At 37.7% G+C, this 115,343-nt stretch carries 117 protein-coding genes and 5 pseudogenes (1 of these 122 running past the window's edge); 43 read left to right on the top strand and 79 right to left on the bottom strand.

Annotation, left to right across the window (positions count from 1 at the left end; all coding sequences use genetic code 11):
* Window positions 1-340 carry part of the coding region annotated (locus AB1471_RS11815) for a hypothetical protein (RefSeq protein ID WP_367779968.1) on the top strand (this coding region is incomplete at its 5' end). Its footprint begins 922 nt before the window's first position, so 340 of the 1,262 annotated nt are shown.
* Window positions 341-409: 69 nt separating this feature from the next.
* Here the strand turns inward: AB1471_RS11815 and AB1471_RS11810 are convergent.
* Window positions 410-3,343: a hypothetical protein gene (locus AB1471_RS11810; RefSeq protein ID WP_367779967.1), complete on the bottom strand. Its 2,934-nt coding sequence runs from the start codon at window positions 3,341-3,343 to the stop codon at window positions 410-412.
* A gap of 623 nt (window positions 3,344-3,966) precedes the next feature.
* Between AB1471_RS11810 and AB1471_RS11805 the strand changes: the two genes are divergently transcribed.
* On the top strand, window positions 3,967-4,542 hold the full coding sequence (locus tag AB1471_RS11805) for a hypothetical protein (RefSeq protein WP_367779966.1): 576 nt from the start codon (window positions 3,967-3,969) through the stop codon (window positions 4,540-4,542).
* A gap of 542 nt (window positions 4,543-5,084) precedes the next feature.
* Here AB1471_RS11805 and fdhD read toward each other — a convergent pair.
* From fdhD to AB1471_RS11750, 11 genes and pseudogenes are all read right to left on the bottom strand, one after another.
* Window positions 5,085-5,882, bottom strand: a complete 798-nt coding sequence (gene fdhD, locus AB1471_RS11800) for a formate dehydrogenase accessory sulfurtransferase FdhD (protein WP_437342364.1) — start codon at window positions 5,880-5,882, stop codon at window positions 5,085-5,087.
* A gap of 94 nt (window positions 5,883-5,976) precedes the next feature.
* Complete coding sequence (locus AB1471_RS11795) at window positions 5,977-7,242, bottom strand: L-lactate MFS transporter (protein WP_367779965.1); 1,266 nt, start codon at window positions 7,240-7,242, stop codon at window positions 5,977-5,979.
* Window positions 7,243-7,591: 349 nt separating this feature from the next.
* Window positions 7,592-8,143 (bottom strand): annotated as a pseudogene (locus AB1471_RS11790) (helical membrane plugin domain-containing protein); the annotation flags it as partial.
* Window positions 8,136-11,084, bottom strand: coding sequence for a formate dehydrogenase subunit alpha (fdhF, locus tag AB1471_RS11785; RefSeq protein WP_367779964.1), 2,949 nt, complete (start codon window positions 11,082-11,084; stop codon window positions 8,136-8,138). The gene fdhF and the pseudogene AB1471_RS11790, both read right to left, overlap by 8 nt.
* Window positions 11,085-11,190: 106 nt before the next feature.
* Window positions 11,191-11,694, bottom strand: a complete 504-nt coding sequence (locus AB1471_RS11780) for a MogA/MoaB family molybdenum cofactor biosynthesis protein (protein ID WP_367779963.1) — start codon at window positions 11,692-11,694, stop codon at window positions 11,191-11,193.
* Window positions 11,695-11,724: 30 nt separating this feature from the next.
* Entirely contained in the window at window positions 11,725-12,735 is a 1,011-nt protein-coding gene (moaA, locus tag AB1471_RS11775; RefSeq protein ID WP_367779962.1) for a GTP 3',8-cyclase MoaA, read from the bottom strand.
* Window positions 12,736-12,778: 43 nt separating this feature from the next.
* On the bottom strand, window positions 12,779-13,444 hold the full coding sequence (locus AB1471_RS11770; protein WP_367779961.1) for a molybdenum cofactor guanylyltransferase: 666 nt from the start codon (window positions 13,442-13,444) through the stop codon (window positions 12,779-12,781).
* Entirely contained in the window at window positions 13,383-13,613 is a 231-nt protein-coding gene (gene moaD, locus AB1471_RS11765) for a molybdopterin converting factor subunit 1 (protein WP_367779960.1), read from the bottom strand. The genes AB1471_RS11770 and moaD overlap by 62 nt, the downstream gene beginning before the upstream one ends.
* The gene (locus AB1471_RS11760) at window positions 13,610-14,068 is read right to left on the bottom strand and encodes a molybdenum cofactor biosynthesis protein MoaE (protein ID WP_367779959.1); all 459 of its coding nucleotides are present in this window, start codon (window positions 14,066-14,068) and stop codon (window positions 13,610-13,612) included. The genes moaD and AB1471_RS11760 overlap by 4 nt, the downstream gene beginning before the upstream one ends.
* 2 nt (window positions 14,069-14,070) lie before the next feature.
* A complete protein-coding gene (mobB, locus tag AB1471_RS11755; protein WP_437342363.1) occupies window positions 14,071-14,592 on the bottom strand; it encodes a molybdopterin-guanine dinucleotide biosynthesis protein B in 522 nt (173 codons plus the stop codon).
* Window positions 14,577-15,845 carry a molybdopterin molybdotransferase MoeA gene (locus AB1471_RS11750; RefSeq protein WP_367779958.1) on the bottom strand — a complete coding sequence of 423 codons (1,269 nt, stop codon included), beginning with the start codon at window positions 15,843-15,845 and terminating at the stop codon, window positions 14,577-14,579. The genes mobB and AB1471_RS11750 overlap by 16 nt, the downstream gene beginning before the upstream one ends.
* Window positions 15,846-15,940: 95 nt before the next feature.
* Here AB1471_RS11750 and moaC point away from each other — a divergent pair, with 95 nt between their 5' ends.
* Window positions 15,941-16,447: a cyclic pyranopterin monophosphate synthase MoaC gene (gene moaC / locus AB1471_RS11745; RefSeq protein ID WP_367779957.1), complete on the top strand. Its 507-nt coding sequence runs from the start codon at window positions 15,941-15,943 to the stop codon at window positions 16,445-16,447.
* Window positions 16,448-16,813: 366 nt separating this feature from the next.
* Here the strand turns inward: moaC and AB1471_RS11740 are convergent, their stop codons facing one another.
* Window positions 16,814-17,317: a GNAT family N-acetyltransferase gene (locus AB1471_RS11740; RefSeq protein WP_367779956.1), complete on the bottom strand. Its 504-nt coding sequence runs from the start codon at window positions 17,315-17,317 to the stop codon at window positions 16,814-16,816.
* Window positions 17,318-17,568: 251 nt separating this feature from the next.
* Between AB1471_RS11740 and AB1471_RS11735 the strand changes: the two genes are divergently transcribed.
* Together AB1471_RS11735 and AB1471_RS11730 are read left to right on the top strand one after the other, a co-directional pair.
* Window positions 17,569-17,877, top strand: coding sequence for a DUF3243 domain-containing protein (locus AB1471_RS11735; RefSeq protein ID WP_367779971.1), 309 nt, complete (start codon window positions 17,569-17,571; stop codon window positions 17,875-17,877).
* A 242-nt stretch (window positions 17,878-18,119) separates the two neighbouring features.
* Window positions 18,120-19,304, top strand: a complete 1,185-nt coding sequence (locus tag AB1471_RS11730; RefSeq protein ID WP_367779955.1) for a chromate transporter — start codon at window positions 18,120-18,122, stop codon at window positions 19,302-19,304.
* 79 nt (window positions 19,305-19,383) lie between these two features.
* Here the strand turns inward: AB1471_RS11730 and AB1471_RS11725 are convergent, their stop codons facing one another.
* Entirely contained in the window at window positions 19,384-19,707 is a 324-nt protein-coding gene (locus AB1471_RS11725; protein WP_367779954.1) for a hypothetical protein, read from the bottom strand.
* A gap of 121 nt (window positions 19,708-19,828) precedes the next feature.
* Here AB1471_RS11725 and AB1471_RS11720 point away from each other — a divergent pair, with 121 nt between their 5' ends.
* Together AB1471_RS11720 and AB1471_RS11715 are read left to right on the top strand one after the other, a co-directional pair.
* Window positions 19,829-20,215, top strand: a complete 387-nt coding sequence (locus AB1471_RS11720) for a CopG family transcriptional regulator (RefSeq protein WP_367779953.1) — start codon at window positions 19,829-19,831, stop codon at window positions 20,213-20,215.
* An 18-nt stretch (window positions 20,216-20,233) separates the two neighbouring features.
* A complete protein-coding gene (locus AB1471_RS11715; RefSeq protein ID WP_367779952.1) occupies window positions 20,234-21,517 on the top strand; it encodes an MFS transporter in 1,284 nt (427 codons plus the stop codon).
* A 132-nt stretch (window positions 21,518-21,649) separates the two neighbouring features.
* On the opposite strand, the gene AB1471_RS11710 is transcribed toward AB1471_RS11715, so the two are convergent.
* From AB1471_RS11710 to AB1471_RS11685, 6 genes are all read right to left on the bottom strand, one after another.
* The gene (locus AB1471_RS11710) at window positions 21,650-21,874 is read right to left on the bottom strand and encodes a YbaK/EbsC family protein (RefSeq protein WP_367779951.1); all 225 of its coding nucleotides are present in this window, start codon (window positions 21,872-21,874) and stop codon (window positions 21,650-21,652) included.
* Between the two features lie 62 nt (window positions 21,875-21,936).
* Window positions 21,937-22,230, bottom strand: a complete 294-nt coding sequence (locus AB1471_RS11705; protein ID WP_367779950.1) for a DNA-binding protein — start codon at window positions 22,228-22,230, stop codon at window positions 21,937-21,939.
* 178 nt (window positions 22,231-22,408) lie between these two features.
* The gene (locus tag AB1471_RS11700; RefSeq protein ID WP_367779949.1) at window positions 22,409-23,122 is read right to left on the bottom strand and encodes a GNAT family N-acetyltransferase; all 714 of its coding nucleotides are present in this window, start codon (window positions 23,120-23,122) and stop codon (window positions 22,409-22,411) included.
* Window positions 23,123-23,333: 211 nt separating this feature from the next.
* Complete coding sequence (locus tag AB1471_RS11695) at window positions 23,334-24,062, bottom strand: amino acid ABC transporter ATP-binding protein (protein ID WP_367779948.1); 729 nt, start codon at window positions 24,060-24,062, stop codon at window positions 23,334-23,336.
* Window positions 24,059-24,703 (bottom strand): amino acid ABC transporter permease, encoded by a 645-nt coding sequence (locus AB1471_RS11690; RefSeq protein WP_367779947.1) that lies wholly within the window; start codon window positions 24,701-24,703, stop codon window positions 24,059-24,061. The genes AB1471_RS11695 and AB1471_RS11690 overlap by 4 nt, the downstream gene beginning before the upstream one ends.
* Before the next feature lie 58 nt (window positions 24,704-24,761).
* Complete coding sequence (locus AB1471_RS11685) at window positions 24,762-25,547, bottom strand: transporter substrate-binding domain-containing protein (protein WP_367779946.1); 786 nt, start codon at window positions 25,545-25,547, stop codon at window positions 24,762-24,764.
* 282 nt (window positions 25,548-25,829) lie between these two features.
* Between AB1471_RS11685 and AB1471_RS11680 the strand changes: the two genes are divergently transcribed.
* From AB1471_RS11680 to AB1471_RS11655, 6 genes are all read left to right on the top strand, one after another.
* Window positions 25,830-26,789 carry a D-2-hydroxyacid dehydrogenase gene (locus AB1471_RS11680; RefSeq protein ID WP_367779945.1) on the top strand — a complete coding sequence of 320 codons (960 nt, stop codon included), beginning with the start codon at window positions 25,830-25,832 and terminating at the stop codon, window positions 26,787-26,789.
* Between the two features lie 499 nt (window positions 26,790-27,288).
* Window positions 27,289-27,477, top strand: coding sequence for a DUF4177 domain-containing protein (locus AB1471_RS11675; protein WP_367779944.1), 189 nt, complete (start codon window positions 27,289-27,291; stop codon window positions 27,475-27,477).
* Between the two features lie 309 nt (window positions 27,478-27,786).
* A complete protein-coding gene (locus AB1471_RS11670; protein ID WP_367779943.1) occupies window positions 27,787-28,578 on the top strand; it encodes an ABC transporter ATP-binding protein in 792 nt (263 codons plus the stop codon).
* On the top strand, window positions 28,554-29,312 hold the full coding sequence (locus tag AB1471_RS11665) for an ABC transporter permease (RefSeq protein ID WP_367779942.1): 759 nt from the start codon (window positions 28,554-28,556) through the stop codon (window positions 29,310-29,312). The genes AB1471_RS11670 and AB1471_RS11665 overlap by 25 nt, the downstream gene beginning before the upstream one ends.
* A 20-nt stretch (window positions 29,313-29,332) precedes the next feature.
* A complete protein-coding gene (locus AB1471_RS11660; protein ID WP_367779941.1) occupies window positions 29,333-30,337 on the top strand; it encodes an ABC transporter substrate-binding protein in 1,005 nt (334 codons plus the stop codon).
* Window positions 30,334-30,909, top strand: coding sequence for an SCO family protein (locus tag AB1471_RS11655; protein WP_367779940.1), 576 nt, complete (start codon window positions 30,334-30,336; stop codon window positions 30,907-30,909). The genes AB1471_RS11660 and AB1471_RS11655 overlap by 4 nt, the downstream gene beginning before the upstream one ends.
* Before the next feature lie 265 nt (window positions 30,910-31,174).
* Here AB1471_RS11655 and AB1471_RS11650 read toward each other — a convergent pair whose 3' ends face one another.
* From AB1471_RS11650 to AB1471_RS11640, 3 genes are all read right to left on the bottom strand, one after another.
* Window positions 31,175-31,828 (bottom strand): hypothetical protein, encoded by a 654-nt coding sequence (locus AB1471_RS11650; protein ID WP_367779939.1) that lies wholly within the window; start codon window positions 31,826-31,828, stop codon window positions 31,175-31,177.
* Window positions 31,829-32,630: 802 nt separating this feature from the next.
* Window positions 32,631-33,650, bottom strand: coding sequence for a hypothetical protein (locus AB1471_RS11645; RefSeq protein WP_367779938.1), 1,020 nt, complete (start codon window positions 33,648-33,650; stop codon window positions 32,631-32,633).
* A 657-nt stretch (window positions 33,651-34,307) separates the two neighbouring features.
* The gene (locus AB1471_RS11640; protein ID WP_367779937.1) at window positions 34,308-35,288 is read right to left on the bottom strand and encodes a nucleotidyltransferase domain-containing protein; all 981 of its coding nucleotides are present in this window, start codon (window positions 35,286-35,288) and stop codon (window positions 34,308-34,310) included.
* A 175-nt stretch (window positions 35,289-35,463) separates the two neighbouring features.
* On the opposite strand from AB1471_RS11640, the gene AB1471_RS11635 reads away from it, so the two are divergent.
* Genes AB1471_RS11635 through AB1471_RS11620 form a run of 4 tightly spaced genes read left to right on the top strand, consistent with a single transcriptional unit; the run spans window position 35,464 to window position 37,158 of the window.
* Window positions 35,464-35,733 (top strand): autorepressor SdpR family transcription factor, encoded by a 270-nt coding sequence (locus AB1471_RS11635; protein WP_367779936.1) that lies wholly within the window; start codon window positions 35,464-35,466, stop codon window positions 35,731-35,733.
* A gap of 6 nt (window positions 35,734-35,739) precedes the next feature.
* Entirely contained in the window at window positions 35,740-36,342 is a 603-nt protein-coding gene (locus tag AB1471_RS11630) for a hypothetical protein (RefSeq protein WP_367779935.1), read from the top strand.
* A 19-nt stretch (window positions 36,343-36,361) separates the two neighbouring features.
* Window positions 36,362-36,727 (top strand): hypothetical protein, encoded by a 366-nt coding sequence (locus AB1471_RS11625; protein ID WP_367779934.1) that lies wholly within the window; start codon window positions 36,362-36,364, stop codon window positions 36,725-36,727.
* Window positions 36,728-36,759: 32 nt separating this feature from the next.
* Window positions 36,760-37,158, top strand: a complete 399-nt coding sequence (locus AB1471_RS11620; RefSeq protein WP_367779933.1) for a hypothetical protein — start codon at window positions 36,760-36,762, stop codon at window positions 37,156-37,158.
* Window positions 37,159-37,378: 220 nt separating this feature from the next.
* Here AB1471_RS11620 and AB1471_RS11615 read toward each other — a convergent pair whose 3' ends face one another.
* The 4 genes from AB1471_RS11615 to AB1471_RS11600 form a co-directional block, all read right to left on the bottom strand.
* Window positions 37,379-38,248 (bottom strand): AraC family transcriptional regulator, encoded by an 870-nt coding sequence (locus tag AB1471_RS11615; protein WP_367779932.1) that lies wholly within the window; start codon window positions 38,246-38,248, stop codon window positions 37,379-37,381.
* Between the two features lie 396 nt (window positions 38,249-38,644).
* On the bottom strand, window positions 38,645-39,478 hold the full coding sequence (locus AB1471_RS11610; RefSeq protein ID WP_367779931.1) for a hypothetical protein: 834 nt from the start codon (window positions 39,476-39,478) through the stop codon (window positions 38,645-38,647).
* Window positions 39,479-39,639: 161 nt separating this feature from the next.
* Window positions 39,640-40,266, bottom strand: coding sequence for a LysE family translocator (locus tag AB1471_RS11605; protein WP_367779930.1), 627 nt, complete (start codon window positions 40,264-40,266; stop codon window positions 39,640-39,642).
* A 161-nt stretch (window positions 40,267-40,427) separates the two neighbouring features.
* A complete protein-coding gene (locus tag AB1471_RS11600) occupies window positions 40,428-41,288 on the bottom strand; it encodes a DMT family transporter (protein ID WP_367779929.1) in 861 nt (286 codons plus the stop codon).
* Window positions 41,289-41,817: 529 nt separating this feature from the next.
* Between AB1471_RS11600 and AB1471_RS11595 the strand changes: the two genes are divergently transcribed.
* Window positions 41,818-42,003: a hypothetical protein gene (locus AB1471_RS11595; RefSeq protein WP_367779928.1), complete on the top strand. Its 186-nt coding sequence runs from the start codon at window positions 41,818-41,820 to the stop codon at window positions 42,001-42,003.
* Between the two features lie 1,072 nt (window positions 42,004-43,075).
* On the top strand, window positions 43,076-43,264 hold the full coding sequence (locus AB1471_RS11590) for a hypothetical protein (RefSeq protein WP_367779927.1): 189 nt from the start codon (window positions 43,076-43,078) through the stop codon (window positions 43,262-43,264).
* A 621-nt stretch (window positions 43,265-43,885) separates the two neighbouring features.
* Here AB1471_RS11590 and AB1471_RS11585 read toward each other — a convergent pair.
* Window positions 43,886-46,546, bottom strand: coding sequence for an MMPL family transporter (locus tag AB1471_RS11585; RefSeq protein ID WP_367779926.1), 2,661 nt, complete (start codon window positions 46,544-46,546; stop codon window positions 43,886-43,888).
* Between the two features lie 3 nt (window positions 46,547-46,549).
* Window positions 46,550-46,996: a MarR family winged helix-turn-helix transcriptional regulator gene (locus tag AB1471_RS11580; RefSeq protein ID WP_367779925.1), complete on the bottom strand. Its 447-nt coding sequence runs from the start codon at window positions 46,994-46,996 to the stop codon at window positions 46,550-46,552.
* Between the two features lie 716 nt (window positions 46,997-47,712).
* Here AB1471_RS11580 and AB1471_RS11575 point away from each other — a divergent pair.
* Window positions 47,713-48,576 (top strand): polysaccharide deacetylase family protein, encoded by an 864-nt coding sequence (locus AB1471_RS11575; protein ID WP_367779924.1) that lies wholly within the window; start codon window positions 47,713-47,715, stop codon window positions 48,574-48,576.
* A gap of 241 nt (window positions 48,577-48,817) precedes the next feature.
* Here AB1471_RS11575 and AB1471_RS11570 read toward each other — a convergent pair whose 3' ends face one another.
* Window positions 48,818-48,967 carry a YpzG family protein gene (locus AB1471_RS11570; protein ID WP_367779923.1) on the bottom strand — a complete coding sequence of 50 codons (150 nt, stop codon included), beginning with the start codon at window positions 48,965-48,967 and terminating at the stop codon, window positions 48,818-48,820.
* A gap of 465 nt (window positions 48,968-49,432) precedes the next feature.
* Between AB1471_RS11570 and AB1471_RS11565 the strand changes: the two genes are divergently transcribed.
* From AB1471_RS11565 to AB1471_RS11530, 8 genes are all read left to right on the top strand, one after another.
* A complete protein-coding gene (locus tag AB1471_RS11565; protein ID WP_437342365.1) occupies window positions 49,433-51,007 on the top strand; it encodes a spore germination protein in 1,575 nt (524 codons plus the stop codon).
* A gap of 24 nt (window positions 51,008-51,031) precedes the next feature.
* Window positions 51,032-52,120: a GerAB/ArcD/ProY family transporter gene (locus tag AB1471_RS11560; protein WP_367779921.1), complete on the top strand. Its 1,089-nt coding sequence runs from the start codon at window positions 51,032-51,034 to the stop codon at window positions 52,118-52,120.
* Window positions 52,117-53,280 carry a Ger(x)C family spore germination protein gene (locus tag AB1471_RS11555; protein ID WP_367779920.1) on the top strand — a complete coding sequence of 388 codons (1,164 nt, stop codon included), beginning with the start codon at window positions 52,117-52,119 and terminating at the stop codon, window positions 53,278-53,280. The genes AB1471_RS11560 and AB1471_RS11555 overlap by 4 nt, the downstream gene beginning before the upstream one ends.
* A gap of 177 nt (window positions 53,281-53,457) precedes the next feature.
* Window positions 53,458-54,546, top strand: a complete 1,089-nt coding sequence (locus AB1471_RS11550; protein WP_367779919.1) for a GerAB/ArcD/ProY family transporter — start codon at window positions 53,458-53,460, stop codon at window positions 54,544-54,546.
* Window positions 54,543-55,709, top strand: a complete 1,167-nt coding sequence (locus AB1471_RS11545; RefSeq protein ID WP_367779918.1) for a Ger(x)C family spore germination protein — start codon at window positions 54,543-54,545, stop codon at window positions 55,707-55,709. The genes AB1471_RS11550 and AB1471_RS11545 overlap by 4 nt, the downstream gene beginning before the upstream one ends.
* 139 nt (window positions 55,710-55,848) lie before the next feature.
* Window positions 55,849-56,937 (top strand): GerAB/ArcD/ProY family transporter, encoded by a 1,089-nt coding sequence (locus AB1471_RS11540; RefSeq protein WP_367779917.1) that lies wholly within the window; start codon window positions 55,849-55,851, stop codon window positions 56,935-56,937.
* A complete protein-coding gene (locus tag AB1471_RS11535; protein WP_367779916.1) occupies window positions 56,934-58,079 on the top strand; it encodes a Ger(x)C family spore germination protein in 1,146 nt (381 codons plus the stop codon). The genes AB1471_RS11540 and AB1471_RS11535 overlap by 4 nt, the downstream gene beginning before the upstream one ends.
* 129 nt (window positions 58,080-58,208) lie before the next feature.
* Window positions 58,209-59,297 carry a GerAB/ArcD/ProY family transporter gene (locus AB1471_RS11530; RefSeq protein WP_367779915.1) on the top strand — a complete coding sequence of 363 codons (1,089 nt, stop codon included), beginning with the start codon at window positions 58,209-58,211 and terminating at the stop codon, window positions 59,295-59,297.
* A 120-nt stretch (window positions 59,298-59,417) separates the two neighbouring features.
* Here AB1471_RS11530 and AB1471_RS11525 read toward each other — a convergent pair whose 3' ends face one another.
* From AB1471_RS11525 to AB1471_RS11510, 4 genes are all read right to left on the bottom strand, one after another.
* Window positions 59,418-60,083, bottom strand: a complete 666-nt coding sequence (locus tag AB1471_RS11525) for an MBL fold metallo-hydrolase (RefSeq protein ID WP_367779914.1) — start codon at window positions 60,081-60,083, stop codon at window positions 59,418-59,420.
* The gene (locus AB1471_RS11520; protein WP_367779913.1) at window positions 60,058-60,675 is read right to left on the bottom strand and encodes a TetR/AcrR family transcriptional regulator; all 618 of its coding nucleotides are present in this window, start codon (window positions 60,673-60,675) and stop codon (window positions 60,058-60,060) included. The genes AB1471_RS11525 and AB1471_RS11520 overlap by 26 nt, the downstream gene beginning before the upstream one ends.
* Window positions 60,676-61,011: 336 nt before the next feature.
* Window positions 61,012-61,326 (bottom strand): YbjQ family protein, encoded by a 315-nt coding sequence (locus AB1471_RS11515; protein WP_367779912.1) that lies wholly within the window; start codon window positions 61,324-61,326, stop codon window positions 61,012-61,014.
* Window positions 61,307-61,546 (bottom strand): hypothetical protein, encoded by a 240-nt coding sequence (locus AB1471_RS11510; protein WP_367779911.1) that lies wholly within the window; start codon window positions 61,544-61,546, stop codon window positions 61,307-61,309. The genes AB1471_RS11515 and AB1471_RS11510 overlap by 20 nt, the downstream gene beginning before the upstream one ends.
* An 811-nt stretch (window positions 61,547-62,357) precedes the next feature.
* Between AB1471_RS11510 and AB1471_RS11505 the strand changes: the two genes are divergently transcribed.
* Both AB1471_RS11505 and AB1471_RS11500 read left to right on the top strand, forming a co-directional pair.
* Window positions 62,358-62,567, top strand: coding sequence for a tyrosine-type recombinase/integrase (locus AB1471_RS11505; RefSeq protein WP_367779910.1), 210 nt, complete (start codon window positions 62,358-62,360; stop codon window positions 62,565-62,567).
* A 190-nt stretch (window positions 62,568-62,757) separates the two neighbouring features.
* Window positions 62,758-62,910: pseudogene (locus tag AB1471_RS11500) on the top strand (IS6 family transposase); the annotation flags it as partial.
* A 125-nt stretch (window positions 62,911-63,035) separates the two neighbouring features.
* Here AB1471_RS11500 and AB1471_RS11495 read toward each other — a convergent pair.
* From AB1471_RS11495 to AB1471_RS11465, 6 genes and pseudogenes are all read right to left on the bottom strand, one after another.
* The gene (locus AB1471_RS11495) at window positions 63,036-63,350 is read right to left on the bottom strand and encodes a hypothetical protein (RefSeq protein WP_367779909.1); all 315 of its coding nucleotides are present in this window, start codon (window positions 63,348-63,350) and stop codon (window positions 63,036-63,038) included.
* 644 nt (window positions 63,351-63,994) lie between these two features.
* Complete coding sequence (locus AB1471_RS11485; RefSeq protein WP_367779908.1) at window positions 63,995-65,377, bottom strand: DCC1-like thiol-disulfide oxidoreductase family protein; 1,383 nt, start codon at window positions 65,375-65,377, stop codon at window positions 63,995-63,997.
* A gap of 27 nt (window positions 65,378-65,404) precedes the next feature.
* Window positions 65,405-66,067, bottom strand: a complete 663-nt coding sequence (locus AB1471_RS11480; RefSeq protein ID WP_367779970.1) for a DUF5819 family protein — start codon at window positions 66,065-66,067, stop codon at window positions 65,405-65,407.
* A 33-nt stretch (window positions 66,068-66,100) separates the two neighbouring features.
* Window positions 66,101-66,417, bottom strand: a pseudogene (locus AB1471_RS11475) (DDE-type integrase/transposase/recombinase); the annotation flags it as partial.
* Between the two features lie 78 nt (window positions 66,418-66,495).
* Entirely contained in the window at window positions 66,496-67,554 is a 1,059-nt protein-coding gene (locus tag AB1471_RS11470; RefSeq protein ID WP_367779907.1) for a hypothetical protein, read from the bottom strand.
* 367 nt (window positions 67,555-67,921) lie between these two features.
* On the bottom strand, window positions 67,922-68,926 hold the full coding sequence (locus tag AB1471_RS11465) for a hypothetical protein (RefSeq protein ID WP_367779906.1): 1,005 nt from the start codon (window positions 68,924-68,926) through the stop codon (window positions 67,922-67,924).
* Window positions 68,927-69,717: 791 nt separating this feature from the next.
* Here AB1471_RS11465 and AB1471_RS11460 point away from each other — a divergent pair.
* The 4 genes from AB1471_RS11460 (at window position 69,718) to AB1471_RS11445 (ending at window position 71,935) form a co-directional block, all read left to right on the top strand.
* Window positions 69,718-70,290, top strand: coding sequence for a histidine phosphatase family protein (locus AB1471_RS11460; protein WP_367779905.1), 573 nt, complete (start codon window positions 69,718-69,720; stop codon window positions 70,288-70,290).
* Between the two features lie 36 nt (window positions 70,291-70,326).
* Window positions 70,327-70,788, top strand: a complete 462-nt coding sequence (locus AB1471_RS11455) for a GNAT family N-acetyltransferase (protein ID WP_367779904.1) — start codon at window positions 70,327-70,329, stop codon at window positions 70,786-70,788.
* Window positions 70,789-70,867: 79 nt separating this feature from the next.
* The gene (locus AB1471_RS11450) at window positions 70,868-71,302 is read left to right on the top strand and encodes a PH domain-containing protein (protein WP_367779903.1); all 435 of its coding nucleotides are present in this window, start codon (window positions 70,868-70,870) and stop codon (window positions 71,300-71,302) included.
* A 54-nt stretch (window positions 71,303-71,356) separates the two neighbouring features.
* Window positions 71,357-71,935: a DUF7010 family protein gene (locus tag AB1471_RS11445; protein WP_367779902.1), complete on the top strand. Its 579-nt coding sequence runs from the start codon at window positions 71,357-71,359 to the stop codon at window positions 71,933-71,935.
* Window positions 71,936-72,009: 74 nt separating this feature from the next.
* Here AB1471_RS11445 and AB1471_RS11440 read toward each other — a convergent pair whose 3' ends face one another.
* From AB1471_RS11440 to nagE, 5 genes are all read right to left on the bottom strand, one after another.
* On the bottom strand, window positions 72,010-74,232 hold the full coding sequence (locus AB1471_RS11440) for a YhgE/Pip family protein (RefSeq protein ID WP_367779901.1): 2,223 nt from the start codon (window positions 74,230-74,232) through the stop codon (window positions 72,010-72,012).
* Window positions 74,233-74,299: 67 nt separating this feature from the next.
* On the bottom strand, window positions 74,300-74,875 hold the full coding sequence (locus AB1471_RS11435) for a TetR/AcrR family transcriptional regulator (protein ID WP_367779900.1): 576 nt from the start codon (window positions 74,873-74,875) through the stop codon (window positions 74,300-74,302).
* Window positions 74,876-75,146: 271 nt separating this feature from the next.
* Window positions 75,147-75,467 (bottom strand): hypothetical protein, encoded by a 321-nt coding sequence (locus AB1471_RS11430; RefSeq protein ID WP_367779899.1) that lies wholly within the window; start codon window positions 75,465-75,467, stop codon window positions 75,147-75,149.
* Window positions 75,468-75,541: 74 nt separating this feature from the next.
* Window positions 75,542-76,234, bottom strand: coding sequence for a copper homeostasis protein CutC (locus AB1471_RS11425; RefSeq protein ID WP_367779898.1), 693 nt, complete (start codon window positions 76,232-76,234; stop codon window positions 75,542-75,544).
* A 105-nt stretch (window positions 76,235-76,339) separates the two neighbouring features.
* Window positions 76,340-77,707, bottom strand: a complete 1,368-nt coding sequence (gene nagE / locus AB1471_RS11420) for an N-acetylglucosamine-specific PTS transporter subunit IIBC (RefSeq protein ID WP_367779897.1) — start codon at window positions 77,705-77,707, stop codon at window positions 76,340-76,342.
* A gap of 249 nt (window positions 77,708-77,956) precedes the next feature.
* Here nagE and nagA point away from each other — a divergent pair, with 249 nt between their 5' ends.
* Genes nagA through AB1471_RS11400 form a run of 4 tightly spaced genes read left to right on the top strand, consistent with a single transcriptional unit; the run spans window position 77,957 to window position 81,394 of the window.
* Window positions 77,957-79,150: an N-acetylglucosamine-6-phosphate deacetylase gene (gene nagA / locus AB1471_RS11415; protein ID WP_367779896.1), complete on the top strand. Its 1,194-nt coding sequence runs from the start codon at window positions 77,957-77,959 to the stop codon at window positions 79,148-79,150.
* The gene (gene nagB / locus AB1471_RS11410; protein ID WP_367779895.1) at window positions 79,147-79,878 is read left to right on the top strand and encodes a glucosamine-6-phosphate deaminase; all 732 of its coding nucleotides are present in this window, start codon (window positions 79,147-79,149) and stop codon (window positions 79,876-79,878) included. Before nagA ends, nagB begins: the two co-directional genes overlap by 4 nt.
* A gap of 29 nt (window positions 79,879-79,907) precedes the next feature.
* Window positions 79,908-80,630 (top strand): GntR family transcriptional regulator, encoded by a 723-nt coding sequence (locus AB1471_RS11405; RefSeq protein ID WP_367779894.1) that lies wholly within the window; start codon window positions 79,908-79,910, stop codon window positions 80,628-80,630.
* 29 nt (window positions 80,631-80,659) lie between these two features.
* Window positions 80,660-81,394, top strand: coding sequence for an SIS domain-containing protein (locus tag AB1471_RS11400; protein ID WP_367779893.1), 735 nt, complete (start codon window positions 80,660-80,662; stop codon window positions 81,392-81,394).
* Window positions 81,395-81,951: 557 nt separating this feature from the next.
* Here AB1471_RS11400 and AB1471_RS11395 read toward each other — a convergent pair.
* The 8 genes from AB1471_RS11395 to AB1471_RS11360 form a co-directional block, all read right to left on the bottom strand.
* Window positions 81,952-83,892: a bifunctional metallophosphatase/5'-nucleotidase gene (locus AB1471_RS11395; protein WP_367779892.1), complete on the bottom strand. Its 1,941-nt coding sequence runs from the start codon at window positions 83,890-83,892 to the stop codon at window positions 81,952-81,954.
* A gap of 127 nt (window positions 83,893-84,019) precedes the next feature.
* A complete protein-coding gene (locus AB1471_RS11390) occupies window positions 84,020-84,232 on the bottom strand; it encodes a hypothetical protein (RefSeq protein ID WP_367779891.1) in 213 nt (70 codons plus the stop codon).
* Complete coding sequence (locus AB1471_RS11385; RefSeq protein WP_367779890.1) at window positions 84,229-84,579, bottom strand: hypothetical protein; 351 nt, start codon at window positions 84,577-84,579, stop codon at window positions 84,229-84,231. The genes AB1471_RS11390 and AB1471_RS11385 overlap by 4 nt, the downstream gene beginning before the upstream one ends.
* 60 nt (window positions 84,580-84,639) lie before the next feature.
* The gene (locus AB1471_RS11380; protein ID WP_367779889.1) at window positions 84,640-84,822 is read right to left on the bottom strand and encodes a hypothetical protein; all 183 of its coding nucleotides are present in this window, start codon (window positions 84,820-84,822) and stop codon (window positions 84,640-84,642) included.
* 1 nt (window position 84,823) lies between these two features.
* A complete protein-coding gene (locus tag AB1471_RS11375; RefSeq protein ID WP_367779888.1) occupies window positions 84,824-84,991 on the bottom strand; it encodes a hypothetical protein in 168 nt (55 codons plus the stop codon).
* 449 nt (window positions 84,992-85,440) lie between these two features.
* Window positions 85,441-85,593, bottom strand: coding sequence for a hypothetical protein (locus AB1471_RS11370; RefSeq protein WP_367779887.1), 153 nt, complete (start codon window positions 85,591-85,593; stop codon window positions 85,441-85,443).
* Window positions 85,594-85,898: 305 nt separating this feature from the next.
* A complete protein-coding gene (locus AB1471_RS11365; RefSeq protein ID WP_367779969.1) occupies window positions 85,899-86,066 on the bottom strand; it encodes a 4'-phosphopantetheinyl transferase superfamily protein in 168 nt (55 codons plus the stop codon).
* A 235-nt stretch (window positions 86,067-86,301) separates the two neighbouring features.
* Window positions 86,302-86,502, bottom strand: a complete 201-nt coding sequence (locus AB1471_RS11360; protein ID WP_367779886.1) for a hypothetical protein — start codon at window positions 86,500-86,502, stop codon at window positions 86,302-86,304.
* A 554-nt stretch (window positions 86,503-87,056) separates the two neighbouring features.
* On the opposite strand from AB1471_RS11360, the pseudogene AB1471_RS11355 reads away from it, so the two are divergent.
* Window positions 87,057-87,416, top strand: a pseudogene (locus tag AB1471_RS11355) (DDE-type integrase/transposase/recombinase); the annotation flags it as partial.
* 484 nt (window positions 87,417-87,900) lie between these two features.
* On the opposite strand, the gene AB1471_RS11350 reads toward AB1471_RS11355, so the two are convergent.
* From AB1471_RS11350 to AB1471_RS11330, 5 genes are all read right to left on the bottom strand, one after another.
* Window positions 87,901-88,467: a superoxide dismutase family protein gene (locus tag AB1471_RS11350; RefSeq protein WP_367779885.1), complete on the bottom strand. Its 567-nt coding sequence runs from the start codon at window positions 88,465-88,467 to the stop codon at window positions 87,901-87,903.
* 377 nt (window positions 88,468-88,844) lie between these two features.
* Window positions 88,845-90,215 carry a GntP family permease gene (locus tag AB1471_RS11345; RefSeq protein WP_367779884.1) on the bottom strand — a complete coding sequence of 457 codons (1,371 nt, stop codon included), beginning with the start codon at window positions 90,213-90,215 and terminating at the stop codon, window positions 88,845-88,847.
* A gap of 30 nt (window positions 90,216-90,245) precedes the next feature.
* Window positions 90,246-91,265: a 4-hydroxythreonine-4-phosphate dehydrogenase PdxA gene (gene pdxA, locus AB1471_RS11340; protein WP_367779883.1), complete on the bottom strand. Its 1,020-nt coding sequence runs from the start codon at window positions 91,263-91,265 to the stop codon at window positions 90,246-90,248.
* Window positions 91,262-92,572 carry a four-carbon acid sugar kinase family protein gene (locus AB1471_RS11335; protein ID WP_367779882.1) on the bottom strand — a complete coding sequence of 437 codons (1,311 nt, stop codon included), beginning with the start codon at window positions 92,570-92,572 and terminating at the stop codon, window positions 91,262-91,264. Before AB1471_RS11335 ends, pdxA begins: the two co-directional genes overlap by 4 nt.
* Before the next feature lie 5 nt (window positions 92,573-92,577).
* Window positions 92,578-93,342 (bottom strand): DeoR/GlpR family DNA-binding transcription regulator, encoded by a 765-nt coding sequence (locus AB1471_RS11330; protein ID WP_367779881.1) that lies wholly within the window; start codon window positions 93,340-93,342, stop codon window positions 92,578-92,580.
* Between the two features lie 293 nt (window positions 93,343-93,635).
* Between AB1471_RS11330 and AB1471_RS11325 the strand changes: the two genes are divergently transcribed.
* Complete coding sequence (locus tag AB1471_RS11325) at window positions 93,636-94,070, top strand: peptidylprolyl isomerase (RefSeq protein WP_367779880.1); 435 nt, start codon at window positions 93,636-93,638, stop codon at window positions 94,068-94,070.
* 605 nt (window positions 94,071-94,675) lie between these two features.
* Here the strand turns inward: AB1471_RS11325 and AB1471_RS11320 are convergent.
* The 4 genes from AB1471_RS11320 to AB1471_RS11305 all read right to left on the bottom strand — a co-directional run bounded on the left by AB1471_RS11320 (window position 94,676) and on the right by AB1471_RS11305 (window position 98,213).
* Window positions 94,676-95,173, bottom strand: coding sequence for a DUF1648 domain-containing protein (locus AB1471_RS11320; RefSeq protein ID WP_367779879.1), 498 nt, complete (start codon window positions 95,171-95,173; stop codon window positions 94,676-94,678).
* A gap of 189 nt (window positions 95,174-95,362) precedes the next feature.
* Window positions 95,363-96,376, bottom strand: a complete 1,014-nt coding sequence (locus AB1471_RS11315; RefSeq protein WP_367779878.1) for a S66 family peptidase — start codon at window positions 96,374-96,376, stop codon at window positions 95,363-95,365.
* A 253-nt stretch (window positions 96,377-96,629) separates the two neighbouring features.
* Window positions 96,630-96,779 carry a hypothetical protein gene (locus AB1471_RS11310; RefSeq protein ID WP_367779877.1) on the bottom strand — a complete coding sequence of 50 codons (150 nt, stop codon included), beginning with the start codon at window positions 96,777-96,779 and terminating at the stop codon, window positions 96,630-96,632.
* Between the two features lie 54 nt (window positions 96,780-96,833).
* Window positions 96,834-98,213, bottom strand: a complete 1,380-nt coding sequence (locus AB1471_RS11305; RefSeq protein WP_367779876.1) for a Glu/Leu/Phe/Val family dehydrogenase — start codon at window positions 98,211-98,213, stop codon at window positions 96,834-96,836.
* 392 nt (window positions 98,214-98,605) lie between these two features.
* Between AB1471_RS11305 and AB1471_RS11300 the strand changes: the two genes are divergently transcribed.
* A complete protein-coding gene (locus AB1471_RS11300) occupies window positions 98,606-99,046 on the top strand; it encodes a ferritin-like domain-containing protein (RefSeq protein ID WP_367779875.1) in 441 nt (146 codons plus the stop codon).
* A gap of 177 nt (window positions 99,047-99,223) precedes the next feature.
* Here AB1471_RS11300 and AB1471_RS11295 read toward each other — a convergent pair whose 3' ends face one another.
* Window positions 99,224-100,939 carry a methyl-accepting chemotaxis protein gene (locus AB1471_RS11295; protein WP_367779874.1) on the bottom strand — a complete coding sequence of 572 codons (1,716 nt, stop codon included), beginning with the start codon at window positions 100,937-100,939 and terminating at the stop codon, window positions 99,224-99,226.
* Between the two features lie 588 nt (window positions 100,940-101,527).
* The gene (locus AB1471_RS11290; protein ID WP_367779873.1) at window positions 101,528-101,785 is read right to left on the bottom strand and encodes a hypothetical protein; all 258 of its coding nucleotides are present in this window, start codon (window positions 101,783-101,785) and stop codon (window positions 101,528-101,530) included.
* 18 nt (window positions 101,786-101,803) lie between these two features.
* Here AB1471_RS11290 and AB1471_RS11285 point away from each other — a divergent pair, with 18 nt between their 5' ends.
* Entirely contained in the window at window positions 101,804-102,115 is a 312-nt protein-coding gene (locus tag AB1471_RS11285; RefSeq protein WP_367779872.1) for an HNH endonuclease, read from the top strand.
* A gap of 75 nt (window positions 102,116-102,190) precedes the next feature.
* Here the strand turns inward: AB1471_RS11285 and AB1471_RS11280 are convergent, their stop codons facing one another.
* Complete coding sequence (locus tag AB1471_RS11280) at window positions 102,191-102,856, bottom strand: winged helix-turn-helix domain-containing protein (RefSeq protein ID WP_367779871.1); 666 nt, start codon at window positions 102,854-102,856, stop codon at window positions 102,191-102,193.
* A gap of 351 nt (window positions 102,857-103,207) precedes the next feature.
* Here AB1471_RS11280 and AB1471_RS11275 point away from each other — a divergent pair, with 351 nt between their 5' ends.
* A complete protein-coding gene (locus AB1471_RS11275) occupies window positions 103,208-104,014 on the top strand; it encodes a GNAT family N-acetyltransferase (RefSeq protein ID WP_367779870.1) in 807 nt (268 codons plus the stop codon).
* Between the two features lie 85 nt (window positions 104,015-104,099).
* On the opposite strand, the gene AB1471_RS11270 is transcribed toward AB1471_RS11275, so the two are convergent.
* The 14 genes and pseudogenes from AB1471_RS11270 to AB1471_RS11205 form a co-directional block, all read right to left on the bottom strand.
* Window positions 104,100-104,849 (bottom strand): MerR family transcriptional regulator, encoded by a 750-nt coding sequence (locus AB1471_RS11270; RefSeq protein WP_367779869.1) that lies wholly within the window; start codon window positions 104,847-104,849, stop codon window positions 104,100-104,102.
* Window positions 104,850-104,955: 106 nt separating this feature from the next.
* A complete protein-coding gene (locus AB1471_RS11265; protein ID WP_367779868.1) occupies window positions 104,956-105,903 on the bottom strand; it encodes a DMT family transporter in 948 nt (315 codons plus the stop codon).
* 157 nt (window positions 105,904-106,060) lie between these two features.
* Complete coding sequence (locus tag AB1471_RS11260) at window positions 106,061-106,717, bottom strand: MOSC domain-containing protein (RefSeq protein WP_367779867.1); 657 nt, start codon at window positions 106,715-106,717, stop codon at window positions 106,061-106,063.
* A 97-nt stretch (window positions 106,718-106,814) separates the two neighbouring features.
* Window positions 106,815-106,976, bottom strand: coding sequence for a hypothetical protein (locus tag AB1471_RS11255; protein WP_367779866.1), 162 nt, complete (start codon window positions 106,974-106,976; stop codon window positions 106,815-106,817).
* A 142-nt stretch (window positions 106,977-107,118) separates the two neighbouring features.
* Entirely contained in the window at window positions 107,119-107,640 is a 522-nt protein-coding gene (locus AB1471_RS11250) for a GNAT family N-acetyltransferase (protein ID WP_367779865.1), read from the bottom strand.
* A gap of 14 nt (window positions 107,641-107,654) precedes the next feature.
* On the bottom strand, window positions 107,655-108,032 hold the full coding sequence (locus AB1471_RS11245) for a hotdog domain-containing protein (RefSeq protein WP_367779864.1): 378 nt from the start codon (window positions 108,030-108,032) through the stop codon (window positions 107,655-107,657).
* 224 nt (window positions 108,033-108,256) lie between these two features.
* Complete coding sequence (locus AB1471_RS11240) at window positions 108,257-109,294, bottom strand: cell wall-binding repeat-containing protein (protein WP_367779863.1); 1,038 nt, start codon at window positions 109,292-109,294, stop codon at window positions 108,257-108,259.
* A gap of 321 nt (window positions 109,295-109,615) precedes the next feature.
* Complete coding sequence (locus AB1471_RS11235; RefSeq protein ID WP_367779862.1) at window positions 109,616-109,987, bottom strand: hypothetical protein; 372 nt, start codon at window positions 109,985-109,987, stop codon at window positions 109,616-109,618.
* Window positions 109,980-110,345, bottom strand: a complete 366-nt coding sequence (locus tag AB1471_RS11230; RefSeq protein WP_367779861.1) for a sigma-70 RNA polymerase sigma factor region 4 domain-containing protein — start codon at window positions 110,343-110,345, stop codon at window positions 109,980-109,982. The genes AB1471_RS11235 and AB1471_RS11230 overlap by 8 nt, the downstream gene beginning before the upstream one ends.
* Before the next feature lie 276 nt (window positions 110,346-110,621).
* Window positions 110,622-111,278, bottom strand: a complete 657-nt coding sequence (locus tag AB1471_RS11225; RefSeq protein WP_367779860.1) for a hypothetical protein — start codon at window positions 111,276-111,278, stop codon at window positions 110,622-110,624.
* 977 nt (window positions 111,279-112,255) lie between these two features.
* On the bottom strand, window positions 112,256-113,038 hold the full coding sequence (locus tag AB1471_RS11220; protein WP_367779859.1) for an N-acetylmuramoyl-L-alanine amidase: 783 nt from the start codon (window positions 113,036-113,038) through the stop codon (window positions 112,256-112,258).
* Window positions 113,031-113,489, bottom strand: coding sequence for a phage holin family protein (locus tag AB1471_RS11215; RefSeq protein WP_367779858.1), 459 nt, complete (start codon window positions 113,487-113,489; stop codon window positions 113,031-113,033). The genes AB1471_RS11220 and AB1471_RS11215 overlap by 8 nt, the downstream gene beginning before the upstream one ends.
* 2 nt (window positions 113,490-113,491) lie before the next feature.
* Window positions 113,492-113,689, bottom strand: coding sequence for a hypothetical protein (locus AB1471_RS11210; RefSeq protein WP_367779857.1), 198 nt, complete (start codon window positions 113,687-113,689; stop codon window positions 113,492-113,494).
* A gap of 237 nt (window positions 113,690-113,926) precedes the next feature.
* Window positions 113,927-115,343, bottom strand: a pseudogene (locus AB1471_RS11205) (hypothetical protein); the annotation flags it as partial.

The raw sequence follows: 115,343 nt of genomic DNA, 5'->3' as shown, positions 1-115,343 counted from the left end.
TTTACCTAGGGTTGGAGACCAATATAAATATGAGCCGAATGGTTCGAATAATCCAGTCTCATTGCAATTGAACAACGGTTTTATTTTAAATATGTTTGATGATAGAGGTAGTGATAAAGCGTTTTTCAAAACAGGAACCCTTAATTCATCTGGGGAATCGGTGGACTGGACAAGTCCGAATGTTAGTGATTTTGAAGGTGAAAATATAGATGTCGTCCAATTAAAAAATGGTTATCTTTTAAGTGTACATGAAGATCCTAATAGTGATAGTATTCGATATTCTATGGGACGTTATAAATATGAAGGATCTAACCGTGTAGTTTGGTGGCAATATTTTTGATCTATCTTGTTCCTTCGGAAAACGAAAAGAATCCCGCTGATTATGTTCAGCGGGATTCTTTTTATTTTGTTACCTTTTTGGAAACCATACTACGCGTTTTTCTTTCTCATCATATTCTCCTAATACATATCGTAGTTTTTTGTTATCTTCATGAACATTTAATATCAATCCGTTTTGAAGTTGGACCACATCGTGTCCTTCACCGCAAAACTCGGTAAAAGTGTCCTCTTTCACTTCGATATTATTACCGTCTGTAGATAATTCAGCCATGTTGAACCCATCATTAAACATCATTAAAATTTGACCATTATCTAGTTGATAGGATACTGGCAAACGACCAGAATGTTTCCATACAGATGACGTGCCAATGGTATTTATTTTTTTATCATTTTTATCGATTCCATTAAGAGATAACCATAGATTATTATTAAACAACTTTGATGACCTATGAGTCTTTAAGAGAAGACCATTATCCAATGCAGCTACAGATGGATCGTGTCCACTGTCGTAATGTTGCCCTATTGCGTCCCAAAAAACTCCCGATCCTAGATCAGTCTCTTTGAAAGTCCCATAATTATAAAATATTTTATTTGACCAAAGTGCTTCATGAACCTCAACAATCTGACCTTCTTTTGTTACTGTTATATTAGGATTCTGACCCGTGTCATATTTATATCCTAAAATATACCAGTTTATTTTACCATCTTCGTATCTACCTACATTGTAATACAAATTTGTCCCATAACCACCCATTCCATGTACTTCTATAACATCACCATTTGGAAGTGTGGCGACTGATGGAGCATTTCCATTATCGTAATTAACTGGGTCAGTCCAGTATATTACACCGTCGTATTCCTCACCCAATTGATAATTTAGTTTTCCATCGACATAACCAATGCTACTACTATGGTTTACAGACAAGACAAGACCATTATCCAATACTGTGATGGATGGATTTCCCCCTTCCTCATTATAAACAGCTTCTGTTGAAACCTTCGTATAATCTAAATATTCAAGTGGAACATAATCATCCGACCAGTTCACTTGTTTTGCTCTATCATCAAAAGATCCCAATTTATATTGAATCTCATCACTTTCATGATCTTCATGAACATTTAGCAAGCGACCATTTTGCAGTTGGACCACATCGTTATTTTTTCCGTCAAACTGGTGATACGTGTTAGATGTCCATTCAATCTCTTGACCATCCGATGATAGTTTCCCCACTCGATTCCATGTTCCATCGCTTTGATTGCTATCAAACATCGATAAAATATATCCGTTTTCCAGTTGCAGCATTACTGGATGATTCGAACTATGAGCCTCATATTCATATGATTCTCCAATGACATCAATGGAATGATTATCCTTGGACGATTGATTCATACTTAACCAAAGGTGATTATCCGATACACTTTTTTGCGTCTTCAACAATCGTCCGTTATCCAACGCCGTGATCGAAGGTTGCAGCCCGTTTTCATAGTGAACACCGTTTCTGTACCAAGTCACTTTTTCATTTTCGAACGTTCCGTATTCATAATAAACTCCAATATCATCTATTGTCTGTCCTTCATTTACCAACACAATATCTCCATTGATCATCACATCCACATTCGGAAGATCTCCTATTCCATAGAAGTTGTCGGTGCTATACCAATCAATTTCCTCTTCCCCATAAGGGTCATAACGTCCTAAATTATAATGCAATTCATGATTTCCACCTTCATGAACTTCGATGATATCGCCGTTAGCAAGGGTAGCGAGGGTTGGTTTCTCCCCATCCCCATATTCAACAGGATCGGTCCAATATACCTGACCATCGTGATACTCACCCAATTGATAGGATAGTTTTCCGTCCTTGTCATTCACCGACACGACAAGTTCATTGTCAAGCACGGTGATGGCTGGATTTTCACCATTCGCATAACCGGGCAAAGAAGACATCTCAGAATTTAATAATCGATCAGTCGTATCATGTCTTAGTTTTAACCACTCTATTTCATCCTCATTGTATTCACCTAACTTAAAGTAAAGGTCTCCCTCCGCTTCATGAACGGATAGGACCAATCCATTAACAAGAACGGCGGCAGAAGGATTTATCCCTCCAACATCATATTCATTATCTGTACTATACCAATCGATTTCTCGATCATCTACAGAACGACCTAAACTGTACGATAGACCATCCTTGTTTTCGTTTTCATAGACATTCAGTATATCTCCATTAGCAAGGTTGGTTACGCTAGGATTGTATCCAGTAGCATCTAGCTCGGCACCAACCCAGCGAAGAGGATGTTCTTCCTCTTGAGTGAGTGAGCTTAGGCTGTTGCTTAAAGGCGCATTAACCGCATTTTTACTATCCCAAACATGTAGGATCGAACCATTATCAAGAACACTTATCGATGGGTTATATGCAGTCGGGGCATATGGATAATCCTTTGTTTTCCACTGGATTTCTTTTTCTTCTTCATCATAATTCCCTAAATAGTATCGTACCCATCCTCCCTTGTTTTGTTCTGGATCTTCATTCACCGCTAGGATCTGTCCGTTTTCAAGCGTAGTGACAGAAGGATTCTTTGCCTCTTTGCTTGTGTTATACTTATTCCCTACATTGTACCAATCCATTTCACCATCTTTGTAGCGACCTAAACTGTAATAAACATGATCGTCTGTAGCGCCGTTATGGACTTCCATCACATGTCCATTGTCAAGGACCGTTAGATTCGGAGCGTTTCCTGTGTCGTATTCAATAGGTTCTGACCATTCGATATCGATTCCTCTTCGGACGTATTCACCTAATTGATAATAAAGCTTATCATCCTTCTCTTTAAGCGCTAGTATGAATCCATTATCAAGAACGACTACTGAAGGATTATATCCTTCCGAATACTTTAATTTTAGATCCTCTTTTGTGGATGCGAATCCATCAGTAGGGACCATTACACTTGCCATTAGAACAAGAATTAAAACGAGTTTAGTGAACAATGTTATTTTTTTCATGTTTTTCCTCCTTTTTCGTGGGTAAGATCAAATTATATAACGGCATATCTCTTTTGTAACTGGATGCTTTTTGTTAAATGGATCTAAATTACATCCCCCTCTCAAATATGTAGCATATTGTCGTTAAAAACTTCGTCAAAGTCAAAAATAATCGCTTTGATAATAACCACTCCCTTCGCTTCATTTTCCCGATAATATCGAGGATAATTGGCTTTCTCCTTCTCACTACTAACGGTTTTTCTACTTTCTTTTTCGTATTCTGTAAAGATAGAAACATAGCACCTTGTCTGGCGAACACTGTTAACTGTAGTTTAGTAGTTACACTTTAAAAATTTAAATTACAACGGATCAGATTCAACTTTTCAAATTGTCTCTCCGTATCAACATTCGTATTGCTTCAAGGCTATTTGGCAGACTTTCTTTTAACCTTCTCACGTATTTTCAAACAGCTTCCTCTCCATTGCAAACGCGATAATATACAGAGGTTATCCTTTTTAAATCTATTTAGATTATCCCTTTAAGTTGTTTTAAACTTTTAAAATCAAAATCCATTTGCTGTACATATACTGTAATCAGTTTCATTTTATCCTTCTGTTTTAAAACTTTGTAAAGGAGACTTGTTTATGGAAAAAAAATTTAAAAATATTAGCGAATGTACAGTCTTTTATAACAACAAAGGGGAAAAAGTCAAACCGTTTGAAATAGACATTAGGCAAGACGAGTGTCAAAATTTCATTGATTTTTGTTGTATTGCTGATGTCCCCGATGGGTTTACACTAGAGACAATTGATCCCGTTTTAACAGATATTTGTCCTGATTTTAGCGCGTTAAAATGTTGTTTAGAAACACAAAAGATCGAGACGACAGTTAATAGTCCATGTGACGAAGAACTAACCTGTCTAGTTGATCTTCAAGCTGTACGGTTAGTAGGATGTGTAAGAATTACTGCAAATACAGGGCCACTTATTCCAAACCAAACTCCATTTTTAGAGAATAATTGTACAGTAAACTGTGGAACAACTGTTTGCGTAGATCAAATTCTAGCTTTTACATGTGATCAGACACCACCATGCGTGCCTTGTTATAAAGTTATAGCATTAGCAGCATTTTTTGTTCCATTTATAGATGAGTGTGGTAGAGAAGCCGTTAGAGTAGATGGTCGAATCTTTTTAGACTTTATTGGATGTGATGAAGAATAAAATAAGAGGGAAGTAAGGACTATAAGAGAACTAAATTTGGCTATCTAACCTCATCTGGAATTCCTTAAATCCTAAAAAAGGTGAATAGGCACTTTTATTGAAAAAATAATTGGTGATCAATTTGATGATCGACCGTCTTATTGTTGACGGGATTTCCCCTTGATATGATCGGTCTTCAGTTGATAGTAGTCGTTTTCGGCGTACTGTCGTTTCGTATGATGTAGGGGTTTTGGGTGAGATTCCGAAAACATCGTGGTGGTGAAGAAGCTTTAGAGAATACACTTGAAAGACAAATCAATTAATGCAAAAAGACGCGAGCATTTCAATCGAATGCACGCGTCTTTTATCCTTTACCCATTTGAAACTCAACATATCTTCAAAAAATCACTTCGTATCCTTAGAATTAAGAGCGTAAAAAAACCCCACAATGTGGAGTTTAAAATAAATAGATTGCTAGACACTTTGTGCTTTTGCTCCCAGTAAACCATTCTCGTCCCCTATCATGAATGGATAGGCTTCATGCACCATCTGACCACGACATTCTAATCAACTACTATTCTCTCCGTACACGTATAAACATTCAATGACTGATTTCGGATAAAACCAACTGTCGTAATCTCTAACTCTTCTGCAAGCTCAAGGGCACGTTCTGTTGGAGCTGATTTAGATAGGACAACTTCACAACCAATTTTTGATACCTTCAGTAAAATCTCCGATGATAGTCTACCGCTAAAAACAAGAATTTTACCTTGCATGGAAATGTTGTTTTTCAAACAGTAGCCGTAGATTTTATCTAATGCATTATGACGTCCAATGTCCATGCGACTTAGCACAATGCCATCCACATCACATAGGGCTGCATTATGTACGCCACCTGTCTCTTTAAAAGTGTCGGCGCGATGTTGCATATCACGCATGAGTCGAAAGCAGTCTTGTGGTGTCAGACTTACGTTGCGACCATTCATTTTTTTAGCAGCCATTGCATCGCTTGCAAACACAAAGCCTTGTCTGCTCGCACCACAGCAGGATGTAATGTAGCGTTTATTTTGAAGGCTTTCATATAAGGGATTGATGTTCGATGATTGAATATGGACAAAGCCATTTTTGTGGTCGATCCACATCTTTTCAATGTCATCAAACTTGCGAATAATGCCTTCTGATGCTAAATAACCGATCACCATATCTTCGATGTATTGTGGTGTACAGACCATCGTCACAAACTCATCACCGTTGATCTTGATGGTAATGGCTTTTTCTGTTGCTACCCTATCTTCACTCCACTCCGCCTTGCCATTTCGAATACGAAGAATTTTTCGGGTAAGTACGTTTGGATTGTCCACATTTAGTCCCCCTGTTAACCGTCATTAAACGAACTTAACTAAAAGAATAGGAGTTCGAGTCATCATTTGCTCGAACTCCTATAACCTATAATTTTTATGTTGAAGCTACCGTATTGGCGTTTTCTTGACGCACTTTTTTGATGTTGAATCGGATCAAAATAGAGACAATAAGCGCTACGACAAATGCTCCTGTGAAAATATACATCGTTAAATTATAGCTATTCGTCGCTTCTTGAACTCGTGTCACAATAGTTGGCCCAACAAGACCCGCCAACGCCCAAGCAGTTAAAATATAACCGTGGATGGCACCAAGCTGTTTTGTTCCAAACAAGTCTCCTATGTATGCAGGGATTGAAGCAAATCCGCCACCATAACAAGACAAAATGACAAAGATCAAGATTTGAAAAACAATCGCATTCGTTACGCTAGGTAACATAAGAAACGCAACGGTTTGAAGCGCAAAAAATGTTGTATACACATTTGGACGACCAATATAATCAGAAATGGAAGCCCAACCAATCCGTCCAAAACCATTAAATAGTCCCATAATCCCTACCATGACAGCGGCTGCACCAGCAGTCATACCAGCAACATCCTGTGCCATTGGAGAAGCTACCGCGATGATCGCAATCCCACATGTGATATTGATAAAAAGCATAATCCACAACGCCCAAAAACGAACCGTCTTAATGGCTTCATTTGCAGTAAGCTGAGACAGATCTCCTGTTTGTTTGTTTGCTGTTTTCGCTTGTAGCTCTTCTTTACTCATCCCAGCTGGAACCCAATCTTTCGGTGGTGGAGCAAGGTATAAAGAAGAACACAACATCAAGACAAAGTAAATCGCTCCTAATAGAAAGAACGTATTGGAAATACCGATCGCACCCATTAAATATTCCATAATAGGACTAAAGATGAGCGAAGAGAATCCAAATCCCATGATGGCTAAGCCTGTTGCAAGCCCTCTTCTATCTGGAAACCATTTAACAAGTGAGGATACCGGTGTGATGTACCCAATTCCTAGACCAATTCCTCCAAGAACCCCATAGAAGAAATATAGAGAATATAAATTTCCGATACTATCTGAAAACCCTGCACCAAACATCCCTATACCAAAAAAGATTGTCGCAACGATTCCCGCTTTCCGAGGGCCATATTTTTCAACAAAGTGACCCATAAAGGCAGCTGATAGTCCTAGAAATAAAATAGCAATACTAAATGTTAAGGCAATTTCACTTGATGACCAGCCATGCTTTTCAGCTAATGGATTTGAAAATACGCTCCAAGAATAAACAGAGCCGATCGAAATGTGGATCCCAACTGCAGCCGCAGCAATGAGCCAGCGGTTTTTCGTTTTAGCCATCCTAGTTCCTCCTTATTTTTTGGGATAATAGCGGACACCAACTACTCATCCATAGTAGTTACCCCATAGCCAGTTACAAATACAATAGAACACAAGTAAGTTTTCTATTATAACTGACTTTTTTGAAGAAATCAGTAGAGGTTACTAAAATTATGCGGAGCACTTGAGTAACCTGCTACGATTTCTTGTAACAATGAACTACTTATGAACGGGCTCTGTTCTTAAGCGCAAAGATTGAAATGAGCGAAATTCCCGCGGCAACAAGCATCCAACCACTTCCGCTCTTGTCACGTTTAGCTTTGTTATTGGCAACTGCTAAACGACTCATTGGCTCGTTTCCGCCATGCCCTCTTTTTGCGTCTTCTTTTTGTTTTTCATTTTTATTGCGTACTTGTTCTTCTGGTGTTTGGGTGGTTCGTTCTAAATCATCTTGTTTTTCACCAAGACCCTTCATGAACGTTATACCAACAGCCATTGCTCGTTTTACATCTGGGTCATTCAAGCTGCGAAGAAGGGTAAGATAACCAGCTTTCTCCTTCTCCTCATCGAGTTCTGCAACGCGTGCAATTCCTGTATTCATTTTTAAAATGAGCGGTTCAAGTTGCTGAACATTCAACGTACCAAGTGTGCCGAGCATTAAAAGTAAATTCTTCATCGTATTCGTTGTTTCTTTGTTATCCATTGTTTTTACAAGGATGTCCATTACTTTATCGCCTTGACCAAAAAGGGACGTACCCATTTCAAGAACCCCACGGTCGTTCAGATGCTTTAGCATTTCAAGTAATTCTTCAATGGCTTCTTTGTTTTCAAGCAATTTCGTTTCAATACTTGCTAAATCTCTTTGTCGAAGTTCTTCCTCGCTTGGTTGAATTCGATGGATAACTTTTGTAGCCTTAGCCATGTTTATTCGACTCCTTTTTCTTCACAAGATCACCAGGGAAGATATAGTCTGCACGTGCCCATTTTTTCTCTACCTGTACCCCCATTTGCGGCTGAGGGTTTCCGAAACGGTGGTTAATTCTTGGTAATGGACTTTCACCTTTCTTACGCAAAACTTCAAGCTTCACATTTATTTCTTTGTAGGCAGGAGTGTCGGTTATGTTATCTGCATAACTACTTGTTAAGTAATTGATTGCACTTTCTCCTCTAGCGTTCATTGGCAGATACACTTCCTTGAAACGAACGCGATCTGTAATGAGACATTCTACTTTCACGCTGCCATATGGAGAGGTTAAACGGACAAGTGTGCCATCTTGTAGCCCTCTTTCTTTTGCCAACGCTGGAGACACCTCAAGGAACGTTTTCGGTACTTTTGACGTGATTCCTTCTGACCTGTACGTCATGTTTCCTTCATGGAAATGCTCAAGTAAACGACCGTTATTGACATGAATATCATATTCTTTATCAAACTCTAGCGGCTTGGTCCACTCCACTGGGAAAAGACGCGCTTTTCCATCTGAGAAAGGAAAACCATCTAAGAATAGCAAAGGCGAATCGGTTCCATCTGCAGCTACCGGCCATTGTAAGCTCTTGTAACCCTCTAGGCGTTCATACGTAACCCCTGCATACAGTGGAGATAATGAAGCGGCTTCTGCCATAATTTCACTTGGATGTTCAAAATTCCAATCTGCACCTAGTCGATTTGCGATGTTCTGAATAATTTCCCAATCAGGTTTAGACTCGCCCATCGGCTCTAGCACTTGATACAACCGTTGTATTCGACGTTCTGTGTTGGTGAACGTTCCTTCTTTTTCGAGGCTCGGACTTGCAGGTAATACAACATCTGCAAACTCGGCTGTTTTGGAAAGGAAGAGATCTTGAACAACGAAGAAATCAAGTTTTTCAAAAGCTTGATGAACATAGTTTAAGTTCGAATCAACCAGCCCCATGTCTTCCCCTTTTAAATACATCATTTTAAGATTGCCATCATGAATAGCTGCAACCATTTCATGATTATTTAAGCCTGGTTCAGCTGGGATCTCTCCGCCCCACGCTTTTTCATACTTCGCACGGACGTCATCATCTGCTACAGGCTCATAGCCTGGGAATCGATCTGGCATGCTACCAAAATCACTCGCCCCTTGTACGTTGTTATGACCGCGCAGTGGATAACTCCCCGCTCCAGGTTTACTATAGTTACCTGTAATCAGCAAAAGATTTGAAATCGCTGTACTTGTATCACTGCCACCTAAATGTTGCGTGACGCCCATTGCCCACAGGACCGATGTTGTCTTTGCTTCATGAATGGTGTTTGCCATTGAAATCAATACTTTTTTGTCAATACCAGTAATTTTTGCTGCGTAATCCATCGTGTAATTTTTAAGACTCGCTACATATTCTTGCAAGCCATTTACCCGATTTTCAAGGAAGGTTTTATCCGCCCATCCCTTATCAACGATGTATTTTGTGATGGCTTGAAGCCAAACGATATCTGTACCTGGATTTGGTTGAATAAAGAGGTCTGCTCTCTCACCCATCTCATTCTTTCTAATATCTGATACGATCAGCTTTTGCCCATTTAATTTGTGCGATCGTTTCACACGTGTCGCTATAACAGGATGCGATTCAGACGTGTTTGAGCCAACAATTAAAACGAGCTCAGCCATTTCAATATCCGTAATGGAACCAGAATCTCCTCCATATCCGACCGTTCTGAATAGACCCACCGTTGCAGGCGTTTGACAATAGCGAGAACAGTTGTCTATGTTATTCGTTCCAATGACACCACGAGCGAGCTTTTGCATCAAATAAGATTCTTCGTTTGTACACTTAGACGAACTGATAAATGACATTGAATCTGGACCGTATGTCTCTTTTGCATGGGAGAATTTTGAGGTAATCAACTCAAGCGCTTCTTCCCACTCGGCTTCCCGGAAAGCATCACCTTCACGAATAAGCGGCTTTGTAATGCGTTCTTCACTATTTACAAAATCCCAACCGAACTTGCCTTTTACACACGTGGAAATCCCATTGGCAGGCGATTCAACTTGTGGCTCAACTTTAAGAATTTTACGATCTTTCGTCCAAACGTCGAAGCTACAACCTACACCGCAATACGTACAAACGGTTTTCGTTTTCTTAATACGTTCATCTCGCATGGCAGATTCCATATCAGAAATGGCAAGAATTGATCCATAGCCCGTTTCTACGCTTTTTGTCATTTCAATCATTGGGCGCAGCGTTTGTTTGGCAATTCCAGTGAGAAATCCTGCTTCTCCTTCCATGCCTTTTTCCATCATGGCATTACACGGACAAACTGTTGAACAGTGACCACATGATACACAAGAAGACTCATTGATTTTCGAGTTCTTGTCCCAAATGACACGAGGCTTTTGGAGTGTCCAATCTATTGTCAACGTTTCGTTTACTTGAACATCTTGACACGCTTCAACACAACGTCCACAGAGGATACACTGGTCAGGATCATACCGATAAAACGGATTCGAATCATCGATCTCGTAAGGCTTGTGTTCAAATGGCATGCTTTGGTGGTTAACTTTCATTTCTTTTACGGTATTATGTATTTCACAACCACCATTATTAAAGTCACAAACCGTACAATACAGTTCATGATTTTTTAAAATGCGATCCATTCCGATGACTTGAGCTTCTTTAACCCCTGGAGCCACGGTATCAACAACATCTCCAGCTTGTAGTTTCGTCGAGCATGAACGCACATATTCTCCGTTCACTTGGACGATACACGTATCACATGTTTCAATTGCCCCTAGACTTGGATGGTAACAAACATCTGGCACTTCGATCGAGTGAGTTCTAAGTACGTCTAATACTGATTGGGAATCCAAAACCTCCATATTTTGACCATTGATACGAACCTGCATTCTATCTCTCCTCACTTTTGTAAAACATTCTGGAAAATTTCTTCTTGTTGATATATATTTTTTACCAAAAATGGTACAATTGATTAAATTTAACTCATCCATTTATTTACTTACGAAGCTCCATAACAATGTGACCAATCTCCGGGAGAATGAGTCTTTCCATCGCTAGTTTGACCGCACCCGTTGATCCCGGAATGGCAAAGACAACGGTTTCCAAAGAAGTGCCGGCAGTGGCACGAGATAAAATGGCCGCTGACCCAATATCCTCTTTGTAGCTTAAAAAACGAAAAATCTCTCCAAATCCGACCAACTCTTTTTCAAGTAACGACTGAATGACTTCAATCGTGACATCTCGTTTTGAGATCCCGGTTCCACCGTTAACGATCACCGCGTCAATATTAGGGTCATGTAAACCATTTTTAACAGCTCTTTTGATCAATAAACGTTCATCCGGCACAATTTCATAGAATTCGCATTCATGCCCTTGTTGTGTTAGGAGTTCTTTAATCTTCTTCCCACTTTTGTCCGTTTCATCGGTTCTCGTATCACTGACCGTTATCACTTTGCATACGATTTTTTTGGGTGACTTTTTACGATGATCTTCAAGCATTCACATACCCCCTTAAATATAAACTGCCTCTTACCCACCGATATATGACATCTCGATTTTCGGACGATTTTTTGCCGTTTCTTCGGTTCTTTCATCCGAATAACGGTCTCTTCTTTTATTCCATAGCGCTGAAATGGCGTTGCTTACTTCATCCATCGAAAGAGCGTTGCGCATAAGGGGTTTTAAGTCATATCCTTCTGTTGCAAATAAACAAGTATATAACTTGCCATCAGCTGATATCCTTGCTCTTGTACAAGACGAACAAAACGAATCAGATACAGATGAGATAACCCCAACCTCTATGTTCGTCCCGGCATATCTGTAACGACTCGCCACTTCCCCAAAATAAGCTTCATTGAGCGGTTCTACTGGAAAATGTTTGTCAAGTATGTCAACAATTTCTTTTTTTGTAACAACTGATGAGAGCTTCCATCCGTTCGTACTACCAACATCCATAAACTCAATAAAACGTAGCGTAATTCCTTTATCTTTAAAATAAGAAGCCATCGGGACGATTTGATCATCATTGACCCCTTTTTGCACGACCATATTTATTTTCACTTCAAGACCCGCTTCTCTTGCGGCTGCAATCCCTTTTAACACCGGCTTCGTGCTGACGGATCGACCATTCATCTTTTTGAAAACTTCTTCTTCAATCGCATCCATACTTACATTAACGCGTTTAAGCCCCGCTTCTTTTAGCTTCATCGCATATTTCGGAAGCAGCATGGCGTTCGTTGTTAAGGCAATGTCTTTGATCGATTCAATCTTATTTAACTTCGCGATAAGTTCGTGTAAATTTTTTCTTAACAGAGGTTCTCCACCCGTTAAGCGAACTTTTTCAACACCTAAATCACCCATTGCTAAAACGAGTTCATAAATTTCATCAAAAGTTAAATATTCTTCTTTTGGTAGAAACGCGAAATCCGGACCAAATATTTCTGCTGGCATGCAGTAAGAGCAGCGGAAATTACACTGATCCGTTACGGAGATTCGAATGTCTCGTAAAGGTCTTGATAAATGATCTTTTATGGGTTCCATTGTCTTCTGCCTCCTTTCTAACTTCATTTGTAATGATCCCTAGTTATTCACGTAAGCGCTCATAAGCATCCCGATCATTCACATTTTGAAAATAATGTTCATCTAACTCTAGCTGCTGTTCAGTTAAGATAGATGTAGACAATCGATCGATAAAATCAATCATTCGATAATTCCCAGTTGCTAATTGTTGTTTTAAATGAATGAAAGAATGACTCTGATAAAGAGCTGAAAGCGGATTCATTCTACCGGCTACTTGTGGAACAATCGCCTCATAATGATCATCCATCTCAGACACGAGCTTCCCAGCAGCGATCGTATTAAACTGTGGCATGTCACATGGTAAAACGATATACCAAGAAGCTTGAAATTGCTTCATCACTGTATACAATCCCGACAAAGGACCTTTGCCGATAAATGGTTCGATGTCTTCAATCACATCAACGTCATCTTTCACTTCAAAACACGCTCGAATCGATGGATGACTGACAATCACAATGTGATCGACATGTGAAGCGAGTGCGTCTATCGCATGTTGGTAAAACGGCTTATTTTTATAGTTTGCAAATGCTTTAGGTGTTCCAAATCTTGTTGACCCCCCGCCAGCAAGGATCACACCAATAAGATGATTTTCTTTTTGCATAATCGCCTTACCCGCCACTAACAGGAGGAATAAGTGCAACTGTATCGCCAGCTTTAACGATGTCGTCATGATCTGCATACTCTTCGTTCACAGCTACCATGAACGAATCCGTTTGAAGCGAATACGTTTCCGCTAGTTCTTCAAGCAAGTTCTTTACACTAATACGGTTGTGATCGACAGTAATCTCATTTTGCCCCAACCTTTCGCGTAAATGAGCAAAGCATTGTACGTTGATCATGGCGCTTCCACCTCCTCAGGTTGTCCTTTTGGATAAGTAGTTTTTTCGAGCTGATCACCAATCCACTCTTCTCCATCTTCCCACTTCTCTTTTTTCCATATCGGTACGATTTGCTTGATCCGTTCAATAGCGTATTCGTTTGCTCGGTAAGCATCTTTGCGATGTGGTGTCGATACAGCAATAACGACGGCTATGTCTGAAATATCAAGACTGCCAGTCCGGTGTGTGATAGCTACGACAGCCTCTGGCCAACGTTCTTGGATTTCATCACCAATTCTCTTTAACTGCTTTTGTGCCATCGCAGGGTAGGCCTCATAATGCAAAGCTAGCGTTCGTCTACCTTTCGTCAATTCACGAACCGTTCCGATAAAATTAACCACGGCACCTGCATTCCGTCGGACAACCTTTTTTGTCACTTCCTCAATGGAAATGGGCTCTTTTGTAATCACAAACATTCCTATCGCTCCCTCAAAAAATCAATATACCATAAACAATAAAGCTCTTTCTCTTCAAATAAAAAGGATCGAATAGGGAGGTCACTTTTTTTAATTGATGAATCGTGAATCACGGCAACGATTCCACAAAGATCGTCAAGCAGCGACAAGTCTTCTTTTTCTCGTAGCATGACGATTTTTGGATAAGATGCTTTTTTATAGCCTTCTACCAAAATGCCATCAAGATTCATCGCTTGATAAAAAGGCAAAATCTCATCAAGTTGCCAACTTTGCTTGTTTGCTGTTAATTGGAGAGCGCCTCCACCTTCCACCGCGCTCATCACGGCACCTGCACGAAGATGTCGATCACTATCTTTTTCATCATGTGATCGATCTGGCGTCCCTCCATGACCATGATGCTTGATCGATCCTAGTCTGAATCCATGTTCGCTAGCACACTGAATCATCGTTGAAACAACCGTCGTTTTTCCGCTATTTTGAAACCCAACAACTTGTAAAATGGGTGGCTTCACCCCCAAGGCCATTCACTTCCTTCAGTTGACTCTAGCAATAATACCTTCACTACGTCTCCTTGTTGAAAGCCTCGCGTTCCCCCAGGTAGCACGATCATACAATCCGTTGCAGCAAGCGATGTTACAGCACCCGATTTATTAAAACCGCTTGGCGTAACAAGTAACGATCCACCATCAAACGTCAGCTTACTCCTGACAAAACGAGTAAATGGATTAGGCTTTAAAAAATCTTCCGTCAATCTCGCTTGAACAGGGAGTAAATGTGGCTTATCAACAAATAGCTGAATATTAACAACTGGTCGAACGAAAAGTTCAAACCCTACATAACAAGCCGATGGATTACCCGATAATCCGAACAAAAACGTTCCATCTAAATGAGCAACCGTTGTCACACTACCAGGACGCATGGCAATTTTATTAAACAATACTTCTGCACCAAGTTTTTCATAAACGGCTGGTAAATAATCAAAATCTCCTACTGAAACGCCGCCTGTTGTAATCAACATATCAATGTCTTTCAACGCTTCCTTTATGGCTTGATAACAGCTTTCAAGATCATCCGTTAGCTTTCCAAACATCTTGACCTGTGCTCCGGCTCGTTCAACTTGTGCTGCCACCATGTGCGCATTGCTGTTGCGAATTTTGCCTGGTTGCAACTCCTCACTGACATCCAACAACTCAGACCCTGTTGCGAAGACGCCGATGATTGGCTGCCTGACCACCTCAACCGTTTCATAGCCAAACGTCGCTAACACAGCGATCACGCCTGGATTGATTTTTTTCCCTTTGCGAATAAGTACGGTGCCTTCTGACGTTTCTTCTCCTTTAAATGAGATATTGTCTCCAGACTTGAAAGGTCGCTTAATCGTCATTTGTTCAACACCATGTTCAACTGTTTCAGACACGAGTTCCAACATCACGACTGCATCACATTGATCAGGGATCTTGGCACCTGTCATAATGCGCACAGCTTCAAATTCTCTTACTTCCTTTGAAGCAACATAACCTGCACCAATCGTTTCAATGACAGTAAAGGTTTGTGGATTGTCACGACTGGCCTCACTCGAATCAGCGGCACGTATGGCAAAACCATCATAAGGAGAACGGTCAAAAGGAGGAACTGGGTGAACGGCAACAATGTCCTCACCAAGCGTCCGCCCATGTGCTTCATTTATATGTGTTCGTTCAGTCAATCCCGTTTTAGCGAGCCCCACCACTCGGCTCACTGCTTCACTCACAGGAATTGGCTTTCTTCTTTCAACCATGCTGAGTCAGCTACTTTCTTAATAAATTCGTTGGATCGTGTCATCAATGGTACAATAGCTTCAATTGCTTTATGATTTTAAAAGAGGTGCTTATGATGGCAAATTTTACTCACTTTAACGATCAAGGACGAGCCAAAATGGTGGATATTACGCGAAAAGAAGAGACCCACCGCTCAGCTACTGCACAATCTAGTATTTTAGTAAATGAAGAAATTTATACGAGTATCACTCAACAAACAATGAAAAAAGGAGACGTTCTAGCCGTTGCCCAAGTCGCTGGTATTATGGCTGCCAAACAAACGTCAGCGATCATCCCCATGTGCCACCCCATCCCCATCAGTGGTATCGACCTTACATTCGATTGGAAAAGGCTTGAACAAGAATTCAAACTGTCCATTCATGCAACGGTGAAAACGAAAGGCAGTACAGGCGTTGAGATGGAAGCTTTAACAGCAGCCTCAGTCTGTGCATTAACCATTTATGATATGTGCAAAGCAGTCGATAAAGGAATGGTCATCGGCCCCACATTTTTAAAAGAAAAATCCGGCGGAAAAAACGGTGATTTTAAACGACAAAATGAACCACTTACTGACAGATTGTAATCGATCTGTCAGCTCGCTTTGCTCACCCAAACAGTATCCATATTAAACCATTTCACGAAAGATTCAGTTTTATCGTCTTGCACTTGGTATCTTTCGACTAACGAAAAAAAGTATATAGGGTAAACATAGCAATAATTGAGGTTTGATACAAGATATTGGCGTAGTTTCTTACACCCAGACTGCTTTTTCGCAGTCTTTGGTAGGAATATAGAAGTTTGTATCTATTTATCGAAGCTTTGAATAGGAAAATCGAAGCTTACCAGCTATTTATCGAAGTTTTGAGTAAGAATATCGAAGCTTACCAGCTATTTATCGAAGTTTGCTCCGACTCAGCTAACTTCATCGGAATTAGATTCTTGAGTTAAATCATTCACCTAAAAAAAGCACCATATACTCCTCATCGACATATTCTCCGTTCACCTTCATCGCATTTTTTTCTAAACCAAAAGGAACAAAACCCAATGATGAATAGAGTTTTTTTGCAGGAAGATTTGATTCGACGACAGTTAGTAGGACTTGTTCAATGGAAGGTAGCCTCTTCGCTTGTTCGATTGCCTTTTCCATCAACTGTGCCCCTACACCCTCTCCACGCTGACTTGGTGTCACATACATGGCTAGAATATTCGCTTTATGCTGGATTTTTATTAGCTTATTAGGTACCAAAGTCACAACACCTATCAACTTCTCCTGATTAAATGCTCCAAATGTAAAAGAATCTTCTGAGCTGAACCGACTTTTGTGTTTATCGATTGAGTCATTCATCTCTTCTTCATAACTTGCCCCGAATGCTTGGGAAGCATTTTTTAACGCCTCTAGTCTAAATGCACGATATTGTTTTGCATCTTCCACTTGCACTCGTCTAATCTCCATCGCTACCACTCCCTATTTAATGATTATAAATTAGGGTAACAGATAACTGAAAAAAGATGGGTTAATTTTTAAAAAATTTCTGTAATAATTGATATCCATGGGAATGCTACAACACAAGCGAACGTGAATGTTTCTTTAATACCTGTCATCAAGAGGAACATATTAATTTTCATCCTATAGTGTTTTTTCTCAAATTTTGGGGAATCTATACGTGTAACGAATACAAGTCAGGAGGTTTTACAATGGATAATATGGATAATGTTGAAAACAAAGTTGAACAAGCTCTTCATGCTGATCCTGAGAAAAAAGAAGAAATCCTAGGGAATTTTGATCACTTCAAATCCTATCTAGGTGACCAAGTTGCTAAGGGTGAAAGGCTTGGGTTAGGTGAAGAAGGACTTACAAAAGCTGCTGAGAAAGTCGCCGGTTATTTAGCGAATAATGAAGAACCACGAAACCGTGAAGAAAAATTATTGCAAGAGCTTTGGAAGCTTGGTGACAAAGATCAACGCCACCAATTGGCACACTTACTTGTACGTTTGGCACAGTCAGCTCATTAATCACTCATTAGCGGGAACAACCCGCTACATACAAACCATCCTGCATGTATATGCATGGGATGGTTTTTTGCGTAAGTTTGTAAAATTTTTATTAAAATACCCATCTGGCCGTTCGATTTTGTTAAACTGCAACTATGTCTTCTAATGTCGAAACGCTATATCTAAAAAATGCTGTACCTATTTTGCACAAATAGGAATGCACTTTGTGAATTGTTTTAGAAAATGAACGAAAGGGGATACATATGAACCAGAAAGTTACACTTAAATCATTACTCGAAATTTTACTAGTCTCCACAAGGCTTGGATTTACTTCTTTCGGTGGACCCGTTGCGCATTTAGCATATTTTCATGAAGAATATGTGCGCAGAAAAAAATGGATGGACGAAAAAAGCTATGCAGATCTTGTGGCCCTTTGTCAGTTCTTACCCGGTCCTGCAAGTAGCCAGATAGGAATTGGTATCGGAGTTATTCGGGCTGGGACGCTTGGAGGAATTATATCGTTTTTAGGATTCACATTACCCTCTGTGATCGCACTAATCCTATTTGCTCTAGTTGTTCAAAACTTCGATGTGTCGGATGCTGGCTGGATACATGGGCTAAAGATTGTGGCTGTAGCCGTTGTTGCACATGCCATTCTTGGTATGGCTCAAAAGCTGACACCAGATCTTCAACGAAAAGCCATTGCTTTATTTGCACTAACAGCCACTTTACTTTGGCAAACCACGTTTTCACAAGTGGGCGTGATATTACTCGCAGCTTTCGCCGGTTTTCTGCTATTTAAACAACAACGATCTGACGAAGAAAAAAGTTTTTCATTTCCTATTTCTAGACGATTTGGCGCTGTCTGTATAGCACTTTTTTTCGGTTTGCTCATTGCACTTCCTATTTTAAGAGAAGTTACTTCGTCGCATTGGATGGCGATGTTTGATAGTTTTTATCGCTCTGGTTCCCTTGTTTTTGGTGGCGGACATGTTGTTTTACCACTACTTGAGAGAGAATTTGTGCCAACTGGTTGGGTTAGTTCAGAAGCCTTCCTTGCTGGATACGGAGTTGCACAAGCTGTACCTGGTCCATTGTTTACCTTTGCCGCTTATCTTGGCGCTGTGATGAATGGCTGGCTAGGTGGATTATTCGCCACATTTGCGATTTTCCTACCCGCTTTTCTTCTTATTCTAGGAACACTGCCATTTTGGAATCAGCTACGTCAAAATCCGAAAATCAAAGGAGCTCTTATGGGCGTAAATGCAGCGGTTGTAGGTATTCTAATCTCCGCATTTTATTTCCCGATTTGGACAAGCTCGATTATGGCATCCATTGATTTTGCATTCGCTGCGATCTTGTTCAGTATGCTGGTCTTTTGGAAACTGCCGCCTTGGATGATCGTTTTAACTGGAGCCATTGGCGGAACATTAATTTCATTTTTTTAGGTAAAATAGTAGCGGCCACTCATAACGGGTGGCCGCTTTTTTCTATTATGTTTCTCTTCTGTCCATGTCTCGCCGTGATCTACAGAAAAATAGATTGTTCCGTTTCCAGTCGTTGCCAAGGGTTCACAGGTAAATATAAAATGGAATCTGCTAGACCTTCGATTTCGCCCTGCTCTACTATTATGGATTCTTGAAAATTATATTCATAACTTTGTTGCGCTGCTGCATAGAAACTTTCCTCTACAGTATACGTGACAGCGGTTCTTCCTTCCGAACCCTTAATAAGATCAAACGTTGCGCCTGCATCTTTTAATAAATATATCCACTCCGTTGAAAAGACTGCAACTCGATCTCCATCAGTTAGGTGAACCCATTCCCTTAATTGAAGAAGCGTTCCAACCATCTAACTTGAGCTCATCCTACGCTCCTCCCCTTAGAACATCCAAAAAATATACTTTTACCATCCATACGGATGGTTTTTGTGTTAAAATGTAATTATAATCTTTGATTGGAGGAATTTTGAAATGGCAGACACAGAAAAAATAACGGTTAATATGAATGTAGTTGATTTAGGAAAAATTGATTTATTGGTAGAGCAAGGTTTTTATTCAAATAGGACTGATCTTATAAAATCAGCTATTCGAAATCAATTGACTTCTCATGCGGGCATAGTAGACGAAATTGTAGTAAATAAAGCAATACTACTTGGCGTCCTAAAATATAGTAAAAAGGATCTTGAAAAGTTATTAAAGGCAAATGAAAAAATGGACATTAAATTATTAGGGATGCTTATTTTAGAAGATGATATTGACGAGGAGTTGGCAATTAAAACAATAGAATCAATTAAAATTTTAGGCGTTTTCAAAGCAAAATCTCAATTGAAGAAAATCCTAAAAAGTAAAATTAAATAATTTAAAGGAGTGGCTTATATGACAAATACTGATCAATATAAACAGGCAACCTTAAATCTATGGAAATTTACCACTAGTAAGTTTATTTCAGCGATCGGGTCTAGTGTCTATACGTTTGGAATTGGTTTATATGTTTTAATGCTTACAGGGTCCGCTACCGGTTTCGCAATCACACTCGTGTGTGGGTCAGTACCAAGAATTTTATTTGCTCCTATTGCAGGTCATCTTGCAGATAAATTCCCTAGAAAATTAATTGTTGTAACAGCTCAATTGTCAGCTACATTAATTATGTCGACCGTTTTGATTACAACAATAATGTATGAATTATACCTTCCATTAATTTACGTAACTGCTGCTTTATTAGCAATATGTTCAACTTTCTCCAATATCGGTTTAACCTCTTCTATTCCAAATATTATCGATTCAACACGTATTCAGAAAATCATTGCTTTTAATCAATCAGCTACTTCCTCAGCTTCTATTTTAGGACCTGTTCTAGGTGGATTAATGTTTGGCGTATTGTCGATTGAAATTTTCTTACTTATTTATGTTATTAGTTATGCAATTACAACAACACTTGAGATGCGTATAAACTTTAACCTTTATATGAATGATGAAGAAGAGAATGAAACAAAGAAAAGTAAAGATGCCACTCTTTGGATTAGTATTAAAGAAGGTTATAAATATGTGTACCAAACTAGATTGCTATTTGTTGTAGTTACGACTGCTTTCTGGGTGAATTTCTTCGCTGCGTCACTGTTTATTGGACTTCCTTTCATCGTGGTTCAAGAATTAGAGGTAAGTGTTCAACAATTTGGTTTAATTGAAGGGGCTTTAGCAGTTGGAATGTTAGTAATGTCTATCTTATTATCAGTTAGGAAAGAATTTCAAAATCCTATTAATACGATGAGAAACGGATTGCTTCTTTTGTCTGCTTTTATAGCTTCAATCGCGATACCACTCCTTATTAGTTTTGAAGGGTTAGGTCTATTGTTTTACTACATGGGAGTTGCACTTTTAATTGGATCTACTCTTGTGTTCATTAATACTCCATTAATGGTCTCATTACAGAAGAATACACCTGAAAAATTGAGAGGAAGGGTTTTTGCACTCATCGAAACAATTGCCTCTGCAATTGCACCAATAGGTATGATTCTATATGGTTTCATATTTGATCTATTACCAGCCGAGTGGGTCGTTTTCTCATCAAGTTTAACGCTATTTTGTATAACGTTGTATGGTCTACGTTCTTCCCAATTTGTCAATGAACAGAAAGAAAAAAAGATCTCTGCTGTTAATTAACCAACGATAGGACATTTGACACGATCCGCGGATAAGTGACGTACAACCTTCGATAAACGTGTCGCATCCGCGGATAAGTAACGTACACACTTCGATAAACGTATCGCACCCGCGTAAAGTGACGTACAAACCTCACTTTCTTACACGTACAACTATCCCATTATTGATTTCTAGCAACTCTTTTACATTAACTTTCACTAATGAATTTGGAGAGCCACCACCTGTATAGACATACTCTAATTCTATTACTTTTGGATCAATTAAGAAGACAGCATCAAACCCAAATGATGGAACACCACCTGCTGGATAACCGGTACCATTTAATACTTGCTCTTCATTTGCTAAACAGGGACACAATTGCCTCCTTTTTGCCTCTTTCCCATATGGTGAATATAAGGAAATACAATTTAAATCTCTTTTTATTTCCCGATTTTCTTAAGCCATTCTTTCAATCCTTCTTCTGTATAGTAAGTGTTATTATTTATAACTACATGCGGAATATCTGGATGTTCTTCGATAAGCATGGTGGTATCTTCTTTTGAGATACCCAGATGATTATGGACATTCTTCTCTGGAATTAGCGTATGATCCTCAAAAATAGCCCATTCTTTTAGTTTTGATACTGAATCAGGATTTTTGAAATTTTTAAGCCCCTCACCAATGAAGTAACCAGCTGCTGCAATTCCAAGTGCTAGAAGTGCAAATTCTCCCATAATATCAACCCCTAACTATAATGAAAAATCTCACTTTTCAATTTATTGTATCACAACATTTTTAGGTACGTGCACATTGAGATCGTTTACTTTCCTTTTTCCATACCGATCAAGACATCTTTTTTAGAGTAATAGTATAGCTATAATTTAGAGATTGCCTGAAATGATCTACGTTTTTTTATTCTATTAATTTCCCAAACACAACCCACGTACCTTCATCCGTTTGATTTAAACCCACCCCAACATAACCACTTGCTAAAAAATCTTTTTGTCGGTTTGGTTTATCAATTGAAATGTAAACATAAGTGTTTAAATCAACTGTCATGTCATGATTAAGATGCTTATAAAAAATATATCGCAGGTATCCTTCATACTTTTCCTTTACATCCATAATGACCATTTGTTGATTAAATTTGTCTTTCAAACTCGGGATGTTCATTGGCGAGACCGTGCAACACAAATGGGTAAAATACGTTGATGAACCCTTTAACTCCTGCATAATTACCTTTGCAAGCGTTTGTTGTAACCCATTTCCACGATAATTCTTATGCACAAGGGAAAGTTCTTGATGGACTACTTTCATTTGTTCCTCATAAGAAAGATCTAAGTCTCGACCCAAATTATCATAATTTTCTCCTGGATATAGGAGTGATCTACATGCGATAAGCTCATTCTCTGAAAAAACACCAATGATCAAGCCGCTTCCTTCTAATATATACTTGAGTTCGTCTTCAGTAAGCGGTTGGAATGTCTCTTTATCTGACAGATCATTTACGAGTTCTTGCTGAAGTTTACTTATGATGAAGTAGTCGTCCCCCACTAACTTTCTGGCAGTAACATGAGTGACACGTTGAGTTGGTTGATGGACTACTTCTCCTTGAAATATATGCATACGAATCCACTCTCCTTTTCGACTATTAAATTCTCTTTGTATATAATAATTAGTTTAACAGAATGAAAGTGGAAGCGGGCGTTTAGCTGCGACAATCATAAGACTCAAAACATCAGTCGACTCTCTTTGTCTTCAACAGTTGATTGGTTTCTTCTTTTAAACAAAAGTTTCTAAGACAATCAAAAAGTCGAGGAGCATCCCTCGACTTTTCTTATAATACTGTACTTAAAAATGCTTGTGTACGTTCGTGTTGAGGTGTTCTAAATAAAGCGTTTGGTTCGTTTTCTTCGACAATATAACCTCCGTCCATGAAAAGAACGCGGTCACCAACTTCACGAGCGAAGCCCATTTCGTGTGTGACAACAACCATCGTCATCCCTTCGACGGCAAGTTGCTTCATTACTTCAAGTACATCCCCCACCATCTCTGGGTCCAGTGCTGATGTCGGTTCATCAAAAAGCATAATTTTAGGGTCCATCGCAAGTGCACGAGCAATCGCTACACGTTGTTTTTGTCCGCCTGACAATTCGCCTGGATAACCATTTGCTTTTTCTTTTAAACCGACTTTTTCAAGAAGAGAGAGTGCTATTTCCCTTGCTTCTTCCTTTGATTTTAATCTCACTTTCATTGGAGCAAGCAAGATATTCTCTAGAACTGATTTATGCGGAAACAAGTTAAATTGTTGAAATACCATGCCAACCTCTTGTCTCACTTTGTTTATGTTCGTCTTACGATTCGTAATATCATGACCGTTAACGATGACGTGACCATCTGTAATATCCTCCAATCGATTTAAACAACGAAGGAACGTGCTTTTTCCTGAACCCGAAGGACCTATCACACACAATACTTCTTTTTCTTGAATCTCTACATTAATATCTTTTAATACTTCCAGACTACCAAATGATTTTTTTAAGTTTTTCACCTGTATTATGCTCATCGAAGTTCAAATCTCCTTTCAAGGAAATTACCTAGTAGCGTAAGTAAATAGATGACGATAAAATAAATAACTCCCACTGCAAACCAAATTTCGAATGCTTTGTATGTTGCAGCTGTTTGGACTTGCCCTCTTTGTGTTAAATCAGCGATTCCAATGATGGAAAGCAAAGAAGTATCTTTCAAACTAATAATCGCTTGGTTTGTAAAAGCAGGAAGCATCCGACGGAACGCTTGAGGAAGAATGATATGACGCATATTTTGAACACCCGTCAAACCAAGGGATCTAGCTGCTTCGTTTTGACCTTTATCAATGGACTGAATCCCTGCTCTTATAATCTCAGCAAGGTATGCACCTGCATTAAGCGCCACTGTGATAATACCTGACGTCGTACTTTCGAATGAGATCCATGCGAGTTGATTCAAACCAAAATGAATGAAAAACAGTTGGACAATAAATGGTGTTCCACGGATCGCATTAATAAACGCACTCGCAATCCAGTTTAATATTTTTAATGGAGCCAAACGCATGAGAGCAATGACTAATCCGATTAAAAAGCCAAATATGATTGCAATAACAAATATGTATATGGTCACCTTCAGACCGTCCATTAAATATGGAAGAGCGTCTATCATTACACCCATTTCTATCTTCTCCCTTCATTAAATAAAGCGCGCTTTTGGCACGCTTTATCTTAACTGCTTATTCAGCTAAATATTTGCTCATGATTTCATCGTACTCGCCACTGTCTTTAAGCTCAGCAAGACCAGCATTGATTTGCTCAAGTAAGTCACTATTTTCACCTTTTAACACAGCAATTCCATATTGGTCACCATTGAGACGGTCACCCACGATCTGTAGTCCAAGATCATTTTGTGCAATTGCATAGGCAATGACAGGATAATCTTCCATCAGGACATCGGCATTTCCATTTGCTACTTCCTGGAACATCGCTGGGCTGTCATTAAACTGTTTTACCTCATATCCAATTTCCTCGGCGTGTTCTTCCGCGTGAAGAGCACCTGTTGTCCCATTTTTAACTGCAACTGTTTTGCCAGCTAAATCTTCCATTGTGGTAATGCTTGAATTGTCTTCATTTACTACTAACGTTAAACCTGAATCAAAATATGGATCGGAAAAATCAACCGTTTCTTTACGTTCATCTGTAATACTCATTCCACCCATCGCAATATCCAATTGACCGGCTTGCAATGAAGGAATGATCCCACTGAAATCCATTGCTGAAAATTCAATTTCGAAGCCTTGATTGTCTGCAATTGCGCTAATCACATCGATATCGATGCCTACATATTCGCCGTCTTCTTCGTACTCAAACGGTGGATAAGTTGTATCAATGCCGACTTTGTATAATGTTGTACCTTCTTCTTCTTCTCCTTCTCCTGAACCATTACTTTCATCATCTGTCCCACAAGCAGCAAGAAGAAGAGCCATGAGTGTGAATAAAGCTACTAGGTGAAGTTTTTTCAATGTAATTCCCCCTTTTTTGAATTGTTAGTACTATTAAAATATTTAAACAATAATGAGATTATATCATAACCTCTTATTATTTACTAAAAACTATCACTATATTACTAATATTATTATTTTTCAGTCTATTTTATTAAATGTCGTTTGTTTTTTAAGAACAACTCAACTAATTTTATAATACAAGATATTCATGAGTCCTCTATCACCATGAGCGATCATCCATAACCGTTTTAACTGCATTTTCTGATAAAATAAAGTTATCAACAAGTTGGAGGAGATCCTATGGTGAAAAGAAAGCTCGTTGTTACACAAAATCTAGCCCCATTGTTACTAGATCAACTACATAATGTTGTACCTGAATGGGAAGTGATAGCTGGGAGAGACCAGTCCGTTTGGAAAGATCATGTTCAGGATGCAGAAATCATCGCTGGTTGGAAAAAGGAACTGAATGATTTGCTAACTAGTGAGTCAAAGCTGAAATGGTTACAATCATGGAGCGCCGGGGTTGATAACCTTCCACTCGAAACATTTGAGAATAGAAACTATCTACTCACGAGTTCAAATGGTGTTCATGCCAATCCTATTTCAGAAACCATTTTCGCCCTGATGCTTGGACTCACCAGAAAAATTCATGCGTATGTTCGTCAACAACAAACAAAAACGTGGCATCATGCCAATCTTAATTTAGAATTGCACGGCAAAACGCTTGGACTAATCGGAACGGGGGCCATCGGCAAAGAAACCGCTAAAATTGCGAAAGCGTTTGGGATGAACGTACTCGGTGTTCGACGTAGCGGACAGCAAGAAGAATTTTTTGATGAAATGCACACACTTGGTGAACTGACAACGATTTTACCTCGTTGTGATTACGTTGCTGTTACACTGCCACTGACAAAAGAGACAGACAAATTATTTGGTCAAAAAGAATTTGATGCCATGAAGGATTCTGCCTTTTTCATTAACATCGGCAGAGGAGAAATTGTGGAGGAACAAGTACTTATTAAAGCACTACAAGAAGAGAAAATTGCCGGAGCAGGGCTGGATGTATTTGAAAAAGAACCGATTGATGACAACAACCCGCTATGGGAACTTGAAAATGTCATCGTCACCCCTCACACAGCTGGTGCAACCGAATATTACAATCAACGTGTCATTGAAGATATCTTGATTCCAAATCTACAAAACTATGTAGATGGCGAAAAGCCTGCGATTAATTTAGTTGATTACGAAAAAGGGTATTGAAAACACTTAGGATCATGTCGTTCATTTGACCATTTTGCATCGTGGTTTAACTTGCAAAAAATTGAATTTTTGTTAATAATACTTTTGTAACTCCTCTTCATTCGTGTATGATTGAACTAAATAGAGGGGGGATTTTTTTGCTTCCTTATAAAAGATTTGCTTTCATCTACTTTATTATTATGGTTGTTAGTATTTTTATTGGTTCCAATATGAATAATATAATGATGAGTTTTTTAACTTTTTTGCTGGTATTTTTGCCATTATATCTACTATTCTTATATATTCCTTTTGTATTCCAAAGACAAGTAACGTTTTTTTAAACGTACTGTGATTGGATCATAGCAGGAGGAAAATTGTGGCATAAAAAATAAAGGTCAACCCATCAGAAGTCAGAGGTTGCTCATTATTTTATCCGCTACATATTGGGAAGGCATTTATTTTCTCCCCAAGCGCTTAGTTTTTTAATATAATTAAAGCAATAAATTCAGGAGGGATTCGAGTGACCAAATACGAATATAAAACAGTCTCTTTTGATCATATACCCCGGTTTAGATCTAAAAAACGTCTAGAACAGAGGGACAAAGAGCTTAATCAATTAGGGGCAGAAGGTTGGAAATTAATCAGTGTTCATACTCAAGCGTGGACTGGTGATCATATCCATACATTTTTGCGTGAAATTCACGAGTAGGTTCATACATAATGCAAATGCAACAAAATATAGTGTTGGAAAATAAACCTGGAATGGGCAGCTGTCCATTCCGGTTATTTTTCTTTATAGAAATTCCGTACTTCTTCCCCCCAATTGGCATACCATAATATACTTTTTCAATTGATTAATACAAAACTTATTCCTATAAAACCCTACTAGATCAATTCACAACACACCTCATTGCATGGTAAAAAGAAAAACGCATATTGACTTTACTTTTTCTTCAGCTATAATGATCATACAAATCCGATTAAATACATAGGAATAGACAGAAAAGTGGGTGATGACATGTTTTTAAGCATCAAAAACGTAAATAAAGTGTTTGAAGGGCGAGGCACTTCGGAAAAAGTCCTTTCATCTATTCAGCTTGATGTAAAAGAAGGTGAATTCGTTTCCATCCTAGGTCCATCGGGGTGTGGTAAGTCCACATTGCTCTCCATCGTTGCTGGATTAGTTCCTCCAACAGACGGTAAGATCCTGTTAGAAGACAAAGAAATCACGGGTCCAGGTAAAGAACGCGGAATGGTTTTTCAACAAGCCGCACTTTTTCCGTGGCTTACCGTAGAAGAAAACGTGATGTTTCCATTGCTTTTAGATATGCCCAAAGAAGAAGCACGACAAAAAGCACATCATTACTTAAGCATGGTTCAATTAAGCAACTACACGAAACATTCTCCACACGAACTTTCTGGAGGCATGCAACAGCGTGTGGCAATCGCTCGAGCTTTAGCAATGGACCCCGCTCTCCTGTTAATGGATGAACCGTTTGGCGCTTTGGATGAACAAACACGCTCCCGTTTACATGAAATACTTGAGGATGTGTTTCTAGAAACGAAAAAGACCATACTATTTGTCACACATAGTATCTCTGAATCATTGAAGTTATCAGATCGAATTGTGGTAATGGGCACACAACCTGGTTCTATTTTAGAAATACTAGAATTAGATTTTCCTCGACCACGGTCCCAATCGAAAGAAGACCTAGTAATATACGAAGAAAAAATACAATCCTTATTAAAAAATGAGATTGATAAGGTCAGAAAAGGAGAAAATTCATGCAGCCAGCCGTTAAACGCTTGATCTTTTATATCCTCCTGTTTACAGTTTGGCAAGCAGCGGTTATGGCATTTGATGTGTCTCCATCTCTCCTCCCTGCACCCACGGATGTGTTTGTTTCTTTATATGAAGGCTTTAGCAATAAAACATTAGTATACGATCTTGTAGCAAGCTTCAGACGATTATTCGTCGGCCTAGCGATCGCACTCATTTTAGGACTACTAATAGGAATTTTTTTAGCAAAATCCAACACAGCAGATGAAACACTTGGTTCATTGATTCTTGCTTTACAAGCGGTACCAAGTATTGTGTGGCTTCCTCTGGCAATTATGTGGTTTGGACTAAATGAAATGGCGGTTACCTTTATTGTCGTCCTTGGTGCCACGATGGTCATGACGATCAATATTCGTACGGGGATTAAAAATGTCCCCCCTCTTTTTATCAAAGCAGCACGTACGATGAACTACCATGGTTTCCGGCTATTTTGGAAAGTCACATTTCCTGCTGCTATTCCTCATGCAGTCACAGGAACACGCCTTGCTTGGGCTTTTGCATGGCGGGCGTTGATGGCTGGTGAACTCTTGAGCACAGGCCCCGGTCTTGGTTATTCACTAAAATTCGCATCAGATTTTGGAGACATGAGCCGAGTCATTGCGATTATGCTCATCATCATGCTCATTGGAATTATGGTCGATCTACTGCTTTTCCAACGCGTTGAAAAAAATGTCCTAAAAAAATGGGGACTTGAAACACAATAGAATGACTGGAGGCTAAAGCTTTGAAAAGGAAAAACTCTTTATTATTCATACTTGCTGCAAGCACCATCTTGGTTTTATCTGCTTGCTCATCCGACTCAGCTGGCGACAAAGAAGAAGTAGTCATTGGCTATTTCCCAAACATAGATCACGTTCCTGCTATGATCGCGAAAGAAAAAAACTATTATGAAGAAGCACTTGGTGACGACATAAATGTAACCTATAAAACATTTCCTGACGGTGGTGCATTTATGATCGCGTTAAAAACGGGGGATATCGATGCTGGTCTTGTAGGACCCGGACCTGTGATGAATAACTACGCCAATGGAGCGGATGTAAAAATTATCTCCGGTGCTTCGTCTGGTGGAACCGTTGTTGTAGCAAGTGAACAAAGTGGGATTGAAAGTGTTGATGAATTTGACAATAAAACGTTTATCACACCTGGAATTGGCTGTACACATGATGTTCAGATGGAAACATTCTTACAAGACTTAGGCATTACTTCTGCACGAATCGGTGGAACACTAAAGCACGTCACTGGTAACCCAGCACAATACCAAGGCATGTTTGAATCAGGTCAGGTTGACTTGGCGGCCGTTCCAGAGCCATGGGCTTCTACTCTCGTGGCAGAAGGTGCAAAAGTGATCATTGATACCGACGAAATTGCTTACGGCACAACCCTGCCAAATACGGTGCTCGTCACAACCGGTAAATTATTAGAAGAAAATAATGATCTGATTAAAAAAATTAGCTCAGCTCATGAAAAAAGCGTTCAATTTATCAACGACAATCCTGAAGAATCACAAACGATTGCGAATGATTCAATTGAACAAATTACAAACCAACGGCTGGATGAGTCCATCGTCGCAAACGCTTTTGAACGCGTAACGTACACAACAGATGTGGATGCTGAAGTTGTTCAAGCATTCGCAGATTCTTCATATGATCTTAAATTCTTAACAGAAAAACCTGAATTCAGTGAGTTGGTTGTAACAGAAGATTTATCTCTAAGTAGTGCTCAAGAATGAAAAAGGGGATTACACTCTTACTTTTATTTCTCCTTCAAGGGTGCTCTTCTTCCATTGATTTGGATAAACATTTTTCGTTAAATGGGGAAGTACGTGCGTTGAATGCTGTGAATCAAGATGAAGAACCATTTAATACAGCAAACTTTGAAGAAGATATTTGGCTCGCCTCTTTTATTTTCACAAACTGTGATACCGTGTGCTCACCGATGACATATAACATGGCTCAACTACAAGATGAATTAAACGCAAAAAACTTGAATTATCAGCTTGTGTCATTCTCCATTGATCCTGAAAACGACAAACCTGAAGTTCTACAAACCTTTGGTGAACAATTTGGTGCTGATTTTTCAAATTGGGAATTCATTTCTGGCTATAAACAAACAGAAATTGAATCATTTGCGAACAATGGATTCCTCGCACCTGCTGCCAAACTGGAAGGTTCCGGTCAATTTATGCATAGCAGCTCTATTTATTTAATGATTGGCAATCGCATCCTTGAACAATATGAAGTTTCAATCGATGTTCCTTATGAGCAAATCGTTGAAGACGTAGAGCTTTTGCAAGACTTTTAAATAAAAACCAGTATAACTTTATTGTAAAAGGTACATCTTTTTTGTGATCGATACAACTTTATTTGTAATCAACAAAAGACAGTTTAAATATTGATTTTTATAAAAAAGATCGATCATTTTCTACCTATGTTATTCCAAAAACAGGATAGATGGAATAATGCTTAACTTATCCCTCCTCTACTCCGCAATCCTTCCCTTTTCTTGAATAAATTCATGCGACTTCATTACATTTTAGCTTGAACAAAATTTGTAAGAAGAGGATCTATTACAAAACGCGAGTAGTTTCCCCATCAATTAATTTAATATGAATATTCATCGATGTTCCTCCGAAAATATGATTGGGAACATCTGATAAGTTAAGTAATTCCTTCAGCTGGATAGACTTTTCGCGATTTGCTTCTATCGTTATACTATGGGGACCATTTACATTCATGAGTGACTCCATACGTATATCATCATCCCTGAAAAATGAATCCAAGAATTCTATCTCAAATGACACCATTTCACTGCTTCGATTATGTAAGAGGAGATTACATTCCCCATTTAATACGTCTTCACTCACATGCTCAAAATGGCAGGTGCCCTTTCCATCGTAAGAAATGGCTGCAATACCATCCGCTAACGTTTCCTGGTACATTGTAATGAGTAACACTGGTAATAATGTGTAACCGAATAAAGCGATTACTATAGTTCGAAAATGGTATTTATTTATGCCCCTGACGAGTAAAATCATGGCGATTATAAACAATACTGATCCAAATATTCCAAGCATATTATATCCATCTTGATTACTGATTGGAAATGACATGAAGGTAGAACGTGCATCTATCATTTCATTATCAGGAAACGGAAAATATAAATACATACATACACATAAAATCACAGCTGATCCAATGAGTGCTACTTTATTTCTCACCATTTCATTTCACCTCCATCTATCAACTTATTTAACTTATATTTAGCAGCATGAACTTCTTTCCATAATGCTGTCCTTTAATTCAACGCTAATTATTTCAAAATATTCAAGTTTACACAATCATTTATTCTATTAAATGGCCCGATTGCTGAACAAGAAAAAAGCCTGCATATAAACACAGGATTTTTGATCTAACTTTTTTACAAACGATCAGACTTTTTTATAACCATTTCCAAAAGGAAAAAACGTCGCATCTTCTTTATAAACATCGCGACTTTATTCAAAACATCGCACCTTTTTTATAAACATCGTGACTTTATTTCAAATCTACATCACCATCTACCCTGTTTTTCATTTATTTGTGTAAGACATTATCTGAACTTTTTTCAAGCCTATAAAAAACTTAATCTATAACAATATTTCAAAAGTTTTACTCTATAAAAAAGTCTTTGTTCACGTACTTATTCTATTAAATATTCCTCTATCTTTCCATATCTTAAAGCCTGTGTTAATGATAATCCAAATGCATCAATGAGGTCTTGCCCCTTTTAAAAAAGGGGCAAGACCCCAAAACTTCCCCTCGCCGGTTTGGCGTCTTCTAATGTGAAATTGGAAGAAACCAAGAGGGTGTAAACCAAAAACTATAGTGGATGCTTCTGCATGGGTTGGTATACTGGGGATAGGCATGGTTTCCTCGTTAGTTTCCGATTGTTCTTGATGTTTTCAAATCGAAAAAAGCCCTGCTGCATCCATAAGGACACCGAAAGGCTTTTTTTTTCTATTCGTTATTTTTCCTAATATTTGATCAAAACCATTCCATATTGCCGTCTACATAACGTCCTAGTTGATAATATAATTGCCCTTCACCATTCTCGTAAACATCGATGACTCTTCCATCGTTTAACAAAGAAAGATCATGATTATATCCTAATGCTAACAAATTATCCTTATTATAAAAATCGATGTTATCCCCTTGTATCGTTCCTAAACTGTAAGTAGTTATATTACCCGTTAATCCATGTGCCTCTAAAATATGATTGTTTTCTAATTGAATAGCAACGGGATCAAAACCATGATCATAAATAAAAGGAGTTGACCATTCTATTCTCCCCTCTTCTGTAGTCATCTCTCCAAATTTATAGTAAAGAAATTGATCTCCATATCCTTGGTTAATTTGTAGGACTGATTTTCCGTTTATTGACGTAATACTTGGATTCACACCTCTTTCATTTTGCATTTTTATCCCATTCGTGTACATGAAGTATGTTGAGGTAGTCCAACCTTCCAAGCCGTAAATATACCCTTTATGTGAAGATACAATAGAAATCATATTATGTTTTGTAGGGTTGTTTTTAAGGTTTACAAGATGATATTTCTTACCCTCTCCTACGATGTTACCCCAATGTAGTTTTACAACCCAATCAACGGAACCGTCTATTGCTACTTCTCCTACATTGTAATAAACGATAGGAGAAGAAGGATTTTTATCCGTATGAGTTAGATAGACCATGCCTTCTGCAACTTCTAACGATGGGTTCTGCCAATCACCTTTACGCTCAAAAGTTAAAGGATCTGTCCATTCAACTTCATGACTCGTAGGCGTTCCTACTTGTGTGAAAAGTTGATCATCTTTTTCATATGCAACAAATATACGACCATCATCAAGTGTTGTGATAGCAGGATTTATACCTGTAGCAAAATTCCGCTCCTCGTTATTTTCTTGAACTTCACTTGAAGCCCCAGCTCCCATCGGCACGTACAGACCGAAGAGTAATAGAGTGGTTAAAAACAGTTTGTTAATTGATGAAATCTTGTTCATAAACATTTCTGTTCATCTCCTCCTAATCATACAAAATATTTAGACTATTAAAGTCCTTTTCAAGTGTAACATAAGAACTATTGATAGTACGCGTATTCAAGTAAACCTTAACCTTAATGTACAATCCACTTTTAAGTTTGTACATGTCTGTAGAGGAACCAAAGAATTGAAGAAAAGAGAAGATGCAAGAAACTAAGATCGATAGTAATATAATGGAAAAACAGTTAAACTTAATTTTAAAAGGACATTCCCTGCTTCATCCATGGGGAGTGTCCTTTAATTTATCGTCTACACTTTGAAAGTCGGTTCACATATACTACTAATGATGATGGAAAGGAGGTCTTCCAATGGTTCAACATCCTTTCAACTCGTACCAGCCATCTCCACCTCAAATGAATCCTGTTCAGTGGAATCAACAAAATCCGTATTACCAAATAGATCCCGAAACCGGTCTCCTGCAGTCAAACATCCCACTATATGCTCAGGTTTTTCCGATGTATAACCCTACCGATCCGAGATTCCAATCCTGCAGAAGCAGGTGTTATTTACTCGGTTTAACACCTGGTACAGCTCCTTGGGTGAACTGTGTGCATAGCTGCATGTGGTATAACGTGTGATAAATACCGAACTGAATTAGCTTGATGACGCGAATTCGGTTCGGTTTCAGTTACTTTCTTTAGCTAGATGCTTGGCGGTTTCTAGTAGTTCAACACTTAATCTACCTAACTCTTGTATCTCCTGTTCGTTAGAAGGGGAAAAGCCAATCCTCGCTAGGCCTAACTGACTCTCCAGCGTTAACGTTGAAAAATAGTCTTCGAGTGACAGTCCATCTGATGTTTCAAAGTAAAGCCACAGCGCTTCTCCGTATGTCTGCCAAATTAAATTCAACTGTTCACCTGCTGCAATTAAGCGCTTTGATTTTCTTTCAGCTAATTCATCCTGGATTGAAGAAAGACCAAAATCAAAAGAAGCCCCCTTTTGCTTTAGCTCTTGTCTAAATCGATTGATTATCGTGGAGATTTCCGTTACGTCTATTTCACTTGGAAATGGTGCGACGTTAACGAATCGATGGAAATGTTGGTCAATCTTTTGAATGGTTGGCATGAGACGTCCTGTTGAAAGAGAGCCAGAGCTTAAAAATTGAAACAAAAATGCAGCTTCTGCCCAGGCTCCCATTGCGGCATTTGTTGCAGAGTATTCTTTTTCCTCATTAAGACAGTTAAAGGCAAAATCAATTCGATCCTCCACAACTTCCGTCACTTGCTTGACCATCTTCTCTTTGCATTGTCTTGAAGTATAAAACGTATCTACCCAATCTTTTCTCTTAGAAAATGTCCCTCCTTGGTCTTGAATAATGTACGCCTCTGTTAAAAATCGATAAGTCCATGGATCCGTTGCAATTTGTTTCTCCATTGGAAATTCATTGATCGTACGTTGATCAAGCTGTATATATTCACCTGCAAAACGAACATTTTCAGCTTGGTCTGTTTGATGATTTACATAAATGGTAAGATCAATATCACTAAGGGAATCAGCCTCTCCCCTTGCAACTGATCCCCCTACAGATGCGAAACAAATAGGTTCATTTATCTCTTTAAGGTATTCTTTCGCAAGCTCTCTTAACCTTATATTCCTTTGATTCACGTACACCCTCTCCTCTGAAAATTATTCGGTTTCTACTATAGGTTCGATAATCATTACACCTCTCTAACGAAATGGAGAGGGTTTTTATCGAAAGGTAATGATTGACAATAACTGACTGAGTATTATACTGTAGTTAAGTAATTACTTAATTACTTTCATTGGAGGTGAACGATGATTGTCCGTTAATGAATTATTTAAAGCTTTGTCAGATGAAAACAGAAGAAAAATGTTAGATTTATTGAGAAACGGTGAGTTAACTGTTGGAGAGATCGCCGATCATTTCGAAATGAGTAAGCCTGGTATTTCACAACACTTATCCATTCTTAAACATGCCGAACTTGTCTATACACAAAAAAAAGGACAATACGTTTACTATTCATTGAACACTACTGTATTTCAAGATGTGATGAAATGGCTTATCCAATTTAATCAAGAAAAGGGGTAATACATGATGAAAAAAGGTTTGATTGTTTTATTGACCATCGCTGCTTTTGCCCTTAGCACTTATTTCTTTATCATTGGTGTTTCATTTAAAGAAAGTACGTATGGTCCAAGCACGGTCCTGTTATGGGTACTTCCATTCACCATGATTTTGGTGAACAGTAACTTGTTCCTCCTTCCCTATGTTTTCAAAGGTCAGAATAACTTCACTCGTTATCAAAAAGGATTCGACAACATCTTTGTTGCTCTATCCATTATCCTATTAAGCTTACATGCTGGCGTGCTAATGGCCGCTTCGGGCAATAATGTAAATTTGCTCGTATTCGTCCCGTTTAGTGTTGGCATTGTGTTGATTACAACAGCAAATACCCTTCCACGTTTCCTTATTGAAATCGATTCATCCTCTACTCGCTTTTCTCAGGCAACGAATCACTCGTGGAATCGAATTGTGCGACCATGCTCGTACCCGTTAATGATAGGTGGTTTTAGTATGTTATTGTGTATGTTTATCCCTGAAGCGTTCATAATCACTAGTTTCTTTGTTGTACTTATTCTCACACTAACTATCACAGGAATACGATCATACAAAGCGCTGACTATGTCTACTAACTAATTTTTCTGGAGGTCATATGGTGAAACAAATCATGAACAGTACTGCTTCGATTCTGAGCTTAGCTGCTCTTACATTGGTCTTTATTCGCTTTTTCTTTCCAGATTTTCTACCCTTCTTAACGATGACCATTTTATTTATTGCGTTTGGATTATTTGTTCTTGCATCCATTTTAACGTTTGATCCTAAACGTACCAAGAAGGATCTTCTTACTGGATTGCCGATTACACTCTATTTTTCAGGGTTAATTATTGTACTTCAGTTGTTTGGCGGTTCAACCGATACCCCACTCAGCATCCACCAGCCATTTTTTTGGATAGCGATTGCTCTCGGCATTTGGATTGAATTCAAGCGGATGCGTGATAAGAAAAAAGCGGTTCAAAACTGAAGCTAGTTGGGAATAGAAAAGGAGGTTTCTAAATGGTGGAAATATATATTAACTTAGCAGCAATGATTATTGCTGTTATATGTGTAGGTATAGCAATATTTCAGGTTCTAGTTTCACTAGGATACCCCTTAGGTGAAGCAACTATGGGTGGATACCACAAAATATTACCTAAACCATTACGTTTTGTCAGTACGATATCTGCAATGATTGTTTTGTTTATGGGTTTCGTCTTTCTGCAACATGCTAAAGTAATTTCAGTTGAGTTTAATTTTATACCTACCAATATATTAGTATGGGTTTTTACGATTTTTCTAGCATTAAATACAATAGGGAACCTTGCATCTAGAAGTAAAAAAGAAAGGCTGATCATGACGCCAATATCTAGCATTGCATTTCTATTATGTTTATTTGTTTCAATTCTTTCAAACTGACCTACATTTAGTTATTCTTCACTAACGGTTGCTATATTGCAAAATCAGCTCAAGTAAAAAATAAAAACAACTATTCAGCTCCGTTTAACGAACCGGGCTGAATAGCGAATTGCACTGCTGTCATTGAAAAACTAAGTGTTCTTCACAGTTGAACACGATTGTATGACAAAGTCACCAATGTCTTTTGATTGACTTATTTTGTTGAATGAGTGGCTATCGCTTATTTTAAAGGGATCCAGATTTCAGAATACATATCAGGACTGAAAGGATCTTTGCCTGAATATACCTCTAATTCAGGGGTGCCGGCATGCTCGTATTTATTTGATGGAAACCATTCTGACACTATCTGATTCCACGCTTGTTGCATTGCATCTGGCATCGGTCCGTGAACTTCAAATACCCCCCATTTTGATGCGGGTATGTGAAATTTCAAGAATCCTTCGGGTGTCCTTCCGTCATATTCTGTAGCCACCCAATAATCAATTTGTTTCGTTTGTGTATCTCCTTGATGATCAGCACATACACCAAGTAAACCTTGTAATTCTCCATTGTTAAATTTACATAGTCTGTCGGTTGTACCATCGGCATTAACATCATTCCAAAATTCAGGGATACCCTTAAAGTTATCATCGCTGACTAATGCTAATGAAAATTCCCGTTTGACCCCTACAACTTGAAAACGCTCTCTTTCAACAATTTTGTACTTCATTGGTTCTGCTCCTTTCAGACTCACCTGAATAACTAGGCGGTTATAAGATTTCAACTTTCCAATGTTCTTTCGTACTGCACTTGGTTTTACTCCATGTTGTCTACGAAATGCTTTTGAAAAAGCTTCGGGAGTGTCGTAGCCATATTGGTAGGCGAGATCAATTATTTTGCGGTTTGTACTAGCTAACTCCTGTGCCGCTAAGGTTAAACGTCTTCCTCGAAGGTATTCACCAACAGACATATCGGTTAATACCGAAAATGTTCGTTGAAAGTGGAATACCGACGCATTCGCTTGTTTAGCTATACTTTCCATCGTTATCTTATCTTGCAAATTATTTTCCATATAGTCGATTGCCTTCTGTATATCCTCAACCCAACCCATATGACTCACTCCTTGATTAAATACTAACAGTCTGATTTCAATAAATCCGGTCAATTTATGCTTTGTTGTGTCCATATATTATCGATTGTTTAAACGAACAAAAAACGAAATAATAACCTCTATTACACTTGTTATATTTTTAAGTGCAGTGAAGTAGTTTACAAACAACTATTTTTTAGCCCCGTCTTAAAATCAGGACGGGGTTATATGTGTTGAGGTTTAAAAATTAGACGACTTTATGTTTAAATCTAAGGTTTATTCCACAATCGCGCCCTTTATTTGAATAACGAGCTTGAATATCCATACAGCATAGATATTCCAGAAAAGCTGCCTTTTCTGGATTAGATTGAAATATAGACAACAAAAAGCAGCGAAATCGCTACTTTTTAACATTCTCTATAAAACCATATTAAGTATTTCATCCACCAAATCAGGGTATTCTTCCAATTCATATTTCTTGCACAAGTTCTTATGAACCCTTATAAACTCGGGAACCATACTTTTAATAACACTCATTATTTCGTCAGATTCTCTGCTACTATTCCATTGTTCAAGAAGCGTTAATTGCCAATCTTGTAATTTACTTCTTTTGCCTTCTAATTTTGCCCAATAACCAAAATTGTTTGGTTGTAAGCCTGCCTCCATATACCAAGCAGTTGTTATTGACAATCGCAGAGCATCAAGATAACTTAGTGCATTGTAAAATTCCTGCCTCATTACCCCTCGATAGGCTTCATGAACATAAGCAAAAAATCTTGTTCTCCAAATCTCTATTTCCTCAACAGTTGGTTCATAAATCAACTTATTTGATGTATCTAATACATCTTTCAGCAGTCCAGTAGTGTCGTGAACAATCTTGATGTTTTGAAGCCAAACTGAAGGTTTCACATCCTTGACCGTGTAGTAAAAAGTATCAACCTTGATAAATCCTTTAAAATGAGCAACACTGTGTGTTGCCCAAGGGAAATCTTCGTAGTATAAAACATTACCCCAGTTTTTAGCTCGCTGTTTTTTATTTAACCTATATTCTTCAAAAACTACATCTTTGACAACTATACGAAGATCGATATCAGAATATAAATCTGTGTTTTCGTTTCCTAAGGAACCCCCATAAAAAACAGCTAGTACATTATCATCACCCAGCAAATCTTTTTGTATTGCATTTATTAAATTTTGACGATGCTTTGGAATTTCTAAATCTCTTTCTCTATGTTTAGTTTCTAATCCCACACATTATTTAACAACTCCCTTGATTTTTTAAATCTTCATCCTATATTTACAATATTCTAACTATTTATAAAAGGCTATGTTCTATATAAATGTTTGATCATTTTCTATCTGCTTGGTTGTTCCACTATCTCTATAGATTTTTTCACCAAAACCCCAAAAAATTAAGGTTGTTTTTCAAATGCTAACTTAAGCCCAAAAATAACTAACACTGATCCAGATACTCTCTCTATTACACTTTGAGTAGAAGGGCGATTCATCCAATTTTTTATAAACTTGATTAAATAGAGCACAAAACAGAACCATATAAATGTCAAAAGACAATAAGTTAAGCCTAGTCCCAAAAATTGTAAAAATGAACCTTTTTCAACATTAATAAATTGAGGTAAAAATGTTAAGAAAAAAACGGCTACTTTTGGATTTACAACGTTTGTTACTAACCCTTTTTTAAACCCAGACTGAACTAACTTAAAAGGCTTTTTTTGAGCTTGATAATGCTTATTTTTCCGTTTACGACTTGCTATCAAGGTTGAAACACCTATATATACTAAGTAAACTGCACCTACAAATTTTAATGTTTCAAATAAAAAAGAAGAGTTTACGATAATAATTGAAAGTCCAAGTACTGCTGCCGAAGTGTGAACTAAAACCCCAGTTGTAATTCCAAAGACTGTTCGCAATCCCTCTTTCTTTCCTCTGGAACTTGCGCCTTGTATGACTAACACGGTATCCGGTCCAGGTAAAATAACGAGAAATATGGAAAGAACAACAAACATCAAAAAATCGTGCATACATCCCTCTCCTTTCGAAAGAATATTCAAATAAATCTTACACTAACAAAACCTCTTCTTTCAACAGGACTAAGAATTTTTCCTTTTTGCTGCAAATAAAAACACCAACCATATTACAAAAATTGTAACATGATTGATGTGTAAATAGACGATAATTTCGTTTATTTGGCCCGACTCTTCCAATTCACTAGGAAGATCCCAATAAAAATGAACAAGCCTCCAACCCCTACGTACCATTGCAGTGTCTCATCCAGTAAGATCCAACCGCTTACAACCCCAAAGAATGGAGCTAAGAAAAGAAAGGCACTCGTTTTACCTGGATCTCCTTTTTGCAGTAAGTAATACCACACTGCGAATTGAACGATAGATGCCATAATGACAAGCCATACTAAAACAAATATCGATGTTGCGTTTACTTGGAAAAACGGCTCTTCGAATAAAACAGTTCCAATAAACAAAAAGATTCCACCAAATAACATTTGATAAGCCGTCAATACCCATGTATTAAACAGATGCCCCCACGACTTCACGAGAAGAGTTGCAATCGCCCATGCAATAGCAGACGAAATACCAAATAGTATACCTATTTCAAAAGTCAAGTTAGCTCCCATCGTGATGAAAACACCAACTAATCCAAGCGACACCCCAATCCATTGGATGAAACGATATTTTATACGTAAAAAGAGTGTACCAAACAAAACCACAAGGAGTGGATTTGTAAATGTCAGGATGGATGATTCACCTGAAGTAATCGTTCGTAAACTCAAGAAAATACAGCCCATCACTGCCGCTGTTTGGAAAAAACCGATCGCAGCCATTCGTACCCAATTGCCAAATGTATCCGGATGCTTGTATTTCAACATTCGGACTACAACCGCCATAATTACACCGGCAATCGTGAATCGGAAAGCAACGAGCAATAATGGGGACACATAGGCCAAGCCAATTTTCCCGATAGCAAAAGAGGACCCCATCAATCCTGTGGTAAGAATGACAAGGAGTCCAAAAACAAGCTTATTCAACGGAATTGCCTCCTTTGTTACTAGTTTCGTGCATGCTCCACATACATCGAGCGAATTCTTACATCTAGTTTTAGGATTCCCCTTGCACAGTGCGAATTAATCATTCTATGTAGCAATATTGATTGTCAGGCGTTGTTTTAGCAATCAACGTATCTGAGTCAATCTACACATCCTCTTTATGGAATCTCTGTTAAACCGAGAGTGACATTATACCACCCTCTCTATCCACCAGCTACATTCCTGCTTGGGACACGATCATTGACTGCCCTTTAAACGTCATCCACGCTTTGCTCCTTGATTGGAATTGGTTTCACTTTCCCATGTAGATTTGGATTGCGCTTTTTTAGTTATTCCACCCGCACTTTCAGGCATTCTCAGCCGTCATATCGTCCCTCTTAAAATTTCCGCATAATCACTAAGCCATACATACAAACGTTTTAATTAAATTTTAATATATTAATAGGGTAGATCTTTAGTTGCTCCTAAAAGATTTACGTAACGATCATTTTCTTGAAAAGGAGGGGAAAATATGAGCCATAAAAAGAAAAAAAGAAGTAAAAGAAACTGCTTATTTATTAGTATATTTAACTTAGTTAATTGTGGTAGTTGCGATAAACGTAAACACGACCATAAAGACATCGTTGAAGCTGCATTAGAAAATACTGATATTAAAGATCTTCTTGAAGCTGCTGAAGCTGCTGAAGATGACGAGTAATAAAACGCTTTTGACACACCAAGATCTTCTTATATAGAGTGAGTTTGTCAACCCCTTAATGCTTCCCTAAACTCCTTTTATCGTTGATGAACGCCATATGGGCGGTTCGATAAACTATAAAGAATCGCCCCTATATAAAAAAAAAATATCTTCGTAAATATTGTACTTTAAACATATTTCCGGAGGTATTTTTGCATGGGCGAGGCGGCGTACACAAAAGAGGCAATTTTCTTGTTGTCATGCCTTTCTCTTTTGATTTACTCGCTACATGATGATTCACAAGAACACTAGGGTGCAAAAAGGTCTCTCAGGGTTGAATTTTTCATTCTGATAGATAGGCTATTGTCAATCTTCAAAAGCAGTCATATCATCCCTCTTGAAATTTCCGCATAATCACTAATCAATACATACAAACGTTTTAATTAAAATTTTAATATATTAATAGGGTAGATCTTTAGTTGCTCCTAAAAGATTTACGTAACGATCATTTTCTTGAAAAGGAGGGGAAACTATGAGCCATAAGAAGAAAAAAAGAAGAAAAAGAAACTGCTTATTTATTAGTATATTTAATTTAGTTAACTGTGGTAGTTGCGATCGTAAAGATAAAGATTGCTAAAACGCTTTTGACACACCAAGATCTTCTTGTATAGTGAGTTTGTCAACCCCCTTAATGATTTCCACCGATCCTTTTATTGTTGATGAACGCCATACAGGGCGGTTAAAAAGCACCCCATAAAAAACCAAAATACCTTCGTAAATATTGCACAGCAAACAAGTACATTTATCGGAGGTATTTTGCCATGGGCAAGGCGTACACAAAACAGGCGATTTTTTTGTTCACGCCTTTCTGTTTTTATTTACGCCCAAGAACACTAAGTACAAAAAGATTACTTAAGGTATGAATTTTTAATTATGATTGATTGGCTATTACCAATCTTCAAAAGCTGTCATATTGTCCCTCTTGAAATTTCGCATAATCAATAGGCATACACACAAGCCTTTTAATTAAATTTTAATATATTAATAAAGATTTACGTAACGATCATTTTATTTTTGAAAAGGAGAGGGAAATATGAGCCATAAGAAGAAAAAAAGAAAAAAAAGAAACTGCACATTTGTTAGTATATTTAATATAGTTAATTGTGGTAGTTGCGATGATCATAAACACGATTCCCATCAAGAAATCATTGAAGCTGCATTAGAAAATACTGATATTAAAGCTCTTATTGAAGCTGTTGAAGCTGCTGAAGATGAGGATTGATCAAACGCTTTTTACACTCCAAGATCTTGTATAATTCCCTACGCTCCTTTAATCGTGGATGAACGCTATACGGGACGATTCGTATCGTCCCTATATAAAAACAATACACCTTCGTAAATATTGCACTGTAAACAAGTACATTTATTGGAGGTATTTTCATGGGCAAGGCGTACACAATCTTGTTGTCATGCCTTTCTCTTTTGATTTACTCGCTGCATGATGATTCACAAGAACACTAGGGTGTAAAAAGGTCTCTCAGGGTGCCCCCCGAAGGATGCTAAGTCTAATCAATGACAAATAACGCCTGGATCACTCGTCTCACATTTATTCCCTTTGAAATTGTTGGCATCATCATCCTCGATATCGAAAAGCATTACCAAACGGACACTTTCCCCTTTAAATACATGCCCATATAGATGCACCCATCGCATCCTATTTGTGTGAGTAAGCGATACACCTCTTACCTCCATCATTTTAAATAGGGAGCAAGCAAATTTCCCTAACTAATCAATTTCCTATCCTACGAATTCAATCTCAACTGGAAGTTAATCAGCTCTGGCACCTGTCTATTCCCTCAGCACAAAAAACGGAGCCCCATAAGCGACTCCGTCTTGTTAATGATTATTCTTTTTTCTTAAACGGCCACCAAACGCCTTTATCAAAGGACACGGTGATGGCTGGAATGAGTAGTGGTAAGACAATTAAACCGTATAACAGTAACCCTGTGATAACGATTGTTGCGATTTGCATGAGGCTAAGAACACCAGATGGCATCATGGCACCGAATGTTCCCGCTAGGATAATCGCAGCGGTGATAATCACGGTTCCCATTTTCTCCATGGATACTGTCATTGCTTCTTTTACTGAAAGTCCCTTTTCTGCTTCTTCTTTAAAACGATCAAGCAAGAAGATCGAATAATCCACACCTAACGCAACAAGCATAACAAATCCGAAAAACGGTACAGCCCAGCTTATTCCTTCAAAGCCAAGCCCATTGATGAAAATCAGTTCCGCCACAGCAATCGATGTGAAATACGTTAGTAGCAACGAACCAATCATGTACAATGGCATGATGATTGAACGGAATATGATAGTCAACACGACAAACAAGCTAATCAACATGATGATCACCGTTTGTGTGTAATCATCTGATGAAATGACATTCAAATCACTATTGGTACTTGATACGCCCGCATAGGCAAATTCAGCATCATCAAAAGGCGTATCGATTGAAGCACGTTCCACGGTGGTTTTTATCCGTTCCACCGTTTCGATTGCTTCAGGTGAGTATGGGTCATCAGATAAAATAACTTCCATTTTAATACCCGTGTTTTCACTGATCACATAACGATCAATCACTTGTGTGAATTCTTCGTTTTCAAGTGTTCCTTCTGGAATGAAGACGCCTGTATCACGAACAGCATCACTGTCGCTCATTTCCTCAATAATGGAAATGGCACTATTCAAACCTTCTTCAATTTCTGACAGACCCTCATTCGATGCACCGACACCTTCAGCAAGCTGGGTTAGTCCCCCGCCTAGTGCAGCAGCTTGATCCCCTTGGCCTTCAAGCTGAGTAGCCGCTCCGCTAAGTCCTTGCTGAATCACGTCTAACTCTTGTTGAATCGCCCCCAACTGTTCAACCGTTTGAGGGATATTTTGCTGTTGTTGAAGTCCTTGCGACACTAGCCCAAGCTGTTCAGTTAACTGACCAAGACCTTCTGCCGCTTCCCCTAATCCACCAGTCTCTGATGCATCATCACTACCAGCAGGCATTTGACCTGTGATTTCAGCTAAACCATTTTCAGCTTCTGTTAAACCTACTTGAATTTCCCCAAGTCCCGTTTGCGCTTCCTTGAGTCCATCTGCAATTTGTCCAAGCTGATGATCAACATAAAAGTCTTCTAACACTTCACCTGCTGGACGTGTGATGGAGCGAACTGAATCCACACCTTCCACACGCTCAATTTCTTTGCTCATCATTTCAATGTAAGGCACAGTTGATTCAGTGACGATGTCTTCATCACTTGAAATAATGACTTGAACAGGCAATGAATCTCCCTGCCCAAAGCCATCTGCAATCGCATTTAACCCTTTTACTGACTCGTATTGATCACCAATTTCATCAACGGTGTTATATGAAAGGTCACCATCATACGTAAACAAAAGTGGGACGGTTATAATCGCCACAACTAGCATAGAAAGAATTGGTCGTTTTACTGACAGCGTACTGAACCATGACCATAGCTTACTATCATTATGAGAAGCTGATTTTTTAGATGGCCAAAATAGTTTCTCTTTTAAGGTAACCATAAAGAATGGCACAATGGTAAATAGAACGACTAGTAACACTGCGATTCCGACTGATACCCCTACTGCTGATTTAAAAATCGGGAAGTCTGCAAAGCCAATCGCGAAAAACCCGATAAACACAGCAAGCCCACTAATCAATAGCGTACGTCCAGCTGTTTTGTACGTATTAAGGATTGCCGTTTCGACTGGTTGACCAGCTGACAGCTCTTCTTTATACCTGCTTAACAGTAAAATACAATAATCTGTTCCAATCCCAAATAAAACGGCCACTAAAAAAATCTGCGTGTAGTTGGAGACCGGAAAGCCAAACCAATCGATGAAAAACGCCACGAGAGATTGACTGAGTAAATACGTAATACCAATGGATACAAGTGGAATAATTGGCGTTATGATTGATCGAAAAACCGCTAATAGCAACGCAAAAATCAGCACAACGGTAATAATCTCCGTACGCTCGAGACCTTCTTGCGAGCTGATGTTTACATCGTTGAAAATGATCGCTTCGCCTGTAATGTAGACAGTAAGGTCATCTGGCACGATAGTCGATCGAATTTCTTCAGCCAGCTCATTCACCTGTTCATTTGTTCCGTCCACGGTAATTGGCACGAGAACCGTTTGTTGATCTTCAGAAACAAGTTGATTTTCCATTTCTTCATTTTCAAATGGATCTAAAATATCCGATACAGGACTTCCAATCGTTTGGAGCTCTTTTACAATGTCAGCGATTTCTTCTCTTGATGAATCATTTAATCCTGCATCTAAAGGAAACACGAGTGAAATCGTCTCTTGTCCTGCTCCCGCTTCTTTTAAAATGTCCGCTGCACGCTTAGAAGCTGCATCTTCAGGTAACTGGAACGTCCCCGCTTCCTCTGCCTGATCAGTTAAGTTTGGCGCCAAGAAAAACAATGCAATAGTAAGACCAACTAAGCCAATGACGATTGGCCATCTTAACTTTATAATTTGATTCACGTTTTACACTCCATCCAATTTCAAAATTTCTTTTATCTTCCTAAACATCATGACAAACTGATCCAGTTCTTCATCACCGATTCGATTGGAAAATAGTTTCTCGATGTATTCGTATAACACTTTATCTGACTGCTTCACAACCTCCTTCCCTGCTTCGGTTAATTCTACGAGCTTAGTACGTTGGTCTTCCGTTGATTTCACAATACGAACTAACTCTTTTTCTTGGAGCTTCTTAAGACGATTCGAAATTGCGCTTTTATGAACACATTGCATCGAAGCAAGTTGTCCCGCTGGCATCTGACCATGCTTTCCAATCATTTTCAAAACTTCTATTTGCTCTGGTGAATATTCCTTCCAAATCGGGTCATCCAGCGATTTCATCACACGTTCTGTTCCATACACCATCACATCTTCAAATAATTCTACTGCTTCGATTAGTCGTTTATTCAAAATAGTTCATCCCCTAAACTAATTACTTTTTTTAGTTTAGGGGATGAACTATTTTTTGTCAATAATAAAGATGTCGACAATTTATGCTCTGGAATTGGCAATTCTCGAACCTGTTCAGTAGAAGTATTGGGATTATACACAATAATCGATAAATAATGACGTGGAATGGGTCTTTGTACTCTGTTGATAGTGTTACACTCGATGTAATATATGTAACGAAAGATGTAATATTTGTAACACAAGTGACATCATATGTTGCATTGCAAGATAAAAAATTGATAAGTATAACTACTTCACAAGTGTAACAAGAAGAAATTAAACCGTGTAATAGTAATAAAATAACTACATGCTTCCGTCTAGTTCATCTTTAACTACAGTAAGATACGATGCGATTGATAAAAAACAAAATTTCAATCACTTTCCCTCTATTATTTAAGGATGATCCGTATATTGATGTAATTAGTGAAAATATTAAGAACAAATGTAGGAGCGAATGGCAGATACCCCCGGGCAACTTTATTGATTTGATGACCGGGATAGAAACTTAGGGCCCTTTTCGAGAGGGATTCTGTCTAGCCCCCTTTCCTCTTCTAAACAAATTGGGAATGGTGCCTACAACAAGGAATATTATTTATAAATGTAATAACTAATACAATAATGACCAATTTTTGGTTTTTTTATAAAAACAGAAATGACTAAGAGATGGAGGAAAAGAAATGAGACGGAAACCAAAGAAAAGAAGACCTAATACTCGATTTTATATCCTCATCGCCTCCATTACGTTCATTGCACTCATATCTGGGTTATTAAATACCTTTTTTTCACAAGCACGTGCTGAAAAAGACCTATCTGAATTGACAGAGATAGCGACAGTGACCAACAATGAAGAGATAAAAACAACGAGCAGTCAAGAAATCATCCTTGAAGAAGAGGGAGAAGAAGAAGGAATAGAAATCAAAAGTGCTACGCCCCAAGAAGATGGTGACGAGAAAGTGGCTTACATCACCATTGATGATGGACCCTCTGCATATACAGAGTCGTTTTTAGAGCTTTTTGATTTGTATAATGTAAAGGCAACCTTTTTTATGATCGATGGAAACATGAAAAAACACCCTAATGCAGTCAATAAAATGCTTAATGAAGGGCATGGAATTGGTCTCCATAGTGTGTCACACGATGCCAAGAAAATTTATGCATCACTCAATAATGTCATTGATGAAATGGATGAAGAAAGAAAAACTCTCCAAGCTCTCACAGGCAGCGACACCACATTAATACGTACCCCCTATGGTAGTAAACCTCATCTGAACGATGAGTGGACAGCATCTATCCAAAAATTAGGTTATCAAATATGGGATTGGAACGTAGATAGCGAAGACTGGAAAAACAGAGATAGACGAATGGTGAAAACAGTCATCCAGGAAGTAAGAGCGCTTGAATTAGTAGAAAAGGAACCAGTGATTTTATTCCATGATACGAAGGCTACCCTCGAACATATAGAAGACGTGATTGTTTTCTTGCTTGATGAAGGCTATGAATTACGAGCCATTGATGAATCAATCTCACCATTAACTTGGTGATAAGCTACCTTACATAATTGGGTCAAAAAAAGTTTTTAAATTTTTAAACTTGGGGTATCAGTAACGTTGTATATCCCCGTTATTTTGTTCAAACGATGGATTTGAATCTATAGAAAAAAAAGCTGATTTCCTAAGTGAAATCGGCTTTTTTAATATGAGAAGGTCTCTACATATCTTTCCTTCTGCCCAGTCAAAATAAAAAGAGGAGACCCGCTTAAAACGGCTCTCCTCCCTCTCACCCTTACCGACGCCCAGACACTGGAACACGTTTTAATTTAATGGTTGACTGAGACATTTCGGTGTGACCGTTCACTTGTGTAGATGTACGCTTCGGTCTTGTCCAATTGTGGGCGAACGCTGCTGAATTCGGATCTAATTGATCTTTCGTCATCGAATCACCTCGTCAGTAGGATGGGTTGCGTGACACTCCATTTGAAGAAATGTCTTATATAGATTGTGTAGAACGACAGTATTGTATGAGTCGTTTTCCACTTTTCATTAAGCACCTCCACTTATCGTTTTTAAAAACGATTATGGTTAACCCCACAGATGAGTACAGTCTTTTCAAAGCCGATTTCTCCCTCTGGTAATACAGCAAGAATGGCATTTATTTTCTTAATTAACCCGATTCCCCCCTACTTTTTTAGAAGTCAATCTCAATAATCTAACCTTAACTTAAAATATTCAATGGCTTGAGATCTTCAATAGAAAATCACGCATAACTTTCCTCCTTATGTGTCACGCTAAGCGTAGCGTAAATTGAAGAGTTGTTATAGGTAGACCGAATCACACTCTTTTAGAAGGGGGGCTCGTCCCATTGCCATCTTTTGAAACGATAAAATCTTTTCTTCCTGAAATGTACATCTATGGTATTGCGTTAATCACATTATTCGTTCCACTTGTTATTTCTAAACTATATTACTTGTCAATAAAAGATCCATCCAAGCAGTCTGATTGGGTGGATGAGACATCATCCTTTCTTTCGTATGATTTTGAAGAGAATGTTTCTTTAGTGAAAGAAGAACTGGGTGATAGTAGTGATATGGTACTAAGAACGTTTCAATTAGGCGACGAAAACCTTAAAACAGCCCTCATTTTTTTAAAAGATATCGTTGATATAGAGATGATTAATAATAACATCTTGCAGCCGTTAATGACTGATTCTCCTTATAATGATCTTCAAGATTATATGGATCAAATAAAAAATGGATTACTACCTGTGAGTGAAATGTATGAGACAGATTGTGTGAAGACCATTTCGATCAATATGTTACAAGGGAATGCGGTATTACTTTTTCAAGGGACAGATCATGCATTTATCTTGAAAACACCGAAATCGAAAACAAGGAGCCTAGAAGAACCGGTTACTGAAACCTTAGTAAGGGGACCGAGACTCGGGTTCAACGAAGATATTGGAGAGAATATCGCTTTGCTTCGCAAGGCTGGAGTGAACACTGACCTCAGACTGATTAGCAGTCAAGTAGGAAGTCGATTTAACAAAGAAGTCGTGATTTCATTTGTTGAGGGCATAGCAGATCCTACTCTTGTAGAAAGCGTAAAAAGAAAAATACAGAACATTATGATTGATAATGTACCTGAATCAGGAATTATTGAACAACTGATTGAAGATCAACCGCTCTCTTTCTTTCCACAAGTACAAAACACAGAACGTCCGGACAAGGTGATCGCAGCGATGGCAGAGGGAAGGGTAGCTATTTTACTTGATGGAACGCCATTTGCGTTGATCGTTCCCGTTACTCTTAGCATGTTTTTACAATCACCGGAGGATTATTATCATCGATCGATATCAGCAACATTGAATCGATGGTTACGTTACATTGCTGCTTTTCTTACTGTTTTTTCTACTCCTTTATACATCGCTTTCGTTTCTTTTCATCAAGGGTTGCTTCCAACTCAACTGGCAATGTCAATTATCGGTGCACGTGAAGGGATGCCTTTTTCAATCATCATTGAGGCTCTCATCATGGAAGTTGCGATTGAAATCTTAAGAGAGGCTGGTCTTCGTTTACCGAAACCAATTGGTCAGGCGGTTGGAATCGTAGGCGGTCTGGTAATCGGTGAAGCTGCTGTTGAAGCCGGCATTGTAAGTCCTGCTACGGTGATTGTCGTGGCGTTATCGGCGATTGCTTCTTTCTCATTGCCACAATACAGTATGAGCACATCATTACGAATGATAAGATTTCTTGCGATGTTTTTAAGTGCTTCTTTCGGCTTGTTTGGGGTTCTTGTCTTTTTCCTTTTCTTTTGTATCCATCTCGTGAAGTTGAATAGCTTTAATACTCCTTACCTAAGTCCAGCAATCCCCTACTCAACAAGCGACTGGAAAGACCTACTGGTTAGAATGCCGATTAAAATGATGAACAAACGTCCGAAATTCTTGCGACCTAAGAACTCTATTCGTAAGCAGTAACTGTTAATGAGAGGATTGTGAAAAATGAGGAAAAGTCAACATGGAATGATCACACCAACTCAAGCCACAATTCTCATCATTAACTACACGCTGAGTGTGGGAATTTTAACGCTTCCTAGAATGGCTGCTAATGAAGTGGGGACACCTGATGTTTGGATGGCACTGTTAATTAGCAGCTTGGTTCCACTTGCCATGGCGTTTGTGATTATCACGCTTAATAAAAGATACCCTAATCAAACGTTTTACCAATACAGTGGATTAATTGTAGGGAAGTTTCTTGGTCTTTTTATCGGTCTTGTTATCACCCTTTTTTTTATTACGGATACAATCTTTGCAGTGAGAATGATGGCAGAAGTAGTAGAAATCTATTTGTTGGAAGAAACGCCTATCACGATCTTGATTGTTATTGTTCTATGGCTATCTCTGTACCTGGTTGTTGGTGGGATTACATCGATTGCGCGTGTATCCCAAATCATTTTTCCTTTAACTATTCTTACTTTTGTTGTCGTCGCACTCATGAGCTTAGGGTTATTTGAGCTTAATCATTTACGTCCGGTATTAGGAGAGGGAATTAGACCCATATTTAAAATAAAATCGATGGCACTATCCACCTTAGGGGTTGAAATTATATTGATCATTCAAGCATTTATGACAGATCAACATAAAGCAAAGAAAGTTATCTTTCTCGGGGTGCTAGTACCTACAGTGATCTACCTTTTAACTCTAGTCATGGTGATTGGCGCTTTATCGATTGATGGTATTAAAAATTTAACTTTTCCGACAGTCATATTAATACAATCTTTCGAATTCCCAGAACTATTTTTTGAGCGGTATGATTCTGTGTTTTTAATCATTTGGACCATGCAAATATTCACTACACTCTCCATTTCCTTTTATCTTGCTTCGCTTGGTCTTTCGCAACTTTTTAATAAAGACATCAAACCTTTCATGTATGGTCTCCTTCCAATCATTTTTATTCTGTCGATGGCCCCTAAAAATTTGTATCAGCTCTCTTGGTTAGGAGATATGATTGCTAATGTTGCCTTTGTGTTATTTGGGATTGTCCCTTGTCTTCTACTGCTCATATCTTTTATAAGGGGGAAGGTTCAATGAGAACAATCAATCGCTTCATCCTTTTGTTTATCATCTCTATTGTCTTCTTATCAGGCTGTTGGAGTTCAACGGACATCGAACATTTAAGTATGATTATTGGGGTTGGCATAGATGTAGGTCAAGTGGAAAGGAATCAAACGACGGATCAAGACGAATTATTAGAAGTGACCTATCAAGTAGCCAATATTACGGAGACAACAAGTTCATTAGAGAACTCCGAACAATCAGGCAAGCCTTACAAAAATTATGTAGAAACAGGAAATTCAATACTTAAAACCGCCTATGACGTCAATTACAAAACCCCAAATCCGTTCTTTAGTCAGCATCAACAACTGATTGTTATTAGTAGTGAACTGGCTCAACAAACGAGTCTACAAGAGCTACTCGATCATTTTAAGCGTAATCCTGAATCTCGAGCAAGTTCTATGGTGATGATTTCAGATGGGATGGCTAGGGATGTATTAGAATCTGATGATCCGACAGACATTCCCGCGCTTCTCATTACAGGTATTGCAGACCATGCAAAATCGGCTAGAATACTGAAACCGATAACACTTGCCAAGTTGTTCTCTAAACTAAATACGAATACAAGCTTTCTCTTACAAAATGTTGTAAAGGAAGAGGATGAAGTCAAACTCATGGGAGCAGGTGTGATCAATGGAGATACGCTAACATTAATGGGATTTTTGAATGATGAAGAAATACATGGGGTTACGTGGCTAACTGCATCAACCGATGAGGGGATCGTACTCGTTACTGACGAAGAAGAACATGCGATTGTATACGAAGTATTATCCTTAAAGAGTGATATTACACCTACACTAAAAAATAACAAGCTCACGTTTAACGTGGAAATAGAATCAGAAGGATGGATCTCTGAAGTTTTCGATGTGTCAGACAAGATCACTAAGGAAGAACAACTAAAGAAGTTAGAAGAGTTGATTAAAAAAGATGCGGAACATGATATTGAGAAGACATTAAAAAAATTGCAAGAAGAATTTCAAGTAGATGCGATTGGTTTTGGAGAATACGTTCGCATCAACTATCCAACCTACTGGAACGAGCATAAAGATAACTGGGATGAAATTTTTAGTGAGACAGCGATTGAATATGATGTGAAGATTTCAGTCGTCGATTATGGAATGAAATTTGACGAATAAGGTTTCCATCAATCATTGAGTTGTCGACACTAAACGTAAGTACAGCTCTCCCCCACTTAATAATCGACTGGAAAGCTCATCAGAATGCCAATTAAAAAGAGAAACAAACGTTGGCCATTGTTGCGATCTAAGGACTCCATTCGTAAGTAGTCAATGTTAATGAAAGGATTGTGAAAAATGAAGAAACATCAAAATATCATCTCACCAACTCAAGCCACAATTCTCATCATTAACTTTACTCTGGGTGTGGGGATTTTAACGCTTCCTAGATTGGTTGCTGATGAAGTGGGGACACCTGATATTTGGATTACACTTTTAATTAGCAGCCTGGTTCCACTTACCATAGGGTTTGTGATCATCATGCTTAATAAAAGATACCCTGAGCGAACGTTTTACCAATACAGTAGCTTAATTGTAGGGAAGGCGCTTGCTCTTTTTATCGGTCTTTTAATGATCCTTTATTTTATGACGTTTGCAAGCTTTGCAGTGAGAATGATGGCAGAAGTAGTAGAAGGCTATTTGTTGGAAGGAACGCCTGTCACTATCTTGATTGTTATTCTTCTATGGCTTTCTCTGTACTTAATTGTTAGTGGGATGACATCAATTGCACGTGTATTCCAAATCATTTTTCCTTTCACTGTCATTATTTTTATTGTCATCGCACTCATGAGCTTAGGGGTATTTGAGCTTAATAATTTACGTCCGGTTTTAGGAGAAGGGATTACTCCTGTTCTGAAAGGAATAAAACCGACGGTGTTGTCCTACATCGGGGTTGAAATTATGTTGATCATCCAGGCATATATGACAGACCAACATAAAGCAAAGAAAGTCATCTTTCTAGGAGTGATCATACCTACATTGCTCTATGCTATGACTGTAGTCATGGTGGTTGGTGTTTTATCGATTAATGGCATTACAAATCTAACTTATCCGACGATCATATTAATACAAACTTTCGAATTACCAGAACTTCTTTTTGAGCGTTTGGATTCTTTATTTTTAACCGTTTGGATTATGCAAATATTCGCGTCAATCTCTATTTCATTTTATGCTGCTTCGCTAGGTCTTTCACAACTTTTTAATAAAGACATCAAACGTTTCATCTATGGACTGCTTCCAATCATTTTTATTCTGTCGATGATCCCTCGAAATTTGAACCAGCTCTTTTGGATAGGAGATATTGTTGCTAATGTTTCCCTTGTGTTATTTGGGGTTATCCCTTGTCTTCTGCTGCTTATCTCTTTTATAAGGAGGAAGGTTCAATGAACAAAATCAATCGGTTCATCCTTTTGTTTATCATCTCTATTGTCTTCTTATCAGGATGTTGGAGTTCAACGGACATCGAACACTTAAGTATGGTTGTTGGTGTTGGCTTAGATGTAAGTCAAGAAGACAGCAATCAAAATACAGATGAAGATGAATACCTAGAAGTGACCTATCAAGTGGCCAATATTATGGATACACAAAGTACATTAGAGAGCTCTGAACAATCAGACAAGCCTTACAAAAATTATAAAGAAACAGGAAAATCAATTCTTAAAACTGCCTATGACGTCAATTACAAAACCCAAAATCCGTTCTATAATAAGCATCAACGACTGATCGTTATTGGTAGTGAACTGGCTCAACAAACGAGTCTACAAGAGCTAGTCGATTATTTTATACGTGACCCTGGAAATCGAACAAGTAATCTGGTGATGATTTCAGATGGGGTGGCTGGAGATGTATTAGAATCTGACCACCCGACAGACATTCCCTCGCTTCTCATTACAGGTATAGTACAAACGTCAAAATCGGCTAGAATACTGGAACCGATATCACTTGCCAAGTTACTCCCTAAACTAAATACGAATACAAGTTTTCTTTTACAAAATATTGTAAAGGAAGAGGATGAAGTCAAACTCAAAGGAGCAGGTGTGATCAATGGAGGTACGCTAAAGCTCATGGGATTTTTGACTGAAGGTGACCTTCAAGGGGTTACGTGGCTCACTGCGTCAACCGATGAGGGGCTTGTACTCGCTTATGACGAAGAACAAGAACATTCGATTTCATACGAGCTAACATCATTAACAAGTACTATTACACCAACACTAAAAAATAACGAGCTCACGTTTAACGTGGAAATTGAATCAGAAGGATGGGTCGCTGAAGTTTTCGATGTAACAGATGAGATCACTAAGGAAGAACAATTAGAGAAGTTAGAGAAATTGCTCAAAGAACACGCAGAAATTCATATTGATAATGTCTTAAAAAAATTGCAAGAAGAATTTCAAGTAGATGCGATTGGTTTTGGGGAATACGTTCGCATCAACTATCCAACTTACTGGAGCGAAAATAAAGATAACTGGGATGAAATTTTTAGTCAGACAGCAATTGAATATGATGTAAAAATTACGGTCACCGATTATGGTATGGAATTTAACAATTAAGGTTGTCAGGATTGCGAACTATAAACTTAAGTACAGCTCCTCCTACTTCATAAGCGACTAGAAAGACCTACTGGTCAGAATGCCGATTAAACTACCCCCCCTTCAAAACAGGAATTTGTTAATGAGAGGATTGTGAAAAATGAGGAAAAGTCAACATGGAATCATCACACCAACTCAAGCCACAATTATCATCATTAGCAAAACGCTGAGTGTGGGGATTTTAACGCTTCCTAGAACGGCTGCGAATGATGTGGGGACACCTGATGTTTGGATTGCACTTTTAATTAGCAGCCTGGTTCCACTTGCCATGGGGTTTGTGATCATCACGCTCAATCAAAGATATCCTAATCAAACGTTTTACGAGTACAGTGACTTAATTGTCGGGAGGTTCTTTACTCTTTTTATCAGTCTTTTTATGATCCTTTATTTTATTATCGGTACAATCTTTGCAGTGAGAATCATGGCAGTTGTAGTAGAAACCTATTTGTTGGAAGGAACGCCTGTTACGATCCTAATTGTTCTTGTTTTATGGCTTTCTCTGTACTTGATTGTTGGTGGCATTACATCGATTGCGCGTGTATTCCAAATTATTTTCCCTTTGACTATTCTTACTTTTATTGTCATCGCACTCATGGGCATTGGTTTATTTGATCTTGATCATTTACGTCCAGTATTAGGAGAGGGGATTAGGCCAGTATTTAATATAAAATCAATGACATTTTCCTCCTTGGGGATAGAGATTATATTGATCATTCAAGCATTTATGACAGACCAACATAAAGCAAAGAAAGTCATCTTTCTCGGGGTGCTAATACCGACAGTGCTTTATCTTTTAACTCTAGTCATGGTGATTGGCGCTTTATCGATTGATGGCGTTACAAATTTAACTTGGCCGACGATCTTATTAATACAATCCTTCGAATTCCCACAACTCTTTTTTGAGCGTCTAGATTCTTTGTTTTTAATCATTTGGATCATGCAAATATTCGCCACAGTCTCTATTTCATTTTATGCTGCTTCACTTGGTTTTTCGCAGCTTTTTAATAAAGACATCAAACGTTTTATCTATGGACTGCTCCCAATCCTTTTTATTCTGTCGATGATCCCTCAAAATTTGCATCAACTCTTTTGGTTAGCAGATATGAATGCTAATGTTGGGATTGTATTATTTGGGGTTGTCCCTTGTCTCCTGCTACTCATTTCTTTTATAAGGAGGAAGGTTCAATGAGCACAATTAATCGATTCATCCTTTTGTTTATCATCTCTATTTTCTTCTTATCAGGGTGTTGGAGTTCAACGGATATCGAACACTTAAGTATGGTTATTGGGGTTGGCTTAGACAAGAATCAAGACACGGATCAAGAAGACCTAGCAGTTACCTATCAAGTGGCCAATGTTACGGATACAACAAGTTCATTAGAGAACTCCGAACAATCAGACAAGCCTTACAGAAATTATGAAGAAACAGGTAATTCATTGCTTAAAAGCGCATATGACATCAATTATAAAACCCCAAATCCGTTCTTTACTCAACATCAACGACTGATTGTTATTAGTAGTGAACTGGCTCAACAAACGAGCCTACAAGAGCTACTCGATCACTTTATACGTAATCCTGAATCTCGAGCAAGTTCTATGGTGATCATTACAGACGGGGTCGCTAGAGATGTATTAGAATCTGATGATCCGGCAGACATTCCCGCGCATCTCATTACAGGTATTATACAAACTTCAAAATCATCTAGAATACTGGAACCGATATCACTTGTCAATTTACTACCTAAGCTAAATACGAATACAAGTTTCCTTTTACAAAATGTTGTGAAGGAAGAGGATGAAATCACATTCAAAGGGGCAGCTGTAATCAACGGAACTACGCTAAAGTTAATGGGTTTTTTAACTGAAAGTGACCTTCAAGGGGCCATTTGGCTCACTGCGTCAACCGATTCGGGGATCATAAACGTTTATGACGAAGAGAAAGAACACTCGATTGTATACGAGATTAATTCATTAAAGAGTGATATCACACCTACACTAAAAAATAACGAGCTCAGCTTTAACGTAGAAATAGAATCAGAAGGATGGGTCTCTGAAGTCTTCAATGAATCAGACGAGATCACTAAAGAAGAACAATTAGATAAGTTAGAGAAATTGCTCAAAGAACAGGTGGAAAGTTATATTGGAAATAGCTTAAGAAAATTGCAAGAAGAATTTCAAGTAGATGCGATTGATTTTAGGAAATACGTTCGCATTAACTACCCAACTTACTGGAAAGAGCATAAAGATAACTGGGATGAAATTTTTAGTCAGACAGCGATTGAATATGATGTAAATATTACAGTTACCGATTATGGTATGGTCGACAAGTAAGGTTTCCGTGAATCGTTGAATTGTCGACACTAAACTTAAGTCCAGATCCCCCCTACTTACGTCCGAAATTCTTGCTACCTAAGAACTCCATTCGTAAGCAGTAATTTGTTAATAAAAGGATTGTGACAAATGAGGAATAGTCAAAATGGAACCATCACACCCACTCAAGCTACGATTATCATCATTAACTATACGATGAGTGTGGCGATTTTAACGCTTCCTAGAGCGGCTGCTAATGAAGTAGGGACGCCTGATGTTTGGATTGCACTTTTAATTAGTAGTCTGGTTCCACTTACCATGGCATTTGTGATCATCAATCTTAATAGAAGATACCCTAATCAAACGTTTTACCAATACAGTGACTTAATTGTGGGGAAGGTTCTTGGTTTTTTATTTAGTCTTTTGATCATCCTTATTTTTGTTATTGATGTAGCCTTTGAAGTGAGAATGATCGCAGAAGTAGTAGAAACCTATTTGTTGGAAGGAACGCCTATTATAGTATTGATTGTTATTGTTCTATGGCTTTCTCTGTACTTGGTTGTTGATGGAATACCATCGATTGCACGCATAGCTCAAATCATTTTTCCTTTGACTATAATTACTTTTGTTATAGTCGCACTCATGAGCTTTGGGTTATTTGAACTTAATCATTTACGTCCCGTTTTAGGAGAAGGGATTAGACCAGTATTAGACATAAAATCGATTGTCCTATCTACATCAGGGGTTGAAATTATATTGATCATTCAAGCATGTATGACAGACCAACCTAAAGTAAAGAAAGTCATCTTTATTGGTGTGCTAGTTCCTACTGTGATCTATATTTTAACTCTAGTCATGGTGATTGGTGCTTTATCGATTGATGGCGTTGCAAATTTAACTTATCCGACAATCATGTTAATACAATCTTTCGAATTTCCCGAACTCCTTTTTGAGCGTTTTGATTCTTTGTTTTTAATCATTTGGACCATGCAAATATTTTTTACACTCTCTGTTTCCTTTTATCTTGCTTCGCTTGGTTTATCACAAATTTTTAATAAAGACATCAAACGTTTTATGTATGGACTGCTTCCAATCATTTTTATTCTGTCGATGATCCCTCAAAATTTGTATCAAATTTTTTGGATAGGAAATATGATTGCTTATGCTTCCATTGTGTTATTTGGCGTTGTCCCTTTTCTCCTGCTACTCATTTCTTTTATAAGGAGGAAGGCTCAATGAGGACATCAATTACAAATCCCAAAATCCGTTCTTTAGTCAGCTCAACGACTGATTGCTATAAGTAACGAACTGTCTAAACAAACCAATCTAAAAGATATCTAGGTTTTAACTATGGCTCATTCAGCTACCAAGAAATTTGGAAAGATATTTTTCTATCTGTTGGTGTGGTTCTTCTATGTCCGTACCATGACAAATACTTACAATCTTTGGTTTTAAAGTTTTTACAATTCTCCCACTCTCTACAGCTTCATCCATTTTTGCAGTAAACATTGCTATTGGCCTTTTTAGTTCCCCTTTTTTGGATGTAAATAAATCTCCTCCTATAAGAACCTGATCCTTTTCATGATAGTATGAAACATGTCCAGGTGAGTGTCCTGGTGTATGAATAGGGATTAAATCCTCCATGTTTTTTAATGTACCATCGCTCATCTCTTCTAATGGTTGGACAATACCTAGTTGCACTAAAAATTCTCGTTTTTTTCTACCAGGAAAAGGCTCTTTTCCTTCCATGTGTTTTATATCATTTCTATGAGCGTACACAGGAACTTTCATTGACTCTACAATCTTTTTTATCCCACCTACATGATCTGAGTGACCGTGAGTTAAGAGAATTCCTTTTATTTGCCCTAGCTTTTGAGCTTCTTTTAATATTCTCTTTCCCATGAACGTCATTCCAGTATCAACAATGTAGACGCCATCCCCCGCCCTTACAATCCAAGCACTAATTTTCAAGCAAAACCAATGCTCAATCTTATAAATATTAGGAGAAACTTTCAGTACTTTCATTTGTAACCACTCCTTTGATTAAATAAATGATTGACTGCTTAACAATAGGTAAAACACGTCTTTCGATTTGAATAACACGTTCATCCGTATCTTTATAAGTCATAATAATTCCATGGAGCATGTAAAAAATTATTCTACTGAATTCAATGACTTTTCGCTCATCCCAACATGTAAAATTAATGGAGACTGCTGACTTCAAAGACTCAAAGAGATTTAGTCTAATCTTATTTAGTTCCGATTGTGTTGTAGTTGTGTCTACTCTACTAGCATCAAAGATTAAAAAAGCCTCGTATAAATTCCTGTAACATAAGCCAAAATGAACAAAAGTCTGTGAAGTACGTATTAGTTTTTTCTGGGGTGAGAACTTATCATTTGTTAATAGTGAATCCATTTCTTTCATTAAATTTTCAAAGGGTACTTTTGAAAGTTCCTCTAATAGTCTTTGTTTATCATTAAAATAGACATAGATGCTAGTATGTGAACAATTAGCTTCTTTTGCAATTTCTCGTACGGTAACCTGTTCATAACCTTTTCTTGAAAATAAATCTTTTGCTGCTAATAAAATTCTATCCCTTGCTTGCAATTCTTTCATTGATATTTCAACTCCCTTTATAACCACAGGTTACTAACCTTTGGTTACATTGTAAGCGATTCCATTTTTTATACAAGGTAAATCAATTTCATATTTCTATGCCCTTGCTATTTTAAGAACCAAAGGACACTAAAATAGAGCACCTCCCCGACCCTGTATAATGAAAGTTTCGATACTTACATTAACAGGCTGGAGATATGCTCTTAGAAATTTACAACGATAAATCATAGACGTATTGCTAACCAGATTAACGAGCAACGTATTTACGCGTTTATAAACGTTTAGGGTGTAGGAACTATTAAGGCAGGGCGGGTTAATCTCAAGACATATGGTTCTCTATTCTACTTGTACTGCCGTTCCATAAGCAATTATTTCAGAAGCAGCCCCCATAACTGCGGAAGTCTCTAAGCGAACGGCAATAATTGCATTTGCTTCTTTGGTTTTCGCATGCTCTTCCATTCTCCCGATCGCTTTTTGCCTCGCCTCATTCATCATCTCTGTATACCCTTTTATTTCTCCTCCTACTATTGTTTTAAGGTTCGCCGTAATATCCCTTCCTATATGTTTGGATTGCACCGTACTCCCCCTAACAAAACCCTTTAAATCTTTAATTTCTTTACCTGGTACAAAATCAGTAGTCACTATAATCATTTTCTTCATCCCTTCTCTTCTCTACTATTCTTTTAGCCATTAACACAATAATTAACATAACAAGCGTTATCCCGAAAAGCAAAAATAGTATAGCCGCTTTATCCAGATTGATTGTTAGTAAGATGACAGCAATTATCTCCAAAACCAAGGCTATAATGATTAAAAGATATTTAAGTACATTTAAATAAGAAACGCCTCCAAATACCTTCCTATAAGCCATTACCTGTCCCCCCTACTCAGGTAGAGTTTATTTCGTCACTTACTCATTTCGACATTGGGTAGTACTGTCTTTATATATATTTCGATACTGAAGAGGATATACCTTTTTTAAACGCACTCCGTAGATCGTTTTTTTCATGAATGCTCGTTGATTAACCAAAGATACTAATACCTAATTTACAGCGAGAACAAACTATTGATCTGTCATTCTTTCAAGTAGTTGCTTTGGTTTATTTTGTATTTTAAACTTCATAGTAGGGATTTCACTAGCACTTCAGAAATTGACGTCAGATCGTACACTACCATTATGAGTACCTACTATCAATTATTTGTATAAATTGAATTCATACTTGTATACATGAACGATTGCCGTATACGCGGATACAAGGCCGTTGCTAATGTCCTTATATAGCTTTTTGGAGGGATACCATGAATAAAAAAATCAATAAATCTTTCTTTTTCCCTCTGTTTATTGGAGATTTTATAAAGGACAAAGCAGGGCGTGGTATTCTTTTTGGGTTCACTTCTTTTCTTCATGTTATATAGGTTCTATCTCTCTAATAAATAATCTTTTCACTCGAACCACAATATCCCTAAATTGTAATGACGTTCATTGTTAGTTACAGCTTTATGAACCTCTAGTACTTGCCCATGCGCTAATTGACACCATTTTTAAAGAGGTAAATAACTCTTCTCCTTCTCAATCATTTTTCTGAAAAATTATCCCTTTCTTAATCTCTAAATACATAACTACATAACTACATAATTTAACAGGATCCCAAATACACTTTTGTCATGAATAGAGGTTAAATATGGCTGCGTACGACTGCATAAGGAAAGAATCATTAAAGCGACAACAAGCCTATCGTGTTATTAATGAGGCAGCAAGAGCCGTAGGAATAAAAGAGAGAATTGGGACTCATACATTACGGAGAACTTTTGGCTACCCGCTTATCAATCAAGAGTTGACTTCTCTATTCTTCAAAAGTTATTTAACCATTCCGCACCAAGCGTTACGCTAGCTTATATTGGTATGACACAAGAAGATCTCGATAACGTGTATTTAAATTTAAATCTGTGAGAGGTTTGAGAAAAATGAGTTACCGTTTTACAAAAGCCTAATTTCCCTTAGTGTAGGGAAATTAGGCTTTCATGTTCCAAATATTGTCTTATCGTATATTTCCGTTAAAAAGTTAGCTGTACCCCAATTAAATGTTGGGGTTCAAGTTGTTTGAAACAGCCACTTCTATAATAAGTGGCGTGGAGACGATGCATATGTTGAAAAAAGGACAGCACCATCATCGACAGGTAGTCTGTCCAAATGAAGTTGAATTCATCCATCCGTTGTTTAGAATCGCATCATAAATGATCAATAGAGCTGAAACAGTGGCTCTATGTTCCTATCAAAATGTTTTTGCACCAGCATCTATTCTGCTGTTATAGAGATTCTATCTTCCTATTAAATAATCTTTACATTTTCTTGTCCAAAATTAATAATCAAAAGCCTCTTTTACTTCGTCATAGGTATACGTGGTATCGGATGGTGTACTCTTTCCCATCAATTGAGTTGCCCCAAGCACTGAACCAGCTCCCAAAGCTACACCACCAGCCGCAACAGCAGCACCTATAACCACAGCACCCAAAACAACCGCCGGCACCGCTTTCTCTTTATCATCTACTACTTGTTCAGATAATATCATCGGTTGTTCTTGTACAGGAGAGGCTTCAACAGAAGCAGAACTGTAGAAAGCACTTCCAAGTATTAAAGATAAGACTACTACTGATGCGACTAATTTATTTTTCATAAAAAAACCTCCTAATTTTTTATAGTACATTCCTTTATAATATACTTGAATTGACATATTTTCTATTTAAGAATGAACTATGTTCGTGTTGTGGTAACAAGAAAACAGACCTAAGATTATCAGATTTCAAATGCGACCAGTGCAATAAGGAAATTAGATAGGGATTTTAGCCAGTCTCAACCTGAAATGCGTAACAAAATATACGGTTCTAGTACTCGTTTACGATGTGATTCCGAACAATTAATGGATGAATCTAGCTTCTATTTTATCAGAATATTCAATCGATAGAAGTTGTTGTCCTTTTTTCAGCACATGCATCATCTCCACGCCACTTATTATAGAAGTGGCTTCTTGCCTTATTCGGGTATCTTTAGACATCCTTTTCTCTTTTTTTAACTCTTGGATGGCTACAGGATAGGTTGATCTTTTGCTTGGAGACGTTTCCTTTTATCACTCAGTTCTAACAATTAAGAAAGTCAGTACACTGACCACATATGATAGGCCCAAGGTGTTCATCATTGATAACCCCACTATTGACCGCAACCCTGATCAAATTCCACCCATGCTTGAGAGATAGAGATTCTATCTTCGAAAGAAGTCTCCACTTCAATCAAGACCGTAAGGTTGGATAAGTAGTGGGTAGTTCACTCTGGTCTTTTCTTAACTGGTATTTCGCAGCTTGATTCATCGCATCCACCAGTCGGAAAAATCGTTCTTCTACTTGCTATCCAATCGTATACTTTCGCCCCCACCCCCAATGTAGAAGAAATACTTAAACATGGAACGACCACCCAAAGAAGAGGTGTATTCTTGCAAATACGATTAATACTGTCAATCCCATCTTCGATTTTTTGAGTTGACCTTTGTAAAGAATGCATTCGTTTTTCTAATAACTCAATATCTAATTGATAATGCTCCAAAACTTTTTTATCTCTAAAAGACAGAAATTCCATACGATTAAACCAATCTAATCGTTGAAATCTTTTAATACTTTTCATGCAGAAAGGACACCAACCATCATATAAAACTACTATTGGTCTTAGAGAAGAACGAGCACTTACTGGTAAAGTATTTCTTACTTTTCTTACATTTAATCTAGTTGAAGTACTGATGTACTTTTGCTTTACATATGAAGATAATGACTTGTATTCTTTATCAGATAGAAATAATAACTGATTAGCTATCATTAAAAATGAAAAGCTAATGAGTCCCATTACAACAGCAATTCCTGAATGCATGCTAATGACTCCGAACATAGCAAGATATCTGGTGTACCTGTTAAATAATAAAAATGGAAACGCCAATTGAATAATGACCGTCATTAAAGTAGCTAACACTAAGAATAGATCTGACGAATGTAGGATCTCTCTAAAGAAAGGATGAGAAAACTCATCAACTTGTAAAATATAATATATTGCTGTCCCATTTTGCCACATTTCGCCGGAAGCTTTATGAAAACCTGACGAAAGATACATTATGCTAACTTGTGTCAAACACGCGAGAATAGCTAAGTTATGCACTAAATTTCGTAAAGAAAAATGATTAACCGAAATTTCTGTTGTTTCTTTTGACCCTTTGCGCTTATTTTTTAGGTAGGAATCAACAGAAAAATAAGCAGTAGTCTTAGCAAACAATAGATAAAATAAAATAATACGTGAAATATTGTCCCCACCATCTAAAATAAGACTATTTCTTGCCATTATAGACCATACAAAAATAAAATTTAAAATTGAAGTTACTTTCCCTTTATAGCCAACTAAAAAAGAAAGAGCTACTATCATCCCTAAATGATAAATTAGATCAAAATATAGGCTTGATGTACTAAAATTATAAAGAGAAAACAATGTGATATTTTCAAGGGAAGTTTCTGAGAACCCCGTAATCCCATTGGGTCCCCAAAGAAAAGAGCGTTGATGATAGTGGATAATATAATTATATAAAATAATAAACCCAAGAGTGATACGGATTAAACTAGCTCCTATGAGCATATGTTTTTTGTTATTTAACGATACTAATTTATTTATCATAAATATGAATTCCCCCACCTTTCCTAACTAAAATAAAGGAATAATACCTTGAGGTTTTGTCCAATCAAACTCTCTATATTTTTCTGCATTCTCGAAATTTTCAGTTCCATTTTTCGAGAAAGGTACTGGCTCTGATTCGACAAGAAGAACTTTAAACTCTACGATTTCATTTTCAGGAAAAAAACTAATCAGATGAGCTTCAGCAAATTTATTTAATAAGTCGATCGCTTTTTCTTCAGTAAGTTTATCACGTTCATTTTCAATTAAATGTTCATACTCTTCCTCATCTAACTCACCTTCATTTACTTTATTCAATATTTTTCTTACTGTTTCATCTTTTTCTCCTATTAAAGCATAAGCCCCTCTAGGAATTCGTATTAGTTTATTATAAGGTGTGAAACGATTGTCATTATTTTTTTCGTACATATATTGCACCAAATCAATCCAATCGGTTGTTCTACTTTCATTACCATTATCTAATTTAGCTTTTACATAAAAATAATTATTTGATGTCATTGGTGTAGGAGCGAATAACCTCCAATTTTGAGTGAACAAAGGATCAATATAAAAAGATAGTTGTTTATTATACTTCACTTGCAATGGATTCGCATGAGTGTTATGAACGGCTGTTACTGAAAAGTGAATGACAAATAAAAGGCATAAAAAACCCCCGACAACTTTTTTCCACATTTCTATCACCTCGTTATAGTTCGTTCCTTCTGCTTCTTGAATGGCTAGAGGATAGGTCAGGTTCTTGTCTACCGTGATTACATGAGGTTTATGAAAAGCAACCAAGTATTTTTTCATGAAAACCTTGGCTGCTTCTTTGTCTCTCGATTCATTTAAATAAAAATCAATCGTCTTTTCCTCTGAATCCCTGTATAATATAAATGCATTCATGCTCCTTTTACTTTCACATACGTTTGATAGACTTTCTAAGAAGCATTGGTTATTTTAAGAATACGTCGCACTCTTTCCTCTAATTCAAGTCCATATTGATGCACCCATCGCATAATAGTGGTATGGGTGATAGATAGACCTCATCCCTCCATTTGAGCAAATCTTTATTTTCCATAGATTACTTGCAATAACCTTTGTACACCAGAACCGGGTTCTCTTTATTTTCTTGGAGCCCAAAATAGGCTACTATCTGTGTAAAAACCTAATCTATAAGAAAGATCCTTATTACCTCGACCTTTATGAACTTCTAGTAGAAGCCCATTGTCAAGGAAGGTTACAGAGGGCTGAGTTCCTGAATCATAACTAGTACTCGGACCCCAAGTAATCTCCCCCATATCGTCATATTCACCTAAACGGTAATGAACATCCGTACTACTCCCTCCACTACCATGAACCTCTAATATATCCCCATCGTCAAGGACGGTTACCTTAGGGTACTCTCCTGTACCATATATAGTATTTGCGCTCCAGTTAATTTTACCATCTTTGATTTTACCTATCTGGTAATAAAGATTATTATTATCTTTACTACCTCTATGAACCTCTAGTAGATCCCCATTGTCAAGGACGGTTACAGATTGGTGCTTTCCTTTATCATATTGCTCACCACTATACCTATTAATTCTTTCATCTTCGTATTTATAAAAATTGTAATACATCTTATTATCTTTTGAACTTCTATGAAGCTCTAGTATCTCCCCATTGTCAAGGACGATTGCAATTGGTCTTTCTCCTGTATCATATTTAATACTTGGCCCCCAATTAATTTCACCATCTTCGTATTCACCTATATGGTAATAAAGATTATTATTATTTTTACCTCCATGAAGCTCTAGTACATCTCCATTGTCAAGCGTGGTTACAAAAGGCATCTCTCCTGTATCATATTTAATACTTGGCCCCCAATTAATTTCACCATCTTCGTATTCACCTACTCGGTAATAAAGATTTCCACTGCCATTATGAACCTCTACTACCTTCCCATTGTCAAGCGTGGTTACAGAAGGGGTCTCTCCTGTATCATAGTAATTGGAAATTCCTACAGAAGTATCTTCTCCTGTATCATAATTAGAAATTATATTATCAACTTCTGTAAGATCAATATTATTAACATTTGATCCAGCGCTAGCTGCAAATCCCCCATTAGGAACAAAGCTACTTATCATTAAAATCGTTGTTAACAAGATACCAGTGAATAAGATCAACCGTTTTTTCATATTTTTCCCTCCTTCATTATTTATGCTTTTTTGTTTTGATTTTTACTATTAATTTTATTATCAATTTCCCATTTTGGGCATGCTCTACCTGTGGCGAAGCTCTCCTTTTTTCACTATATTCATCACTTCCAGCTGAACAAATGTTGATTTTACACACTGATCATTCCCTTTTTAGAATAAAGGTATGATTTAAAAATCACATCTGTTGATTAACCAGGTATAAGAATCACCGAAGAGGATCTCTCTTTCAATTGATAAAAAGACTGGAAGGGCAGGGTTTCAGTGACTTTTTTTTTAGGTGGTCAAACGTCCATTTGAGTAATACGATCAACTCTACGAAAAGTTATGCACCAGAATCAAAATTGAGCTATTCATAAAAATCTGCTTGTAACTGTCTATAATGATTATTAGAATAAATAACAACGGTTGATGGTCTAGCATCCCAATAAGGAGTTAGGTTATTAATATGTTCTTGCATATTTGTACCAGGTATTACTGTAAACTCACTTAACAATTGGTATATTCCCCCTATATAAGGAATTCCATTAGGATCTACATTGCCAAAATTGAATGTAGTAGTAACTGTCTCGGTTTCTGTAATAGTTTGTGAGTTACTAAACTTTTCTCCTAACGATTCATTTAAAGTGAGAAGGATTGTCATCCAATTTGTTTCGTATTGGGTTAACCCCAGTGTGTGACTCAATTCATATGCCTCTGTTAGACTAAAGCCAGAACTTATAGAGTACGATTCAGAAATTCTCGAACCGTTGGAACTCGATAAAGATTTGTCGTTCACTAATTCCCAATATTCTCCAAGTTGAACTTTTGTATCTTGAGCAATGGTACTACTTGGATGATAACGAACTCCTGCCATCAACTCTCCAAATTCAAAAGGTGCACCATCCGATCCACTTTTCTTTATAATGACATCACTAAAAAGTAAACTATAGAGAGCCATTTCATCGTTTTGAAGTATCTTCTCTTCGTAACCTGTTGTACCATTATAAAGTGGGAGAATAAATAGTTCAGCCTCTTTATTATCACGATATAATTCCCCATATGTCATGGGTTGATTGTAATAAAAATCTAATCCTACATAATCAAACGGATCTGATATTTGTCTTGTAGCAAAATTTTTAGTGTTACTAGGGATTCCAGTATAATAAGCATCATTAGGTATTATCTCCTCTAATAATGGAAGTGATGATTTATTAATAATGTTATTAATTTTTCCATCATCTTCAACATAGAAATCATTTGAGGAAATTTCTAAGTCCCCTACTACTTTTTCTTCTGCACTAGCACTGTTTACGGTAAATGACAATACTACGATCGATAAAAAGCTAACAAGTAAACTCTTTGATTTTCTCATTTTTTCTCTCCTTTTTTTGGTTTTGACGAAAAACTTCAAAAGTAATAGTCAAAAGGATACGTGGTATCGAAGGGTGTATTCTTGCTCACAACGTGATATAAACACTAACCCCTGCAACTATGAACCTTTTTACTACAAAATCTTCTTATTATTCATACACCTCCTTTCCTTATTGTTCATACTCATCCTTATTTGATATTTTAATAATATACTCGAATTGACACAATTTCAAGTTTTATTTATAAGATATTTTAATAACATACTCGAATTGACACAATTTCAAGTTTTATTAGATGTTTTTTATATTATTGCGCAAAAAAATGTCGATTCGAGATATAGAAGGAAAGGGCAGTGTAATTACCCCCGTCCTATTATTAATCAGAAGTTAAGTTATAGGTCTTTATATCTTCAAGAATTTAACCAATCGTTATAGGAGTATGTCCGGCGGATATCCGAGGGTGCGGAGTGTTTATCGAAGTATGTGTGGTCGATATCCGCGGATGCGGTATCATTATCGGAGTCTGCACAGCACTTGTCCGCGCTTCAGCCAAATGTCCTACCTCAGATGAAATGGACGCAAATCATTTATTTGAAGTTATTATTGTTTGGATGGAGAAGTTTGTTATCGGGTTTTTTTCGTTGATTTGGTGGCGTTATCGAAACCTTCACAGATCTTATAATAAATCCAAGATGTAGAGAAAACCGGTTAATTAAAGAAGGATTTTCCATATTATTTGTAGAATAAAACAATGAAAGGAATCGATATAAACTACTATCGCAGGAGACTTATGATGGAAATTTCATTGATTAGACATGGCAAATCGAGGTGTACAGAAAATAATCGAATAACCTGTGAGCACTTTAAGGATTGGATTGAAACGTATGATGATAATGGGGTTTTTGAGGAATCCTCCTATCCCCCAGAAACGCGTGAAAAAATAACGTCAGCGACAATGGTTATTACAAGTGACTTAAAAAGGTCTGTTGAGTCAGCAAAGTTATTACATCCAAATAATTTCACAGCGACTCCTGTTCCTTTATTTCGTGAAACAGAGCTACCTGTTCCTTTAACAAAATTATGGGGAATAAAATTACCTCCGACTATTTGGGCAGTTATTTTTAGATGCTTATGGTTTAGCGGATATTCAAGTCAGTGTGAGCCTTTGAGTAAAGCAAAACAGCGGGCTAAAAAAGCCGCGCAACAATTAGTTGAGTATGCCAAAGAGCATCATTCAGTCGTCTTAGTTGGACATGGTTTTTTTAATCTATTGTTAGCCAAAGAACTGCAAAAAATGGGTTGGAAAGGAAAGAAAAAAACAAGTTCAAAACATTGGAATTGTACGACCTATTCTTTTTTCAATTAATGGGGGAATTAGCCTCAGATAGACGGGGGATTTATTATGAAAATTAGTCCAACCACGAATGTTGAATTGATCGCTAAATTAAATAAACATGTACACGATTTACATTCAAATTTATACCCCAAGTACTTTAAGGAATATAACTATGAGAATGTGAAGGAAGCTTTCAAAAGTTTGTTTAATAATGACAATTTTATTTTCCTTCTTTTAGAAGATAACGAAGAAGCTCTTGGTTATGCCTGGCTAGAAATAAGAGAATATCCAGAAAATGCGTTTAAAAAAGGATATAAGTCTGTTTATGTACACCAGATAAGTATAGTGGAAACAAAAAGGAATAAGGGGTACGGTTCTACTCTAATGGAATATATAGATGAACTGGCTAACAATAGGGGAATCGATTTAATAGAACTAGATTATTGGTTTGAGAACAGTGTTGCAAAGGACTTTTACAAAAAGAAAAATTTTACAAAATACAGAGAATTCGTTTATAAAGAACGATAATTCTTAACTAACGGGCTAGTTTCACTTTGTTATTAACACAGGGATTAACTAAAAAATGATATAGAAAGGAGAAAGTCTTATGTTCTTCCCATCAAAGAAAGGTTTATGCATGACGATCATTTGTTCAGCATTTATATTAGTGTTTATCTCACCTCTTATCTTGTCTATGGAACCAATCGGAGTTATCACCTTTAATCCCACACTCACTGAAACAATTCTAATCATTGCTACGGCTATATGTCTGGCTTGGATTTGGTTTGGAACTGGTTATAAACTTGAACATTCACAACTTAAGATGCAATATGGCCCCATTTTTCAAACAATCAATGTAAGTGAAATCAGTAAAATACGGAGCACCAAATATCCTTTCATATCCCCTGCTTTATCTGTGGATAGGCTACACATTTACTATAAAAAGGATGATCTTACTACGATATCTCCGAAAAACAAAATAGAATTTATTCGTCAATTGCTAAAAGAAAACCCTCAAATACAATTAGATAATAAAAATTGATTCATGCAACAGAATCTTAGGATAGATAGTTAGCTGTTCTTAGGGGGAAAGAAGATGAATTTAGTTGAAATGAGAAAGGATTTGTCGATCGAAGTTAAAAATGGGATTACTTTTTTACTAGCGGGTACACTTGTTTGGATACTCATCACCGTTATTTTTTTTCAATCCATCGACATCGCCCAAAAAAACTTTTTTATGCTTTGTTCCACGGGGTTAACCTTTCCTTTGGGCATCGTTGTGTCAAAAATGTTCAATGTCGATTGGAAAAATAAAAATCATCCGTTGAGTGAGTTAGGATTGTACCTAAATGTTGCACAGTTCATTTATTTTCCTATACTATTTTTAATTTTAGTTAAAGTTCCATCTGAGGCCGTAACGGTATTTGCGTTGATTACGGTGGCTCACTTTTTTCTCTATGGATGGCTCTATCATACGAAAGTCTATTATATTCTTTCTCCGATAATTTCTGTTTTGATATTCGTCCTCTCGCTTACCCTACCTGGCGAGAAATTGTGGATGATTCCATTGGCCATGGTCCTCTCCCTTTTGTTGATGAATATATTACTATATGTAGATTACAAGAAAAAAGTGGACGGATTAATAGAAGCTAAAAAAGAACCGATTTCTAGTTAAACCAACTTTAATAACGTATAACATAGCCTTCACAGAAAAAAGCCTGCTGATTTTTTCATCAGCAGGCTTTTTCATTATGCTTCTAACGATTTTTCTTGACCTACAGCTTTCCCGGCGTATTTACGCTTAAATTGTGTTGCAAAATACAGCAACGTACCTATTGAAAAAACGGCAATGAAAATAAGTAGCGTTGTTGCATTTTCCCACATGAATCCAAAATCACCACTCGATATAACAGCCTTAAATCCTGACACTGTATACGACATCGGTACGAATGCATGCAATGGTTGTAAAGCATCTGGAATCATCTCTAACGGGAACGTTCCTGCGCTCGTTGCCAACTGCATTATTAATATAATAATCGCAATGAATCGTCCTATGTTATTAAAGCTTGTCACTAAAAACTGAATCATTGTGATAAACGTAATACTAGTAAGAATACTAAATAGGATAAATAATGGTACACTTTGTACTTCAAGTCCTAATCCAGTTAATAACACTACGTCAGCTACAATCGCTTGAATGACACCGATACCTAGTAATACACCGAATTTGCTAAAAAACCAACTAAACGCATTTTTTGGTTCCCTAGCCGGATCATGTAAAGGGTAGATAATTGATAATATCGTCGCTCCCACAAACAATCCTAATGATAAAAGATAAGGCGCCATTCCTGTTCCATAGTTTGGCACTTCATTTTCCTTCTTAGATTCAACTGTTACAGGATCTGCGAACATGTCATACACATCGTCGTTGCCAGTTATATCTGATGTCTCTGTTGCAGCATCAGTTAACTTCGTTGCCAGTTCATTTGTTCCATCTGATAGATCGACAAACCCATTAACAAGTTTTATCGATCCATCAGCTAGTTGATTAGCGCCGTCCTCAAGATCCACTGATCCAGACGCTAATTCGCCAATCCCTGTTGATAATTGATTACTTCCTTCTAATAACTCATTCGAACCAACTTGCGCTTCAGTAATTTTATCACCGAATAATTGAAGACCATCAACAAGTTTATCTTGACCTCCTGAAAGTTCAGTAGCCCCTTCGACTAGTTGCTTTTGACCTTCTTCTAACTCGTCCATTCCACTTTGTAAAGCTAGCTGGCCTTCATGAAGATTGTTCATTTCTGTTGAAAGCGATGCTGCACCGTCATTTATCTCAACAGCAGCGTCAGTTAATTGCTCTACGCCTCCATTAACTTGCTTACCGCCTTCTACTAGACTTGTCAATGACGCTTCCAGTTGTTTTCTTTGTGGTTCAGGTAACGAACCTAGTATCGGTTGAAGTTCTTGATTTAGCTGCTCAATTCCCGCTGCTAACTCTGACGCCCCTGCTTCGGTTTGGTCTGCACCTTGCTTCCACTCTTCTGTCGACTCTGCTAGTTGCTGTGCCCCTGCACTTAACTTTAATGATCCTTCAGTTAATTGAGGGATCGAGTCTTGGGCTGTTTGAACCCCTTCAAGTGACTTTTGCAAACCACCTGATATTTCTTTTGTACCTGCTTGAGCCTCGGTCGCTCCAGCTAACAATTCTTCTTGTCCTGCCTTCATTTCACTAAATCCGTCATGTAAAGCAGTCATTCCAGATTGTATTTCTTTTGAACCACTATTTGACGCTTCCAACCCTTCTTTAAAGGCAATGGAGTTGTTCGCAAGAATTTCCATGTTATCTTGCAAAGTTACTGCTCCATCATTAAGCTCAAGCACACCATCATCAATTTTACTTGCGCCATCGCTCGCTTCCGTTAACCCATCTGCTAGTTCATCTACATTGTCAAATAGAGTTTCTGCAAATGTTGCTGTTAGTTCATGAGCAACCTCTTCTTTAATGCTTTCTATTGCTTTTTCTCCGATTTGTCCAGCCAAGAAGTTGTAACTTTCATTGGGTATATAATTAAGTTCTAGTTTCGTAGGTTCATCTTCTAACAGTGTTGTTGCCCGTTCTGAAAAATCAGCCGGTATTTCAATCATCATGTAATACTCCCGGTTTTCTAACCCTTTTTCACCTACACTCTTGTCGACAAAATCCCACGCGAAGCCTTCATTATCTTCTAATTGATCGACTAAATCATTACCAACATGCAATTCTTCATCATTATAGACGACCCCTTGATCTTCATTAACAACAGCTACAGGTAGGCGATCCATTTGTTCATATGGATCCCAAAATGCCCATAAAAACGTCCCACTATAAAGAATTGGAATAAATAGTATTGCAATAACTGGAATAATTATTTTTTTATTCGTAATCATCGCTTTCATTTCTTGAATAAACAATGATATTCCTCTCATAATAACCCTCCTAATAACAACTGACCATTTTATTCATACGGTCAATTCATTCCAAAAAATATAAGGATTATCGATTTGATAACCCTTGAAAGAAGTAGTCTTCAAACAATTGTAAAATTTGGTCCTTATTTAAAGGTGTGTGTCTTTTTTCCCAATCAAAAATTAATGAAATATACAATTTCAACATAATATATGCTGTTATTTCAGGATCACAATTCCGAATTTCATTTTTTTCAATTGCCACGATCACTCTCTGCTTAATGAATGAAATAATCGCATCTTCAACCTTTACCATTACTTCTTGAACAGCAGGTGTTCCAATCTGCTTTTCTTCTTCGATAAGCTTAATCATTAGTTGATGTTTCTTTCTAAATTCTAAAATTTTGTATAGCGCTCGGTGTGCATTTTCAAAAAATGATAAGTTCGGGTCAATTGCTTGCTCTGCTGCTTCTTTAATTTCAGCAATTAAAGAAGAGATTATTTCATCGAATAATTCTTCCTTATTTTTAAAAAATGTATAGATCGTTCCTTTTCCGACGTTTGCTAATCGAGCAACTTGATCCATCGTCGTTGCTTTATAACCAAACGATGAAAAGGTTTTTTCTGCTGCATTAATAATTAATTGTTTGCGATCAATATTCACAACATCACCTCATCCCAAAACTGACCAAATGAACATTTCGGTCATATAGCACCAGATAAATTTAGCATATCCCAAACTGCTTTGCAACATTTTTTCACTTAAGTCTTTATGTACAGTGTTAATCGTTAGGTTTTTGAGTTCTGTAATCCCACTGAACGTACAGAAAGTGGCTGTTAGGATCAAAAAAAGCCAACGTAAATGCTGGCTTTTCTTTATTTTAGACTGTTTTCAAAACATTGTCTTCCATTTAACTGAAAAATCCAGTCACAAATTAGGACTGGATTCTTTTATTAATATTGTTTATTTCTGCATCGTGATTCCCTGTTTTAGAACTCAAATATTCGATGTCAATATTAACTTTTTTTAGTTCGCCTTCAACAACTTTGAATTTTTTTTGTTGTTCATTCAGTTGAACTTCAATATGCTTAAAATGACTACGACCTTCAGTTGAATTGTTCGTTACTGTTTCTTTAATTATCGAAACTTCTTCTTTAATTACCGAAGATTCTTCCTTTAAAAAGTTAATATCATCATTGAGTTTATCAAATCGCGTATTCATTTGTTCCATCAATTGTTTTAAAAGTTCTTCCATTGAGGGAACACCTCACTTTATGATGATTATATCATATCGAAAAAGTAAGAAATATATGCGAAAAGAGCTTTAATTTATGCGTGAGACATCATTATTTTCTTAATACGATCCACTTTCTCTTGATCGATAGGATGTGCAAAGTTTGAATGTTTTCTTACACCTGAACCAAAATGAAGTTCTTTCACCTTCACTTTATTTAAAAATGAAGCGGTATTGTTTAGATTTAAACCGGAACCTGCAAGGATTTCAATGTGAGAATCACGACTTTTTTCAACGAGTACTTGTATTTCCTCTGTAGCATCGGGAGCAGTTTTCTTTCCTCCCGACGTTAACACTCTTGATATTTGCTTGTATTTCATTAAAACCTCTAACGCTTCTTCTTGATTGTCTACTTCATCAAATGCTCGATGAAAGGTAAAATCTAAGTGATCCGCTTCCTCTAACACTTTCTGAAGAGAGCTCTCATCGATTTTCCCTTCCTCTGTCAATGACCCAAATACAATACCGTCAGCGCCAAGCTGTTTACAAATTTGAATATCCCTTATAACCGTTTTCATATCATCAGAGTCATAGCAAAACGACGCACTGTGAGGACGTATCATTACATTTACAGGAATATTGGTTTCCTCACAAACAGATTCGATTAACGCATAGCTTGGCGTTAACCCACCTTCTGCAATCCCTGTCACCAACTCAATTCGATCAGCCCCAGCTTTTTCACCTTGAATAGCGTCAGACAAAGTCGTTGCGATGATTTCTAAAGTCATACTCTTTTCATCCCTTCACTCTTTCATTTCTAAACTTCTCAAAAAAAGAGCCTTCCCTCACGCAACTGCTAAGAGGGAAGGCTGCTACGAATTAAGTAAAAAACCTTACTGAATTCGTTTCATCGCATCAGCAACAAATTCCACATCCGTACCTACAACGATTTGTAAATTCGTATCATTTAATTTAATAACACCTTTCGCACCATGTTTCTTCAAATTTGAATCTTGAACTTGACTCATGTCCTTCATTTCAAGACGTAATCTTGTCGTGCAGTTGTCAATAGAAGAAATATTCTCGATTCCCCCCATATTTGCAACAAAATTTTTCGCCATTACCGCATATTTATCATCCCCAGTTGATGTGCTTTCCTCTACTGGTAGATCTTCTTCATCTTCACGACCAGGTGTTTTTAAATCAAGCTTCTTAATCAAAAATACAAAAACAACATAATAAATGACTCCGTAAATGAGACCTACACCCAATAGAAGCCATGGTTTGGTTGCAATTCCTATGTTTAGGAAGAAATCAATCGCACCAGCTGAGAAACCGAACCCACTAAGAGTACCTAAAGAGTATGTGACAACCATTGAACTAGCCGTTAAGAGGGCATGTACAACAAAAAGAACTGGTGATAAGAACATAAAAGAAAACTCAATTGGTTCTGTAATTCCTGTTAAGAACGAAGCGAACGCAATACCAAGTAACATCCCTGTAACAGCCTTTTTGCGTTCTTTTTTTGCCGTAGTAATCATTGCAAGACACGCTGCTGGAAGACCAAACATCATAATTGGGAAGAACCCTGCCATGAACGTTCCAGCTGTTGGATCACCAGCAAAGAAACGTTTTATATCTCCTGTTGCTCCATTGTATTCACCAAAAACAAACCAAGGGAAAGAGTTTAAAACATGGTGAAGTCCCGTTGGAATTAATATACGGTTTAAGAATCCATAAACACCTACGCCTACTGCACCAGCATTAATAATCCATTCTCCAAGTGCATTGATACCCTCTTGTACTGGAGGCCATACAAAGCCAAAAATCGCTGCAAGAACAACCATCGTTGCAGCTGTTATAATTGGAACGAAACGTCTACCACCAAAGAATCCAAGCCATGTCGGTAATTTAATCGCATGGAAGCGATTGTATAGCATCCCTGCAATAACCCCTGATAGTATTCCGCCTAAGAATCCCATGTCAACATCTGCATTTATTGATTCCGTTCCATTTGCTAATACAAAGAACCCAATTGCACCAGCCAAACCTGCGGATCCATTCCCATCTTTTGCAAAGCCTACAGCAATCCCGATGGCAAAAAGTAAAGGAAGATTATCAAAAATCGCTCCTCCAGCACCAGCAATAAACGCAATATCAAGAAAATCATCTTGTCCTAAACGCAAAAGTAAAGCTGCGGCTGGTAAAACTGCAATGGGAAGCATAAGCGCTTTCCCTATTCGTTGTAAAAATGATAGCATTTTATAATCCTCCCGTTTCATATTAGAATGAAAGCGTTTTTAGTTTATCATGCAAAAAAATAGTTGTCTATACCATTTTCACCCTATTCACCTATAAATCGACAAGTGATGGTATAGACAACTATATATATGCATGTTACTATGTGTACTGTAAAATATCCCAAATTTATTTTGTTAAACGCGAATTGGAAATCCCCATTGATGAGATTCTAACTTTATTATTCCAATTTGAAAGGAATTGATACGATCATGCCAATAAAATCAATAACCATAGAAAATTTAAATATATACACAGAAAATGGAAGGAAGGATAGCGGATATATAAAAATAGAAGACGGAAAAATAGTAGCAATTGGGGATTGGACGACAGTTACTAATTCTGGAGATGAAACAGTCATTTCTCTCACAAACGACTTTCATTTAATCCCTGGAATGATCGACATTCATATTCATGGTGCAGATGGAGCAGACACAATGGACTCAACATCAAGCGCAATAGAAAGGATATGTAAAGCTCTTCCAAAGGAAGGAACAACAAGCTTTTTACCTACAACTATTACACAAGAAAGCTCGAGTATTGAAAAAGCTGTTGAAACGACAGGGAATTATATAAATGATCGACAAAAATCTGGTCAAGCGGAACCACTGGGCATTCATTTAGAGGGACCTTTCATTAGTGCAAAGCAAGCTGGTGCCCAGCCACCAAAACACATTAAAGAACCTGATATTGAGTTATTCAAACAATGGAATGAGCTTTCAAACAACCATATTAAGGTTGTGACGCATGCTCCAGAAATTCATGGGGGATTAGAATTTGCTCATTATTTACATGAGCAACAAATCATTTCCTCTATTGGTCACTCCGATGCAAAATATGATGATATAAAGAACACTGTGAAAGAAGGATCGACTCACGTTACCCACCTTTTTAATGGAATGCGAGGGATTCACCATCGTGAGCCTGGTGTAGCCGGTGGAGCTCTTTTGAGACCAGAATTGTTTACTGAAGTCATTGTAGATGGGATTCATGTTTGTTCAGATATGGTTGATTTTGTTTATCAACAAAAAACAGCCGACAAAATGATTTTGATCACCGATGCAATGAGAGCAAAAGGCTTAAAAGATGGAAAATACGATTTAGGAGGACAAGAGGTCACCGTTGAAGATGGGAAAGCCTATTTATCAGACGGGACACTAGCCGGCAGCCTTCTAAAAATGATCGATGGCTTTAAAAACCTTATTTCCTTCACTGGTTGTTCAATTGAGGAGGCAATAAAGATGGCCTCAACCAACCCAGCAAAACAATTGAACGTTTTTGATCGAAAAGGAAGCATTAGTGAAGGAAAAGATGCAGATCTTGTTATTCTTGATCAAAACTTAGATATTATGTTGACGATTTGTCGAGGAGAAATTGCCTATCAAAATATGGAGGGACTCGTATGAGAATTATCGAAGCTAACAACTACCAAGAAATGAGCAACCTTGCAGCTGAGTATATTATTAAAAAAATCCATCATACTCCTCAGATGAATCTTGGTTTAGCAACCGGAAGTACGCCTTTAGGAACATACAGTGAAATGATTGAGGATTATGAGGAGAACAGAACTTCTTATGCGCACGTAAGGACATTTAATTTAGATGAATATGTAGGTTTAGAAATTAATCACCCAAATAGCTACAAATATTTTATGAAAGAGAATCTATTTGACCATATCAACATTGCTGAAGAGCATACTCATATTCCTAATGGTACGGCATCCAATATCGAAAAAGAATGTCAGGCTTATGAAGATTTAATAGAAAATCAAGGCGGGATTGATCTTCAAATTCTAGGAATTGGAAACAATGGACATATTGGATTTAATGAACCGCGAACCCCTTTTGAATCAAAAACTCATAAAGTGAAGCTCGCAGAATCAACACGCATGGCAAATGCTCGGTTTTTTAACAGTATACAAGAGGTGCCTACTCATGCGATTACAATGGGGATTTCTACAATCTTAAAAAGTAAGGAGATCTTACTTCTTGTATCTGGTGAGGGAAAATCTGAAGCGGTAAAACAGTTATTAAACGGACAAAAAAACGAGAATTTTCCAGCTTCAGTGCTAAACATACATCAAAATGTTACAATAATTGGGGACAAAAAAGCATTAGCAGGTATAAAGGTATAACTTGATCAACGAAAGGAGTTTTTTTAAAGATGATTGATAAAGCCTCTCCTCTCCCCTTGTACCATCAAATCGTTGAAAAGATCAAAAAACAAATTGAACAAGGCGAATTAAAACCGGGGGATACGTTATTGTCTGAGCGTGAGTACGCTGAAAAATACGAAATTAGTCGTATGACAGTAAGACAAGCGATCACTCAGTTAACGAATGCTGGATACCTCTATCGATTAAAAGGTGTCGGAACTTTCGTTGCAGAACAAAAAATCGAACAGCCTTTATCGGGGTTAACTAGTTTTACAGAAGATATGGAAGCTAGAGGGATGAAACCGAGTAGTAAAATTATTAATTTTGAAATCATTCCTGCTTCCTCTTCCATTGCCAAAGAGCTAAATATTAAAGAATATTCTCCAGTATATGAAATCAAGAGGATACGGCTAGCTGATAACGAACCAATGGCACTTGAAAACACATATATATCAGCAAACCTAGTTAAAGGACTTACCGAAGAGATCGTAGAAACTTCCCTTTATAAATATATTGAAAGTGATTCAAAACTGACGATTCACCATGCCACTCAGATCATTGAATCCTCGATAGCGAATAAGCAAGAAGCCGAGTACCTTAACATAAAGAAGGGCTTTCCTATTCTTTTAATTCAGCGAAATACCTTTCTAAAGGATAATCAACCATTTGAAGTCGTTCGATCTTCTTACCGATCAGACCGATATAAATTCATGATTAGCATGGATCGCTAGAAAAACTCATCCTACTGGGGGGAGCGGCATTGATTGATGAATATTTCAGGAAGATTATGGATCTGTTAGAATTCGTAAAGATTGAAGAGAGAGAAAGTATTTTGAAAGCTGCTGCAAAAGTCTCAACGAGTATTAGGCAGGATGGTATTATCCATATTTTTGGTGTTGGTCATTCTCACATACTCGGTGAAGAAGTTTTTTATAGAGCAGGCGGACTTGCCCCGATAAACCCAATATTTGTAGAAGAACTCATGCTTCATAAAGGGGCAAGTCGTTCATCTAGACTTGAAAAAGAAAATAACTTTGCAAGATCATTTATGTCGAATGAAGACATTCGCTCCAATGATCTTGTGATCGTCATTTCTACGTCTGGTAGAAATCCAGTTCCTGTTGATGTTGCTAGATGGAGTCAAAAAAAAGGTGCATTTGTTATCGGCATCACATCATTGGCTTATGCCATCAGCCAACCCTCCAGACATAAAGAACAATATTATTTATATCAATCTGCAGATTTAGTCATTGATAATCATATTGGCATTGGTGATACGTTGATGAACCATCCAGACTTTGATGAGTCCTTTGGATCAGGCTCGACTGTCGTTGGAACGGTGATCATGAATGCGATTATGATCGAAGCGATTAATATAATGCTTAAAAATGGATATCACCCACCTATTTTTAAAAGTGGAAATGTTGATGGCTCAGAAGAACACAATCGCGCCTTAGTTGAAAAGTATAAGGGACGAATTAAAAGGTTGATTTAACTAGCAAGATCTAAACAAGTCAAGCGGTCTACAAGGATATCATCCTTGTAGACCGCTTGACTTGTTTTACTTTTAATTTCTAAAAGAGTGACGGATATCCGCGGGTGCGGAGTGTTTATCGAAGTCTGCGCGGTGGATATCCGCGGATGTGGCATCGTTATCGAAGTCTGCACAGCACTTATCCGCGCTTCATGCCAAACATACTATCTCACATGAAATGAACGCACTTATTTTATTTGAAGTTACTATTTTTTGGATGGAGAAGTTTGTTATGGAGTTTTATCCGCGGGTTCGGAGTGGTTATCGAAGTCTGTACGGCGGATATCCGCGGATTCGGTGCCGTTATCAAAGTCTGCGCGGCGGATATCCGCGGGTGCGGCATCGTTATCGAAGTCTGCACAACACTTATCCGCGCTTTATGCTAAATGTACTATCTCACATGAAAAAAGAAAGAAATTGATCAAAACGAGAAAAAATCTCATTTTGACCAATCTTTTTAACTGTTAATTCGATTGTCTGTTCGATCGTTCATTTAGATTGAAAAACATCCAATAACGTTATTCCACTGATTTAATTCGATCTTCCACTCCAGGAATAGCATGTCCTTCATTAATATAATTGGTTACGATTTCATTAAGAATTTCTCCTGTGTCTGTCAGGCGCGGAGTATCCGCCAACCACTCATAACCATCACCGCCACTAGCTGTGAAGTCATTTGTTGCTGCTGTATACGTAGCTTCAGGATCAACTTCCTCGTCGCCCACATACAATTCCACCACACGATCTCCTTCTGGTTGAGATGGATCATAAGTAAAGCTCATTCCAGATACGTGCATGAAGCCACCATTTTCTTCAGGGAGTAAATGAACGCCTTGTTCAGCGCTTCGTAAAAGCTGTTCACCTGTCACTTCAATTTCAATCACAAAGTTAAGGAATGGCAGAGCCGTAACGACATCCAGGATCGCAACCTCTCCTGAAGGGATGCTGTCACGAATGCCCCCACCATTTGTGAATGCAATGTCAGAGCCAGTTAAATTTCTCATAGCATCTGTAATCAGGTTTCCTAAGTTCGTTTCTCTCGTGCGAACATTCGAACGATCGCCGTCAAGGTCCACATCGATGGAACCAATGACTTCACTAAGTTCTTCACTAACTTCCGCTTCTATCTCATCAAGCGTTTCTTTCACATCAGATGCTTCTTCAAGCCCTTCATAATCTCGCGCTAGATGTCCAGATATTCCGATGAGTTCCCCTTCATGAAACAGCACTTGATTAATGCTCAATGCTTTACCATATTCCCATGCCTGTGTAATATATGTTCCATTGTGTAACTCAGGGTATTCAAGCGTATCGTGAGTGTGACCACCTAAAATAAAGTCAATTCCATCCACTTCTTCAGCCATCTCTTTGTCGATAATATAGCCTGCATGAGACAGTACGAAAATATGGTCTACTTCATCTTTCACTTCATCCACAAGCAATTGAAGTGCGGACACTTCTTCTTCAGCATACAGCCCTTCAACATTTGAAGCTAACGTTTTAACCACCGTATCTTCTGCTGTGATCGCAATCAATGCAATTTCTTTCCCCATTACTTCAATAATTTCATAAGGATCTGTGATCAGTTCATCATTTTCTTCATATCGAAAGTTTCCACTCATCACAGGGAATTCAGCCATTTCCATGAGCTCAAACATTCGTTCCTGACCAAAGTTGAAATCATGGTTTCCTAGAACCATTGCATCGTACTGCATTTGGTTCATCAGGTTAACAGCGGACTCACCTTCACTAAAATTAACGTAATTGGTACCGTGGAATGTGTCTCCAATATCAAAAAGGAAGGTATCATCGTTTTCCTCACGTATTTGTTCCACAATCGTAGCGATTTTCGCCATTCCCAATTCGGTATTTTCCTCATCATTGAGAATACGTCCATGTAAGTCATTTGTAGCTACAATGGTCATGCGATCAATGTTTTCATCATAACGCTCCATCATCGTGTCCATTGATTCTTCACTTAACGGTTCTTGAGGAAGAAACTCGTCATTCTCTTCCATTATTCCCAATTCAAAAGCTGCTGCAAGTGCACCATAAGCATCTTCACTAATATCGGAAGAGTCTTCAAATGCATCTATATTCGTATGATCGTAATCATGTAATAGATTTAAAGATTGAATGAGCAAAACATAAGCTTCTTCGCGAGTAATCTCCTCGTTCTCTCCAAATTCAGACTCATTCTCATCGACTAAGTCTAATCTCATCGCAGTATCCACGTAAGGGAAAAGCTCATCAGAAACATCTGTAAATGTGACCTCATTTGTTTCCTCTTCTGTCCCTTCATCTGTTCGTTCATAAGGCCCTACATCAACACCCATCGTGTCTAACAGATTCGTTAAAAACTCACCTTTTGTGACGCCTTCTTGTTCATCATCAGAACACCCTACCATTACAAGGGAAGCTAACAGCGCCGTAGAGAAAAATAAGATTCCTTTTTTCACAAAAATCAACCTTTCTTTTTCTGTGTCTAAATAAGATTTATATATACTCTACTGTGTTTGGAGCGATTGTAAATAGAGACAACGGATAACATTGCATCATCAATCATCTTTACCATAGCCATGATGACTATGTTGCGGTTATTATTTTATAATCCTCGTGAACCATTGGAAATATTCCCCCACTTACAGTTAATGCTACAACGTATTTAGCGTGAGATTCTACCACAATCATCGTTTCACCAAATTTATAAAATGAAGGGTAAACTTTCGAAGAATTTTCAGCTAAAATTCTGTCTCCAACTTTTGCATTTATTCTTTTTCTATTAAATAATACATTCATAATATTTTACCTTTTCTATTAGTGTGATAAGTGGAACCTACAGATGGGTTTTCTTTCCAGTTCGAATCATCAATATGATAGGTACTAGATGGCGTTATATCATTATTTCGTGACCATTTATCAATAGTGTATCTTTTTTTACACGTTATGACGTATCCTCTTTTCTGTAGTTCAAAAACTGTATTCATTACTGTTTGTGGATGATCAGTGAATATTCCATTTAGATCACACAAATCAAAATGTCTAAAAGCTGGTGTTGAGTGCAAATAATATAATAACCCCGCAGCCTTTAAAGATAAATATTCACTATGTATTTCTTTTTTCGTAACTAATTCAAACATGTCCATGATTACCTACTTTTCTATTAGAATAAAAATAAGATTAAACAGTGTATATCATAATGTTCATTATGTACCATTAACTAGTACATAATCTTTGTGCTTTATTATGTGTCCTTCATAATCACCATATTTGTAAGCTATAATAGAAAATTGATTTGAATATACAACATCTAAAATATCATTCTTATCAAATGCACTTGAATTTTTTAAAACTCTTATTTTTTCGCCAAAAACTGCTTTTCTTTTCATACTATTCTAAACCCCTCCAACGATACATAAATGGCTCTAATATGTTGATAACTTCAAATTCATATTCTTTTCGTATTTCAGAATCGGTCATTCTTTCAAAAATAATTTCATCTATACCATATTTTAATGACAGATGTCGTATTACTTGTATGCGTTCTTCTGTTGTCATTTACGTTCCTCCTAAAATCAATTTCGCTAAAAACAATATTATTATTGTATTTTTTTATTTTCCTGCATACGATGGAATTTTAATGACTCCTAAGAATTTGATTGGTGAATCGACTCAATAGTTATCAGATTTTATGCATCTTATAGCAATTAAAATAATAATGCACCATATCAACCAATATTTAATTAATAATTGTCCGGGTGTCATATGGATAAAATCACTAATGTGCATTGTTAACGTCAATATGTATTATTTTATAATCAGTATGATTCACCGGAATCCCCTCACTTTTAGTTAATGAAACAATATATTTTGCATTTGAATCAACAACCCAAAGATGTTCTCCGTGTGTATAAAATGAAGGATATTCTTTGAATTTATTAGTAACTAAAATGGTATCTTCGATCTTTGCTTTTCTCTCTTCTTTTCCGACCGAATAACAAATGGAATCATCCCTTTATTAGTTTATATTGACCATGTAGAAAGGACACTTGTCGATTATTACTCATTAACGCAATCACATTGTTGTCATTTGATGAAATGACGGTTAAACAGTTTCCATTTACAAAAATACTATCTCCGGACTTTGCGTGCTTGATCATGATAATCATCCTTTATTATTTTATAGTGAACGTGAAGAGAATTTTACAGTTCTTACCCCTCAATGCGGGTAATCATCTCTTAAAAAATTAATAGCAACAATTGTTTCTCCGATTGTTGAAAGTAAAATGGTCAATACGACGATTGCTGTTCTAAGCTTTTTTTCAAAGTATTACGATGTGCTTTACGATACTTTTCATATGAATTATCCTCCAATATATGAACACCTTTATAAAAAATTAGAAATAAATTTATTGCATAGTTCTCTTAATCCAATAAACTCCTCTCTATAAAACTTATTGCTTGTCTATATCATATTGTTTAAAAAAGAGGTTTTTCGAATTAACTCCGCAGTTATTGTAATGTGGTCATCAAGTATTTGAATTGAGAATGAGTCTAATGGAATGTATAGACCTTTACCAACAGATTTTATGTAACTTTCTTTTGTACACCACAGTTGATAAAATAATTTAATTTTTTTGTATCATCCTTATCCATAGGTGAAGAATATTCCTCCATTGAAAAAAAGCTTTCTTCTATGGTGAAATCAATAGGAGTAATTTTTTCTATATCTATTCCAAGCGGGGAACGACTAACACCACAAACCACCCATTTATCAGAGTGCGATATATTAAAATGAATATCATTATAGTTACATAAATAGGGTTACCCATATTGTGTGATCGCACTCCGGGCGGAGGTGATATTTATTATGCTTTGTTCAATTTAAGCAATCTATAATTTGTAGGTGCTGCTATATCTTTTTGCAATGCATCAAGTCTTTCATTGGTTTCATGTAATTCTTGTCTAACTTGCTTAATATCGCTTCTAAATTCTTGGTCCATTTTTTCATTAATACCGTTAATTCTTTCGTTCAATTCTCTAAAATCTTGCTCCATTTTTCCAACCATTTTATCCGCTCCTTTTTACTGTTTTTTTCTTAATTCTCTATAAAAGTATCTAATAAATCTAAATATAAAAACTAGCATTAATGTGGATGAATTTTTAGTTAGCATTTTGTAGTGTAAGTATAAGTTTAGGGTTATATAAATAAAAGTCCAAATTACGAACATATTATTGTGCAAAAATGGACTCTTCTTTCTGTGTCAGTGTTTGTAGGTTATAAATATTACTTGTGTTTAACAGTTATTTATACCTAGTTATCAGGATAATATTTCAATTTATTAAACAAGTTTTTTAAAATAAAGTTCTCTCAGATGTAAGGTGGCAGATTATTAAATATTGTTAGATCAATATTCTTATCAATTTTCACAGCACAACTTCAGATACTATATATGTTTTATACGTAGTTAGTAACTAGTAAATCTATATATATTAACTAGCATATATACTACAATTTTTTATTTTTAATAAATTTTAGTTAACATCTAATGTCTATATCATATTACCTAGTGTTAACAATCTAGATCTACTACATATATTTAATAGTTATTTTTACCTATTAAAAGATAAAGAAGCAGCCAAGCGCTTTTTTAAGAAATCCTTGGCTGCTTCTCTTAATCGTACCCCTCGTGTGATTACAGTAGACAAGAATCCAGCCTATCCTGTAGCCATTCAAGAATTAAAAAACGAGGAAAGTTTGCCTGAAGACATACTAATTAGACAAGTGAAATATCTCAATAATATCGTGGAACAGGATCATCGCTTTATTAAAAAACGAGTACGTTATATGTTGGAATTCAAGTCGTTTGAAACAGCCATCTCTATATTATGCGGCGTAGAGGCTATGCATATGGTGAAAAAAAGACAACATCACCGACAGTTGGAGTCTGTCCAAAATGAAGTTAAATTCATACATAAGTAAACAGTAGCTCTATATCTCTATCAAAATGTGTTTGCACCAGAACCTATAAAACTAATATTTGAAGAAGTGGGAATACAGGTATCAAATCTTAGATATGTTAATAGTTCTTCCTTTGTTACGGATTCAGGCTTACATGTGTGTGGTAGACATTGTTTTTTTGCGACCAAGAATCTGGCGAAGCATATGCTAAGAGTGCTGACGAAGTAGATGGTGTTTTTTGGATGACAACAAAGCAAATTCTAACTAATTCTGAATTACCTATTTACCTCAAGAAAAATATTAAACTTGCTGATAAGTTGATCATAGCTAGTGGCTTTTCTTAATTTTTATAGCATAATAAAACAGGGGATTTTATGTAGATAACTTTTGACTGGGTGAGAAAATCAAACAAAAAAAGACCAGAAATTAGGTCCTTTTTCTTTGGGTAAAATATCAACAATATTCTTTAAGCCTTTTTCATTCGGTAGGAAAGGGCTCAAAAAGATTAGTTCTTTATTTCTCCACAAACCATTCTTCCACCAGATTCTCCTGTAGGGTCGGTTTTGTAGTCGTCCGGTCCTTCATGAATGATAAGTGCACTTCCACTATCAAGTAATGAATTCTCTACGCCTTGTTTTAACGTGAAGGTCTTTGCAATCAATTCCAAATCCACATTGCCTTCTTGGTCAATTTCTATATTCGGTAAGTCGCCTGCGTGATAGCCTGCAGGATTTTCGAAACCGTGTTCTTTGTGCCCAGGATTGAAATGAGCGCCTGCTGAAGTGAAATCTGGAATCTTACATGAGGCTGTTTCATGAATGTGTATCCCTTTTTCCCCCGGCTCTAGCCCTTCTGCTTTCACTCCAATCAAAACTCCTTCAGACGTTTCGGTTAGAGACGCCATGCCTACCTTATCCCCTTCACTGTTAACTAAATCGATTTCTAATGATGGTACAGCTTCATCATTTACAGGTATGACCGGTTCATCTGAACTCATATTATTCGCGGCGCTGCATCCACTAACGATGATACCAAGTAGCAGCATCATACCCATTGATTTAACGTTTTTCATTATTATCCTCCTAGCATTTTGAACTCTCTAGCAGGATTGCCATCATTCTTACACAATTATACGGAGGAATTTTTATATCAAAAGCAGAAATACGGACGTTCAGTTCCGACGACTTAAGATAAAAAACCTTTTGTGGATTTTGCAAGTAAGGTTTACGAACCAATTGGAGGCTTTTTATTTGAAGGCTTCTCCTCTAAAAAGTAGTCTCCATAATAAGACTTTGGTGGAACAAAGGAACTCCCTAAACAGGGTTTCCCTTGTTTTATTGCTGAAATCAACAATACTATTTAACATAGCTAATAAAATAAAGCAGCTCAATAAACATCGGTATCATTTATGGAATCATGAATTTAAACTTCAATAAACCTTTTCATCTATCAACCTACTATCACGTTTGCGAGTAGAAGTAATACAAGTGAGGCAGCCCATACTAGTGTGGTAGGTATAGACCAAGTAATCATTTGTTCTTTTACATTCTTTATTCCTAACATACGGTTTACGACCCAGAATAGGCTGTCATTGAAATAAGAAAATACCATTGCGCCGAGGGTTGCTGCCTGAGCGGCGAGGACCATGTTGACATCCAAACCTACTAAAATCGGTGCGGAAATGGAAGCACCAGTAATCATTGCAACCGTACCACTACCTTGAATCAGGCGAACGACACTGGCAATGACGAATGGTAGTAGAATGGCTGGCAGGGCCGTTTGAGCAATCTGCTGTGCGATGTAATCGCCTGCACCACTTTCTCTCAAAACATTACCCAACGCACCTCCAGCACCTGTTACAAGAAGAATGATTCCAGCATCTTTAATTCCTTCTTCCATGCGATCGATTGCAGTTGATTGTTTTACATGATTATATAATCCGTAGATGGCAAAGACCAAGCCAATGCCAACGGCGATAATTGGTGCGCCTAAAAATGCGATGATATCATAAACGCCACCTTCTAGCCCTATAGCTGCAATTGTAGTGTTCAAGAAGATCAAAACAATTGGCACGACGATTGGTAATGACGAACGAAGTAATGACGGTAGTTCCTTCTTTTCTTGCATCTCATAGTATTCTTCCAATGTCTGAGGTTCTTCAGGTCTGACAAACCCTTGACCGTCTTCATCAGGGAGTTGATAGATTCTTTTGCCGAGCCATTTTGCATAATAAACACCAACGATGATCAGTGGTACTGAAAGAATTAAACCAGTAAGAATCATTAATCCGACATCCACACCGAAAATCCCTGCAACCCCGAGAGGTCCTGGAGTAGGAGGGACAGCGTGGTGTGTAACTGCTAAACCGACACCCAAGGCTACTCCAAGCGCTATAACTGATTTGCCTGTCTTTTTTGATAATGCTTTCGCAAGAGGGGTTAAAATAACAAAAGCGGAGTCTACAAAGATAGGGATCGAGACAACGTAACCTGTTATCGCCATTGCCCATTCCTCTTTTCGTTGCCCTAACCACTTGATGAAACTGTATGCTAATCGTTCTGCTGCGCCTGATACTTCTAAAATGCGACCCATCATTACACCAAAACCGATGACGATACCAATTGATCCTAAAGTACCCCCAAAACCAGTAGTAATCGCATCGACAACATCAGGGGCTTTCATACCCCCGACTATACCGGTGATGGATGCCGCGATGATCAATGCTAAAAAGACATGAATTTTTGTCCGTAACACTAGAAAGATAAGTACAAAAACACCGAGAACTAGACCGAATATCATTTGTGCTCCAGATACATCCATGTTATTGTCCCCCTATCGCATAATCGTTTTTTACACGGTGGCACGAGTGAATTGTGATGCATATTTTGCTGCTAGTTTGATGCATTCTTCCATGCTTACCGTGCTCGCGATTCCTTTACCAGCAATGTCGAATGCGGTTCCGTGATCTACTGATGTGCGCAGGAACGGAAGGCCATTCGTGATAGAAATGGTTCGTTCAAAATCGGTCATTTTTGCTGCAATGTGACCTTGATCATGGTAAAGGGAAAGAACAGCATCAAATTTTCCATTCAACGCATGATGGAAGACTGAATCTGCCGGAACAGGTCCCGCTACATCGATTCCATCCTTTTGTGCAAGTTCAATTCCAGGGTTTAGTTCATCGATTTCCTCGCGACCAAATAATCCACCTTCTCCTGCATGAGGATTCAAACCAGCTACTGCAAATTTACGGTTTTCTACACCTAAACGTTGGAGAGCTTTGTCACATCGGTTTAAATAGTCACGAACTCGCTCTTTTGTCACCTGGTCAATCGCATCTTTCACACTAAGATGACGTGTTAGGAAAAAGATTCTCATATTATGAACTTGGAACATCGTTAGTGGGTCATCCGTATTCGTAAGTGCCTCAAGCATTTCTGTATGTCCGATAAAAGGAACTTCTGCTGCCTTCAATGATTCTTTATTGATCGGTGTCGTAGCCATGACATGGACATCACCAGCGTTGGCAAGTTCGACCGTTTTGTAAATGTAATCAAACGCAGCCTGTCCACATTGGGCTTGAACTTCACCGAACTGAACATCTTCTACGATCAAACCAGGAACATGAATAACGTCAATTACACCGAATTCATAGGTACCTTCTTCGGGACAAGCGACTTCATTTAACGTAAGGCTAACATCCATGATTTCGATTGCTTTTTGTAAAACTTCTTTATGGCCGACGACGATTGGACGTGATTGTTCGTAAATCTCTTTTTTACTTAAAGCGCCTACAGTAATTTCTGGTCCGACACCTGCTGGGTCCCCCATAGGAATGGCAATGATCGGTTTTACTATCTTTACAGTCATACAATTTTCTCCTTTCTATATTGCGAAATTTTATTTTTTAACAGTTTTACACAATCATAAATGGCCTTCTTATCCCCAACGAGACCACCTTTTGTGACGACAGACATCCCATCAAAATGACCACCGATGAATTGACCGTAAGCGGCAAGGGGAATCACTTCATCTTCGAGGTGTATTCCTGAAGCTCCACTTACCGCACAAACAGAAGCGGTTACATCTCCGCCGCTTGAAAAACACCCTTCAATCTTATGCGGCGATCGTTCGATCAATTTTCTTGTTATTTTTGCAAGTCCATCGGTAATACGCTTTGCCAGAGCATCCTCTGAAGTATTTTCATCCTTCGCTAGGTTTTTGAGATCTACTCTCTTCGCACCGGGTACGTAGGTTGTGATGACAAGGACATCCTCTGTTTTCACCTTTTCAAGAGCTTCGCCAACAGACCGTTCTATTTCTTGATCCCAGCTTTCATTGTAAGTAGCAAGTTTTTTTGCCTCTACGTAGACTGGGGTGATGTGTGATTTTGTATATAAATAGTCAAGTTGTCTTCCAGTCATGGCTGTAGCACTTCCGACAGTCACAACAATTTTACTCATACTTACTTGCTGTTGAATGGTTTCACGAGAGTAAGAAGCTGTCAGGGGACCAGGATCACAAGGAAACAATGTCTTGTTGTGAACCATAGTCATTGCGATGGCAATTTGATCAATTTCTTCATCTGTTACTGCATCAATAGAAATGATTCGAACCCCCCTATCGGTAAGTTCTTTGATCGTCGTTGCGATTCTATCTGTCCCTTCAAGAACAATGGATAAGGGAATATGCTCTACAGCATGTTTACTTTGATCTTCAATAATAGTCGGTACATAAGATTCAGTTAATGGCTTGACTGGATCCCTAGCTACATCCGTTTCTTGTAAAGGGACACCTTCTACGAGTAGATAACCACCTGTTGAAACTCGTCCTGACTTCGGAAAAGAGGGACAAACGATGGCAACTGAATGTTCCCCCATCGCCTCTAGCATCGAATCGATCTCATAACCAAAGTGCCCTCTGACGGTACTATCAATCCTCTTACAAAACACGGAAACACCTTGTTGTTTTAAGTTATTGACAGCCTCCTTTACTCGTCGTTGGCAAATGGGTACGAGTGCATAGCGACTGTCAGTATCAATACAGATCGCATCATACAGTCCCTTTTCAGGTAATGGCGTGTAACGGACCACTGTCGCCGTTTTGAATCCTTGTTTCGTCAATCTCACACCCGTTGCGTTCGCTCCAGTAAGATCATCGGCGATCACACCAATCATATTCGTTACCCTCCTTCAACGAAAAATGTCTTGACCTGCTGTTCGATGAGCCGAACCTCTTCTTTGCTTACTCGGTCATCTGTGATAAAGCCATCCAAGTCTTGTAACGCGCACACTTTGCTAAAAGCTTTATGATGGATTTTGCTTGAATCTGCCAACAGCCAAGTTTCTTCTGCCGCTTCCATCATCAGCTTCTTTACCATGGATTTTTCTAAAGTCGGTGAAGTTACACCTGCATGTAAATCGATTGCATGAGCTCCTAGAAAGAAGCGGTCGACATGGATGGATCTGAGGAATTCCTGTGTTTGAGCACCGAGTAATGCCCCTACATTGTTTTGAAGATCACCCCCAGTCACAATCACATGCAGGGCGGAATTGACCATTTCACTAGCAAGGTTTATATCATTTGTAATGACCGTGAGATCCTTACGGTTAACCAAGTGTCTTGCCAGCTCAAGGGTCGTCGTTCCCGAATCGAGTAAAATACTAGCTCCTTCAGGGATCATTTGGACAGCTTTCTTTGAAATAGCCCTTTTTTCAGTCACATGTTTTGTTTCTTTACTTATAAATGGTGTTTCTAACGTCAGTGAACGAGGGGAAACGGCTCCTCCATGCGTTCGGATCAGTTTTCCATCTTGTTCTAATAGAACAAGGTCTCTGCGAACGGTCATCGGTGAAACATGAAACATTTCACTTAGTTGTTCGATATCTACTTTTCCTGTGGCATGAACATGAGAAGTGATGTCCTTTCGTCTTTGTGAGGGTGTCATCGCACTCATTCCTTATCAATATAAAATTGTTCAAAATAATCACTTAATAAAGAATATTATGAAATAAATGAACATAATAGTCAATAAAATGTTTGAAATTAACATAGGAGAAGTAAAATGTTTGTGGGAGGCGATGTACCTCTTCCCTATGTAAATAGTTGAGGGTTTGAGGGTTGAGTAAAAAAGTACTTAGGTACTTGATTCAACCAATCAATACTCTTTCTTTTCCATCCAACTAAAAGCATGGTAAAATGAATAGCGAAAACTTACTTACACAAAGGAGTGTTTTTTTAATGACTAAAACAGGAATCATTGATTTAACAGACGGTAATAAAATGAAAATTGAACTGTACCCAGAAGAAGCACCTGACACAGTAGCTAACTTTGAAAAACTAGCGAACGAAGGCTTTTATGATGGACTTAACTTCCACCGAGTTATTCCGGGTTTTGTAAGCCAAGGTGGCTGCCCAAGCAAAAACGGTACTGGTGGTCCAGGTTACACAATTAAATGTGAAACGGCTGGAAACCCTCATACACATGTTGCCGGTTCTTTATCAATGGCGCATGCTGGTAAAAATACTGGTGGCAGCCAATTTTTCGTTGTACATGAACCACAGCCTCACCTAAACGGCGTTCATACTGTTTTTGGTAAAGTTACTGAAGGCTTAGAACATGCACTTACTATGGATCAAGGTGCAGGAATTAACTCAATCAGAGTTTCAGAGTAATTGTTATTGCGAGGGGAGCTGTCAAGCTCCTCTTTTTTTTGAAGTAAAAGTTACGGTTCCTTCCACACGAAAGCGGTGTTCTACAGCTTCTACATTTTCAGCACAAAAAAAGAGAGAAATCAGCTTCTCTCCCTACTCTTCTTATTTGTTCTAGGCAAATATCTTGAGAAATAAATACTAACCACCAATAAAATAGTGATCATGCTCCAACTTAAAATGCTACCATGTTTACCAGATAGTGCACTAGTAAACACAATAACTGAAATGGCAAACCAGCATAGAGACGACACGTAGCTCTTGAATCCAGCATTAACATTCAATTTTTTTCGCTTTTTTATCATAACTAAGATAGCAATGATTAAGAAGATCACATACACTACCGTTAAAGTAAATGGGGTCATCACATAGCCTCATTTCTAAGCGTTAATCTTTGTCCGTCCACCAATACACCAATAGCATAAAACCAATCATCACAACACCCGCAACAATGTAAAACCAACTCGGGACATAGCTCCCACCGAAAAACACCGCAGTCCAACCCCTTCTATTATTTATCTTATGTTTATTGTAAACGATTACTTTTAGAAAACAAACTTTTTCCATTTTTACCTTTTACGAACAGATCTTAACAAGAAAAATGCGCTACTTCCTAAGATAACAACTAAAAAGATAAACAAGAACTCCTTACCCAGCCCATCTGCTGCACCTGTTGCCACCTGTATACTTTGCCATGAGATAAAAATGAAGAAAAGAATGATTGAATTCTTCAGCACATTGATCATCATTATTGCATTTTTATACTGCCACTCTGCATTTTCTTCTGTTAAATGAAGATAGTTATACACATGTGGATAACGCTCCAAAATCGAAAGGCCTATCCATTGGATCAGCCCAATGAACAGGATCACCCCAATGAATCCTCGACTCGACCAACCATCGGGTTCCCCAAGAGCATTAAAGTGGGACGGAATTCGTTCTGGAATCGACGCCCAGTCCACTACCAAATACACCATCCATGCAAAAAACGCTACGATTGCAACCATGTTAAAAAGTCGTTCAAACAGTGTTTTTTTCACTTGAATAACTGGTCGATTCGTATACATAAGATCACTCCTAAAGTGGGTCTTTACTAAAGTACGAAGATACATAACGATAAGTTCCATTATTTATCAACGTTCTTATTCACAATCCACAATAAGATTTCAGCGAATTTTATCCCGGCTCACTGCGATGGTATGAAACTCGTCCACTTATTATCCACACTTCATCCATTCCTATCTTCTCCACCATCTCTATTTAAACCACTGCACCACTTTTCCTGTCCCTTCAACTACCTCCACTTCAGCAACTGCACCGTTAATAAACATGATTTGTGGTGGTTGGTGTCCACAATCAATGTCATAAACAATCGGAATCCCCAACTCTTCAAACAAATCCTGATACACATCTTCCACCAGATAATTATCCACAGGTGTGTTGGCTTCACTACGCCCAAATAAAATTCCCGCACAGTTATCAAACCAACCGGCTAGCTTCATTTGAACAAGTGAACGACGTAGATCAGTGGTCGACAACTCACCATTCTCTAAGAACCAGATAATCGGCTCACCTGTTGTGTACTGTTCTCTAAATTGTTTCACATCGCCGTAAGGAGTCCCAACTAAATGACGGATCACATCGATACATCCACCTAGTAGTCGGCCTTCCATTTGTTCAGGTTGCCCAGAAATCGTTTTCCACTTCGTTTGCTCTGTTAAATGAAACACGCAAGGTGAAGAGTTTTCAAAATCCCATTTCTGTTGATATTTTTCAGACGAATACTGAGAGATCGATTCACCATTTCTAGTCGAAAGCACTTCTATCCATTTCGCTGTTGTTTCGTCCCAAAAATCCCCTCTCAAATCAACTAAATTTGTACCATGAGCTGCAGCAAGCCCTGTTTTTAAGGTGATCGCGAGCAACAACACACTTGTATCTGAATAACCTAGAATCCATTTTTTGTTCATTTTTTTAAAGTCTACGTATTCAAGCATTTCGATTGACAATTCCCCGCCCCAAGGAGGAATAATAAAGTCAATTGATTGATCCTTCATCATCTCATTAAACTCATGCCCACGTTTTTTTGCAGAAGAAGATTTAGCCTTGTGCTGTGTCCACACCGTCTCTCCACAAACAACCGTGAACCCTCGTTCCTCCATCTTTGAAACGGATTGCTTGACGATCTCATGTAAACTTGTCGGCACACCAGAAGATGGAGCTGTAACCCCAATCGTTCCACCACTCCTTAATGTTGGATAATAAATCATACACAGAAACCTCCTCTAAAAGTACCGATCTAATTGTTTCTTCTTAAGTATTTAACATTCATTTGTACTTTCTCCCTAATCCATTCATCAAGAATCCCCCTTTTTATTGTTTAGTCTATCATCGATATATTACTAGGTAAATGAAATTTCAGAAAATACCAACAACTACCTACTGTAGTTTTTTAAAAAAATAGAAGGATTTTGAAAAGGATTGCATGTTACGTATCAGGAGGAATTTTTAATGGAAATCATTTCAAATTTTCGGTCGTTTAGGTCGTCTTCTTATTACTAGTACGATGTCATTACAGCCTCTATTGGATGATTGGAGAATTCTTACTTCTTCTTTTGCCACAAAGGCTAAAATATACGTAAAAGCATTAGGTTCGCTCCCCTTTTCAGACATAAAAGCGGCCATCTATTCGAACAAGGTTAAACTTGTCGAACAGCTGGCCGTTTTTTAATACAACTTTCCTTGCTTGTATAAAACCGTAGATAATTTCATGACAGAATGGATGTAGCAAGTTTGTCTTAATGGGAATGGGTCGTCGAAAAACTTCGGTAAGATCGTATCCATCGTGGCTTTCATTTGTTTGAATAGCATAACAAACACTTCGTCTTCACTGTAAAATTGTGTTTCGCGTCCTTGAAGCCATTCAAAATACGAGACAATTACCCCGCCTGCATTAGCAAGAATATCAGGGATAATAATGGCTCCTTTGTCATTAAAAAATTGGTCCGCTTCTGCTGTGACTGGTGCGTTGGCCCCTTCTACAATAATACTTGCTTTTATTTTATCCATATTATCTTTGTGTATTTGAGATTCTAAAGCGGCAAGCATGAGCACGTCCACCTCAAGATATAGTAGATCATTTCGGTCTTGAATGTTGGCTTTCATCCCACACTTTTCAAGTTGCTCTTCTGTTGTCGGCAAATCACCTTTATTCGTCGCTGTGAAATTCACAAGGGCTGGAATATCTAGGCCATCCGCGTTAAATAACGTTACATTTCTATCACTTACCGCGACAACTTTATTTTGCAGATGCTTACATGAATAGGCTTCAAGAGCCGTAACAGATCCGACGTTTCCGAATCCTTGAACAGCAACTGTAAGTGGACGATTTGCTGCAGCTAATGCCTTTTTAGCAAATCCATTTTGATTCTTCGTAAGAACATCCTCTTGATCATTTAAGAAATCGTGGAGCATATAGCGCAATGTAAAATAGACGCCTTTTCCGGTTGCTTCCCTACGACCAAGCGAACCACCATTGATCACACTTTTCCCCGTAAAACTACCTCGGTAAGGTTGACCTGGTTTAATGCTCTTATACTCCGCCATCATCCAGTCCATTTCACGTTCACCTGAACCTACATCCGGCGCGGGAATATCTTTATCAGGACCTAAAGCATCAGCAAAATACTGAACATATTTTTTGGATAGAACATTTAATTCTTTCACTGAGTAGTCACGCGGGTTTAAAACAATCCCACCTTTTCCTCCACCAAACGGGACACCATGAAGTGCATTTTTCAATGTCATTAAAAAAGCAAGATTGATGACCTCTTCTTCATTGACCGATTCATGAAAACGAATTCCTCCCTTATATGGGCCAAGCGCATCATTATGATGAACGCGAAAAGCAGGAATTCGCACAACCTTCCCACCTTCTAATGGCATTCTGATAAAGGATTTATGTATTTTATTTGGGGTTGAAAGGATCGCACCTAACGAAGTAAATGCCTGCTCTCTCGCATCCGCTTGCAAATCTGGTAAAAACAACTTATTTTCCAACAGTGCATCCAATGACCCCTGAACAATGGCTTTCGTTTGATGTGACATATCAACAACCTCCTATTAACGTTTATCTATCCAACTAATTGGGTGACTGTATCACAGAATTAGTCACTTTCATAAATCATACACATAAGGCACGAAGCTCGTTTCAAATAAAAAAAATGAACTGACAAGTAGGATGGATAAGGATACTATTCCACTTGTTAATTCATTTTATGTAATGGTCGTGCTGACAACAACAATAATTAAAAGCCTCGCTACTCGTTCATTTTCCCACGCGTATGGAGGTTTTAAGGCAAGAAACATCGACAAATTAAAGGTACTAGCACATAGAAAAATGGGGATCGTTGAAGCATGTTCATCACTCTTACAAATACACTCACTAGTTACATTAATTACTCATAGGATACTATTAGGCTCATTAGGGAGGTATGACTATGTATTCTTATTTAAATGATAACAATTTAATTTACAGGCAAAATGAAAAATTGGTTAGTCATATTGAAAAGGCACTTGATGGAGAGTATAGTGCAATCCAGTGTTATGCCAAGTTAGCTAATATGACTTCAAAAGAAAATGAACGGAATCAAATTCTTGAAATTCGACAGGATGAAATAAAACATTTTCATCAATTTGGACAGATTTATATCAGCCTAACTGGGAGACAACCTCAACCAAAAATCATTGAAGAATGTCCTGATGTATATTTAAATGGATTAGAATTTTCTATACAAGATGAGCAACGAACCGTTGATTTTTACTTAGAAATAGCAGATGAAACGACTAATCCATACATTAAAGAAATATTTCGCAGAGCAGCAGCAGATGAGCAAAATCACGCTGTTTGGTTCTTATACTATTTTTTAAAAGCTAGATAATTAATGCCTGTTTTTTCGGTGTGTCTTCGTACATTTCAATAATTAGTTGGTTCTATACTTCATCAGTAACGTTCTACGGTTTGCTAACAACCTTCTATCCTTAAGTACAAGTTATTCCAAAAAAATCCTCTGGCAAAGGCATCCGCCTTGTCAAAGGATTTTTTGTAACGAATCCACCTATACTCTAAACTTACGGATCAACGCATTGAGATTGACCGATTCTTCTTTTAATGAATTCGCACTTCTTGAAACCTCTTCCATCGAAGCGTTTGATTCTTGTGAAGTGGCGGATACTTGTTCAATTCCTGCAGCAGATTCTTCCGATACAGACGCTACACTTTCAATCGATGAACTCATGGTTTTGGTGCTGTCCAAAATAATGGAAATCGAATCCGTCATTAAGCTAATTTGATCCGAAACGTTATTGATGGTTTCTTTTAGATTACTGAAAAGCTCACCTGTGTGTGAAATGTTCGTTGTACCATCTTGCACCATTTGGTAGCCGTCTTCAAGTGATACAACCACTTCTCTTGAATCCGTTTGAATGCCATTGACGATTGTTGTGATTTTGGAGATAGATGTTGTTACTTGCTCAGCCAATTTCCGAACTTCGTCAGCAACAACAGCAAAACCTCTCCCGTGTTCTCCAGCTCGAGCCGCTTCAATGGCAGCATTTAATGCCAGTAGGTTGGTTTGATCCGCGATTTCTTGAATCATGTTTGTTAACTGGGCGATATCGTTTGTTTTATTGTCTAGCCCTTTCACCATTTGTAGTGAGTTCTGCATTTTTTCATCGATCGCATTCATTTTATCAATTGATTCGACCATCGCCTGACTACCTTGGTTTGTCACCGACAACATGGAAACAGACCCTTCTCTAATTTGGTTTTGATTGTCTGCAACCTCTGTGATGCTTGAGACAAATTCATTCATTTTCTCTGAAAGATCAGAAGAAGCATGAGCCTGTTCTTCAGCCCCCCTCGATAATTCTTGCATGGTCGATGCGATTTGGTTACTACCTCCTTGTACTTCATCCGCATATTGCGTTAATATCTCACTTTGACTTTTAACAGTCTCAGATACGGTTGACACTTGATGTAAAACTTGGCGAAGGTTTGATTTCATCGTATTCACAGAATTATTCAACTGACCAATTTCATCCTTACTTTTATAATCCATATCATCGACAGTTAAGTTTCCATCCGCAATTTCATTTGACATGGCCACAACTTTTTTCAAGTTACGTTGAATAACCGTATTGATTATATATAATGCCACGAGTAGAAATAACATAGATATACCCACAGAAATCCCCATTATAACAAAGCTTTGCTTGATACCTGTATGTACATCATTCGTTGCTTTTTCACTTTCAACCAACACTGTACCAGATAATTCTTCAAGCATACCAACAGTTTCAATGCGTAATTCCTGCGTACGATCTCTTGCAGCTTCCAGTACTTTGTTCGTACCATTAGGTAAATAGGCAGGGACCATTATATCCATAAATATTCGATCCATTTCATCTACGTTTGATTCAATTTGATTGAATATCACCACTTGTTCTTCATCATCCAAATTTGCTCTCATGGCATTTGTCTCTTCTATAAATTGTTGTCTCAATGTTTCAAATTCGGTTACATAACTTTCATCGCCCTCATTCACATAATCGGCAATTCGAATATCAAGCCCACCAAATATGGAAGCCATTTGTATGATATTTATCGCTCGATCCGAATCTCTATTCATTGCATCAATATTCTGTTCGATCTCAGAAAATTGATTATAAACGATGACACTAGTAATGATAAAAAGTCCGATCGCTATTCCCAAAGCAATAAAATATTTTGTCCCCATTTTCAAATTTCTAAAAAAATCTCTAAGCCCTTTCATTTTGTCTCATTCCCCCCTTGTATCGTAACAACTAGTGTTCGTTTTCCATTGGATTACTAGAAAACGATTGTCAGAAACACGATAAATGATATAAAAGTCACAACAATATCTATGTATCTATTTTACTGTATTAACATTTATTACACAAAGGATATTCGACATAATTAGATCATTTGTGTGAAATTTATGAATACACAACCAATTTTTAAACAAAGGTAACGGCGATGTTTCAAACAAAAAAAGACCCTGTTTTGAAAGGAAGATTAATCAAAACAGGGTCTTAATCTATTTCTGAACTATAACGAGAATAATGGACACTAAATAAAAAAGTCCCCTAATTCGGGTTTTCTGTATGTTCCGAGCGAAATAATAGAGGAATCATCTTGGACGGAGGGTTCTTATAAGTATGAATTTGTTTTCTATGCTTCAAATATGAATTATTCATTTCATGTGTGGTAGGACGTTTGGCATGAAGTGCGGATAAGTGCCGAGCAGACTTCGATAACGATACCACATCCGCGGATATCTCCCACCTAGACTTCGATATCGGCACTACAGCCGCGGATAAAATCCGATAACAAACTTGATTTATTTTCGATTCTTTTTAGTTATACCTAATTTCTCATTACCGCGCTTAAAGTTTCCAGTAATTTTAGCTAACAAGAGTTGTACTTTGGTACGATCATGGTCAACTTCTTTTATCTTTGATAGTAAATGTTCCGCTTCCTTGTCCTTTACAATTTTAACTTGCTTCCCTTCGTAACTTATCATTACCGTTCCTTTTTTAGTCATTTGATAAGAAAATGGCTCTTCACTTAATCTATTTCTTTTATCTATTCCGCTCATTACACACCATCATCCTTATTGATTATATTTTCAAACTTATGTGAAAGTGGTACTTCTTTAGAAGTTCATCACATGGTCCCTCGAATACGTGGTGGTAATCATTCGTCAGAAAATCTCATCACTCTTTGCACTCGGTGTCATTGGCATATAGAGACAGGTGATCTAGAACATGCGGTAGTACAGAAAGTTGAAGTGAAAATGATGAGAAAATATCTAATTAACTTCATTCTTTTCGTTATATTTATGCTTGCAAGCACTTATGCCTATTCTCGTTCATACGATGATAGAGGTCTTGTTATTTTTATACTACTAACGTGCATATTTCTATAAATCGTTAGTTTTATTCGCTACCTTTTGAATAAAAAAAGTAGTTAAACAAATACGATCTGAAGTGGGTACTTATTTTTAGAAAATCAATGGTAGACGAATGAACTTGTACTTATTCGTTTTCTTCTTACCTGTTTCCTCGTCTACTTCTCTTAGTACTTCAATCAAACCAGCATCCTCTAACATCTTAATATGATAACCAAGATTATTACTGTGCTTGAATGATGGTACATTCTCCTTTATTTCTCTAAATGTATATTCAAAGTAATCATCATCTTCATATTCTTCACACCAATATTTATCTGTATCTTTACGCAGAAAGGTTAAAGCTAGTGCTTTTTCTTTATCTGAAAGAGGTCGTGTATCAGTCTTTGCTGTGATTATTTGGTGCATGTGTCTAACATAAAGGTTATTGAATAATGTACCGTTACTTGTTCCATCAGTATAAATAGACCAATCCTCATCAGCACCACCAACCTTAGAAGGTTGCAAGCATAGTACTTCTAATGGTTCTTTTATGTAGTCGATATAGCTAAGCATATTAAAAAATGTTTGAGAGTACTCATCTCTTATACGACAACCATCATGAAAATCACCTTCATAGAGTAGGGGAAGGCTACGCAATCCAGTTAAATCTTTCTCATAGAAATTATAGTGGATAGGTGTTTTGATGAACTTTATTTCACCTTCAATAATAAACGGATATCCCATTACATCTTGATCAGATGCTTGATACGAATCCATCCTCTAACACTCCTTTTCTCCTAATATTAAACCAATCCCATCACCACAGGATCTTTTATAAGCTATGTAAGGTTCACACTACCTAGACTTTTCGTCTTGATATCCAAATACAATAACAAGATCTATCCTAACGATTCAGTAGAAACATCCTATACTAGAAAAACGATCCCTATTATCCTCTACGAGATATGCTAAATAATATGTAACGATCCCATAGATAGAACTACACACAAATAGGCAGAATATTATGGGTGGATATAAAAAAGTGAACATCGTATACAAACCTGCTAAATTTTATTTATACTCACTATCAAGAGCGGTATTAATTTAAAAGAAAGGTTGGTGGGTAACATGCATCAGAACTTGTCTGGTGAGGAAATGATATTAGATAATTTAGTAACAAGAGTAACTTCAGTTGCTAAGTCGATGGAAGGGTTAAAAGTAACAGAACAGAAAAATGTAGTAAAAGTGAATTCGGGGGTTCCATCTGATACGTTTAATGTTATTATTCCTCTGTCTAATGATACAGAGGATTCTCTTAAAGAGTTGTCGTATGCCATTCAATCTTTTCAAACGAAGGCTTTTCCCGTGAGTATATGGGTAGATCAACGCTTTATTACGAACAGCCTATTAAATATGTTAAAAGAAGTCGGCTTTGAAGAGGCAGAGAGAAATGTAACAATGAAATTAGATCGTTTAAACGATCACCAACCTTTTGAAGTTTCTAAAAAGGAAGTAGAAATTCGTCAGGTTCAGAGCATTGAAGATCTGCTGATGTACAGTGATGTTTTACAGTCTTTATTCGGAGCCACCCCTGAAGCTAATGCCATTGATGCATATTTTAAGAAAATAGCTCCAGAATTTAATTATGAACAAAACGATATAAAAATGTATATTGGTATTTCAGAAAACAGAGTGGTATCTACTGGTATAATTGTTGAAGCAGGTAAAAGCTATGGGATTTATGATATAGCGACTAGAGAGGATGTTAGAGGAAAAGGGTTTGGGAGCACAATGTTTCAGTACCTTTTAAAGCAACTAGCCACACCTGTAATTAAACCGTGTGTTTTACAAGCCTCTCCAGATGGAATTAATATCTATAAAAGAGCTGGTTTTCAAGAAGTCGGTGAGATCATCGTTTTTGAAAAGAATAGATAATCACTTATATCTTAATAAATTTTAAATTCACCATTTTTTACACAAAACACCGTCAATCAGTTTGATTCACGGTGTTCTTTATATTCTATTTTGTTTTATTACGATCCGCATAAACAGCCATCGCAGCTTTTAAAAACGCTGCCAATCCCTCACCAAATTGATCAATATTTTTCGTGAAACGTTTGTCATCTACATACATTTGTCCCAGTCCTTTGTATGCCTCTAACGAATAGCTCCCTATTTGATTTAACCACACGTACCACTCATGAGCAGCATCCTGTGCTTCAACACCATCTGGTGGCAGATGGCGGATCGCAGCCATTTTCGTATAGATGGCTTCCATTTTTTCCATCCGTTTATTTTGATCATCCGTTGACATCTTTCCAATAATCTCATTTGAATCATCCACTGCTTGATCTCCCCATCTCTCACGAGCTTCTTGCTCATAAAGATTGCTACTAAAATCAAAGCCTTCGAACTTTTCTTTATTGGTCATATGAATTTCTCCTTTTAAATGTTGAATCATCTTATCAACCGAGGCGATCATTTTATCGAATTTGCTTCGTTTTTCTATCAAGATTTTGCGCTGAAGGATCAATGCTTCTTGTCGATCAAACGAAGGGCTCGCCACGATTTCCTTTATTTTCTTCAAAGGGAAGCCTAATTCTCTGAAAATGAGGATTTGCTGTAGTGTGTCTAGATTTTCATCTGAATAAAGTCGATAACCAGACTCACTCGTTTGATCTGGCGTTAACAAGCCAATTTCATCGTAATGATGCAGTGTGCGCACACTAATCCCAACCAAATCAGCTACCTCTTTTACTCGAAGTGTCATCATCAAACCTCCCTTCATTTTTTACTATAGGGTATGACGTAACGTGAGAGTCAACTGGAATTTTGCGCGCGGTTACAACTACTTTACGTGACCTTCGCCAAACCAATTATTTCTTCCTCTCCCTATACGCTCGCTCTAAAAGTGCCGTGCGTCGCGTTCTTCTTGAGCGAATCCAATGATCGATGGCTCCACTCCCACTAATTACACCCATTACAATGAACAGAAATCCGAGCAACTGCTCCACATAAAGTGATTCATTTAAAATCACAGCCGCACCCGTCAACGAAAAAAGTAAATTTAAATTAGTGAACACAGCCGATTCACTTGGACCAATCATTCGAATGGCGTTATTGTAAATCATATGACCAACTGAAGTAGCTAACAAAGCAGATGCGAAAAAAACAGCATAATGATACATTTCACCATTTAAGAGTGTCGCATAACCATTCGGCTCAGTTACAAAACTGATGACCATGAGGAAAAATGAGCCAATGATCATCATCCAACCAGTCAAAAGCAAAATCCCCATATCGGTCGAAGTCTTTTTAATCAATACAAAACTAATCGCCTGAACAACAGCGGCCAATAAAATATACAAATCACCCATCGCGATACTAAAAGCATCTTGTTGACCAGCCATAACAACGAGTGCTACACCCATAAAGCCAACAATAATACCGAGTAACTTAAGAGGTGTCATCTTTGCTTTCAAAAAGACCATGGCTGAAATCGCAGTTAAAATCGGGATCAACCCTAAAATAAGACCTGTGTTAACTGCAGATGTTTGCTTCAAGCCAATTGCTAAGAAATAATGATGCCCAACAACGTTAAATAAACTAATCAACGTAATGAGACCAAGTTCGCTCATCGAAGGCATTCTCCATTTTTTCATAAAAGCTAGCACGAGCAACACACCCACACCCGCGACAAATATTCTCAAAGATGTCATCGCAACAGGATCAAATTGTTCAACCAACACCTTCACAGCTACAACATTCAATCCCCAAACCATCATAATTCCACACAACCATATATATACATTTGACTGGTTCATCTTTCCACCCAATTTCTCTCGTCTATACGAATTAAATCATCATTACATTGTAACATGTGTGAAAATTAACGAGCGAGTATGGGTGGATTTTTGGACTCCCACTGTCTATACATAAAAAGTGCTAAGTACATCCTAGGTTAGGAAGTACTTAGCACCTTTATTCGTCTACCTTATTTAACTTCTTCATTAAAGACTCACGTAACGTGACAGATAGTGCATCAACAGCTAAAATGGTTTCGATTGCTTCTTTTGATGGCTTCTTAGAAAACTTCACATCATTGGCGAAAGAAACGGTAACGTGGTGTGGATGCTGTTCGATCAGCTCTAAATGATCCTCCGGAGACACCCAGCCCTCTTGTAGTACGCGAAATAGAAATCCTGTGTAGCCTGAATCCCTCATTCGAACGACCATGTCAGGTACACCGTATTTAGCAGCGAGTTTATAACAAGGCTGTCTCGGCTCTGTCACTTGAATGACCGCTTCACCTAGCTTAAACGCATCACCGATATGCGTATTCTTTTCAGTCAGACCAAGTGTGCTCAAGTTTTCTCCAAACAAAGCAGGACCCTCTAAATGACCGAGCAAATCGCTCCAAAAAGCGTAATAATCATATGGATAAAGGCATAACGCCTTCTCCGTTCCACCATGATGTTCAAACGCCTGTTCATCCTCTACCAACCCAAGTTTGGTGATAAAAGCGGGTTCAGTGATTGCTTGCTTACGAATCGCTGTTTCAAACGTTTTGTCGCCAAACGTAAGTGTTTCTATTTTTCCGAGATTAATAGATTTTACTTTATATGTAGTTTGTTGCATTATCTGTCCCTCCGACCATGAACGATTTTCATTTTTGTACTGAGCACGAAATGGCTCCTGCTGAGATCAACATGTTTCCGGTCCATTTTCTCTCACTCTATTCTGGTAGTTTTTCAGAAACAACCAGGCAAAAGGTTGCAAATGGTCCAAGGAGCAGCGACAGCAAAAACCAGTTCAAGCCACTGCGGTTCTTTCCCTGTGCAAGACCTGCATTAATGAGAGTAAGTGTGAACCAACCGACCGCATATGATTCATTCATAATAAAACGCCTCCTAACTTAAATTCGAATAGTCATCATGCTATGCATGACCTGAAGCTAAGAGAAGCCTGAAAGTCACTAAATAAGCAAAAGCAACTTCCGAGCTGTACACTTCTGCCAAAACCCACATGTTCCCGAACGTCTAAACCTTGACTTCCATTAAACTTCCCCACGCAAACGCCGCTTCATCATGCTTACGTCCAGCGATTTCGAGAACTTGGTGATCCATCTGCACACCACCAAGTTTTTCATAAAAGCTACTGTATGGGTTTTCAGTAAGAGCCCAAACAATCAAACCGCTCTCTCCTTGAAGTTGTAATGTCTCAGTCACTGCTTTCACCAACGCTTGACCGATTCCTTTCCCTTGATGCTCTTTTAGCAAATAAATCGCGTAAATTTCGTACTTATGTTCGCTATATTTACCTTGACGCTCTTTTCCTGCACTAGCAAACCCAACGATTTCATCTTCGATTTCCGCCACATAGGTGCAAGCTTCTGACCGCTTTAATCCTTCTTCCCAACGCTTTGCTCTCACGTCACATGACATAGCGTCCAACATCGATTGCGCCACAATTCCTTTATACGTGGTCCGCCAACTTTCCACTTGCACTCGAGCAATCTCAAGTGCATCTTCACCCACAGCTTCTCTTATCGTAAATGTCATCTACCTGTCCCCCATCAATCTCGGATCACACCATAACTCGTAGCTAACATTACTTCTTTGTCATGCTGATTTTTATAAGTTGATTTTACTGCAACATTCGTAAACCCTTGTTGCTTATCTACTTTTGTCACGATAAGTTCGCACGTCACGGTATCGCCGGTAAATACTGGTCGTAAAAACTCACTATTCATTTGTCGAGCGATGTAATTCATGTCACCGCCAATTTTGGTTCCAATACTTGCGGTTAACAATCCATGAACCATCAGACGCCCTTGTTCATCTCGTTCCATGTGGTGTCGGCCCTGGTCACCAGTAATCTGCGCAAATTGCAACGTTTCCTCTTCTTTAAATGTTCGTACCCACGTGAATACATCGCCTACACTGATCGTCATAAACAAACCTCCAGTCTCTTTAAGATGATAGTTATTAGTATATCTTATTAGCATTTGGAAATGAATGATTATTCAGAACTTAAAAATTGAATCGATTCCAACACCAAGCATCACTCACTTCAGTGTGTCAAATATAAAAAGTTCGCCACACACTTAGCTAACTTTGGCTAAGTGTGTGGCGAGACTGATTTTAATAAATACAACACTCTATTTATCGATACATTCTATCGGTTTCTAATTTCTTCGACTAAATCGGGTGAAAAAGGTCCACCAATAATAGTTATATTATCAAACAAATTCATTGTTTGCCTTGGCACATCAAGTAATTGATTAGCGTTTGAGAAGATAATAGATTCATCATTTTTTGCAGCTAATACAGAAGCGGTCATCCCGTCAGCAAAGGAATCTCTAGATACTACATAAGCTTGGTTACGGGAAGAATTGAATAGTTTAATAACCATATCCGTGGTGCTATACACTGTTGCACCAGCTATTTGATTAGGGGCTGGCATTTGACGTAAAATGTCATCTGATATAACTAGATATCCTCCTAGAACAGTCGTGCTTTTAACTTGATCTAGTATGTCTTTTGTTTCTTTTGGAATGTAGTCTTTTTCCGTAAATAGAATTGGGATCCCTTCTCTTGCAGCGTATGGCGCAATCGCTATTCCATCTGTGAAGGCATTGACGTTAATGACAATTGCTTCATCATGATTGTTACCGAGTTGCTCTGCGATTATTTTAGCTGTGTCATAACGAGTACTGCCGTTAATTCTGTCTACGGCTACTCCGAGAGCCTTAATCTGTTGTTCGACATCTTGATTGATCGATAGGTATCCACCTATTATAATTACCTCTTTAGCACCTAAACGCTCAATTTCTTGCTTTGTTTCGTCATTTAACACATCACTTCCATTAACCAACATAGGAGCGTCTAGCTTATGTGCTAAAGGAACAGCAGCAATTGCGTCAGTGAATTCATCTCCTCGGACTAACACAACGGTATCAGACCGAGACCATCCTCGTTGAGAAATGAGGGCAGCGGTTTCATAGCGGTTACTACCATAAAAATGATCTGTATTAGTTACGTCTTGAATTCCAGGTGTTTGAGTTTGACCCGTTGTTTCGGAATCACCGAAGACAACATTATTTAAAGAAGATGAAGTAGAAGTTGCCAAGGCTTGGTTACTACCAAAGAATAAAACGGCTAGAACAGATAGTAAAGTAAGCGAATTAAGCGTCTTTCTCAACAAATATTTCATATAAATACCTCCTATTGAATATTTTTCAATTCTATTATACTCTAAGTTATTAGTTATCGGAAGAATTTTAAAAATAGTTAGATTATTAAAAATAATTATAACTATACCCCAAGATCGGATAGGTATGAGTATGATAACCTTAGTGAAATAGCATTTAGTAGATGAATACAGTGATAGAGTTGCCTATGAATATATCGATCGTAGATTTATCTTTCTGATGAAATAATACAGAAGAAGTCAACACACTGGGGTGAGCTGTAGAATCTCAACAATGAATCGAAACGTCTTGAAGATATGTCTGCGAAGTTTGTGCAATAATAATCATCTTTGTAGATCTTTTGGCGGCGATGTAGGTTGGCGTTTTTTTGACTTGTAATTCATGTGTTCCAATACATCACCTTCAGCAACAAATTCCTTCTTCTTTCTTCTTTTTTGCTGTGTAAATGAGTGAAAGGGGTATTCTTCTTGTTGAACTTTATAAGACGAAGGATTGGACAAATCATCATGTAGAATTAAATCACCTAATCGATGAAGTTGATAGCTGTCAGGAAATTTATCATTTTTCAAGTAATAATCTTCAATCATTTCCTCAACCTTTGCTTTACGTTCTTGAAGTGTTTTTTCTTTATACTCAACAAGTAACAAATCTACTAAAATCTCAAAAGCCGATGCTTTATAAAACATCTTATACATAAAGTTCACCTTCAATTTCCGTATAATAGTTGGCTAGTTTTTGAGTTGATCGACTTAACCAACTCTGTACCGTTTGTTTTGTCACACCTAATTCTTTCGCCACATCCACACGTTTTTTATCTTTAATAAATACTTCCCTCAATGCATAAATTTCTTTCGCTGAAAGATATGATTCATCTAAAGCCCTATTAAAATCGATCAGCATAATTAGTGCGTCATAGTCAGCTGAAGAATAGATTAAGCCTTGAAGAAGTGAATAGTTTTCAAGAAATGTTTGAATACCTCGTTTCGTATTCATTGGAAATAGTGATTCTAGCTTTCTTTCATTCTTATTTAAATCGATTGAAACAGCCCCCACTAGAAAGCACCGCCTTCAGTAGAATTTACATTTATTTCGTATATATACGTGGTTCTAATTTCTTCAACCAATAAATGCTTTAAAGCCATTTAAAAAGCCCACCTTTCAATAAGTTACACCCCATTAACAACGCCAATTGAAAAAATAGACTTATACATAAACGTTCTAGTGAATTTTTCAGACTACCAACGCACCAGACAAAATAAAGCTGATGCAATTAAGCATCAGCAACAACCTAGTAACAAGAAAAGGTATCTTTTCTTCTGTATACATTTTTTAGAAATTTATTTCGTAACCGCTTTCAACTAAAAACTTTTGGAATTTACTTCGAGACCGGGACACCCTTTTCTGAATCGCTGATGTGTATTCTTTCGCATAGAAATGATCTAAATAGGCTTTTGTTTTTTCATCCCGATTCGTCTCAGGTGTGAACTTTTCCATAATCGATATAATTTTGTATTGTTCGGGGTATCTATCGGCAAAGCTTTCAATCACATCTGAAAGAGAGACTTCATCACCATAGCCACAGGACTCTTCTGATACATGCAGTGCTTTATCAAGTGCTACATCTAAAATATTTGATGAACTACTATCCCCTCTTTTAGCATTTTCAGATAAAGAAATTTCATAAGAAGTATTCAACTTCCTTACATCCCTACCAATATATTTAACTAGATTACGTAATCTATTAGTAAATGATAGTTTATACAAACGATGAAAATTCCCTGTACCATTCCAACTATGTACCAATTCCATCAGTAAAACGTACCCCTCGTGATACCCCTCTGCAACATCACCTTTTAGTTGACGAGAAAAGCTGTCCGTTTTTGGCTTGATTGTTTGAGCATTAATGATTTCAAAGAGTTCAATAAAAAATTCACTTTCTGATCCATGTACTTGTACCATTTTCACCAAATCGTTGATATTTTTCATTATATTACCGCCTTTGCTTGTTTTTTCAATTCGCTTATAGCCTCTAAACAACGCAAAGAGATATTTCAGACCGGTTTCACCACGAAAAACGAACATGCGTTCTTATAAATATAGAACAAATGTTCGTTTTTTTAAATTTTTTTTTTGAAATTCTTAAAGAAGGTATTTTAAAGAGGTGGATAGTGGTTTCATGAAGGATGGGAGGAAACCGGATATATACTAGCAGTTTTGATAACAATTAATTTTTTAAGCTTATTTGTTTAAATATGAGACAAACAAAATAACTAGAAACAAGATTGTTTTAGTGGGTAGAAAAAAGAGGAGACAATAACAGTGTGTCTGAGATTGCCATTCTAAGTGATTAATCTTTTTAAACCTGCATTGTCGTAAAATTTACATACGATGATAATAAAAAACGGTAAAACTGTCCCAATAAAGGGAGAGTCGTACCGTTTATTAAAAACCATATCATCTTTTTCCCATCGTCCCATCACCTTGTTCGTGAACGTTGGGAAGTACGGCTATTTTTCTTCCTTTACTATATGGATTATCCGGATTATACACCAAATAATGTGGTAATCAGTTCCATCCTGAATACACTCAAATTGTACGAAGCATTCTTACTTCCATCTGATTGTACTTCTAATTAATGGCCATTGTTAAGTACCATAGTAGTCTGAAATAACTGCTATAATAACAGATACTATTATACCATTTTATATAATTTACACTCACTAAAGACCTTAGTTCCATTGACTTTGATTTTTTACTTCTAGTACCATTCTTCCATCAAGTGCTATGAAAAAAGAGTCTCTCCTGCATCATAGTTACTAGTATGAATAAACCAACTAATGTCATTAATGAAAGAGTTGAGATCCCCAAAAATGAAGTAATTTTACCTTACCTATGAAAATTAGGTATAAAAACACCCTGAATCTCATAAAAAGAAACAGGGCGATTAATCAAATTTTTTAGATTCAAACGTATATAACATCTACATAAGTCGGGCTTGTTGTAATATACAATCCACTTTTTAATAGGTACATATCTGTGGAATCTCCTGGCACATTCACTCTGTCCATCACAGTGAATGCTTCTCCTTTTGAGACTGTTCCCGCTATGGCCGAGTCCTCCCATGAAGGACGAGAACGAACATTCAGAGTGTCCACCTTAACCACAACCATTTTGGTCTTCCCTCCTCCACTACTCAAGTTTAAATGGTCGGCGATTCCCTCCACCACAGCACGGCAGTAAGCTTCTTTAAATGCGGATTCTCTCATCAGATTATTATCTGTGAGGTTGTCAATAAAAACTTCTTCCAGAAGAACCGCAGACATGCTGGTTTCCCGTAAGACATGAAAGTCAGCTGACTTTTTCCCTCTGTTTGGAACTCCGTAGCTACTCATCACAGAGGCTACTTTGTCATGAATCTTATTTTGTAAGTCTCGGGTACCTTCCCCTATACTCCCGTTATATACAAAGCTTTCAAATCCACGAGCAGAGCCATCAAAAGCGTTCTTATGATCACTGACAAAGATATCCGCCCCAGCACTGTTCGCCGTGCTTGATCGCTCTGATAGACTTACTGTTGAATCATTACTACGTGTCAAAATTACAGTAGCACCATCGTACTCATTTTCTAAAATCTCCTTCACGCGTAATACTCGATCAAGAGAGAACGTTTTTTCTTGTGCCCCATGCCCTGATGCTCCTGGATCTGTTCCCCCATGCCCTGCGTCTAAACAAATAATTTTAGTCATTATTTTCCCCCTTTTTTGATTCTTGCTCTTTTCCTTTTAAAACCTTAATTGTCTCTGTAAAACGTGTAGGAATCGGAACCCCTGCCCTTCCAGCATTTTCAGTAATAGATAGCAATTCGTTCCCGATATAGAAAAAAATCACCAACTCCCTAAATGACAAGCCTCCTACATTTACCCCTGACGACTCTAGTATGGCAAGATCCGTAAGGTTTGCAGCGGCTACAATAACCCCAATCATCGCCTTCTTCTTAATTCCTTCATACCCTATTTTTGAGTTTAACTCGCCTTTTCTAGATGCTAGTAATCCCGATGCGTAATCTACTACCATAAGAGATAATAAGATTTGAAGCGAGGCAGTCCACCCCCCAAAAAGGAATCCTAGTAAGTACCCTACGCTTGTTGTAATGGCTAAATAAGATAATTTATCGGCAGTAGAAAATAAAAAACTCATGACTACTCCTTTAATCGATTATTTATTATTTCTTCTATCAAAAATAAATAGGAATCTTTGATCGCTATGATCACCTTCTCGCAATCGAACAAAACAGTTTTTAGCGTTTTTACCATTTCTTCATTATCGCCACCATCAATGACAAGTCCTTCTTCGAGAAGCTCGATCTTGTCTTTACAGAACGCTACAACATTTTTCACGTCCCACTCTTGACCGTTGTTTTTCGTTTTTGGCTTATCCTAATCATCTAAGTGACAGTGCTCTTTTATCAATTCCTGTTCTTGTTCCGCCACTTCCTTCAAACGTGCGTCTAAAGCCTTGATAAACTTACTGCGGTGTCATGATTGTTTTCCTTTTAAAGGAAAATCAAAAAGCAGACTGATCGCCTGCCCTAGTTTTTCGTTTTTAATTTTTACTAGCATGATGAATCCCTCCCTTTAATTAGCATTTTCAAGTAATTTAACTCTTGCTTTTAGTAGTTGGTTTTCCATCTTCATCCAGTTTATTTCATCTAGGATGGACACCGTTTTATCGTTTAGCTCTTGAATAGCTTTCCAACTCCAACTATTCATCAAATATTGCTCCACTCCGTCTCCGTCAATAACGCCCGACGGTGTGTTATACCCGTCTCCAATAACTAACCCTTGTCGGAATCTGTCAACACCGTTCATTGCCTCGTCCTTCAAGCGATACTGATAGATTGTGGAGTTAGTGATTAAATCTAAAGCCGATTCATCCCAAATCGAAATATTTTGTTTAAAACTAGCCATTGATCCGGTTGGAAAGCTACTGGCACGGATCGGACGATAGACCATTCTACCATCTGCATAACCATTTGCGTCCGTCACTCGTACTTCGCCGGATTGCACGTATCCAGTAGCTAAATATAAATTCGTTCCTGTGGTTCGTAAACCTCCCGCAAGAAGGGGTTTTCGATTCAGCGCTGTAGTCACGTCACCACTACCATTAATGTAATACTCAGAACCTCTATGGTCTTTCAGGGTTTTCATCGTAATTAATTCATCCGCATTAAACCAAATCGCTCTTTTAGCTAACAGCGAAACGTTACCTTCCGCTGACATTTTCAGATGACTCTCCCCTGATTCAGTGGGTTTATAAATCATGTTAAAATAACCCACTTTTTTTTCGATATAAATTTTATCCCGACCGATTTGATCACCTAAACCCATGATTATATATGGTTCAGTTGTTAAGGAGTTATTTGAATCATAAAACCCTAGTCTCATTTTGGTTGTGTTGTTGCTAATAAAATCAATTGTTTGATTTCGCATATACAAATGACTTACCGAGTTTGCCGTGCGAATTTCAACACCAGTTATCGTACCTGCGTTTATTTTCACTGCGTCGAGACTCGATATTTTCGCGCTATCGACAGCCAAGTCAGCAATCTTGGCGTTGGTGATAGCACTGTTTTCTATTTGTGCAGTACCGATAATCGCGTCTTTAAGATGTGCTCGAGTAATCGCTGCATTATCAATAGCTGCTGATCCAATCGCTCCATCTCTGATACGAACTTTCCCATCTGTCATATAGACATCACCGTCTAACTCAATCATTTCTGCTTTTATTTGGACTGATTCAGCACTTTGATTGATAGACGATATAATCCCATCTCTCTCAACTTTCGATTCGATCCGATCAGCATGAACCGATAAAGAAGCCTCGGCTTCGGTCATGCGACCTTCAACAATGTCCAATTCCTTTGCTGTGAGATCGATGGAGCCGGATAGTTGGGTGATGGATGTTTCGGACGATGACACTCTTGTGCCTAAGTCACCAAAATCACTTTCCAAACTTTTAACACTGGTAGAAATCCCATCTACATCAACTGAC

It is taken from the genome of Jeotgalibacillus marinus, assembly GCF_040801915.1.
In the GTDB taxonomy this organism is placed as follows: domain Bacteria; phylum Bacillota; class Bacilli; order Bacillales; family Jeotgalibacillaceae; genus Jeotgalibacillus; species Jeotgalibacillus marinus.
Note: the sequence above shows the minus strand (reverse complement) of the source record. Positions and strands in the feature narration are given on the sequence as shown.

Coding starts and splice junctions, on each gene's coding strand:
- AB1471_RS11750 (WP_367779958.1), bottom strand. CDS start 15,845: ATGGTTGAAAGAAGAAAGCCAATTCCTGTGAGTGAAGCAGTGAGCCGA.
- AB1471_RS11570 (WP_367779923.1), bottom strand. CDS start 48,967: ATGACGAAAGATCAATTAGATCCGAATTCAGCAGCGTTCGCCCACAAT.
- AB1471_RS11525 (WP_367779914.1), bottom strand. CDS start 60,083: ATGAAAGTACTGAAAGTTTCTCCTAATATTTATAAGATTGAGCATTGG.
- AB1471_RS11540 (WP_367779917.1), top strand. CDS start 55,849: ATGAGGAAAAGTCAACATGGAATCATCACACCAACTCAAGCCACAATT.
- AB1471_RS11360 (WP_367779886.1), bottom strand. CDS start 86,502: ATGGTTGGAAAAATGGAGCAAGATTTTAGAGAATTGAACGAAAGAATT.
- fdhF (WP_367779964.1), bottom strand. CDS start 11,084: ATGCAGGTTCGTATCAATGGTCAAAATATGGAGGTTTTGGATTCCCAA.
- AB1471_RS11545 (WP_367779918.1), top strand. CDS start 54,543: ATGAACAAAATCAATCGGTTCATCCTTTTGTTTATCATCTCTATTGTC.
- AB1471_RS11805 (WP_367779966.1), top strand. CDS start 3,967: ATGGAAAAAAAATTTAAAAATATTAGCGAATGTACAGTCTTTTATAAC.
- AB1471_RS11720 (WP_367779953.1), top strand. CDS start 19,829: ATGGCAGACACAGAAAAAATAACGGTTAATATGAATGTAGTTGATTTA.
- AB1471_RS11315 (WP_367779878.1), bottom strand. CDS start 96,376: ATGATTTATTATCCAACATTAAGGAGTGGTGGAACGATTGGGGTTACA.
- AB1471_RS11350 (WP_367779885.1), bottom strand. CDS start 88,467: ATGAAAAACGTTAAATCAATGGGTATGATGCTGCTACTTGGTATCATC.
- AB1471_RS11455 (WP_367779904.1), top strand. CDS start 70,327: ATGAAAATTAGTCCAACCACGAATGTTGAATTGATCGCTAAATTAAAT.
- AB1471_RS11595 (WP_367779928.1), top strand. CDS start 41,818: ATGAGCCATAAAAAGAAAAAAAGAAGTAAAAGAAACTGCTTATTTATT.
- AB1471_RS11690 (WP_367779947.1), bottom strand. CDS start 24,703: ATGGGTGTAATGATAGACGCTCTTCCATATTTAATGGACGGTCTGAAG.
- AB1471_RS11605 (WP_367779930.1), bottom strand. CDS start 40,266: ATGCACGATTTTTTGATGTTTGTTGTTCTTTCCATATTTCTCGTTATT.
- AB1471_RS11480 (WP_367779970.1), bottom strand. CDS start 66,067: ATGTGGAAAAAAGTTGTCGGGGGTTTTTTATGCCTTTTATTTGTCATT.
- AB1471_RS11305 (WP_367779876.1), bottom strand. CDS start 98,213: ATGTCACATCAAACGAAAGCCATTGTTCAGGGGTCATTGGATGCACTG.
- AB1471_RS11470 (WP_367779907.1), bottom strand. CDS start 67,554: ATGAAAAAACGGTTGATCTTATTCACTGGTATCTTGTTAACAACGATT.
- AB1471_RS11650 (WP_367779939.1), bottom strand. CDS start 31,828: ATGGTGAGAAATAAAGTAGCACTCATTGGATCAGCTGTGATTTTATGT.
- AB1471_RS11615 (WP_367779932.1), bottom strand. CDS start 38,248: ATGGGTTGGGTTGAGGATATACAGAAGGCAATCGACTATATGGAAAAT.
- AB1471_RS11725 (WP_367779954.1), bottom strand. CDS start 19,707: ATGGTTGGAACGCTTCTTCAATTAAGGGAATGGGTTCACCTAACTGAT.
- nagB (WP_367779895.1), top strand. CDS start 79,147: ATGAGAATTATCGAAGCTAACAACTACCAAGAAATGAGCAACCTTGCA.
- AB1471_RS11270 (WP_367779869.1), bottom strand. CDS start 104,849: ATGACACTTCGAGTAAAAGAGGTAGCTGATTTGGTTGGGATTAGTGTG.
- AB1471_RS11555 (WP_367779920.1), top strand. CDS start 52,117: ATGAGAACAATCAATCGCTTCATCCTTTTGTTTATCATCTCTATTGTC.
- AB1471_RS11300 (WP_367779875.1), top strand. CDS start 98,606: ATGTATTCTTATTTAAATGATAACAATTTAATTTACAGGCAAAATGAA.
- AB1471_RS11530 (WP_367779915.1), top strand. CDS start 58,209: ATGAGGAATAGTCAAAATGGAACCATCACACCCACTCAAGCTACGATT.
- AB1471_RS11520 (WP_367779913.1), bottom strand. CDS start 60,675: ATGAAAGAATTGCAAGCAAGGGATAGAATTTTATTAGCAGCAAAAGAT.
- moaD (WP_367779960.1), bottom strand. CDS start 13,613: ATGATCAACGTACAATGCTTTGCTCATTTACGCGAAAGGTTGGGGCAA.
- AB1471_RS11515 (WP_367779912.1), bottom strand. CDS start 61,326: ATGATTATAGTGACTACTGATTTTGTACCAGGTAAAGAAATTAAAGAT.
- AB1471_RS11370 (WP_367779887.1), bottom strand. CDS start 85,593: ATGATCAAGCACGCAAAGTCCGGAGATAGTATTTTTGTAAATGGAAAC.
- moaC (WP_367779957.1), top strand. CDS start 15,941: ATGGCAAATTTTACTCACTTTAACGATCAAGGACGAGCCAAAATGGTG.
- AB1471_RS11560 (WP_367779921.1), top strand. CDS start 51,032: ATGAGGAAAAGTCAACATGGAATGATCACACCAACTCAAGCCACAATT.
- nagA (WP_367779896.1), top strand. CDS start 77,957: ATGCCAATAAAATCAATAACCATAGAAAATTTAAATATATACACAGAA.
- AB1471_RS11665 (WP_367779942.1), top strand. CDS start 28,554: ATGCAGCCAGCCGTTAAACGCTTGATCTTTTATATCCTCCTGTTTACA.
- AB1471_RS11330 (WP_367779881.1), bottom strand. CDS start 93,342: ATGACACCCTCACAAAGACGAAAGGACATCACTTCTCATGTTCATGCC.
- AB1471_RS11280 (WP_367779871.1), bottom strand. CDS start 102,856: ATGGATTCGTATCAAGCATCTGATCAAGATGTAATGGGATATCCGTTT.
- AB1471_RS11245 (WP_367779864.1), bottom strand. CDS start 108,032: ATGACGATCAGTGTAGGCGATGTATTCACGTGGGTACGAACATTTAAA.
- AB1471_RS11240 (WP_367779863.1), bottom strand. CDS start 109,294: ATGAAATATTTGTTGAGAAAGACGCTTAATTCGCTTACTTTACTATCT.
- AB1471_RS11735 (WP_367779971.1), top strand. CDS start 17,569: ATGGATAATGTTGAAAACAAAGTTGAACAAGCTCTTCATGCTGATCCT.
- nagE (WP_367779897.1), bottom strand. CDS start 77,707: ATGCTATCATTTTTACAACGAATAGGGAAAGCGCTTATGCTTCCCATT.
- AB1471_RS11250 (WP_367779865.1), bottom strand. CDS start 107,640: ATGACATTTACGATAAGAGAAGCTGTGGGTGAAGATGCACTTGAGATT.
- AB1471_RS11430 (WP_367779899.1), bottom strand. CDS start 75,467: ATGGAAGAACTTTTAAAACAATTGATGGAACAAATGAATACGCGATTT.
- AB1471_RS11770 (WP_367779961.1), bottom strand. CDS start 13,444: ATGACGACATCGTTAAAGCTGGCGATACAGTTGCACTTATTCCTCCTG.
- AB1471_RS11550 (WP_367779919.1), top strand. CDS start 53,458: ATGAAGAAACATCAAAATATCATCTCACCAACTCAAGCCACAATTCTC.
- AB1471_RS11655 (WP_367779940.1), top strand. CDS start 30,334: ATGAAAAAGGGGATTACACTCTTACTTTTATTTCTCCTTCAAGGGTGC.
- AB1471_RS11535 (WP_367779916.1), top strand. CDS start 56,934: ATGAGCACAATTAATCGATTCATCCTTTTGTTTATCATCTCTATTTTC.
- AB1471_RS11275 (WP_367779870.1), top strand. CDS start 103,208: ATGCATCAGAACTTGTCTGGTGAGGAAATGATATTAGATAATTTAGTA.
- AB1471_RS11320 (WP_367779879.1), bottom strand. CDS start 95,173: ATGTATACGAATCGACCAGTTATTCAAGTGAAAAAAACACTGTTTGAA.
- AB1471_RS11385 (WP_367779890.1), bottom strand. CDS start 84,579: ATGGACATGTTTGAATTAGTTACGAAAAAAGAAATACATAGTGAATAT.
- AB1471_RS11645 (WP_367779938.1), bottom strand. CDS start 33,650: ATGTTTATGAACAAGATTTCATCAATTAACAAACTGTTTTTAACCACT.
- AB1471_RS11390 (WP_367779891.1), bottom strand. CDS start 84,232: ATGAATGTATTATTTAATAGAAAAAGAATAAATGCAAAAGTTGGAGAC.
- AB1471_RS11575 (WP_367779924.1), top strand. CDS start 47,713: ATGAGACGGAAACCAAAGAAAAGAAGACCTAATACTCGATTTTATATC.
- AB1471_RS11485 (WP_367779908.1), bottom strand. CDS start 65,377: ATGATAAATAAATTAGTATCGTTAAATAACAAAAAACATATGCTCATA.
- AB1471_RS11620 (WP_367779933.1), top strand. CDS start 36,760: ATGGTGGAAATATATATTAACTTAGCAGCAATGATTATTGCTGTTATA.
- AB1471_RS11425 (WP_367779898.1), bottom strand. CDS start 76,234: ATGACTTTAGAAATCATCGCAACGACTTTGTCTGACGCTATTCAAGGT.
- AB1471_RS11695 (WP_367779948.1), bottom strand. CDS start 24,062: ATGAGCATAATACAGGTGAAAAACTTAAAAAAATCATTTGGTAGTCTG.
- AB1471_RS11290 (WP_367779873.1), bottom strand. CDS start 101,785: ATGAGCGGAATAGATAAAAGAAATAGATTAAGTGAAGAGCCATTTTCT.
- AB1471_RS11220 (WP_367779859.1), bottom strand. CDS start 113,038: ATGACTAAAATTATTTGTTTAGACGCAGGGCATGGGGGAACAGATCCA.
- pdxA (WP_367779883.1), bottom strand. CDS start 91,265: ATGACTGTAAAGATAGTAAAACCGATCATTGCCATTCCTATGGGGGAC.
- moaA (WP_367779962.1), bottom strand. CDS start 12,735: ATGGAACCCATAAAAGATCATTTATCAAGACCTTTACGAGACATTCGA.
- AB1471_RS11375 (WP_367779888.1), bottom strand. CDS start 84,991: ATGACAACAGAAGAACGCATACAAGTAATACGACATCTGTCATTAAAA.
- AB1471_RS11590 (WP_367779927.1), top strand. CDS start 43,076: ATGAGCCATAAGAAGAAAAAAAGAAAAAAAAGAAACTGCACATTTGTT.
- AB1471_RS11565 (WP_437342365.1), top strand. CDS start 49,433: ATGTACATCTATGGTATTGCGTTAATCACATTATTCGTTCCACTTGTT.
- AB1471_RS11310 (WP_367779877.1), bottom strand. CDS start 96,779: ATGTCTGAAAAGGGGAGCGAACCTAATGCTTTTACGTATATTTTAGCC.
- AB1471_RS11265 (WP_367779868.1), bottom strand. CDS start 105,903: ATGAACCAGTCAAATGTATATATATGGTTGTGTGGAATTATGATGGTT.
- AB1471_RS11795 (WP_367779965.1), bottom strand. CDS start 7,242: ATGGCTAAAACGAAAAACCGCTGGCTCATTGCTGCGGCTGCAGTTGGG.
- AB1471_RS11715 (WP_367779952.1), top strand. CDS start 20,234: ATGACAAATACTGATCAATATAAACAGGCAACCTTAAATCTATGGAAA.
- AB1471_RS11510 (WP_367779911.1), bottom strand. CDS start 61,546: ATGGCTTATAGGAAGGTATTTGGAGGCGTTTCTTATTTAAATGTACTT.
- AB1471_RS11380 (WP_367779889.1), bottom strand. CDS start 84,822: ATGAAAAGAAAAGCAGTTTTTGGCGAAAAAATAAGAGTTTTAAAAAAT.
- AB1471_RS11460 (WP_367779905.1), top strand. CDS start 69,718: ATGGAAATTTCATTGATTAGACATGGCAAATCGAGGTGTACAGAAAAT.
- AB1471_RS11680 (WP_367779945.1), top strand. CDS start 25,830: ATGGTGAAAAGAAAGCTCGTTGTTACACAAAATCTAGCCCCATTGTTA.
- AB1471_RS11730 (WP_367779955.1), top strand. CDS start 18,120: ATGAACCAGAAAGTTACACTTAAATCATTACTCGAAATTTTACTAGTC.
- AB1471_RS11345 (WP_367779884.1), bottom strand. CDS start 90,215: ATGGATGTATCTGGAGCACAAATGATATTCGGTCTAGTTCTCGGTGTT.
- mobB (WP_437342363.1), bottom strand. CDS start 14,592: ATGGCCTTGGGGGTGAAGCCACCCATTTTACAAGTTGTTGGGTTTCAA.
- AB1471_RS11255 (WP_367779866.1), bottom strand. CDS start 106,976: ATGAATGAATCATATGCGGTCGGTTGGTTCACACTTACTCTCATTAAT.
- AB1471_RS11495 (WP_367779909.1), bottom strand. CDS start 63,350: ATGAAAAATAAATTAGTCGCATCAGTAGTAGTCTTATCTTTAATACTT.
- AB1471_RS11670 (WP_367779943.1), top strand. CDS start 27,787: ATGTTTTTAAGCATCAAAAACGTAAATAAAGTGTTTGAAGGGCGAGGC.
- AB1471_RS11810 (WP_367779967.1), bottom strand. CDS start 3,343: ATGAAAAAAATAACATTGTTCACTAAACTCGTTTTAATTCTTGTTCTA.
- AB1471_RS11325 (WP_367779880.1), top strand. CDS start 93,636: ATGACTAAAACAGGAATCATTGATTTAACAGACGGTAATAAAATGAAA.
- AB1471_RS11260 (WP_367779867.1), bottom strand. CDS start 106,717: ATGCAACAAACTACATATAAAGTAAAATCTATTAATCTCGGAAAAATA.
- AB1471_RS11225 (WP_367779860.1), bottom strand. CDS start 111,278: ATGAAAAATATCAACGATTTGGTGAAAATGGTACAAGTACATGGATCA.
- AB1471_RS11335 (WP_367779882.1), bottom strand. CDS start 92,572: ATGATTGGTGTGATCGCCGATGATCTTACTGGAGCGAACGCAACGGGT.
- AB1471_RS11295 (WP_367779874.1), bottom strand. CDS start 100,939: ATGAAAGGGCTTAGAGATTTTTTTAGAAATTTGAAAATGGGGACAAAA.
- AB1471_RS11705 (WP_367779950.1), bottom strand. CDS start 22,230: ATGGGAGAATTTGCACTTCTAGCACTTGGAATTGCAGCAGCTGGTTAC.
- AB1471_RS11465 (WP_367779906.1), bottom strand. CDS start 68,926: ATGAGAAAATCAAAGAGTTTACTTGTTAGCTTTTTATCGATCGTAGTA.
- AB1471_RS11760 (WP_367779959.1), bottom strand. CDS start 14,068: ATGTTTGTGATTACAAAAGAGCCCATTTCCATTGAGGAAGTGACAAAA.
- AB1471_RS11630 (WP_367779935.1), top strand. CDS start 35,740: ATGAAAAAAGGTTTGATTGTTTTATTGACCATCGCTGCTTTTGCCCTT.
- AB1471_RS11440 (WP_367779901.1), bottom strand. CDS start 74,232: ATGAGAGGAATATCATTGTTTATTCAAGAAATGAAAGCGATGATTACG.
- AB1471_RS11505 (WP_367779910.1), top strand. CDS start 62,358: ATGGCTGCGTACGACTGCATAAGGAAAGAATCATTAAAGCGACAACAA.
- AB1471_RS11780 (WP_367779963.1), bottom strand. CDS start 11,694: ATGCTTGAAGATCATCGTAAAAAGTCACCCAAAAAAATCGTATGCAAA.
- AB1471_RS11405 (WP_367779894.1), top strand. CDS start 79,908: ATGATTGATAAAGCCTCTCCTCTCCCCTTGTACCATCAAATCGTTGAA.
- AB1471_RS11700 (WP_367779949.1), bottom strand. CDS start 23,122: ATGCATATATTTCAAGGAGAAGTAGTCCATCAACCAACTCAACGTGTC.
- AB1471_RS11235 (WP_367779862.1), bottom strand. CDS start 109,987: ATGTATAAGATGTTTTATAAAGCATCGGCTTTTGAGATTTTAGTAGAT.
- AB1471_RS11215 (WP_367779858.1), bottom strand. CDS start 113,489: ATGAGTTTTTTATTTTCTACTGCCGATAAATTATCTTATTTAGCCATT.
- AB1471_RS11740 (WP_367779956.1), bottom strand. CDS start 17,317: ATGGAGATTAGACGAGTGCAAGTGGAAGATGCAAAACAATATCGTGCA.
- AB1471_RS11450 (WP_367779903.1), top strand. CDS start 70,868: ATGTTCTTCCCATCAAAGAAAGGTTTATGCATGACGATCATTTGTTCA.
- AB1471_RS11445 (WP_367779902.1), top strand. CDS start 71,357: ATGAATTTAGTTGAAATGAGAAAGGATTTGTCGATCGAAGTTAAAAAT.